Source organism: Novosphingobium sp. JCM 18896 (assembly GCF_025938095.1).
Taxonomy (GTDB): domain Bacteria; phylum Pseudomonadota; class Alphaproteobacteria; order Sphingomonadales; family Sphingomonadaceae; genus Novosphingobium.
In genome coordinates this window covers 1,124,812-1,218,904 of sequence record NZ_JAPCZF010000001.1, presented here as the reverse complement: position 1 = coordinate 1,218,904, position 94,093 = coordinate 1,124,812, and the positions used below count along the sequence as shown (strand labels likewise).

Annotated in this window: 87 protein-coding genes, 2 tRNA genes and 1 pseudogene (1 of these 90 cut by a window edge); 59 read left to right on the top strand and 31 right to left on the bottom strand. The window is 67.0% G+C overall.

All coding sequences use genetic code 11. The features are described from left to right. Positions 1–240 (bottom strand): annotated as a pseudogene (locus OLX23_RS05875) (5-aminolevulinate synthase); the annotation flags it as partial. 103 nt (positions 241–343) lie between these two features. Further along, entirely contained in the window at positions 344–1,141 is a 798-nt protein-coding gene (gene murI, locus OLX23_RS05870; RefSeq protein ID WP_264443683.1) for a glutamate racemase, read from the bottom strand. Between the two features lie 116 nt (positions 1,142–1,257). On the opposite strand from murI, the gene plsY reads away from it, so the two are divergent. The 6 genes from plsY to OLX23_RS05840 all read left to right on the top strand — a co-directional run bounded on the left by plsY (position 1,258) and on the right by OLX23_RS05840 (position 9,425). After that, positions 1,258–1,845 carry a glycerol-3-phosphate 1-O-acyltransferase PlsY gene (gene plsY / locus OLX23_RS05865; protein WP_413629781.1) on the top strand — a complete coding sequence of 196 codons (588 nt, stop codon included), beginning with the start codon at positions 1,258–1,260 and terminating at the stop codon, positions 1,843–1,845. Then, complete coding sequence (gene dprA / locus OLX23_RS05860) at positions 1,842–2,945, top strand: DNA-processing protein DprA (protein ID WP_264443680.1); 1,104 nt, start codon at positions 1,842–1,844, stop codon at positions 2,943–2,945. Before plsY ends, dprA begins: the two co-directional genes overlap by 4 nt. Before the next feature lie 120 nt (positions 2,946–3,065). Beyond that, complete coding sequence (locus OLX23_RS05855; protein ID WP_264443679.1) at positions 3,066–4,055, top strand: hypothetical protein; 990 nt, start codon at positions 3,066–3,068, stop codon at positions 4,053–4,055. 92 nt (positions 4,056–4,147) lie between these two features. After that, positions 4,148–4,798 carry a hypothetical protein gene (locus tag OLX23_RS05850; protein ID WP_264443678.1) on the top strand — a complete coding sequence of 217 codons (651 nt, stop codon included), beginning with the start codon at positions 4,148–4,150 and terminating at the stop codon, positions 4,796–4,798. An 82-nt stretch (positions 4,799–4,880) separates the two neighbouring features. After that, complete coding sequence (topA, locus tag OLX23_RS05845) at positions 4,881–7,511, top strand: type I DNA topoisomerase (RefSeq protein WP_264443677.1); 2,631 nt, start codon at positions 4,881–4,883, stop codon at positions 7,509–7,511. A 135-nt stretch (positions 7,512–7,646) separates the two neighbouring features. Continuing rightward, positions 7,647–9,425 carry a DUF935 domain-containing protein gene (locus OLX23_RS05840; RefSeq protein WP_264443676.1) on the top strand — a complete coding sequence of 593 codons (1,779 nt, stop codon included), beginning with the start codon at positions 7,647–7,649 and terminating at the stop codon, positions 9,423–9,425. 144 nt (positions 9,426–9,569) lie between these two features. On the opposite strand, the gene era is transcribed toward OLX23_RS05840, so the two are convergent. The 3 genes from era to lepB form a co-directional block, all read right to left on the bottom strand. Continuing rightward, positions 9,570–10,478, bottom strand: a complete 909-nt coding sequence (era, locus tag OLX23_RS05835; protein WP_264443675.1) for a GTPase Era — start codon at positions 10,476–10,478, stop codon at positions 9,570–9,572. Positions 10,479–10,597: 119 nt separating this feature from the next. Further along, complete coding sequence (gene rnc / locus OLX23_RS05830; protein WP_264443673.1) at positions 10,598–11,266, bottom strand: ribonuclease III; 669 nt, start codon at positions 11,264–11,266, stop codon at positions 10,598–10,600. 4 nt (positions 11,267–11,270) lie between these two features. Beyond that, positions 11,271–12,137 carry a signal peptidase I gene (lepB, locus tag OLX23_RS05825; protein WP_264443672.1) on the bottom strand — a complete coding sequence of 289 codons (867 nt, stop codon included), beginning with the start codon at positions 12,135–12,137 and terminating at the stop codon, positions 11,271–11,273. 161 nt (positions 12,138–12,298) lie between these two features. Between lepB and pgi the strand changes: the two genes are divergently transcribed. Continuing rightward, positions 12,299–13,819 carry a glucose-6-phosphate isomerase gene (pgi, locus tag OLX23_RS05820; protein WP_264443671.1) on the top strand — a complete coding sequence of 507 codons (1,521 nt, stop codon included), beginning with the start codon at positions 12,299–12,301 and terminating at the stop codon, positions 13,817–13,819. Positions 13,820–14,081: 262 nt separating this feature from the next. Then, positions 14,082–15,428, top strand: coding sequence for a glutathione-disulfide reductase (gorA, locus tag OLX23_RS05815; protein ID WP_264443670.1), 1,347 nt, complete (start codon positions 14,082–14,084; stop codon positions 15,426–15,428). Between the two features lie 6 nt (positions 15,429–15,434). Here gorA and OLX23_RS05810 read toward each other — a convergent pair whose 3' ends face one another. Beyond that, complete coding sequence (locus tag OLX23_RS05810) at positions 15,435–16,538, bottom strand: acyltransferase family protein (RefSeq protein WP_264443669.1); 1,104 nt, start codon at positions 16,536–16,538, stop codon at positions 15,435–15,437. Positions 16,539–16,807: 269 nt separating this feature from the next. Between OLX23_RS05810 and OLX23_RS05805 the strand changes: the two genes are divergently transcribed. From OLX23_RS05805 to OLX23_RS05760, 10 genes are all read left to right on the top strand, one after another. Further along, the gene (locus OLX23_RS05805) at positions 16,808–18,337 is read left to right on the top strand and encodes an acyl-CoA carboxylase subunit beta (RefSeq protein WP_264443668.1); all 1,530 of its coding nucleotides are present in this window, start codon (positions 16,808–16,810) and stop codon (positions 18,335–18,337) included. Between the two features lie 45 nt (positions 18,338–18,382). Further along, on the top strand, positions 18,383–19,564 hold the full coding sequence (gene bktB / locus OLX23_RS05800; protein WP_264443667.1) for a beta-ketothiolase BktB: 1,182 nt from the start codon (positions 18,383–18,385) through the stop codon (positions 19,562–19,564). Then, positions 19,561–19,998, top strand: coding sequence for a methylmalonyl-CoA epimerase (mce, locus tag OLX23_RS05795; RefSeq protein ID WP_264443666.1), 438 nt, complete (start codon positions 19,561–19,563; stop codon positions 19,996–19,998). The genes bktB and mce overlap by 4 nt, the downstream gene beginning before the upstream one ends. A 40-nt stretch (positions 19,999–20,038) precedes the next feature. After that, positions 20,039–22,213, top strand: coding sequence for a methylmalonyl-CoA mutase (gene scpA / locus OLX23_RS05790; protein ID WP_264443665.1), 2,175 nt, complete (start codon positions 20,039–20,041; stop codon positions 22,211–22,213). Between the two features lies 1 nt (position 22,214). After that, positions 22,215–22,676 (top strand): DMT family transporter, encoded by a 462-nt coding sequence (locus tag OLX23_RS05785; RefSeq protein ID WP_264443664.1) that lies wholly within the window; start codon positions 22,215–22,217, stop codon positions 22,674–22,676. 68 nt (positions 22,677–22,744) lie between these two features. Further along, positions 22,745–24,766, top strand: a complete 2,022-nt coding sequence (locus tag OLX23_RS05780) for an acetyl/propionyl/methylcrotonyl-CoA carboxylase subunit alpha (protein WP_264443663.1) — start codon at positions 22,745–22,747, stop codon at positions 24,764–24,766. After that, a complete protein-coding gene (locus OLX23_RS05775; protein ID WP_264443661.1) occupies positions 24,767–25,138 on the top strand; it encodes a tRNA-binding protein in 372 nt (123 codons plus the stop codon). It begins immediately after the preceding gene. 265 nt (positions 25,139–25,403) lie between these two features. Further along, entirely contained in the window at positions 25,404–26,093 is a 690-nt protein-coding gene (locus tag OLX23_RS05770) for a DUF2490 domain-containing protein (RefSeq protein WP_264443660.1), read from the top strand. 49 nt (positions 26,094–26,142) lie between these two features. Next, on the top strand, positions 26,143–26,943 hold the full coding sequence (locus OLX23_RS05765; protein ID WP_264443658.1) for an acyl-CoA thioesterase: 801 nt from the start codon (positions 26,143–26,145) through the stop codon (positions 26,941–26,943). 190 nt (positions 26,944–27,133) lie between these two features. Continuing rightward, a complete protein-coding gene (locus OLX23_RS05760) occupies positions 27,134–27,568 on the top strand; it encodes a DUF488 family protein (RefSeq protein WP_264443657.1) in 435 nt (144 codons plus the stop codon). Here OLX23_RS05760 and OLX23_RS05755 read toward each other — a convergent pair. Beyond that, positions 27,565–28,947 carry a peptide MFS transporter gene (locus OLX23_RS05755; protein ID WP_264443655.1) on the bottom strand — a complete coding sequence of 461 codons (1,383 nt, stop codon included), beginning with the start codon at positions 28,945–28,947 and terminating at the stop codon, positions 27,565–27,567. The genes OLX23_RS05760 and OLX23_RS05755 overlap by 4 nt on opposite strands. Positions 28,948–29,133: 186 nt before the next feature. Here OLX23_RS05755 and OLX23_RS05750 point away from each other — a divergent pair, with 186 nt between their 5' ends. Beyond that, the gene (locus OLX23_RS05750; RefSeq protein ID WP_264443654.1) at positions 29,134–29,502 is read left to right on the top strand and encodes a response regulator; all 369 of its coding nucleotides are present in this window, start codon (positions 29,134–29,136) and stop codon (positions 29,500–29,502) included. On the opposite strand, the gene OLX23_RS05745 is transcribed toward OLX23_RS05750, so the two are convergent. Further along, positions 29,499–30,041: a pseudouridine synthase gene (locus OLX23_RS05745; protein ID WP_264443652.1), complete on the bottom strand. Its 543-nt coding sequence runs from the start codon at positions 30,039–30,041 to the stop codon at positions 29,499–29,501. The two genes, OLX23_RS05750 and OLX23_RS05745, sit on opposite strands and share 4 nt — an antisense overlap. A 44-nt stretch (positions 30,042–30,085) precedes the next feature. Here OLX23_RS05745 and OLX23_RS05740 point away from each other — a divergent pair, with 44 nt between their 5' ends. After that, positions 30,086–30,466: a ribonuclease HI gene (locus tag OLX23_RS05740; RefSeq protein WP_264443650.1), complete on the top strand. Its 381-nt coding sequence runs from the start codon at positions 30,086–30,088 to the stop codon at positions 30,464–30,466. A 48-nt stretch (positions 30,467–30,514) separates the two neighbouring features. Here OLX23_RS05740 and OLX23_RS05735 read toward each other — a convergent pair whose 3' ends face one another. The 3 genes from OLX23_RS05735 to OLX23_RS05725 form a co-directional block, all read right to left on the bottom strand. Further along, on the bottom strand, positions 30,515–32,851 hold the full coding sequence (locus OLX23_RS05735) for a TonB-dependent siderophore receptor (protein ID WP_264443649.1): 2,337 nt from the start codon (positions 32,849–32,851) through the stop codon (positions 30,515–30,517). Between the two features lie 140 nt (positions 32,852–32,991). Further along, the gene (aroB, locus tag OLX23_RS05730) at positions 32,992–34,098 is read right to left on the bottom strand and encodes a 3-dehydroquinate synthase (RefSeq protein ID WP_264443648.1); all 1,107 of its coding nucleotides are present in this window, start codon (positions 34,096–34,098) and stop codon (positions 32,992–32,994) included. Continuing rightward, entirely contained in the window at positions 34,089–34,679 is a 591-nt protein-coding gene (locus OLX23_RS05725) for a shikimate kinase (RefSeq protein ID WP_264443647.1), read from the bottom strand. Before OLX23_RS05725 ends, aroB begins: the two co-directional genes overlap by 10 nt. A gap of 88 nt (positions 34,680–34,767) precedes the next feature. On the opposite strand from OLX23_RS05725, the gene OLX23_RS05720 reads away from it, so the two are divergent. The 3 genes from OLX23_RS05720 to OLX23_RS05710 are packed head-to-tail and all read left to right on the top strand — an operon-like array spanning position 34,768 to position 37,684. Continuing rightward, positions 34,768–34,914: a hypothetical protein gene (locus OLX23_RS05720; RefSeq protein ID WP_264443646.1), complete on the top strand. Its 147-nt coding sequence runs from the start codon at positions 34,768–34,770 to the stop codon at positions 34,912–34,914. Beyond that, positions 34,911–36,794: a hypothetical protein gene (locus OLX23_RS05715; protein ID WP_264443645.1), complete on the top strand. Its 1,884-nt coding sequence runs from the start codon at positions 34,911–34,913 to the stop codon at positions 36,792–36,794. The genes OLX23_RS05720 and OLX23_RS05715 overlap by 4 nt, the downstream gene beginning before the upstream one ends. Beyond that, the gene (locus OLX23_RS05710) at positions 36,791–37,684 is read left to right on the top strand and encodes a tyrosine recombinase (RefSeq protein ID WP_264443644.1); all 894 of its coding nucleotides are present in this window, start codon (positions 36,791–36,793) and stop codon (positions 37,682–37,684) included. Before OLX23_RS05715 ends, OLX23_RS05710 begins: the two co-directional genes overlap by 4 nt. Before the next feature lie 112 nt (positions 37,685–37,796). Here the strand turns inward: OLX23_RS05710 and OLX23_RS05705 are convergent, their stop codons facing one another. The 3 genes from OLX23_RS05705 to OLX23_RS05695 form a co-directional block, all read right to left on the bottom strand. Next, complete coding sequence (locus tag OLX23_RS05705) at positions 37,797–37,973, bottom strand: Flp family type IVb pilin (protein WP_264443643.1); 177 nt, start codon at positions 37,971–37,973, stop codon at positions 37,797–37,799. Between the two features lie 150 nt (positions 37,974–38,123). Next, positions 38,124–38,300: a Flp family type IVb pilin gene (locus tag OLX23_RS05700; RefSeq protein ID WP_264443642.1), complete on the bottom strand. Its 177-nt coding sequence runs from the start codon at positions 38,298–38,300 to the stop codon at positions 38,124–38,126. Between the two features lie 92 nt (positions 38,301–38,392). Then, complete coding sequence (locus OLX23_RS05695; protein ID WP_264443641.1) at positions 38,393–38,575, bottom strand: Flp family type IVb pilin; 183 nt, start codon at positions 38,573–38,575, stop codon at positions 38,393–38,395. Between the two features lie 104 nt (positions 38,576–38,679). Here OLX23_RS05695 and OLX23_RS05690 point away from each other — a divergent pair, with 104 nt between their 5' ends. Next, on the top strand, positions 38,680–39,141 hold the full coding sequence (locus tag OLX23_RS05690; RefSeq protein WP_319641297.1) for a (deoxy)nucleoside triphosphate pyrophosphohydrolase: 462 nt from the start codon (positions 38,680–38,682) through the stop codon (positions 39,139–39,141). Continuing rightward, positions 39,132–39,208 (top strand) — tRNA-Arg (locus OLX23_RS05685). Before OLX23_RS05690 ends, OLX23_RS05685 begins: the two co-directional genes overlap by 10 nt. Before the next feature lie 236 nt (positions 39,209–39,444). On the opposite strand, the gene OLX23_RS05680 is transcribed toward OLX23_RS05685, so the two are convergent. Next, positions 39,445–40,203 (bottom strand): Crp/Fnr family transcriptional regulator, encoded by a 759-nt coding sequence (locus OLX23_RS05680; protein ID WP_264443639.1) that lies wholly within the window; start codon positions 40,201–40,203, stop codon positions 39,445–39,447. 204 nt (positions 40,204–40,407) lie between these two features. Further along, positions 40,408–40,938: a nuclear transport factor 2 family protein gene (locus OLX23_RS05675; RefSeq protein WP_264443637.1), complete on the bottom strand. Its 531-nt coding sequence runs from the start codon at positions 40,936–40,938 to the stop codon at positions 40,408–40,410. 137 nt (positions 40,939–41,075) lie between these two features. Between OLX23_RS05675 and OLX23_RS05670 the strand changes: the two genes are divergently transcribed. The 3 genes from OLX23_RS05670 to OLX23_RS05660 all read left to right on the top strand — a co-directional run bounded on the left by OLX23_RS05670 (position 41,076) and on the right by OLX23_RS05660 (position 44,686). Continuing rightward, a complete protein-coding gene (locus tag OLX23_RS05670) occupies positions 41,076–42,569 on the top strand; it encodes a phospholipase D-like domain-containing protein (RefSeq protein WP_264443636.1) in 1,494 nt (497 codons plus the stop codon). Positions 42,570–42,604: 35 nt separating this feature from the next. Continuing rightward, the gene (gene folE, locus OLX23_RS05665; RefSeq protein WP_264443635.1) at positions 42,605–43,225 is read left to right on the top strand and encodes a GTP cyclohydrolase I FolE; all 621 of its coding nucleotides are present in this window, start codon (positions 42,605–42,607) and stop codon (positions 43,223–43,225) included. 66 nt (positions 43,226–43,291) lie between these two features. After that, positions 43,292–44,686, top strand: a complete 1,395-nt coding sequence (locus OLX23_RS05660; RefSeq protein ID WP_264443634.1) for a hypothetical protein — start codon at positions 43,292–43,294, stop codon at positions 44,684–44,686. Between the two features lie 37 nt (positions 44,687–44,723). Here the strand turns inward: OLX23_RS05660 and OLX23_RS05655 are convergent, their stop codons facing one another. Next, complete coding sequence (locus OLX23_RS05655) at positions 44,724–45,203, bottom strand: peroxiredoxin (RefSeq protein ID WP_264443633.1); 480 nt, start codon at positions 45,201–45,203, stop codon at positions 44,724–44,726. Between the two features lie 185 nt (positions 45,204–45,388). Here OLX23_RS05655 and OLX23_RS05650 point away from each other — a divergent pair, with 185 nt between their 5' ends. The 9 genes from OLX23_RS05650 (at position 45,389) to trxA (ending at position 59,226) form a co-directional block, all read left to right on the top strand. Then, positions 45,389–45,916, top strand: a complete 528-nt coding sequence (locus OLX23_RS05650) for an S-adenosyl-L-homocysteine hydrolase (RefSeq protein WP_264443631.1) — start codon at positions 45,389–45,391, stop codon at positions 45,914–45,916. A 248-nt stretch (positions 45,917–46,164) separates the two neighbouring features. Beyond that, positions 46,165–47,571: an adenosylhomocysteinase gene (gene ahcY / locus OLX23_RS05645; RefSeq protein WP_264443630.1), complete on the top strand. Its 1,407-nt coding sequence runs from the start codon at positions 46,165–46,167 to the stop codon at positions 47,569–47,571. Positions 47,572–47,746: 175 nt separating this feature from the next. Further along, positions 47,747–50,104, top strand: a complete 2,358-nt coding sequence (locus OLX23_RS05640) for a sensor histidine kinase (RefSeq protein WP_264443629.1) — start codon at positions 47,747–47,749, stop codon at positions 50,102–50,104. Then, entirely contained in the window at positions 50,101–50,550 is a 450-nt protein-coding gene (gene tsaE / locus OLX23_RS05635) for a tRNA (adenosine(37)-N6)-threonylcarbamoyltransferase complex ATPase subunit type 1 TsaE (protein WP_264443627.1), read from the top strand. Before OLX23_RS05640 ends, tsaE begins: the two co-directional genes overlap by 4 nt. Further along, positions 50,541–51,527, top strand: a complete 987-nt coding sequence (locus OLX23_RS05630) for an aminoglycoside phosphotransferase family protein (RefSeq protein ID WP_264443626.1) — start codon at positions 50,541–50,543, stop codon at positions 51,525–51,527. The genes tsaE and OLX23_RS05630 overlap by 10 nt, the downstream gene beginning before the upstream one ends. After that, positions 51,524–52,243, top strand: coding sequence for a nucleotidyltransferase family protein (locus tag OLX23_RS05625; protein ID WP_264443625.1), 720 nt, complete (start codon positions 51,524–51,526; stop codon positions 52,241–52,243). The genes OLX23_RS05630 and OLX23_RS05625 overlap by 4 nt, the downstream gene beginning before the upstream one ends. Further along, positions 52,236–55,211, top strand: a complete 2,976-nt coding sequence (locus OLX23_RS05620) for a PD-(D/E)XK nuclease family protein (RefSeq protein ID WP_264443624.1) — start codon at positions 52,236–52,238, stop codon at positions 55,209–55,211. Before OLX23_RS05625 ends, OLX23_RS05620 begins: the two co-directional genes overlap by 8 nt. Before the next feature lie 150 nt (positions 55,212–55,361). Then, positions 55,362–58,829 (top strand): double-strand break repair helicase AddA, encoded by a 3,468-nt coding sequence (addA, locus tag OLX23_RS05615; RefSeq protein WP_264443623.1) that lies wholly within the window; start codon positions 55,362–55,364, stop codon positions 58,827–58,829. Between the two features lie 76 nt (positions 58,830–58,905). Continuing rightward, a complete protein-coding gene (gene trxA, locus OLX23_RS05610) occupies positions 58,906–59,226 on the top strand; it encodes a thioredoxin (protein ID WP_264443622.1) in 321 nt (106 codons plus the stop codon). Here trxA and OLX23_RS05605 read toward each other — a convergent pair. Genes OLX23_RS05605 through OLX23_RS05595 form a run of 3 tightly spaced genes read right to left on the bottom strand, consistent with a single transcriptional unit; the run spans position 59,223 to position 61,830 of the window. After that, positions 59,223–59,987 carry an inositol monophosphatase family protein gene (locus tag OLX23_RS05605; protein WP_264443746.1) on the bottom strand — a complete coding sequence of 255 codons (765 nt, stop codon included), beginning with the start codon at positions 59,985–59,987 and terminating at the stop codon, positions 59,223–59,225. The two genes, trxA and OLX23_RS05605, sit on opposite strands and share 4 nt — an antisense overlap. Positions 59,988–60,019: 32 nt before the next feature. Further along, entirely contained in the window at positions 60,020–61,246 is a 1,227-nt protein-coding gene (gene argJ / locus OLX23_RS05600) for a bifunctional glutamate N-acetyltransferase/amino-acid acetyltransferase ArgJ (RefSeq protein WP_264443621.1), read from the bottom strand. Positions 61,247–61,293: 47 nt separating this feature from the next. Continuing rightward, positions 61,294–61,830: a hypothetical protein gene (locus OLX23_RS05595; protein ID WP_264443619.1), complete on the bottom strand. Its 537-nt coding sequence runs from the start codon at positions 61,828–61,830 to the stop codon at positions 61,294–61,296. Between the two features lie 203 nt (positions 61,831–62,033). On the opposite strand from OLX23_RS05595, the gene OLX23_RS05590 reads away from it, so the two are divergent. After that, positions 62,034–62,312, top strand: coding sequence for a hypothetical protein (locus tag OLX23_RS05590; RefSeq protein ID WP_264443618.1), 279 nt, complete (start codon positions 62,034–62,036; stop codon positions 62,310–62,312). 81 nt (positions 62,313–62,393) lie between these two features. Then, positions 62,394–65,126, top strand: coding sequence for a preprotein translocase subunit SecA (secA, locus tag OLX23_RS05585; protein ID WP_264443616.1), 2,733 nt, complete (start codon positions 62,394–62,396; stop codon positions 65,124–65,126). Between the two features lie 124 nt (positions 65,127–65,250). Here the strand turns inward: secA and OLX23_RS05580 are convergent, their stop codons facing one another. Further along, complete coding sequence (locus OLX23_RS05580; protein ID WP_264443615.1) at positions 65,251–65,460, bottom strand: hypothetical protein; 210 nt, start codon at positions 65,458–65,460, stop codon at positions 65,251–65,253. A 275-nt stretch (positions 65,461–65,735) separates the two neighbouring features. Between OLX23_RS05580 and OLX23_RS05575 the strand changes: the two genes are divergently transcribed. Next, entirely contained in the window at positions 65,736–65,960 is a 225-nt protein-coding gene (locus OLX23_RS05575; protein ID WP_264443614.1) for a hypothetical protein, read from the top strand. Between the two features lie 261 nt (positions 65,961–66,221). Here the strand turns inward: OLX23_RS05575 and OLX23_RS05570 are convergent, their stop codons facing one another. The 3 genes from OLX23_RS05570 to OLX23_RS05560 all read right to left on the bottom strand — a co-directional run bounded on the left by OLX23_RS05570 (position 66,222) and on the right by OLX23_RS05560 (position 67,601). Then, positions 66,222–66,560 carry a hypothetical protein gene (locus OLX23_RS05570; RefSeq protein ID WP_264443612.1) on the bottom strand — a complete coding sequence of 113 codons (339 nt, stop codon included), beginning with the start codon at positions 66,558–66,560 and terminating at the stop codon, positions 66,222–66,224. Between the two features lie 101 nt (positions 66,561–66,661). After that, a tRNA-Asn gene (locus OLX23_RS05565) sits at positions 66,662–66,736 on the bottom strand. Positions 66,737–66,821: 85 nt separating this feature from the next. After that, the gene (locus tag OLX23_RS05560) at positions 66,822–67,601 is read right to left on the bottom strand and encodes an NAD kinase (RefSeq protein WP_264443610.1); all 780 of its coding nucleotides are present in this window, start codon (positions 67,599–67,601) and stop codon (positions 66,822–66,824) included. Between the two features lie 86 nt (positions 67,602–67,687). On the opposite strand from OLX23_RS05560, the gene OLX23_RS05555 reads away from it, so the two are divergent. Beyond that, positions 67,688–68,995: a GGDEF domain-containing phosphodiesterase gene (locus tag OLX23_RS05555; protein WP_264443609.1), complete on the top strand. Its 1,308-nt coding sequence runs from the start codon at positions 67,688–67,690 to the stop codon at positions 68,993–68,995. Positions 68,996–69,001: 6 nt separating this feature from the next. Here OLX23_RS05555 and mfd read toward each other — a convergent pair whose 3' ends face one another. Beyond that, entirely contained in the window at positions 69,002–72,493 is a 3,492-nt protein-coding gene (gene mfd, locus OLX23_RS05550; protein ID WP_264443607.1) for a transcription-repair coupling factor, read from the bottom strand. Between the two features lie 111 nt (positions 72,494–72,604). On the opposite strand from mfd, the gene OLX23_RS05545 reads away from it, so the two are divergent. Then, positions 72,605–72,910: a Dabb family protein gene (locus tag OLX23_RS05545; protein WP_264443606.1), complete on the top strand. Its 306-nt coding sequence runs from the start codon at positions 72,605–72,607 to the stop codon at positions 72,908–72,910. Between the two features lie 10 nt (positions 72,911–72,920). On the opposite strand, the gene OLX23_RS05540 is transcribed toward OLX23_RS05545, so the two are convergent. Continuing rightward, the gene (locus tag OLX23_RS05540) at positions 72,921–73,184 is read right to left on the bottom strand and encodes a succinate dehydrogenase assembly factor 2 (RefSeq protein ID WP_264443605.1); all 264 of its coding nucleotides are present in this window, start codon (positions 73,182–73,184) and stop codon (positions 72,921–72,923) included. A gap of 232 nt (positions 73,185–73,416) precedes the next feature. Between OLX23_RS05540 and recG the strand changes: the two genes are divergently transcribed. Together recG and OLX23_RS05530 are read left to right on the top strand one after the other, a co-directional pair. Beyond that, positions 73,417–75,474, top strand: coding sequence for an ATP-dependent DNA helicase RecG (gene recG / locus OLX23_RS05535; RefSeq protein WP_264443744.1), 2,058 nt, complete (start codon positions 73,417–73,419; stop codon positions 75,472–75,474). Between the two features lie 68 nt (positions 75,475–75,542). Then, entirely contained in the window at positions 75,543–75,980 is a 438-nt protein-coding gene (locus OLX23_RS05530; RefSeq protein ID WP_264443604.1) for a hypothetical protein, read from the top strand. An 8-nt stretch (positions 75,981–75,988) separates the two neighbouring features. On the opposite strand, the gene OLX23_RS05525 is transcribed toward OLX23_RS05530, so the two are convergent. From OLX23_RS05525 to OLX23_RS05510, 4 genes are all read right to left on the bottom strand, one after another. Next, positions 75,989–76,642, bottom strand: a complete 654-nt coding sequence (locus OLX23_RS05525; RefSeq protein ID WP_264443603.1) for a chloramphenicol phosphotransferase CPT family protein — start codon at positions 76,640–76,642, stop codon at positions 75,989–75,991. Next, the gene (locus tag OLX23_RS05520; protein ID WP_264443601.1) at positions 76,639–77,613 is read right to left on the bottom strand and encodes a hypothetical protein; all 975 of its coding nucleotides are present in this window, start codon (positions 77,611–77,613) and stop codon (positions 76,639–76,641) included. Before OLX23_RS05520 ends, OLX23_RS05525 begins: the two co-directional genes overlap by 4 nt. Before the next feature lie 195 nt (positions 77,614–77,808). After that, a complete protein-coding gene (locus OLX23_RS05515) occupies positions 77,809–79,107 on the bottom strand; it encodes an ammonium transporter (protein WP_264443600.1) in 1,299 nt (432 codons plus the stop codon). A 262-nt stretch (positions 79,108–79,369) separates the two neighbouring features. Next, a complete protein-coding gene (locus OLX23_RS05510; protein WP_264443599.1) occupies positions 79,370–80,389 on the bottom strand; it encodes a 2-hydroxyacid dehydrogenase in 1,020 nt (339 codons plus the stop codon). A 135-nt stretch (positions 80,390–80,524) separates the two neighbouring features. On the opposite strand from OLX23_RS05510, the gene OLX23_RS05505 reads away from it, so the two are divergent. Continuing rightward, positions 80,525–81,001 (top strand): SH3 domain-containing protein, encoded by a 477-nt coding sequence (locus OLX23_RS05505; RefSeq protein ID WP_264443598.1) that lies wholly within the window; start codon positions 80,525–80,527, stop codon positions 80,999–81,001. 173 nt (positions 81,002–81,174) lie between these two features. Here OLX23_RS05505 and OLX23_RS05500 read toward each other — a convergent pair whose 3' ends face one another. Then, the gene (locus tag OLX23_RS05500) at positions 81,175–82,368 is read right to left on the bottom strand and encodes a thiolase family protein (RefSeq protein ID WP_264443596.1); all 1,194 of its coding nucleotides are present in this window, start codon (positions 82,366–82,368) and stop codon (positions 81,175–81,177) included. 226 nt (positions 82,369–82,594) lie between these two features. On the opposite strand from OLX23_RS05500, the gene OLX23_RS05495 reads away from it, so the two are divergent. The 14 genes in view from OLX23_RS05495 to nuoL are tightly spaced (at most 21 nt apart) and all read left to right on the top strand, a layout consistent with a single transcriptional unit that may run on beyond the window. Further along, positions 82,595–82,969 carry an NADH-quinone oxidoreductase subunit A gene (locus tag OLX23_RS05495; RefSeq protein ID WP_264443594.1) on the top strand — a complete coding sequence of 125 codons (375 nt, stop codon included), beginning with the start codon at positions 82,595–82,597 and terminating at the stop codon, positions 82,967–82,969. Continuing rightward, positions 82,966–83,544 carry a NuoB/complex I 20 kDa subunit family protein gene (locus OLX23_RS05490; protein ID WP_264443592.1) on the top strand — a complete coding sequence of 193 codons (579 nt, stop codon included), beginning with the start codon at positions 82,966–82,968 and terminating at the stop codon, positions 83,542–83,544. Before OLX23_RS05495 ends, OLX23_RS05490 begins: the two co-directional genes overlap by 4 nt. Before the next feature lie 10 nt (positions 83,545–83,554). Beyond that, positions 83,555–84,409 carry an NADH-quinone oxidoreductase subunit C gene (locus OLX23_RS05485; RefSeq protein WP_264443591.1) on the top strand — a complete coding sequence of 285 codons (855 nt, stop codon included), beginning with the start codon at positions 83,555–83,557 and terminating at the stop codon, positions 84,407–84,409. 2 nt (positions 84,410–84,411) lie between these two features. Further along, complete coding sequence (locus OLX23_RS05480) at positions 84,412–85,623, top strand: NADH-quinone oxidoreductase subunit D (RefSeq protein ID WP_264443590.1); 1,212 nt, start codon at positions 84,412–84,414, stop codon at positions 85,621–85,623. Continuing rightward, on the top strand, positions 85,620–85,970 hold the full coding sequence (locus OLX23_RS05475) for a nuclear transport factor 2 family protein (RefSeq protein WP_264443588.1): 351 nt from the start codon (positions 85,620–85,622) through the stop codon (positions 85,968–85,970). Before OLX23_RS05480 ends, OLX23_RS05475 begins: the two co-directional genes overlap by 4 nt. Beyond that, complete coding sequence (locus OLX23_RS05470; protein ID WP_264443587.1) at positions 85,967–86,170, top strand: hypothetical protein; 204 nt, start codon at positions 85,967–85,969, stop codon at positions 86,168–86,170. The genes OLX23_RS05475 and OLX23_RS05470 overlap by 4 nt, the downstream gene beginning before the upstream one ends. Continuing rightward, the gene (locus OLX23_RS05465) at positions 86,163–86,831 is read left to right on the top strand and encodes a complex I 24 kDa subunit family protein (RefSeq protein WP_264443586.1); all 669 of its coding nucleotides are present in this window, start codon (positions 86,163–86,165) and stop codon (positions 86,829–86,831) included. The genes OLX23_RS05470 and OLX23_RS05465 overlap by 8 nt, the downstream gene beginning before the upstream one ends. Positions 86,832–86,834: 3 nt before the next feature. Continuing rightward, positions 86,835–88,121, top strand: coding sequence for an NADH-quinone oxidoreductase subunit NuoF (gene nuoF / locus OLX23_RS05460; RefSeq protein WP_264443585.1), 1,287 nt, complete (start codon positions 86,835–86,837; stop codon positions 88,119–88,121). Further along, on the top strand, positions 88,121–90,121 hold the full coding sequence (nuoG, locus tag OLX23_RS05455; protein ID WP_264443583.1) for an NADH-quinone oxidoreductase subunit NuoG: 2,001 nt from the start codon (positions 88,121–88,123) through the stop codon (positions 90,119–90,121). The genes nuoF and nuoG overlap by 1 nt, the downstream gene beginning before the upstream one ends. Next, positions 90,118–91,161, top strand: coding sequence for an NADH-quinone oxidoreductase subunit NuoH (nuoH, locus tag OLX23_RS05450; RefSeq protein WP_264443581.1), 1,044 nt, complete (start codon positions 90,118–90,120; stop codon positions 91,159–91,161). Before nuoG ends, nuoH begins: the two co-directional genes overlap by 4 nt. Beyond that, on the top strand, positions 91,161–91,646 hold the full coding sequence (gene nuoI / locus OLX23_RS05445; protein ID WP_264443580.1) for an NADH-quinone oxidoreductase subunit NuoI: 486 nt from the start codon (positions 91,161–91,163) through the stop codon (positions 91,644–91,646). Before nuoH ends, nuoI begins: the two co-directional genes overlap by 1 nt. Positions 91,647–91,667: 21 nt before the next feature. Then, entirely contained in the window at positions 91,668–92,285 is a 618-nt protein-coding gene (locus OLX23_RS05440; protein ID WP_264443579.1) for an NADH-quinone oxidoreductase subunit J, read from the top strand. Further along, positions 92,282–92,587 carry an NADH-quinone oxidoreductase subunit NuoK gene (nuoK, locus tag OLX23_RS05435; protein ID WP_264443578.1) on the top strand — a complete coding sequence of 102 codons (306 nt, stop codon included), beginning with the start codon at positions 92,282–92,284 and terminating at the stop codon, positions 92,585–92,587. The genes OLX23_RS05440 and nuoK overlap by 4 nt, the downstream gene beginning before the upstream one ends. A gap of 4 nt (positions 92,588–92,591) precedes the next feature. Further along, positions 92,592–94,093: the 5' portion of an NADH-quinone oxidoreductase subunit L gene (gene nuoL / locus OLX23_RS05430; protein WP_264443577.1), read on the top strand. It continues 577 nt past the right edge of the window; the window shows 1,502 of its 2,079 coding nt (coding positions 1–1,502); its start codon is at positions 92,592–92,594; its stop codon lies beyond the right edge, outside the window.

The window sequence follows — 94,093 nt, the reverse complement described above, 5'->3', positions numbered from 1 at the left end:
CGAGCCCGCGCCGACGTTGTGCAGCGCCTCTTCCATCGCGGCGATGACCTTGGGGTGCTGGCCCATCGCGAGGTAGTCGTTCGAGCACCAGACCGTGATCGGCTTGGGCCCGTTGTGCCCGGCGAAGCAGCGCGCGTTGGGGAACGCGCCCTTGTTGCGGAGGATGTCGATGAAGACCCGATAGCGGCCTTCGGCGTGCAGGCGCTCGATCGCCTGATCGAAAATCTTGTCGTAGTTCACAAAAGCCCGTCCTGCGAAATTACTCGGCCTTCCCCCCGGGGCCTTTGATCAGCGCTTTAGCTGAACCCCGGTGATTTTGCCAGCGGCATTGATCCAGCCTGGGTCACAGAATTTCTATACGTAATAATCGGTAATTCTGCAGAGTGGCGGAGAGCTCTGCGACGTCGGCTCCGTCGCGCGTGAACAGCGCCAGATCGGTCGCCTGGCGCACGAAATCCTGGCCTTCGGTCAGGTGGACGATCCGGCGCGCGATGCCCGGCGCGCCGTGAACGAAGCGCACCGCTGGGCCGAAAGCCTCGGCCAGTTCGCGCTCGACCAGCGGGAAATGCGTGCAGGCCAGGACGACGGTATCGATCGCATCGCCGCCGGGCTGGTCGCGCAGGCCGGCGGCAGCCCGCGCGAAGATCGCCGGATCGACGCTCTCGCCGCGCAGTTTGGCCTCGGCGGCGGCGACCAGCTCGGGCGCGCCGAAGCGCAGCAGGTGCTTGCCTTGGGCGAATTCGGCCTCGAGCCGATCGACGTAGCCTTGGCGGATCGTCGCCTCGGTGCCGAGCAGGCCGATCGTGCCCGTCTCGGTCAGCGCTGCCGCGGGTTTGATCGCGGGGACCGTGCCGACGATCGGCACTTCGAGCACTTCGCGGACCATGCCCAGCGCGATCGTCGAGGCGGTGTTGCAGGCGATGCAGACCAGCCGCGGCCGATAGCGTTCGGTCATTCGGCCGAGCAGCCCGGCGACGCGCGCGGCGATCTGCGCCTCGGTCTTGCTGCCATAGGGCAGGCCGGCGTTGTCGGCGGCATAGATGATCGGCGCATCGGGAAGCTGGGCGCGGACTTCGGCGAGCACCGAAAGGCCGCCGACGCCTGAGTCGAACAGCAGGATGGGGGCGGTAGCCTCGGTCACAACAACAATCCCCGTCCGCCCTTAGCGCGTTGAATGGCTGCCCTTTACTTCGGCAACGGAGCAAAAGGAAGAACAGCCCTTCGACAAGCTCAGGACGGACGGTTATGGGTGCCGCGATGGAGTGGATAGTCAGTCTTTTGTTCGGTTACGCCCTCGGCTCGGTGCCGTTCGGCCTGATCCTCACGCGCCTGACCGGGGCCGGCGACCTGCGGGCGATCGGCTCGGGTAACATCGGTGCGACCAACGTGCTGCGTACGGGGCGCAAGGGGCTGGCCGCGGCGACCTTGCTGCTCGATCTCGGCAAGGGCCTGGCCGCGGTGCTGATCGCCTGGCGCTTCGGTGCGCAGGCCGCAGGGTTCGCGGCGCTCGGCGCGGTGATCGGCCACTGCTTCCCGATCTGGCTGCGCTTCAAGGGCGGCAAGGGCGTCGCGACCCTGATGGGGGTGGCGCTTGGCCTCGCCTGGCCGATCGGCCTGGCCTATGCGGTGACCTGGCTCGGCGTGCTGGCGCTGACGCGGGTTTCCTCGCTCGGCGGCATGAGCGCTGCGGTGATCGCGCCGATCGCCGCGCTGGCGACCGGGCACGAGGCCTTCGTCCCCGTGCTGGTCGTGCTGGCCGCACTGGTGATCTGGCTCCACCGCGCCAACATTGGCCGGCTGCGCGCCGGCACCGAACCGCGGATCGGGGGCAGCAAGTCCGCATGAACGGTCCGGCTCAGACGCTGAGCCAGACCGAGGCCTTCGCCCGCATCCGCCTGCTTCGTTCGCCCAACATCGGCCCGATCGGCTATCGTCAGCTGCTCCAGCGCTTCGGCGATGCCGTCGCCGCGCTCGAGGCCTTGCCCGATCTCGCCGCACGCGGTGGGCGGTCTTATCGTGCGGCGTCCGAAGCCCGCGTGGCCGAGGAGATCGCGGGGGTGAAGCGCGTCGGCGCGCGCTATCTGTTCCACGACCTGCTCGACTACCCGGCGCTGCTCGCACGCATCGACAGCGCGCCGCCGATCCTGACCGTGCGCGGCGATGCCGCATTGGCCTCGCGCCCCGCCGTGGCCGTGGTCGGCGCGCGCAACGCTTCGGCGGCGGCGGTCAAGCTGGCCAGGGATTTCGCGGCGGCGCTGGCCGAGGCGGGCTTCGTCGTCGTCTCGGGTCTGGCGCGCGGCATCGACGGTGCGGCGCACCGCGGGGCCCTGTCGGGAGGAGCGACGATCGGGGTGATCGCCAGCGGCATCGACCAGGCCTATCCACCCGAGCACGCCGACCTGCAGGAGGAGATCTCGATGCGCGGCCTGCTGGTCGCCGAACAGCCGATCGGCACCGAGCCGCTGGCGCGGCATTTCCCCTCGCGCAACCGCATCATCGCCGGGCTGGCGGCGGGAACCGTGGTGGTCGAGGCGGCGCCGAAGTCGGGCTCGCTGATCACCGCGCGGCTCGCCGGCGAGTTCGGTCGCGAGGTCATGGCGATTCCCGGCTCGCCGCTCGACAGCCGCTCGCACGGCTGCAACCAGCTGATCCGCGAGGGTGCCGTGCTCGTGCAGAGCCCCGACGACGTGATCGAGCTGCTGTCGGGCTACGACGGTGCTCCTCGCGAGAGCCTGCGCGAAGCCGCGCCGCCGGCGGACGAGGGCCGGGCCGAAACCCCCGCCGACATTGCCGGTCTGCTAACCACGGCGCCGGTCGCGGTCGACGAGCTCATCCGCCAGAGCGGCGAGAGTCCGGCCTCGGTCCAGCTCGCCCTGCTCGAACTCGAGATCACCGGCCGGCTGACACGCCATGCCGGCGGCCGGGTGTCGCTTGCGGGCGGGTGACAGCGTCAACCCCCGAATGGGGGTGGTCCCGGTAATATCGCGTAAATTCCGTCACTTGATCGGCAGTATCGGTCAAGTATGATGCCCTTGTCTTGGGGAAGACAAGAAGGGGCATTATTTATGGGGATCAGAAAGGCTGCGACCGGTTTCGCCGTCGCTATTTCGCTCGTTTCGGCCGTGCCGGCGCTGTCCAAGCAGTCGGAGCCGGTGAAGGTCACTTCGGCCGCCAACATCAAGGGCACGCAGCGCGTCACGATCGGCCAGTTCACGATCGGCTTCCTGATCGAGCGCAAGGATTCGACCAAGGCCGGTGGCGGCCTGATGGGCTCGGGTTTCGGCGGACGTTCGACCGTGCGCTCGACCCTGGCCGGGTATACCCAGGCCGAACTGCAGGAGATCGTCGACGCGGCCTATGGCGACCTGGTGAGCCAGCTCACCGCCGCGGGCTTCGAGGTGGCCGATCGCGCGCCGCTCGACTCGCACCCGGCGATGGCGCGCGCGCAGGGCGAGCCCGGTCCCAAGGAGATGACTACGATCACCGGCCGCGACGACAAGGCCAAGGTCCTGTTCATCGCCGCCAGCCAGACCGCGCCGCTGCGCCTGATGCCCGGCGACGTCGCCGCCAGCGGCTTCGGCGCGATGGGCCTGATCATGAGCGGATCGCAGGCGGCGCTCGGCTTCAGCAACTATGCCAAGGACACCGGCACGCGCGTGCTCAACGTCGTCTACTACCTCGATTTCGCGAAGAGCGAGGAATACGGCGGCTGGTTCCGCAATTCGTCGGCGGTCAACGTCGAGGGCGGGCTGGCGATGATGGAGACCCAGTCGAAGCTCTCGATCATCGGCCCGAACAACAAGACCGGCAGCCTGGCCCTGGCCGAGCCCGTCGCGATCGGCGGCAACTTCTTCCGCAAGGCGGACTCGATGGGCAGCGGCGAAAAGGTGTCGAACGCCCTGGGCAACGCCATCGGCCTGCTCGGCGGCGTCGGCACCAACAGCTCGAAGAAGTTCACCTTCACGCCCGAGCCCGGCGCCTATTCAGCCGGCGCGCGCCAGCTCGCCACCGAGGCGAACCAGGTGCTGGTGTCGAAGCTGGCGACCTTGCGTTGAGCTTGGCGGAGTAGGGTTCCAACCCGAGACCTGCGTTGAGAAAATCTTATCTCCGTTGTCGCTAGCCCGGAGCGCAACGGGGAGATGACAGGATGGAATATCGCGCGATTTCGCTCTCGGACGTCGTCGCTGGTGCGATGGCGCTTTTTCGTGAGAATCGGTCGTACCTGATCGGCGGCGTCCTCGCGCTAGGGTTCATGAACTATGTCAGCGATCGGTTTGGTGGCACGAGCCTTTCGGTCGCCATGTTTTTCGGTCAGGTCTTTCTGCAATGCCTGACGACGGCAAAATTGTTCGACAACTATGATCCCGTGATCGCCAGTCGCCAGTACAGGGGGCTGGCGATCGCGAGCATCCTTTCGGGGATCGCGATCGGCTTCGGCATGCTCTTGCTGATCGTGCCGGGCGTCGTTCTGATGGCTCGCTGGTATCTGGTTACCCCGCTGATCGTCCGCAACGAGATGGCGGTTGGCGAGGCCCTGCGAACGAGTTGGGCTGCTACGAAGCCCTCGCAAGGCACCTTTCTCCTCTTGTCTTGCGGGTATTTGGGAGTGCTGGCGGCGATCCTCGTGGGCGGCATGCTCGTGGTTCGCGGGCTCGGCGTCAGCCCCGGCACGCTTTATGTCAGCTTGCCTATCAACCTTTTGGTCTGTGCGACGATCGTTGCGGGTTGGGTAACGGCGGTGGCATCTGCGAACGCGGTCGAGGTTTCAGGGGCTAGACTGCGCACCGTCTTCGCCTAACGCTTGACGACGCCCCCAAAGGGTCACCACCTTACGCGTACACGTATACGCATACGTGTGAGCAGGGGCATACAGAGAAGCAATGCAGCTAGTCATCGTCGAGTCGCCGGCCAAGGCGAAGACCATCGAGAAGTACCTGGGCAAGGACTACAAGGTCCTCGCTTCCTACGGCCATGTCCGCGATCTGCCGGCGAAGGACGGCTCGGTCCGTCCCGACGAAGAGTTCGCGATGGACTGGGAACTCTACGGCGACAAGGCCAAGCAGGTGAAGGCGATCACCGATCTGGCCAAGCAGGCCGACCGCCTGATCCTCGCGACCGACCCTGATCGCGAGGGCGAGGCGATCTCGTGGCACGTCCAGGAGCTGCTGGCCAAGAAGAAGGCGCTGCCCAAGGACGTCCAGCGCGTGACCTTCAACGCCATCACCAAGGACACGGTGACCAAGGCGATGCAGGCGCCGCGCGAGCTCGATCAGGATCTGATCGACGCCTATCTGGCGCGCCGCGCGCTCGACTACCTGTTCGGCTTCACCTTGTCGCCGGTGCTCTGGCGCAAGCTGCCCGGCGCCAAGAGCGCGGGCCGCGTCCAGTCGGTCGCGCTGCGCCTGATCGTCGAGCGTGATCGCGAGATCGAGGCGTTCAAGCCGCAGGAATACTGGTCGGTCGCCGCGCAGTTGGAGCAGGGCGGCACCGAGTTCACCGCGCGCCTCGTCAAGTTCGACGGGCAGAAGCTCGACCGGCTGAGCCTGGGCGAGCAGGGCGTGGCCATGCGCGCCAAGGCCGCGGTCGAGGGCGGAGCCTTCCGCGTCGAGGAGGTCGAGACCAAGCCGACCCGCCGCAACCCGCAGCCGCCGTTCACCACCTCGACCCTGCAGCAGGAAGCCGCGCGCAAGCTCGGCTTCTCGGCCAGCCACACCATGCGGATCGCGCAGACGCTCTACGAGCAGGGCGCGATCACCTACATGCGTACCGACGGCGTGCAGATGGACCCGTCGGCCGTTTCGGCCGCGCGCGCGGCGATCACCGATCGCTATTCGGGCCACTACGTGCCCGAGAAGCCGCGCCACTACGAGACCAAGGCCAAGAACGCGCAGGAAGCCCACGAGGCGATCCGTCCGACCGACTTCACCAAGGACCGCTACGGTTCGGGTGACGAGGCGCGGCTCTACGAGCTCGTCTGGAAGCGCGCGCTGGCCAGCCAGATGGCCTCGGCGAACATCGAGCGCACCACCGTCACCCTGCGCGACGGCACCGGCCAGCACGAGCTGCGCGCGACCGGCCAGGTCGTGAAGTTCCCCGGCTTCCTCGCGGTCTACGAGGAAGGTCGCGACCAGAAGCAGGACGGCGCGGACGGCGACGACGATTCGGGCCTGCTGCCGGCGATGAACAAGGGCGACATGCCCGCGAAGAAGGGCGTCGAGGCCAGCCAGCACTTCACCCAGCCGCCGCCGCGCTTCTCCGAAGCCTCGCTGGTCAAGCGGCTCGAGGAGCTCGGCATCGGCCGGCCTTCGACCTATGCCTCGACCCTGCAGGTGCTTAAGGACCGCAACTACGTCCGCGTCGAGAAAAACCGTTTCTTCGCAGAGGAATCGGGGCGACTGCTGACGGCGTTTCTCGAACGCTTCTTCCCGCGCTATGTCGCCTACGAATTCACCGCCGGGATGGAGGAGGAGCTCGACGACGTGTCGGGCGGGCGCGAGCAGTGGAAGGAACTGCTCGCCAAGTTCTGGAGGGACTTCAAGCCGAAGTCCGACGAGGTCATGGAGCGCAAGCCTTCGGAAGTCACCGAGGCGCTCGACGAGTTTCTCTCGGACTACCTGTTCCCGCCGCGCGAGGACGGTTCGGACCCGCGTCTGTGCCCCAAGTGCCAGGAAGGCCGGCTCTCGCTGCGCGGCGGCCGTTACGGCGCCTTCATCGCCTGCTCGAACTATCCCGAGTGCAAGTTCACCCGCAAGTTCGCCCAGCCGGGCGCCGACGGCCAGGATGCCGAGGGCGACGGCGTGCTCGGCAAGCATCCCGAGACGGGCGAGGAGATCACGCGCAAGGCCGGCCGTTTCGGCCCCTACATCCAGATGGGCGAGGGCAAGGAGGCCAAGCGGTCGTCGATCCCCAAGGACCTGCCCAACGGCGAGCTCACGCTCGACTGGGCGGTGCAGTTGCTAGGCCTGCCGCGCACGATCGGTGAGCACCCGGAGACCGGCCAGCCGATCACCGCTTCGATCGGCCGTTACGGGCCATACCTCGCGCACAACGGCAAGTACGCGAAGCTGCGCGGCACGCTCGAGGTGTTCGAGACCGGCATGAACGCCGCGGTCGCCAAGCTGGCCGATGCCGCCAACGGCGGCGGACGCGGCGCGCGCGCGGCGGCCGAGCCGCTCAACACCTTCGGCCCGCACCCGACCTCGGGCGGCGAGATGAAGCTGATGGCGGGGCGTTATGGCCCCTACGTCACCGACGGGACGACCAACGCCACCCTGCCGCGCGACAAGAAGCCCGAGGACCTGACGCTCGAAGAGGCCATCGTGCTGATCGACGAGCGCGCCGCCAAGGGCCCGTCGAAGAAGGGCGGCCGCAAGAAGGCTCCGGCCAAGAAGGCTCCGGCCAAGAAACCCGCGGCCAAGAAGGAAGCTACGGGCGAGGGCGCGGCGAAAAAGGCACCCGCCAAGAAGGCTCCGGCGAAGAAGGCACCGGCCAAGAAGAAGGTTGCCGAATAGCCACGCGCGGCGGGGACGGGTTTCGTCCCCGCCAAATGGCCCCTCGCGTAATTTGCGGGAGGGACTTGGTCACCGGATATTTACTATATCTCGGCAGAGGGGAACGGCAGATTTGCCGCCAGAGAAGAGCTCCCCTTGTCCGAGACCAAACGCACGAAAGGCTCGTCCACCCGCCGGGCCGCGGGGCGTGAGGCCGTGGACGTGCTGGAGAAGGGCTCCGAGCCGGCCGTAGCGGCCGCCGACGCCACCGATCTCGACGACATTCTCGGCGAACTCGGCGTAGCCGTGCCGGTCGAAACGCTCGACGGGCTCGATGACATTCTCGGCGAGATCCTGCCGCCACCGCTGCCGCCTGCGGTCGAAGACAGCCTCGACGACATGCTCGGCGAGATCGCGCCTTCCGCCGTCGCGCCGGTCGATGATCTCGACGATCTCCTGGGCGAGATAGCACCGCCAGCCCCTGCCGAACCGATCGATGACCTCGATGACCTGCTCGGCGAGATCGCGCCGGCGGAGGCCGCCGATGCCCCGGTCGAAGCGGTCGAGACCGTCGACTACGTCATGGGCAAGGTCGTGCCACCGGCTCCGGCTCCGGTCGAGGACCTCGACGATCTCCTCGGCGAGATCGCACCGCCGGCCGCCGAACCGGTCGACGCCCTCGACGACCTTCTCGGTGAAATCGCACCGCCGGCCGCTGCCGAACCGGTCGACGCGCTCGACGATCTTCTGGGCGAGATCGCACCGCCGGCCGCTGCTGAGCCAGTCGATGTGCTCGACGACCTGCTGGGTGAAATCGCGCCGCTGGCCCCTGCCGAGCCGGTCGACGCGCTCGACGATCTTCTGGGTGAAATCGCACCGCCGGCCGCGGCCGAGCCGGTCGCTTCTCTCGACGATCTCCTCGGTGAGATCGCGCCGCTGGCCGCTCCCGAAGCGGCCGAAAGCCTCGACGATATCCTGGGCGAGCTGGCGCCGCTGCCGCCGGCCGCGCCGGTGGACGATCTCGACGATCTTCTCGGCGAACTCGCGCCGTTGCCGGCTTCGGCCGATTTCGGCGAAAGTCTCGACGACCTTCTCGGCGAAGTGGCTCCGGTGGTCGAACCCGCCGCCACGGCCAAGACCAAGGCGAAGGGTGGCGAGCCGTCCGAGCCGGTGATGCCCGAAGCCGAAGCGCCCGCGCCGCTGTCGGACGACTTCAGCGCGATGCTGGACGAGATGACGGCGGCCATGCCCGAGCCCGTGGCGGAGGAAGCCGAGCCGGCAGAAGCCGAAGTCGCCGAAGAGGGCGAGGACGGCCCCAAGAAGCCGGGTATCGTCACCAAGCTGCGTGCCCTGGCGGGGACGGCGGTGGTCGTTGCGGCCGCGCCGTTCAAGGGCAAGCGCGAGATTTCGCGCATGACCTTTGCCGGGATGATCGCCTCGATCGGCGTGCTGGGCACCGTCGTGGTCGGCCAGACCACCTATATCATCGCGCGCCCGTCGGGCGTCGTGCATCACGCCCCCGAACCCGCGCCCGCGCGGACGATCGTGCCCGTCGACTATTCGAAGGTCGACATGACGCTCTATCACGACAAGATCCGCTCGCTGCCCGAAGGCGGGCGCGACATGCTGCGCAATCCGGCGATCAAGGAAGCCGTGCTCAATCTCGACAATGGCGAGATGCTGCACGAGGAACTGCGCGAGCTGGCGCAGGGCAACGCCGCAGCCGATCGCGTCGACATCCGCGACGATCGGGTGACGATCTCCTCGTGCGAGGGGATGATCTGCCCGGCGAAGAGCTTCAAACTCGTCTATCGCCTGGAAACCGAGGACGCGGTCGTCTGCATCAGCGAGCGCACCGGTGAGGGGCTGCCGCTGTCCTATAGCTACGGACCCGACGGTTATCACGAGTGGCCGAGCTGCGAGGGCGTCCACTGAGTTCTTAGATCCTCCCCTGCAAGGGGAGGGGGACCGCCCGCGTAGCGGGTGGTGGAGGGGTGTAGCCCTCTCCGAGACGGGAACACCCCTCCGTCATCGGCTTCGCCGATGCCACCTCCCCTTGCAGGGGAGGATCGTTGCTCGTCAACGCACCCAGTCGAGCCCGATTTCCTCGAACAGATCGCGGCTGTCGGCCCAGCCTTCCTCGACCTTGACGTGCAGGAACAGGTGGACCTTGGCCTCGAGCAAGGCCGACAGCTCCTTGCGCGCGGCTTCGCCGATCGCCTTGATCATGGCGCCGTTCTTGCCGAGCACGATCGCCTTCTGGCTGTCGCGCGCGACGACGATCTGCTGGTGGATCTCGATCGATCCGTCCTTGCGGTGCGTGTAGCTCTCGGGCCGGATCGCGCTGTCATAGGGCAGTTCGTCGTGGAGCTTGCGGTAGATCTGCTCGCGCGTGATCTCGGCCGCGAGCAGGCGCTCGCTGGCGTCGGAGACCTGGTCTTCGGGATAGTGCCAGGGGCCTTCGGGCATCAGTTCGGCGAGCCGCGTCTTGAGTTCGGGCACGCCGTCGCCGGTCAGCGCCGAGACGAAGAACACCTCGTCGAAGGCGGGCTTGTCGTCCTCGCCGGGCGCGGTCAGTTCCTGGGCCATGACCAGCAGCGGCTCCTTGACGCAGGAATCGACCTTGTTGAGCACGAGGATCTTGCGCTCGCGCCGGCCCTTGAGCGATTCCAGGATCGGTTCGAGATCGTCGCGCCGCTTCTTGCGCGCATCGACCACCAGCAGGATCGCATCGGCCTCCTGTGCGCCTTCCCAGGCAGCGGCAACCATCGCCCGGTCGAGCCGGCGCTTGGGCGCGAAGATGCCCGGCGTGTCGGCTAGGATGATCTGGACCTTGTCCTGGAGGGCGATGCCCATCAGCCGCGCCCGCGTGGTCTGCGCCTTGGCCGAGACGATCGCGACCTTCTGACCGACGAGCGCGTTGACCAGGGTCGACTTGCCCGCATTCGGGGCGCCGATAACGGCAACCAGGCCGCACTTATCCGTCATTTCCAATGGTTCTTCCGTTATGGCCGGTACTTCGACGAGCTCAGCGCGAGCGGGCCGGCGTAAAGTTCATTCTATCCGCTCGTCCAGAGCTTGTCGAAGGACCTGAGCTTGTCGGGAAATTACCCGAACCTCTTCAAGAATTCTTCGGCGGCCAGCGTCTCGGCCTCCTGCTTGCTCGAGCCGGTCGCCTGGACCTCGCCGACGCTCTTGATCGTGACGGCCACGGTGAAACGCGCGGCGTGATCGGGTCCCGAACGCTCGATCAGCTTGTATTCGGGCATCTTGCGGCGATTACCCGCGGCCCATTCCTGCAGCGCCGACTTGGGATGCTTGCGCTGGCCGGTCTGGCCGGTGACCGCGTCGGACCACAGCCGGCGCACGATCATCCGCGTGGCTTCGAAGCCCTGTTCGAGGAAGCTCGCGCCGAGCAGCGCCTCCATCACGTCGCCGAGGATGTTGTCGCTGTCGTAGCCGCCGTCCTCGCGCGCCTGCTTGCCCAGCTGCATGTGCTTGCCCAGGCCAATGTCGCGCGCGATCTCGGCGCAGGTCGTGCGGCTGACCAGCGCGTTGAGGCGCTGCGACAGCTTGCCCTCGTCGCCCGTGCCGAGCTCGTGCAACCAGTCGGCGATCGCCAGGCCGAGCACGCGGTCGCCGAGGAACTCCAGCCTCTCGTAATTGCGCGGGTGGCCGGTGCTGCCGTGAGTCAGCGCTTCGAGCCAGAGCGACTCGTCCTTGGGCGGCCGTCCGGCGAAAGTGTTCAGGAACGCGCGGGTGTCGTCTTCGAGCATGGGCTTAGAACGTGCCGCCAATCCGGTCCCAGCGTGCGGCGGTGAACCAGGTCCAGGGCTTGAACCATTCGGACGAGCCGTCGGTCGAGAACATCACGATCGTGGCGCGACCGACGAGGTTGTCCTGCGGGACGATGCCGATGCCCTGCTTGGGGAAGGCCGGAAAGCGGCTATCGAGCGAGTTGTCGCGGTTGTCGCCCATCAGGAACAGCGAATTCTCGGGCACGACGAAGACGGGGGTGTTGTCCTGTGCGGTGCGTTCGAGGTCGAGCACGTTGTAGCTCTTGCCGTTGGGCAGGGTTTCCTTGAACTGCGGATAGGAGCAGACGCGCGTGCCGTCGGGCCGCGTCGCCTCGTAGCGGTTGGCGCGCTCGAAGATCGGCGCATAGCAGTGCGTGTTGGGCGAGACCGCGATCTGGAAATCGGGCTGGCGCTCCTTGGGCACGGCCTTGCCGTTGATGTGGAGCTGGCCGTCGATCATCTGGATCTGGTCGCCCGGCAGGCCGATCACGCGCTTGATGTAGTCGTCGCTGTTGGTCGGCGGCGCCTTGAAGATCACCACGTCGCCGCGCTCGGGCTGATTGGCGAAGAAGCGGCCCGGGATGATCGGCAGGCTGAAGGGCAGCGAATAGTTCGAGATGCCGTAGGGCCACTTGGCCGCGAGCAGATAGTCGCCGTTCTGCAGCCGCGGCAGCATCGATTCGCTGGGGATGTTGAACGGCGCGAAGACGAAGCTGCGGAAGATCACGACGATCAGCACCAGCTTGGCCAGGAAGAGGAAGAAGTTTTCCTCCTTTTTCGCCGGCTTGGCGGGCGTGGCGTCTTCGGGAGCCGGGTGCTTTGCCTGTTGGGCGGGAGCGGTTTCGGTCATTACGCCATCCATGTTGATCGCCGGGGCTTACGTCAAGCGCGCCGCCCTGTCGCGTGTGGATGTAATCGGGACGCATCGAAATGCCGCGGCGGCGCCTCGCAGATTGTCTTCGCAGTTGCAGCGTGGCTAAGCTCGGTGCGTCAATGATGAGGGATCTGCGCATGAGCGAGTCGGTCAAGGCGGCATGGGACGAACTGCAGGCGCTGCCGAGCGCGCGACTGGCGGACCTGTTCGCGCAGGATTCGGCGCGTCTCGACCGGTTGGCCACGCGGCTCGATCTGCCGGGCGGGGCGATCCTGTTCGACTGGTCGAAGACGCATCTCGATGAAGCCCGTCTGGCGGCATTCGGGCGGCTTGCCGAAGCGACCGACTTTGCCGGGCGGCGCGAGGCGTTGCTGTCGGGCGAGCCGGTCAACGCGACCGAGGGCAGGGCGGCCGAACACACCGCACAGCGCGGCGTGGGCGACGAGCAGGCGGTCGAGGAGGCGGCGATGTTCCACGCCCGCATGCACGGTCTGATCGCGGCCGTGCACCAGGGCGCGCTGGGCGAGATCAAGCACCTGATCCACATCGGCATCGGCGGCTCGGCGCTGGGGCCGGCGCTGGTGGTCGACGCGCTCGCGCGCGACGGCGCGATGGTCGATGTCCACATCGTCTCGAACATCGACGGCTGCGCGCTCGAAGCGGCCTTCGAGGCCTGCGATCCGGCCACGACCTTGATCGCCGTCGCCTCGAAGACCTTCACCACCACCGAGACGATGACCAATGCCAGCAGCGCGCTCGCCTGGCTGCGCGAGAACGGCGTCGACGATCCCTATGGCCGCGTCGTCGCGCTCACCGCCAATCCCGACGCGGCGGTCGACTGGGGCGTCGACGAGACGCGCGTCCTGCCTTTCGCCGAAAGCGTCGGCGGGCGCTATTCGCTGTGGTCGTCGATCGGCTTCCCGATCGCGCTCGCGCTCGGCTGGCCCGACTTCGCCGAATTCCTCGACGGTGCCGCGGCGATGGACGCGCATTTCCGCGATGCCGACGGCGCCGACAACCTGCCGCTGCGCGCGGCCTTCGCTGACCAGTATTACACGCGGATCCGCGGCTGCCAGACGCGCGGCGTCTTCGCCTACGACGAGCGGCTGCGGCTGCTGCCCGACTATCTCCAGCAGCTCGAGATGGAATCGAACGGCAAGTCGGTCACGCTCGACGGCGCGCCGGTCGAGGGGGCGACCGCGCCGATCACCTGGGGCGGTGTCGGCACCGATGCGCAGCATGCGGTGTTCCAGCTGCTCCACCAGGGCACCAACCTCGTGCCCGTGGACTTCATCGCGGCGATCCAGCCGGGCGATGCGCTCGATCCCGCGCATCACCGCATCCTGCTGTCGAACTGCTTCGCGCAGGGGGCGGCGCTGATGGCCGGGCGCGCCAATGCCGAGGACGGCGCGCGCGCCTATCCCGGCGATCGGCCCTCGGCGACGATCCTGCTCGACGAGCTCAACCCCGCCTCGCTCGGCGCGCTGATCGCCTTCCACGAGCATCGCACTTTCGCCAACGCCGTGCTGATGGAGATCAATCCGTTCGACCAGTTCGGCGTCGAGCTGGGCAAGGAGATCGCCAAGCAGATCGAGAAGGGCGGCGCCAAGTTCGACGCTTCGACCGAGGCGCTGCTCGCGGCCGCCGGGATCGGGTGAGGAACGGCGGCCGAAGCTCCGGTCCATGCGCAGACCGGAGCCTCGACCGCAGAATCGCGGCGCGCTGCTCGCCGCGAAAACAAGGTTAACGCATAACTCAACTTCGAGTGTAGACAAACACTCGGCGACAGGGCGCGCGGCAACAACGCCCGGATGATCGCAGGTCTGATCGTGCGTCGCGCGGTCGATCGCGGTGATGTGCAAAAGCGATTGGCAAGATCGCGTCGCGCCGCCCATATGCGCTCCGCAACAGGAGCGTTTCATGGCTGACTACGACTACGACCTTTTCGTCATCGGCGCGGGTTCGGGCGGCGTCCGCGCCAGCCGGATCGCGGCTTCGCACGGGGCCAGGGTCGCGGTCGCCGAGGAGCATCGGATCGGCGGCACCTGCGTGATCCGCGGCTGCGTGCCCAAGAAGCTCCTGGTCTACGGTTCGCACTTCGCCGAGGAACTGCAGGATGCCTCGCACTACGGTTGGTCGGTCGAGGGCATGAAGTTCGACTGGGCGGTGCTGCGCGACGCGGTGCTGCGCGACGTCACCCGCATCGAGACGGCCTACACGGCGACGCTCGACAACAACAAGGTCGACCATTTCCTCGAACGCGCGACGATCGTCGGGCCGCACGCGGTCAAGCTCGCCAGCGGGCGCGAGATCACTGCCAAGTACATCCTCATCGCCACCGGCGCCTGGCCGGTCATGCCCGAGTTCGAGGGCGTCGAGCACTGCATCACCTCGAACGAGGTATTCCACCTCGAGAAGTTCCCCGAACGCGTGGTGATCCAGGGTGCCGGCTACATCGCCATGGAATTCGCCGGCATTTTCAACGCGCTGGGCGCCCATGTCACCGTGGTGAACCGCAGCGAGACCCTGCTGCGTGGCTACGACCAGGCGCTGCGCGACCGCCTGCTGCAGATCACCATGGCGCGCGGCATCGAGTACAAGTTCAACTGCCCGCTGACCAAGGTCGAGAAGGCGGCCGACGGCAGCCTGCTGGCGACCCCCGGCAAGCTCGAACCGCTCAAGGCCGACGTCGTCCTGATCGCCACGGGCCGCAAGCCCAAGACCCATGGGCTCGGCCTCGAGAACGCCGGCATCGAACTCGGCCCCAAGGGGGAGATCCCGGTCGACGACTACAGCAAGACCGCCTGCGACAGCATCTATGCCGTCGGCGACGTGACCGACCGTATCCAGCTCACCCCGATTGCGATCCGCGAGGGCCACGCCTTCGCCGACAGCGTGTTCGGCGGCAACAAGCGCAACACGGTCTACGACTGCGTGCCGAGCGCGGTCTTCTCGCAGCCGCCGCTCGCCGCGGTCGGCCTGACCGAGGGCGAGGCGCGCAACAAGTACGGCAACATCAAGGTCTATTCGGCCGACTTCCGCCCGATGAAGAACGTCTTCGCCAGCCGCCAGGAGCGCGGGCTCTACAAGATGGTCGTCGATGCCAATTCGGAGAAGATCCTCGGCATCCACATGATCGGCCCGGAATCGCCCGAGATCCTCCAAGCCGCCGCGATCGCGGTGCGCGCCGGGCTGACCAAGGCGGACTTCGACGCGACGGTGGCCTTGCACCCGTCGATGGCCGAGGAACTGGTACTGATGCGCTGACCGCCGTCAGGCCGCGGCGGGGGCTTCCTGCCGTGGCCGGACGATGCGTTCGAGCAGTGCCTTGAAGCGCGGCGTGTGATGTTCGGTCAGCGTCGCGAATACTGCGCTTGCCACGAGGATCACCGCCAGCACGAGCGCGAAGCCCAGGGGGCCGTTCTCGGGCTCTCGCAGTACGCGCAGCAGCTTCAGCAGCGGCCAGTGCAGCAGGTAGAGCGAGAACGACATGTTCGCCGCATAGCGGACCGGCGGCGCGATCCGGGTGAACCAGGCGCCGTGGTTCAAGGTCAGACCGCGCAGGCCGGCGAAGCCCAGCGCCAGTGCCAGGCCGAGCAGCAGATCGGTGATCGCCAGGATCGAGAAGCCCATGCGCCAGGGCACGGTGCTCTCGATCGCGCCGTAGATCGGCCGCGATATCATCGGCATGGCGAAAAGCGCGACCACGGCCAGCATGACGAACGCCGCGCCCAGCCAGACTGGAACGCGCCGTGCGATCGGCAACCGGGCCAGTCCCACGCCGACGAGCCAGACGGGAAACAGCAGCAGCACGTTGGGGCCGGCGAGGGCGCCCAGCACCGCGAGCCAGAACAGCCGCTGCCATCCGCCCAGGAAGGTCGCGACCGCGAACAGCGCGTAGAACCAGACCTCGTAGCACAGCGACCAATAGGGCGGATTCGGCGCAAAGGCGGTCTGATAGGACTCGCTGAGGAACAGCAGGGCGAACAGCCATTCGCTGGCAGGCACGCCGACCGCATCCTCGCCGAAGATCGCCGTGGGCAGGATCAGCGCGTCGAGCAGCATGACCGCCAGCGATATCGCCAGGGCGGGAAGCGCCACCGGCAGGATGCGCGCGGCGCGGGCCACGGCATAGCTCGCCAGCGTCTGCGGCCGCGAGGCGGACTGGGCGCGATCGACCGATGCGGTGATGACCAGTCCCGAGAGCACGAAGAACACGATCACCGCGTTGTGCTGGAACTGGGTCGAGAACGGATAGTAGCCGTCGTAGTGACCGAGCTGCACGGCATGGCCGATCAGCACCGCCAGTGCGGCCAGCGCGCGCACGAGGTCGAGTGCGACCGAAAGGGGCTGGGTGATAAAGGGCGTGTCGCGCATCGGGCTCGCAGTTTCGGACGGACGAGGACTGGGTCGTTCGTCCCAACCGCTTCGGATGGGCGGCGCCCATAGCGGAAAAGACGCGGATTGCCACGGGGCTTTCGTGGAGCGCCGACTTGTCCCTGGCCGAGCGGTGTTTTGCCCGCCATCGCTCCCCCGATCGCCGCCGAGTTTTCACACGATCGTTTTAATCGCGCGGTTAAATGCTATTGACGCTGAGCGCCCCGCGCGCCTAGGCGCAAGTCCGCTTTCAGGAGGATTCTGCCCGCATGTCAGCCAATATTGCCGAAATGGAGCGTCGCCGGGCGGCGGCGAAGATGGGCGGCGGCCAGCGCCGCATCGACGCCCAGCATGCCAAGGGCAAGCTTACCGCGCGCGAGCGCATCGAAATCCTGCTCGACGAGGGCAGCTTCGAAGAGGTTGACGGCTACGTCGAGCACAACTGCGTCGACTTCGGCATGGACCAGAGCGAGAAGATCCCCGGCGACGGCGTGGTCACCGGCTCGGGCACGATCAACGGCCGCCTCGTCTTCGTCTTCAGCCAGGACTTCACCGTCTTCGGCGGCGCCGTTTCCGAGCGTCACGCGATGAAGATCTGCAAGATCATGGATGCGGCGATGAAGGTCGGCGCGCCGGTGATCGGTCTCAACGATTCGGGCGGTGCGCGCATCCAGGAGGGCGTCGCGGCGCTCGCCGGCTATGCCGAGATCTTCCAGCGCAACGTCAACGCCTCGGGCGTGATCCCGCAGATCAGCGTCATCATGGGCCCCTGCGCGGGCGGCGCGGTCTATTCGCCGGCGATCACCGACTTCATCTTCATGGTGAAGGACAGCTCGTTCATGTTCGTCACCGGTCCCGACGTCGTGAAGACCGTGACCAACGAGGTCGTCACCCAGGAGGAACTGGGCGGCGCGATTACGCACACGACCAAGACCTCGGTCGCCGACCTCGCGCTCGAGAACGACATCGAGGCGCTGCTCGCCACGCGCGAGATGTTCGACTTCCTGCCGCTGAACAACCGCGAGGAAGTGCCCGAGCGTCCGTCGGCCGATCCGTGGGACCGCATCGAGAACAGCCTCGACACGATCATCCCGGCTTCGGCGACGCAGCCTTACGACATGCACGAAGTGATCAAGAAGACGGTCGACGAGGGCGACTTCTTCGAGATCCAGCCGGGCTATGCCGCCAACATCATCTGCGGCTTCGGCCGCGTCGAGGGCCGCACGGTTGGCATCGTCGCCAACCAGCCGATGGTCCTGGCCGGCGTGCTCGACATCAACTCGTCGAAGAAGTCGGCACGCTTCGTGCGCTTCTGCGACGCGTTCAACATTCCGATCGTCACCCTGGTCGACGTGCCCGGCTTCCTGCCCGGCACCAGCCAGGAGCATAACGGCATCATCAAGCACGGCGCCAAGCTGCTGTTCGCCTATGCCGAAGCGACTGTGCCGAAGATCACGATCATCACCCGCAAGGCCTATGGCGGCGCTTACGACGTCATGGCGTCGAAGCACCTGCGCGGCGATCTCAACTATGCCTGGCCCACCGCCGAGATCGCGGTCATGGGCGCCAAGGGCGCGGTAGAGATCATCTTCCGCGGCCAGGATGCCGAAGGCATCGCCGCCAAGACCAAGGAATACGAGGATCGCTTCGCCAATCCGTTCGTGGCGGCCGCGAAGGGTTTCATCGACGAGGTGATCTACCCACATTCCACACGTCGGCGCGTGGCGCTCGGGCTTCGCAAGCTGCGTAACAAGCAGCTCGAGAATCCGTGGAAGAAGCACGACAACATTCCGCTCTGATTTTTGGCCGCCCCGGCTTGCGGGGCCGCTTTGAGGAACAGGTCCATGGAAGACATCTACATCGTCTCTGGCGTGCGCACCGCGGTCGGTGACTTCGGCGGTTCGCTGAAGGGCTTCAAGCCGTCCGAACTCGGCGCCAAGGTCGCCGCCGAAGCGCTGAGCCGCGCCGGCGTCGCCCCGGCTGACGTCGAGCACGTCGTGTTCGGCCAGGTCGGCAACACCAGCGCACGCGACGCCTTCCTGGCGCGCGTGATCGCGCTCCAGGCCGGCGTGCCGAACGAGGTGCCCGCCTTCACGCTCAACCGCCTCTGCGGTTCGGGCGTCCAGGCGATCGTCTCGGCCGCGCAGATGATGAAGCTCGGCGAAGCGGCGATCACCGTCGCCGGCGGTGCGGAGTCGATGACCAACACGCCGTTCCACGATCACTCGACCCGCTTCGGTCAGAAGATGGGCAACGTCGTGCTCGAGGACGCGCTGACCGTCGGCCTGTCCGATCCGATCGGCGACTTCCACATGGGCATCACCGCCGAGAACGTGGCCGAGCGCCACTGCATCAGCCGTGAGGACGCCGACGCGCTGGCCGTCACCAGCCACCAGCGCGCCGCCCGCGCCCAGGCCGAGGGCCGCTTCAAGGAGCAAATCCTCCCGATCGAGATCAAGACGCGCAAGGGCGTCGTCGTGTTCGACACCGACGAGCACGTGAAGGGCGATACCAACATGGAAACGCTGGGCACGATGCGCGCGGCGTTCAAGAAGGACGGTCTGATCACCGCCGCCAACGCCTCGGGCATCAACGACGGCGCTGCCGCGGTCGTGCTCGCCACGGGCAAGGCGGTCGACGAGAAGGGCCTCAAGCCGCTGGCGCGGATCGTCGCCTGGGGCCATGCCGGCGTCGAGCCCGAATACATGGGTGAGGGCCCGATCAAGGCCGTGCCGATCGCGCTCAAGCGCGCCGGCCTGACGCTCGACCAGATCGACGTCATCGAGAGCAACGAGGCATTCGCCGCCCAGGCGGCTGCGGTCGCCAAGGTGCTCGGCTTCGATCCCGAGAAGGTCAACCCGAACGGTTCGGGCGTCAGCCTCGGCCACCCGGTCGGCGCGACGGGCTGCATCATGACCGTGAAGGCGGCCTACGAGCTCAAGCGGATCGGCGGCAAGTACGGCCTGATCACGATGTGCATCGGCGGCGGCCAGGGCATCGCCATGATCATCGAGAACGTCGAATGAAACTCGGCCGCATGAACCACATCGGCGTCGCGACGCCCGATCTCGACGCCTCGATCGCGTTCTACCGCGACGTCATGGGCGCGACCGACATCACCGAGCCCTTCGTGCTCGAGAGCCAACAGGTCCGCGTCTGCTTCGTCAACACGCCGGGCGAGAACGGCACCGAAGGCACCCAGGTCGAGCTGCTCCAGCCGACCGCGGCCGACAGCGCCGTGGGCAAGTGGCTTGAGAAGAACCCGCTCGGGGGGCAGCACCACATCTGCTACGAAGTGCCCGACATTCTCGAAGCCAAGGCCTGGTTCGAGAAGCTGGGCAAGCGCGTGCTCGGCGAGCCGCGCATCGGCGCGCACGGCACGCTCATCTTCTTCGTCCACCCGAAGGACATGGGCGGCCAGCTGACCGAGATCATGGAAACGCCCAAGGGCGCGCACTGAGCCGCCGTTCGCGTTACGGCCTAATGTGAAGAGTGGAACGATGACCGACAAAACGACGAGCGAAACGGGGCCGACGATCGAAGCCTGGGAAGCCGCGAAGGCGAAAGAGGTCAAGGGCAAGGACCTGACCTGGAACACGCCCGAAGGTATCGCGGTCAAGCCGCTCTACACGGCCGAGGACGTCACGGTCGATCCGGGCCTGCCGGGCTTTGCGCCGTTCACGCGCGGCGTGCGCGCCTCGATGTATGCGGGCCGTCCTTGGACGATCCGCCAGTACGCGGGCTTCTCGACCGCCGAGGAATCGAACGCGTTCTACCGCCGCAACCTTGCTGCGGGCCAGAAGGGCCTGTCGGTCGCCTTCGACCTCGCGACCCACCGCGGCTATGACAGCGACCACCCGCGCGTCGTCGGCGACGTCGGCAAGGCCGGTGTGGCGATCGACTCGGTCGAGGACATGAAGATCCTGTTCGACGGCATTCCGCTCGATCAGATGTCGGTCTCGATGACGATGAACGGCGCGGTGATTCCGATCCTCGCCTTCTTCATCGTCGCCGGCGAGGAACAGGGGGTCGAGCGCAAGCTGCTCGACGGGACCATCCAGAACGACATCCTCAAGGAGTTCATGGTCCGCAACACCTACATCTACCCGCCCGAGCCGAGCATGCGGATCATCTCGGACATCTTCGGCTACACCAGCCGCGAGATGCCGAAGTTCAACTCGATCTCGATCTCCGGCTACCACATGCAGGAAGCCGGCGCGACGCAGGTCCAGGAGCTGGCCTTCACGATCGCCGATGGCGCGGAATATGTGAAATACGGCGTCGCCTCGGGCCTCGACATCGACAAGTTTGCCGGCCGCCTGTCGTTCTTCTTCGCCATCGGCATGAACTTCTTCATGGAAGTCGCCAAGCTGCGTGCCGCGCGCGTGCTGTGGCACCGGGTGATGACCAATCTCGGCGCCAAGGACGAGCGTTCGAAGATGCTGCGCACGCACTGCCAGACCTCGGGCGTGTCGCTGCAGGAGCAGGACCCTTACAACAACGTCATCCGCACGACGATCGAAGCGATGGCCTCGATGCTGGGCGGCACCCAGTCGCTGCACACCAACGCGCTCGACGAGGCGATCGCGCTGCCGACCGATTTCTCGGCGCGCATCGCCCGCAACACGCAGATCATCATCCAGGAAGAGACCGGCATGTGCAATGTCGTCGATCCGCTGGGTGGTAGCTACTACATCGAGAGCCTGACCCAGCAGCTGGTCGACCAGGCCTGGGAGATCATCGAGCGCGTCGAGAAGGAAGGCGGCATGGCCAAGGCCGTCGCCGCCGGCTGGCCCAAGGCGATGATCGAGACCGCCGCCGCCGCCCGCCAGGCGCGCGTCGACCGCGGTGACGACGTCATCGTCGGCGTCAACAAGTACCGCCTCGCCAACGAGGACCTGCTCGAGACGCTCGAGGTCGACAACGCCAAGGTCCGCGAAGCGCAGATCGCCCGCATCAACAAGATGAAGGCCGACCGCGACGAGGCCAAGTGCCAGGCCGCGCTGGAATCGCTGCGTCAGGCCGCGGCCGGCGAGCAGTCGATCGAGAACAACCTGCTGGCCCATGCGGTCGAAGCCGCGCGCGCGCGCGCCACGCTCGGCGAAATCTCGTCGGCGATGGAAGACAGCTTCAACCGCTACGGCACCCAGCCGACCCCGGTGAAGGGCGTCTATGCCGCGCCTTATGCGGGTGACAGCCGCTGGCAGGCCGTGGTCGACGGCGTCGAGGCGGTCACGCGTCGCCTGGGCCGCAAGCCCAAGCTGCTCGTCGCCAAGATGGGCCAGGACGGCCACGATCGCGGCGCCAACGTCATCGCCTCGGCTTTCGGCGACATGGGCTTCGACATCGTTTCGGGCCCGCTGTTCCAGACCCCCGAGGAAACCGTGGTACTGGCGCTCGACAACGAGGTCGACGTCGTCGGCGCCTCGAGCCTCGCGGCCGGCCACAAGACCCTGATCCCCGAGCTGATCCAGCTGCTGCGCGCCCAGGGCCGCAGCGACATCAAGGTCATCGCCGGCGGCGTCATCCCGCCGCAGGATTACGACTACCTGCGCAACGCCGGCGTCCAGGGCATCTACGGCCCGGGCTCGAACGTGGTCGAATGCGCGGCCGACGTGCTGCGCCTGCTCGGCCACAACATGCCGCCGGTGGGCGAACTCGAAGCGGCCGAATAAGTTGCAGAGCAACCCCGCCAGCTTCGTCGGTATCGCGGCGATGATGTTCGTCGTGGGCGTCAGCATTCCGCTGATGGCCGCGCTGAATGGCGGGCTGGGGCGGCAGATCGAAAGCCCCTATGCGGCAACCTTCCTGCTGTTCTGCTTCGGGCTGGTGCTGTCGTTCGGGTTGATGATGGCCAACGGCGGCTTCCCCGCGATCGAGAAGTTCCGCGGCATTCCGCCGTATTTCTATCTCGGCGCGCTGGTGGTGGTCTCCTACATCGCCTCGATTACCTGGGCCGGCCCGCGCATCGGCGTGGGCAATGCGGTGTTCTTCGTGCTGCTGGGCCAGGTGGTTGCGGCGGCGACGGTCGATCACTTCGGTCTGCTGAGTGCGGCGCAGGCGATTGTCACGCCGCGGCGCCTGATGGGTGTCGCGGTCATGGCGCTGGGTATCTACCTGGCGCGAAAGCCGGTTTGAGCATCGGCGAATTTTCGAATAGTTCGTGCCGGCCGCTCGGCGGCAGGCAATGGAAAGAAGGGTAGGACGTGTTCAAGAAAATCCTCATCGCCAACCGCGGCGAGATCGCCTGCCGGGTCATCAAGACCGCGCGCCGCATGGGTATCCAGACCGTCGCCGTCTACTCGGACGCCGACGCGCGCGCCCCCTTCGTGCAGATGGCTGACGAGGCCGTGCACATCGGCCCTTCGCCCGCGGCCCAGTCCTACCTGATCGCCGACAAGATCATCGCCGCCTGCAAGCAGACCGGCGCCGAAGCGGTACACCCGGGCTACGGCTTCCTGTCCGAGCGCACCTCGTTCGCCGAGCAGCTCGCCGCCGAGGGCATCGAGTTCATCGGCCCCCCGGTGCGCGCGATCGCCGCGATGGGCGACAAGATCGAATCCAAGAAGCTCGCCAAGGAAGCCGGCGTCAACGTCGTTCCCGGCTTCGTCGGCGAGATCGAGGACACCGAGCACGCGGTGCGCATCTCGAACGAGATCGGCTATCCGGTGATGATGAAGGCTTCGGCCGGCGGCGGAGGCAAGGGCATGCGCCTGGCCTACGACGAGAAGGACGTCCGAGAGGGCTTCGAGTCCGTCAAGCGCGAGGGCCTGAACTCGTTCGGTGACGACCGCGTCTTCATCGAGAAGTTCATCCTCAACCCGCGCCACATCGAGATTCAGATCCTCGGCGACAAGCACGGCAACGTGCTCTACCTCAACGAGCGTGAGTGCTCGATCCAGCGCCGCCACCAGAAGGTCGTCGAAGAGGCGCCTTCGCCTTTCGTCACCGAGAAGATGCGCAAGGCCATGGGCGAGCAGTGCGTCGCACTGTCGAAGGCCGTGGGCTACTACAGCGCCGGCACGGTCGAGCTGATCGTCTCGGGCGCCGATCCGAGCGGCGAGAGCTTCTACTTCCTCGAGATGAACACGCGTCTCCAGGTCGAGCATCCCGTCACCGAAGCGATCACCGGCGTCGACCTGGTCGAACAGATGATCCGCGTCGCCTATGGCGAAAAGCTGGCCTTCGGCCAGAAGGACGTGAAGATCGACGGCTGGTCGATCGAGAACCGCGTCTATGCCGAAGACCCCTATCGCGGCTTCCTGCCCTCGACCGGTCGCCTGACCCGCTATCGTCCGCCCGTCGACGGCTGGACCGATGACGGCGAAGAGAATGGGCGCCGCGGCGTCGACGGCATCCGCGTCGACGACGGCGTCTACGAAGGCGGCGAAGTGTCGATGTTCTACGACCCGATGATCGCCAAGCTGATCACCTGGGGCAAGACCCGCGACGAGGCGGCCGATCTTCAGGTTGCCGCGCTCGACAGCTTCGAGATCGAGGGCCTGGGCCACAACATCGATTTCGTCTCGGCGATCATGCAGCACCCGCGCTTCCGCTCGGGCGAGCTGACCACCGGCTTCATCGCCGAGGAATATCCCGAGGGCTTCCACGGCGCCGCCGCTTCGGACGAGCTGCGCACCAAGATCGCCGCGGTCGCGGGCTTCGTCGCCACGGCCCGTGCCGACCGCGCGCGCCAGATCGACAACCAGCTCGCGCATCACCTGCCGCCGCCGCACGAGTGGGCGGTCAAGATCGGCGCCAAGACCTTCGCGGTGACCCTGGGTGACGAGGAAGTGACCGTCGACGGCGAAATCGTCGATCTGGTCATGGAATATACCCCCGGCGACAAGCTGATCGCGGCCGAGATCGACGGCGAACCGATCGGCATCAAGATCGAGCCGACGCGCACGGGCCTCAAGGTCACCACGCGCGGTGCGATCCACAAGGTCGAGGTCCTGCCGGCCTCGATCGCGCATCTCGCCGGTCACATGATCGAAAAGATCCCGCCGGATCTCTCGAAGTTCCTCATCTGCCCGATGCCGGGCCTGCTCGTCTCGCTGAGCGTCCAGGAAGGCGACAAGGTCGAAGCCGGCCAGCCGCTCGCCGTGGTCGAGGCGATGAAGATGGAGAACATCCTGCGCGCCGAGAAGTCGGCGACGGTCAAGAAGGTCAACGCCAAGGCCGGCGAGAGCCTGGCCGTGGATGCGATCATCCTCGAGCTGGAATAAGTGCACCTCGACCACGACCCGGCCGCGCCCCCCGCAGAGACGATCGATTTCGCCGATTTCCTGGCGGTCGACGTGCGGGTGGGCACGGTGGTCGCGGCCGAGCCCTTTCCCGAGGCGCGCAAGCCCAGCCTCAAATTGCGCATCGATTTCGGTGCGACGATCGGCGTGAAGAAGAGCTGCGCGCAGATCGCCGCGCTCTACGAAGCCGAGGCGCTGATCGGCCGCCAGGTCGCGGCGGTGGTCAACTTTCCGCCGCGGCAGATCGGCAAGGCGCTGTCCGAGGTGCTGACCCTGGGCTTCGCCGATACCGAAGGCCGCGTCGTGCTGTTCGCGCCCGACCAGGCCGTGCCCAACGGCTCGCGGCTGTTCTGAGGGAATCTCCCGCCGGCGAACGTGGCGCGAGACCACCCTCATCCAAGCTCCACTAGCCGCTGCCGCGGCAAGCTGCGCTATCCTTCTCCCGCCAACGGGAGAAGGGTGCGTTACCTAACCCCTCTCCCGCTGGCGGGAGAGGCAGCGAGACTTGGTGAGCCGGAGGCGAACCTAGTCGCAGCGGTGAGGGTGGCGGGCCCAGTGCTGGCTTTCAGCAATCTTTCGTAACACGACGCGCGGTGCTGGTGGGACTAGAGGGTGCGACATGCTTCCCCTGCGTTCGATCGCCGCCCTCTCGCTCGCCGCCGCGACCCTGGCAGCCGCGCCCGCGCGGGCCGAGACCCGGCACGATGGCCAGGTCTGGCAGCAGACCGTGGCGCAGGGGCCGATCAAGGACGACCTCGTCTATTTCCTCGAACTGCAGCCGCGCTTCGGCAACGATGCGTCGGAGCTCTCGCAGATGATGATCCGCGGCGCGCTCGGCGTGAAGCTCAGCGACAAGGTCAGCGTCTACCAGGGCTATGCCAACGTCCGCACTCGGCCGGCGAACGGGCTGGAGACGCGCGAGCACCGCTCGTTCCAGCAGGTCAACTGGTCGCTCGGCAAGCCGGGCGGCGTCGCACTGTCGTCGCGCACGCGGCTCGAACAGCGCTGGCTGTCGACCGGCGACGACACGGGCTGGCGGGTGCGCCAGATGATCCGCGCGGCGGTTCCCGTGAAGAAGGGCAGCAAGGTGGCGCTGCTCGGCTGGGTCGAGAGCTTCGTCGCGCTCAACGATACCGACTGGGGCGCGCGCAGCGGGCTCGATCGCGTGCGCAGCTTCGCCGGCGTCGAACTGCCGCTGTCGGGCAAGTCGACGGTCGAGACCGGCTATCTCAACCAGTACGTGAAAACGCCGGTCGGGCGCGATCAGATGGATCACATCTTCGCGGTCAACCTGATGCTGCGACCCTGAATACCGAGCCGACTTGTCCGCGTCCCCTGGCTCGTGCCAAGGGGAAGCCATGTCGACAGCCTTCTCCGAAATCCTGGCGGGCGCGGGCGGTGAGCCCGGCCGCCGCACTTACGTCGTTACCGAGGACTGGCACCAGGGGCGTACCGCCTATGGCGGCTTCTCGACCGCGCTAGCCCTGGCCACCGCGATCGAGGCGGGGGAGGATCTACCGCCGCTGCGTTCGGCCCAGGTCTCGATGATCGCGCCGGTGTTCGGCGAAGTCGAGGTGAGGGCGCGGCAGGTTCGGCGCGGGCGCAACGCCACCTGGATGGCCGCCGAAGTCCTGCGAGAGGGCGAAGTCGCCTTCACCGCCAGCTTCGTCTTCATGGGGCCGGTCGCGAGTGCGATTCACGTCAATGACCGGCCGGTGCCTGCGGAACTGATCCCGGTCGATGAGGCCAAGGGCTTCGTCAACGACCGCGGCCCCTCGTTCCTGCGCCACAATTTCGACGTGCGCTTCGCGCTTCCCAGAAATGGCGGCTTGGGCAGCGAGGACAAGCGCCCTGAGATGTGCTGGTGGGTGCGCGCGCGCGATCGTGCGGCGCTCGATCCGATGGTCGAGCTCGTGCTCTGCGCCGACGCCCTGCCGCCGGGCGTGATGTCCTTGCTGACCCCGGCGACACCCGTCTCGACGATGCAATGGCAGGTCAACCTGCTGACCCCGGCGCCCGCAACGCGCGACGGCTGGTGGCTGCTGCGCTCGCGTGCCGACTATGCCGAGGCCGGCTGTTCGAGCCAGCGCATGGCGATCTGGAACGACGCCGGCACGCCGATGCTCGCGGGCATGCAGTCGGTGGCGCTGTTCGGCTGAGGCCTTTCCTACACCGCGTTCAGGTGAGAAGATCGCTCTCGTTCTTTCTCATCGTCCAACCTGCTGATTTTCAGCTCCAATCTGCCCGGTGATGCGACTCACCGGAAAAAATCTCCATGCGCCGCACGCGTGAACTTCGTGAAGTTTGGCTGTCGCTTGCAGACGGCCTCAGGCACCTTACCTTCCCATCATGCCCACGATCTGGACCATCGGCTACGAACAGGCGCGCGTCGACGACGTGACCGCGGCGCTTAACGCGGCCGGGGTCGAGGTGCTTGCCGACATTCGCTACCTGCCGCTGTCGCGCCGGCCGGGCTTCTCGAAGTCGGTGCTGGCCGCGGCGGCGCGGGAAGCCGGGATCGAATATCGCCACATGAAACCGCTCGGCACGCCGGCCGAGGGCAGGGCGGCCGCGCGCCGCGGCGATCATGCGACCTTGTCTCAGGTCTACGCCGGCCAGCTCGAACTGCCCGAGGCGCTGGCCGCCATGGCGCAGCTGCGTGACCTCGCGGGCGAGAAGCGCGTCGCGCTGCTCTGCTACGAACGCGAGGCGCGCGAGTGCCATCGCAGCCTGCTGATCGAGGCGCTGCTCCCTGATTTCGCGGTGGTCGATCTCAAGCCTTAGGCGGCCGCCTCTTTCAGCAGCTTCGGCGCGACCAGCAGCTTGAACACGGTGAAGGCGATCAGGCCGACGCCCGCCGCGCCGATGTGCATCAGCCAGAAGCTCGTCGTCGGCATCGACGAGTACCAACCGCCGACCGTGCCGACGATCTTGTTCGCGGCAAAGAAGGCCAGGTAATAGATGCCGAGCACGGTCGCATTGATCGCCTTGGGGGCGAGGCGCGAGAATAGCGCCAGGCTGACGGGCAGGATGTGCGAGAAGGCGATCGAGTTGAGCAGGTGGAACATCACCGGCCAGAACAGCCCGATCTTGCCGCCGCCCTGCGTCGCTGCGGCCATGAACAGGCAGGCGCCGCCCGCCATCGAGAACAGGCTGCCGATGATCATCTTGGTGAAGTCGTCGGGCTCGCGCCACTTGGTGCTCCACCACTTCCAGAACAGCGCGACGGCGACCAGCATCGAGAAGCTGAAGGTGGCGTCGATCGTGATCATCCAGCTGGTCGGCAGGGTCTGGCCCATGAAGGTCAGCTGGAAGTGCTGGTCGGCCCAGACGAGGTAGGCGTTGAAGATCTGCTGGTTGGTCAGCAGCGACATGGCGAGGATCGGCACGAGCAGGATCACCGCGAGCAGGCGCAGCCAGTCGTTGCCCTGCATCTTCGCGCGCTCGGCCTTCGTCGCTCCCTTTGCGGGGCGGTTGTCGGCAGGGAGCCAGGGCGCGGCTGCGAGGTAGACCAGCAGGCCGATCACCATGACCACGCCAGCGGCGCCGAAGCCCCAGTGCCAGCCGAGCTTCTCGCCCAGGGTGCCCGAGACCAGTGGCGCGGCGATGACGCTGACGTTGATCGCGATGTAGAAGATCTGGAAGGCCATCGCGCGGCGCAGGTCGCTCTCCGAATAGAGCTCGCCCACCTGGCTGGCGATGTTGCCCTTGAACAGGCCGACGCCGACCACCAGCGCCAGCAGCGCGAAGAGGAACGATCCCTCGAAGGCCATGAGGAAATGGCCGAGCGCCATGACAAGACCCCCGAGGATCAGCGTGCTGCGCCGGCCGAGCCAGCGGTCGGCGATCACGCCGCCGAGGATCGGGGTCAGGTAGACCAGCGCGGTGTAGTCGCCGAACAGGGCCGAAGCGAGCGGCTGCCCCTCGAGCCCGGTGTAGTAGTTGGCGCGCAGCCAATCGAGCCCAATCACGCCGCCGATATGTTCGGGCAGCAGCAGGTACTTGACCATGTAGAGCACGAGCAAGGTCTGCATCGAATAGTACGAGAACCGCTCGCAGCCCTCGACGAAAGCGAGATAGCCGAGGCCCTTGGGATGGCCGAGGAAGGCGGTGTCGTGGGGGGAGGGAACGTCGAGTTCGGGGGTGGCTTCGGCCGCGGTCATGCGCTCTCCGGTTATAGGCTTACAGCGCTGTTAGCAGCGTGGACGCGCAGGGCAACCGAATCCGCCGTCGCGCGGGACGCTCGCTCTGTCGGCGCCCGGGAACCGCCCGCCCGAATCCGGCGTTGGCCATCGACACGCGGGACTCAACAGGCGGGACTCGGGGGGCAACCTTTTGGGAGAACTGCCGTGGACTATGCCCAGCCTGTCATTCTCGTGGTCGACGACGAGCCGCTGACACGGCTCTACGAATGCGACGTCGCCGAAGAGGCGGGTTACCTGACTGTCGGAGCGTTCAACGCCGAGGATGCGATCCTGGAACTGGAAGGGCCAACCGCATTCCAGGTCGTGCTCACCGACGTCGAGATGCCGGACGGACCCGACGGCTTCGCGCTGGCCAGGACCGTGCAGGAACGCTGGCCCGAAGTGCAGGTCGTGATCACCTCGGGCGAGCCCGACTATGCCGATCAGGCCGAGCGATCGGATCTCGTCTTCGTACCCAAGCCGTTCACACCAGATCAGCTCGCGGCGGTGCTTCGGCCCAAGAACGCGACCTAGGCCAGCCGCCACTGGCCGGGCTCGATACCGTCGAGCGACCAGTCGCCGATCCGCCAGCGCACGAGCCGCAGGGTAGGGTGCCCGATCGCTGCGGTCATTCGCCGGACCTGGCGATTGCGGCCCTCGCGGATCGTCAGGCTTATCCAGGTATCGGGCACGGTCTTGCGGAAACGGACGGGCGGATCACGCGGCCAGAGCTCGGGATCGGCGATACGCTCGACCTCGGCCGGCCGGGTCGGGCCGTCCTTGAGCGACACGCCGCGGCGCAGCTGGTCGAGCGCGGTTTCCTCGGGATCGCCCTCGATCTGGACCAGATAGGTCTTGGCCGTCTTGAATCGCGGATCCGAGATGCGCGCCTGGAGGCGTCCGTCGTCGGTCAGCAGCAGCAGGCCTTCGCTGTCGAGATCGAGCCGTCCCGCCGGATAGACGCCGGGCAGGTCGATGAAATCGGACAAGGTCGGCCGCGGCGTCGGCGAGCGGCTGTCGCTGAACTGGCAGAGCACGCCGTAAGGCTTGTTGAACAGGACCAGTCGCGACATGGTCGGCCTTTGCCACGTCGTGGCGACCAGACCAAGAGGGGCAAATGCCGTCGCGCTTGAAGGTGTTCTTCGACGGTGGTTGCCGGCCCAATCCCGGCGCGATCGAGGTCGCGGTGGTTGCCGGGGGACGTGTCCATCTGCGCACCGATCTGGGCGAGGGCACCAACCAGGACGCCGAATGGCTGGCGCTGATCGAAGCGCTGCGCGTGGCTCAGGCGATGGGGGCGGCGGACTTCGTGCTGCTCGGTGATGCGGCTTCGGTGATCGGGCCCGCCACGGGCGCGGTGAAATGCCGAGGCGCCGCGGCCGGACATCTTCAGGTTCTGCGCGAGCTTGCGGGCGAAGCCGGTCTGCCGCCGATCCGCTACGTCAAGCGCTCGCAGAACCTCGCGGGGATCGCCCTGGCCAGGCTGCATCCCCGCTGAATTAGGCCCGCTAAGGCGGGGCGGCCCGTCAACCGCCCCGACGGGTTCTCACCACTTGTAGCGCAGCGAACCGACCACGGTGCGCGAGGCGCCGAAGTAGCACGAGTTGCTGAACGGACAGGCCGAGATGTGGTTCTTGTCGAACAGGTTCTGCGCGTTGACCGCCAGGCTCAGGCCTTCGAGCGAAGGCGCGGCGCGGCCGAGGTCGTAGCCGATCATCGCGTCGAACAGGGTGAAGGCCTTGGTCTTGAACATCTCGAAGGTCGTTACGCTGTTGACCACCTTGTAGCTGGTCGAGCCCCAGGACCCGTCGACGTAGCGGAAGCCCGCGCCGAGCTTGAGCCCCGCGAGCCCACCCTGGCGATCCTTGTTCGCGCCGAAGTCATAGGAGAGGAACGCCGAGGCCTGCCACTTCGGCACGCCGAGCGCCGGCGTGCCCGTGGTCGACGGCGTGCCCGAGGTGCCCAGGCGCGTGAGGGTCGGGGCGGTCGCGGGCACCGCGGGCGTGCCCTGGGTGATCACGGCATCGGTGTAGGAGCCCGCGAAGATCACGTCGAAGCCCGGCGTGATCTCGCCGCGGCCCTCGAGCTCGACGCCGCGCACGCGGGTCTCGCCGATCTGCACCTGCGAGTTGGTCGGGCGGCCACCGGTGCCGGCCAGCGGATCGCCGACGGGCACGTTCTGGCGCTTGAGGTCGTAGACCGACAGCGTGAACAGCGCCGGCACGCCCTGCGGCTGGAACTTGAGGCCGGCTTCCCACATCTTGCCCGTGGTCGGCACGAACAGGTTGCCCAGGTAGTCGGTGCCCGCCTGCGGCTCGAAGCTCTCCGAATAGGAGACATAGGGCGAGAGGCCGAAGGCGAACTCGTAGAGTGCACCCAGGCGCATCGTGAACGCGGTCTGCGACAGCGGCGTGACGGTGTTCGGCGTGGTTTTCTTGTTGATCGTGCGCTGCTCGAACCAGTCCCAGCGGCCGCTGGCGATCAGGTTGAGGCGGCCCAGCTTCATCTGGTCCTGCACGTAGACGCCCGTCTGATCGCGCTTGCTGATCGTGTTGACATAGGCGGCCGAGAGCTGGGTCAGATCGTAAGCCGGGATCGTGCGGCCATAGACCGGCGCGAACAGGTTGAGGTTGGGGATTGAGGTCAGCGGGTTCGTCGTCTGGCCGGTGTTGAACTGCTGGAAGTTCTCACCGGTGATGCGCAGGTAGTCGATGCCGACCAGAACGTCGTGTTCGATACCGAAAGTGGCGAACTTGGCGTTGAGGTTGTTGTCGATCGTCAGCGTGTCGAAATCCTCGTCGGCACCGCCGCCGCCGCGCAGGATGTTCGCGTAGTCGGTGTTGATGTTGAGGCCGGTGCCCGTCGTGAGGAAGCCGCCGACGTAGATCTGGCGGTAGTTGAGCTTGTTGTTCTGGAACCGGAAATTGGTGCGCCAGGCCAGATGCTCGTTGAACTCGTGGCGGAAGAAGGCGGCGACGGACTTGGCCTTGTGGTCGTAGACCTCGTAGCCGGGTTCGCCGGTGTTGATGTGGCGTTCGATCTGGCCGGCGGGGCTGGGCAGGACCGTGCCATAGGCCGGCACGCCCGAATAGCCGCCGCCCGAGGGTGCGTGCTGATAGGCGGCGATCACGGTGATGCTGGTCTGATCGTCGGGGACGAAGGCGATCGAGGGGCTGACGTGCCAGCGCTCGCTGAAGGTCTGCTTGGTGAAGCCATCGCCCTTCTGCCAGCCGCCGACCAGGCGCACGCGCCACTTGGCGTCGGCGTCGAGCGGCTGGTTGACGTCGCCCACGGCGCGGAAGAAGTCGTAGTTGCCCGCCTGCGCCTCGAAGCTGCCCGACGCCTCGGCCTCGGGCTTCTTGCTGGTGATGTTGATCAGGCCGCCCGGCGTGCCGTTGCCGTAGAGCACCGACGCCGGGCCCTTCATGATGTCGATCTGGGCGATGCGGTTGAAGTCGGTCTGCGGCGTCGAATAAGGCCCCGCGATCGAGCGCATGCCGTCGACGAAGATGCCAGGCGCGAAGCCGCGGAGGACCATCTGGTCGTAGCGGGTGACGGTGCCGCCGCGCTGGTTGACCGCGACGCCGGCGACATAGCCGAGCGCCTGGTTGAGCGAGATCGCGTTGCGACGTTCGAGCTCTTCGGAATCGATCACGGTGATCGTCTGCGCGGTCTCGATCAGCGGCGTCGAGGTTTTGGTGCCCGAGGCGACTTCGGCGGCGCGCAGACCGGTGACGACGATCTGCTCGTCGCTGGTCTCGGCCTCGGCAGCATGGGCGGTCGAACCCGTCGCGAGCAGCGCGGCCGCGAAAGCGGCGCGGGACAGATCAAGACGCCAGCTCGTGGTCGAACGGCGCCGCTGCACGGCGGGAAGATTGATCATCGATTGCCCTCATCTTCTGTAATGCGATTGATTCGCATTCGCGCTTAGAGGGCGAGGTCCGGCGAAGCAAGATGCGCTAGCGTCTGGATTCAGCGAGTCGCTGTAATCCAACCAAGATTTGAGGTCCTGAAAGCGGGCGCTCAGCGCCGCAGTTCTTCCTCGAGGAAGACGGCGACGTCGTCGAGCGCGACGTCCTTCGCGAGGAAGGTCTCGCCGATCCCCTTCATCAGCAGGAAGGGCAGGGTGCCAGCGTCCATCTTCTTGTCGTGGAGCATGTGCGCGACGAGATCGCGGCCGTCACAGTCGAGGCGGAGTTGGGCGATCTCGCTCTTCATGCCGACCTCGGCAAAGTGACGCGCGACGTGATCGGCGCTCGCGCGCGGCATCAGTCCGCGCCGGGCAGAGTAGCGCGCAGCCAGGACCATGCCGAGCGCCACGGCCTCGCCGTGCAGCAGCAGATCGGAGAAATGCGTCTCGGCTTCGAGGGCGTGGCCGAAGGTGTGACCGAGATTGAGCAGGGCGCGCAGTCCCTTGGTCTCGAACTCATCCTCCTGGACGATCTTCGCCTTGGCCGCGACGCTATAGGCGACGGCATATTCGCGCAGCGCCGCATCGCCGGCGAGCATGGCCGCACCGTTGCCGTCGCACCAGGCGAAGAAATCGGGATCGCTGATCAGCCCGTATTTGACGACTTCGGCATAGCCGGCGCGCAACTCGCGCTCGGGCAAGGTGTCGAGCACGGCGAGGTCGGCGAGCACGAGCGAGGGCTGGTGGAAGGCGCCGACCAGGTTCTTGCCCGCGGGGGTGTTGATCGCGGTCTTGCCGCCGACCGAGGAATCGACCTGTGCCAGCAAGCTCGTGGGCAGCTGGATGAAATGGCAGCCGCGCTTGAGGATCGAGGCGGCAAAGCCGGTGAGATCGCCGATCACGCCGCCGCCGAGCGCCAGGATGTGGTCGCCGCGCTCGACCTCGCCTTCGAGCAGCCAGTCGACTGTGGCGGACAACTGATCCCAGGACTTGGTCGCTTCGCCCGCGGGCAGGATACGCCAGTGCGGTTCGTGGCCGTTGTCGGTCAGCGCGCCGTCGATCACCGCGCCCCAGGCGGCATGGACATTGGCGTCGGTGACGATCGGCACGCGCCGCTTGCGCAGCTTGCCGCGGCAGTTGTCGACGAGTTCGGCCAGAAGGCCCGCACCGACGCGGACTTCGTAGGGACGTCCGGCGATGTCGACTGGGATTACAGCCATTGTCCGATCCCCTGCAAAACCTTGGCGATGGTGCGGCCGTGCGGGCCGCTGCCGCTGACGACGTGGATCGGCGCCTGGGCATAGGCTTCGCGGCGTTCGTCGCGCAGCCGGCTGAGCGTCTCGCGCGGGTCGCCCTGCTGGAGCAGCGGGCGGTTGTCCTTACGCGCGGTGCGTTCGAGCAAGGTGTCAATGTCGCTGTCGAGCCAGACCGCGATTGCGCGCTCGAGGATCAGGCTGCGCGTCTCGGGATTGACGAAGGCGCCGCCGCCCGTGGCGATGATCCGCTTGGCACCCGCACCGTTGTCGCCGTCCTGCTGGATCAGCCGGGCGATGACGCGACGTTCGCCGTCGCGGAAATAGGCTTCGCCGTGGGTGGCGAAGATCTCGGGAATGGACATCTGCGCGGCGCGCTCGATCTCGTCGTCGGCATCGACGAAAGGCCAGTGGAACAGGGAGGCGAGGCGCTTGCCGACGCTCGACTTGCCCACGCCCATCATGCCGACGAGCACGACCGGCCGGTCGATGCGGCGCGCCATGGCCTCGATCTCCCCCGTGGAGAGCTGGGAATCTTCAACGTCCATTGCAGGCCCGCCTATAGTTGCGCTACTCGGCAGCGCAAGCTCGGCCCCAATGCGATGGGTGTCGACTTGGTCTAGCGAAGGTGTGCGAGTGACGGTGACGATGGGCAAGGGCAGGCTGCTGATCGGCGTCGCCGCAATCGTGCTTATGGTTCTCGCCTATGCCTGGATCGACGGCGGCCGCGAGCCGCTGCGCCCGATTTCGCAGTCCGTACCCGTGCCGGAGATCGTGAAGTGAAGCCGCTGCATCTCCTGCTTGGAACCGCTCTCGCGCTGACCTCGGGCTGGGCACTGGCGCAGAAGGCACCTGAATCGCTGCTGCCGCCGGGCTTCGACGAACCCGCGCCCAAGGCGCAGACCCCGCGGACAGAGCCCGCACGCACTCAGGCGCCGCGCCCGTCGATGAACACGGCGAGCGCGCCGGCAGCGGCGGCCAGTCAGGCCAGCACTTCGACCGCCGTCGTACAACCGATCCCCGTCGATACCGCACCGCGGGTCTCCTCGGCCGCCGTGGCTGCGGCATCGGTCAAGCTGCCCTCGCTCGAAGAGCTCGAGCGCATGACGCCCGAACAGCTCGAAGAAGCACTCGATCTTCGCCCCAAGTCCGACATTCCCGCGGCTGCGCGCCGGTCGATGGAGCAGGTCGGCCTGCTCGATCAGCGCGAAGGCGGCCTGTCGCCGACCTCGCTCGCCGGCCAGAATGCCTCGCTGGTCCGCGCCGCACTTGCCGGCAACAAGGGACGTCTGGTCTCGCGCTGGGGACATATCCTGCTGCGCCGCGCGCTGGCCTCGCGGCTCGACGCGCCGGCGCAGATGAATCCCGCCGATTTCGCCGCGTTGCGCGCCGCATTGCTCGTGCGGATGGGCGAGGGCGATGCCGCGCGCGCGCTGGTTCAGGATGTCGACACGGGCAACTATACCCCCGATCTCAGCCGCGCGGCCTTCGACGCCTATGTCGCGACGGCCGATTTCACCGGCTTTTGTCCCGTGCTGGCCTTGCAGGGCGCGGCGGGCGGCGACGCTCACTGGGAAATGGCCAAGGCGATCTGCACGGTGTTTCAGGGTGATGGCACGGCCGGTCTGAACCAGCTCGATCGCGAGCTGAACCGGGGCCAGCAACCGCGCATCGACGTTCTGCTCGCACAGAAATACGCGGGCGCCGCCGGGCGCGCGCGTCGTGCGGTGACGATCGAATGGGACAAGGTCGAGGACATGACGCCGTGGCGCTATGGCCTGGCCATCGCCGTCGGGCTGACGCCGCCCGCACCGCTGATGCGCGGCGCCGACGTGCGCTACGACTATGTCACCGCGACCGCGCCGATGGTCGGCCTGCCGGCGCGTGCGGCGGCGGCAGATCGCGCGGGTGCCGCGGGCATCCTGTCGAGCCAGGCAATGGTCGATCTCTACGGCCAGATTTATGCGGCCGACGACATCACCGGCGAATGGTCCGAGCGCGCTTCGCTGCTGCGTGACGCCTATGTCGCCGCCGAACCGAGCGCGCGACTCGGCGCGATGGAACAGCTGTGGAGCGGTACGGGCGATGCCGAGCAGCGCTATGCGCGCCAGGTATTGACCGCCTATGCCGCGGCGCGGCTGCCGGTGGGGCCCGACACGGCCGGCAAGGCCTCCGATCTCGTCGCCTCGATGCTCGCGGCCGGGCTCGACGCCAATGCCCTGCGCTGGTCGAACGAGGCCGAACTCGGCAGCGAGGCCTGGGCTCTGCTCGTCCTCGCTGCGCCCTCGCGTTCGCAGCCCGTCTCGTCGGGATCGATCGAGACCTTCCGCGACGGCGACGACAGCGAGAAGACGCGCAAGTCCGCATTCCTCGTCGCCGGTCTGGCCGGGCTCGGCCGGATCACGCCCGACGTCGCGAAGAATCTCGCCGAGGGCATGGAATTCGATCTCGCGCGCCAGACGCGCTGGAGCCGGCTGATCGATCAGGCGGCCGCAGTCGACAACGCGACCCTGGTGGCGCTGCTCGCCGGTGTCGGCATGCAGGGCGACAGCTGGGCGAAGATGACGCCGCTGCACCTCTTGCACATCGTTTCCGCGCTCAACCGCGTCGGCCTTGATGCCGAGGCGCGCATGATCGCCGCCGAGGCCGTCGCTCGGGCGTGACCGCGGGCGGCTCCGCGCGGCCCGTCGATGCGTTTCTCGCGATGCTCGCCGCCGAACGCGGCGCGGCTGCGAATACCCTGCTTGCCTATCGTCGCGATCTCGAGGCGGCGGAGGAAGCGCTAGGGGACCTCGTTCGCGCTGACGGCGCAGCGCTGGCGGGGCTGGGCAAGGACTGGGCCGATCTCGCGCCCGCCAGCCTGGCCCGCCGTTGCTCGGCGCTGCGCCAGTTCTACGGCTTCCTGATTGATGAAGGCCTGCGTGATGACGATCCGTCGCCCGCATTGCCGCGCCCCGCGACACGCCGGCCGTTACCGCGCCTGCTGTCGCACGGCGAGATCGAATCGCTGTTCGGTCGGGCCGAGGAAGAGGCCGCGTCCGATCGGCCCGAGGCGGTGCGGCTGCTCGTCCTGCTCGAACTGCTCTACGGCTCGGGTCTGCGCGCCAGCGAACTCGTTGCCCTGCCGCTGGCCTCGGTGCCGCGCGACGCGCCGTTCCTGACGGTCACGGGCAAAGGTGGGCAGCAGCGGATGGTGCCGGTAAGCGGCCGTGCCCGTGCGGCGTTGTCGCGCTGGCTGGTGCTGCGACCGGGCGGCGGGCGGCAGCTCTTTCCCTCGCGCGGTGCGCAAGGGCATCTCACACGCATCCGTCTGTTCCAGCTCTTGCGCGATCTGGCCACGCGTGCGGGAATCGATTCGGCCAAGATTTCGCCGCACGTCCTGCGTCATGCCTTCGCGACGCATCTGCTCGAGGGCGGGGCCGATCTTCGCGTGTTGCAGACCTTGTTGGGTCATGCCGACATCAGCACGACGCAGATCTACACGCATGTCGACAGTGCGCGTCTCGTTCAGCTGGTGAATGCGCGCCATCCGCTGGCACAGCGAGGCGGATAGCAGCGAATCGCGTGCAGGTTCGCTGCATGGCCGGACGGCGCGCATCGCTCAGGCATGCAAAAAGGACGGCAGGTCGCCCCGCCGTCCCCGTGAACTCGTATTCGAACGCGGCTTAGGCCGTGTTGCCCTTCTGGATGCCCACCGACGTCTTTCCGAAGGTAGTCTTGAGCTGGCTGCCGAGGCCCTGCATCGCCGAGATCGAAGCGACAGCGATCAGCGCGGCGATCAGGCCGTATTCGATGGCGGTCGCAGCCTTTTCGTTGCGAACCACCTTCTTGATGAAATTCATGAGGCTTCCCTGGTAAATCCCGATAAATCAAATACATAAGGGATTTTGCCTAACAAATGGCTAATCTCGCGATGCGGGGTTTCGCTTGGACAAGCAAAAAGGGGCGGCAAGTTGCCTTGCCGCCCCTTCGAATTTGCTTTGCAGCGCGGCTTAAGCCGAGTTGCCCTGCTGGATGCCAGCCGACGTCTTGCCGAACGTGGTCTTGAGCTGGCTGCCCAGGCCCTGCATGGCCGAGATCGCGGCGACGGCGATCAGAGCGGCGATCAGGCCGTATTCGATGGCGGTCGCACCCTTTTCGTTGCGGACCAGCTTCTTGATGAACTTCATGGAAAGTCTCCTGGCTTGCAGTCTTCGATTACCCCATCCGTGCGCGTAAGCTCCGGACTGTCACTGGGTAGTTTCAAACGATTGATAATTACTTAACTCGCCTTCATCGCGTCGACGCTTCGGGTAGAAACCTTGCCCCACACACCGCCGCTTTCGCCGGCCATGCCGCGAAGGGTGCCCATGATTGCCAAGACGATCAGGGCGGCAATCAGGCCATATTCGATCGCCGTCGCACCGCGCGTTTCCCCGAGCAATGTTCTCAGAAATGACAGCATGTCTCGGTTACCCCTGGCTTTTCGCCGATCCTTGCGGGTTGTCGCGGGGCAGGGTTAAGATTTGCTTTAGGAGGCGCTCGCTTTTGAAAAATTTTTCGACACCCGTGCTCGTCGTTGCGGTGGCTCTGGTCGATGGCGTGGGGCGAATCCTGCTGCAGCAGCGCCGACGCGGAAGCGAGCATGGCGGGCTCTGGGAATTTCCGGGCGGCAAGGTCGAGCCTGGAGAAAGCCCGCAGACTGCTGCCGTGCGCGAGATCGAGGAGGAACTCGGCCTAAGGCTCGACGTAGCGCGTCTCGAACCCGTCAGCTTCGCGAGCGACGTCGATGTCCCCGAACCGCCGCGCCGCCCCTATGTAATCCTTCTTTACACTTGCCACGCCTGGGAAGGCGAAGCCGAGTGCCGTGACGGGGAAGCGATCGCCTGGTTTCGGGGCGAGGAGATCGCCGGACTGCCCATGCCACCGCTCGATTATCCGCTTGCCGAGGCACTTCTGGAAAAAAACGAAAATAGCCGCTTGCCAACCCTGGAACTCCCCCCTAGTGGGGGCCTCCCAACGCGCCCGTAGCTCAGCTGGATAGAGCATCAGACTACGAATCTGAGGGTCGGACGTTCGAATCGTTCCGGGCGCGCCAAGAGTTTCCATGCCGTCCTTCGCCTCGTGCGGAGGGCGGCATTCTCTTATGGTCCGCGCGCCGGCTGTCGAGGCCGGGCTTCTGTTCGGAAGCCTCGAGGGTGCAAGCTAGATTGCAGCATAGGTTATCGCGACGCACGGTGAAATCGGCATGGTCGCCGCATCGTCCGGGTCGCTCCTGGAGTCGATCGCCGCCGAAGATTGCCGTCGGTTCTGCCGAGCGTCGGCGATCTTCGGCTAGATCGGTTGGGGGAGCCAGGCCGCGTTGCGTAGGAGCCTGCGCTGCGGAAAGCCGGCTTGTTTCCGCAACTCGTCGAGATTGAGCAGGTCGATGCGCTTGTGCTCGCGGTGGATCAGTCCCTGCTGCTCGAGGCGGCTGAAGGTGCGGCTGACGTGAACCGCGTGAAGGCCAAGGACGTCGGCGATCTGATCGAGCGTGAGCGGCAGTTCGAAGGACAGCGGCCAGTCGGGATCGAGCAGGCACAGACGATCGTATATATGCAGGAGGAACGCGGACAGGCGCTGGGCGCCACGGCGGCGCCCGACCGACATCAGACGTTCCATCAGGATGATGCGCTCTTCCTGGGCCAGTAGGAACATGATCATCGCCAGGCGGGGAAACTCGCGGAACAGGCGGGCGATCGCTTCGGGGACGATTCTGCTGATAGTCACGTCGGTCAGCGCGGTCAGCGTATCGGCCGCGGCGGTATAACCCATGCTTGGTGCGCCCATGAGGTCGCCCGGAAGGTGCACCTTGACGACCTGGCGGCTGCCGTCGTCGAACGAACCGCTGCTCACCACCCAGCCGCTGTGCAGCATGAACACGTCGGGTTGATCGCCCTCATGGCGGATCACCTTGTCGCGCGAATAGGTGACTACATCGGCACCGAGGTGCCCCAAGGCATTCAGTTCGGCCTCGGTCAGGTCGGCGAATGCAACAAAACGGTTTGGGGAAGGTGCGTGACGATGCGAAAAAGGTCTTACATTGGTCGTCACGGGGCCTCGCACGAATAACATGCGGATTTGGCCAGAAATTTTCGGCAGCGCTTTAATCTATGTTATGTGCGGCAAGAACACTTCGGCACCGTGGCTTTCTTGGTGCGGTTTTCAGCGTTCTCTATGGATCGGACCGCGCGGGAGCCAGAACCTGACTCCCGCGCGGGCTATATTGTCGGGGCCCGGTTCTTCGGGCGATCCGCATCAGGCCAGCTTGAGCCGCTTGTAGCTTTCATCGTTCGGATAGCGCCCGCCGGGTTCGATCATGATGCCGAGCATACCCTGCGACCAGTCGGCCGAATCGGAATAGTGGCGGAACCAGTCGGTCACGACGAGGCGCCTCATGATCCGCCATTCGTCGCCGCGCTTTTCAAAATTGTCGACATAGCGGCCGGCGCCGATCACGTCGTTCTTCTGGCCGTCGGGCGTATTGATGCGGTGGAAGCCGTAGAAGTACGATTCCACGTCGGCCTTGTCTCCGTTGATCGCCATCAGCACGTTCGAGATGAAGTGCTGCGCCTGGTCCATCGAGCCCATCACCGGGAACGCCCAGGCGATGAATTCCTCGGCATTGCCTTCGAAGCCCATGTGCTCGTCGACGCAGTCGGGCCAATAGGCGCTGCGCAGCATGTCGGCGTCGAGCCGATCGACCCCGCGCGAATAGCGATAGAGGCATTCCTTGATCGCCTCGCGATCGGCGAGCTCGTTGAGGATCTGGCTGGTCGGCGTGGTCATTCCGGTCTCTCCCGCGGGCTCGTGGCCATGTCCCGCGAGAATTCCCCGCCATGTGCCGGATGACAAGTGCCGACCCGTGCCCCATCTTGACTGTAGATGACGGGTGAGGCTGTGCCTGTCGGCCAATGGGATTCTCGATGGGCGGTAAGGAAGACGAGCAGGGATCGGCGAGTCCGTCGGTCTGGCGCTATGCGAAAGCCTCGCGTGCGCACGTCGTCATCGACGCGGCCGACTATTTCGAGCTGATCCAGGAAGCGATGCTCCAGGCGCAGCAGCGGATCTTCCTGATCGGTTGGGATTTCGATTCGCGCGTCCGGCTGGGGCCGGGGCGTCGCTGGTGGAACTTGCCACGGCGCGAGAGCTTTCCGGCGCGTGTCGGCGCCTTCATGGTCTGGTTGGCCAAGCGGCGTTCTAAGCTGCAGATCAAGCTGCTCGAGTGGAATTTCGGCGCGCTCAAGTTCCTTCTGCGCGGGACGATGATCATCGACGTCGTGCGGTTCTTTCTCAACCGCTCGATCGATCTCAAGCTCGATTCGGCGCATCCGATCGGCTGCAGCCATCATCAGAAGATCGCGGTGATCGACGATCGCTTCGCCGTCTGCGGCGGCATCGACGTGACCTCCGATCGCTGGGATACACGCGCGCATCTGCACGAGGATTTCCGCCGTCGCCGGCCGAACGGCAGGCTCTACGGTCCCTGGCACGACATCACGATGATGCTCGAGGGTGAGGTCGCGGGCGCGCTCGGCGAACTCGGCCGCGAACGCTGGCAAATCGCCGGCGGTGGTGAGATGCAGCCATGCGAACCGCAGGATGAAAGCCCCTGGCCGGCCGGTCTGGCCGCCGAATTCACCGATGTCGAAGTGGGCATCGCGCGCACCCGCGCGGCCTACAGCGGCTGCCCGGAAGTGCGCGAGATCGAGGAACTGTTCGTCGAGCAGATCGGCCGGGCCAAACGCTTCATCTACGCTGAAAGCCAGTACTTCGCCTCACGTCGGATCGCCGAAGCGATCGCGCAGCGCGTCGCCGAGCCCGATCCGCCGGAGATCGTCCTGATCAACCCGGCCACTGCGCACGGCTGGCTCGAACAGCAAGCGATGGACACCGCCCGCGTGCGCCTGCTCCACGCGATCGGCGAGAAGGACCACCAGCGTCGCTTTCGCGTCTTCGTGCCGCTGACCTCGGGGGATGCGCAAATCTACGTCCATGCCAAGCTGCTGATCGTCGACGACGAGATCGTTCGCGTCGGTTCGGCCAACATGAACAACCGTTCGATGGGCCTCGACAGCGAATGCGACGTGTTCATCGACGCGGCGCGGCCGGGCAACGGTCATATCGGCCCGACGATCAAGGCCCTGCGCTACTCTTTGCTGGCCGAGCATTGCGGCGTGACCGTCGACGACCTCACCACCGCGATAGAACGGCACGGCTCGATGACGGCGGCGATCGAATCGCTCCCGCGCGAAGGCAAGCGTCTGGAACCCTTTGCCTTGCGTCCGCTTACGGAAGCTGAAAAGACGATCGCCGACAGCGCTCTGCTCGATCCCGAGCGACCCGAAGAAATGTTCGAACCGGTCGGCGAGAAGCGCGGATTGTTCCGGCGGGGCGGTTTCCTGCGGCGCCCGCGGTAAGAGATTGAGTGCGGTAAGGTTAGGAAAGACGATCGATGAGCAAGCACGATGATCACCACCATCACGACGGCGACGACGGTCCGCTGAGCAAGCTGCCCGTGCCCGATGACGTGCAGGAGGCGATCCGCACCCTGATCCGCTGGTCGGGCGACGATCCGACGCGCGAAGGCCTGATCGACACGCCGTCGCGCGTGGCGCGCGCCTGGAAGGAATATTGCCAGGGCTATGCCGAGGATCCCGGCGTGCACCTGGCCAAGGTGTTCCACGAGGTCGGCGGCTACGAGGAGATCGTGCTGCTCAAGGACATTCCGTTCCAGTCGCACTGCGAGCACCACATGGCGCCGATCATCGGCAAGGCCTCGATCGCCTATCTGCCGCGCAGCCACGTCGTCGGCATCTCGAAGCTCGCGCGCGTGCTGCATGGCTTCGCGCAGCGGCTGCAGATCCAGGAACGCCTGACCGCCGAGGTGGCGCAGTGCATCTGGGATCACCTCAAGCCGCAGGGCGTGGCCGTGGTGATCGAGGCGCAGCACGGCTGCATGACCGGGCGCGGCGTGCGCACGCCGGGCGTGGCGATGATCACCAGCCGCCTGATGGGCGTGTTCCTCGAGGACCAGTCGAGCCGCAAGGAAGTGTTGAGCCTGATGGGCTACTGATCCGCGCGCGGGGGAGGCGGCATCTTGAACGAAGCGGGGCAGGGCGCGATCGAGCCGGCGCGCGGCGTGGTCGCGGCCTGGCTGCTCGCCATCGCCCCCGCGGCGATGCTGGCCGTGCTGCTGCTGAACCCGGTCTGGGACGTCGACATCTTCTGGCAGCTCAAGCTGGGCGAACTGATCCTGGCGAGGGGCGGGCCTGTGATGCAGGAGCCGTTCTCGGCCACGCACTTCGGCCAGCCCATGCCGACCTTCGCCTGGTTGGGGCAGGCGGTGATGGCGCAGGTTCGGCTGACGACCGGGTGGACCGGGCTGCGAATCTTCGACGCGCTGTGCTGGCTGGGCGGGTTTCTGCTCGTTGCCGCGGCCTGTCGCCGGCGAAGCGGTTCCGCTGGCGCGGTGCTGCTCGCGCTGGCGATCGCCTTTTTTGCCGTACTGCCTCTGGCGAGCATTCGCCCGCAGAGTTTTGCCGTCCTGTGCTTCGGTGCCTTGCTGGCCTCGCTGCGGACCGGGTTCAAGCCCTGGGGCATGACCGTTCTGGCCGTGCCGCTGTTCCTGGTGTGGCAGAACCTCCATCCCTCGGTCAGCATTGCCGCCGTCACCTTGGCGACCGTCGCTGCGATTGGCTGGTGGCGTTGCCTGAGGAGCGGGGAGGCGGCGCCCTGGGAGCTGACGGTTCTGGCGTTGCTAGCCGGCCTCGCCATGTTCGCGACACCCGATGGCTGGCATATCCTGGGCGCTTCCGCAGCCAATGCAGCGGCCAGCGCGGCGATGAACGTCAACGAATGGCTGCCGCTATGGCATCCGATGAACCGCTTCGGGGCTGTTCACCTGCTGCTGATCGCGGTGATGGCGACCTGGATCGTGCTGCGCAATCCGCAGCGCACCGAGGCAGGCGAACTGGCGGTCGCGATCGTCTTTTTCGGCATGACGCTGTTCGCCTCGCGCTTCGCGCTGTTCTGGGCGGTGACCCTGATTCCGGTGATCGCGCGTGCCGTGCCGCCGCCCGCGGCCGAGCGGCGGACGCCGGCCTGGCTGTCACCGCTGGCGCTGATCGCGGTAGCCGCCATCGTGCCTATCCTGCGCCCCACGCATTTCGACGAAAAGATCCCACTCGCCGCGATCGAGAAACTGCGCACTAGCCGTGTCAAAGGGACGATCTTCGCCCACTTTCCCTGGGGCGGCCCGGCGATCGACGTCGGCTCGCCTGAATGGCGTGTGGCCTATGACGGACGCTACTATCGCTACACCCCGGAAGAGTGGGCGCGCTATCGTGCGATCGGGGACGGGGCCGTGGGGCTGGACGAGGTCGAACGGCTCTATCGTCCGGCGGGTTTCGTGCTCAGTCCGGAGTGGAATGGCAGGTTGATCACCGAACTGCGCGCGCAGCCGCAGCGCTGGCGTTTGCTGTCTGCCGATCGCGTCGCCGTGGTCTTCCAACGCAAATCGGGCGCGACACCCTAAGGTATCGCGCCCGACCGTGTTGCTTGGAGCGAAAGGCTCAGAGCTGCTCGAGCAGGTGCTCGGCCGAGCTGACCTTGAATTCGCCGGCAGCTTCGACGTTGACCTGCTCGACGACGCCGTCGTTGACGAGCAGCGAGAAGCGCTGGCCGCGGTGGCCGAGCCCGCCGCCGGTCAGGTCGAGCGGCAGACCGAGCGCGTTCGCGAATTCGCCGTTGCCGTCAGCCAGCATGGTGACGTCCGACGAACCGTCGGCGCGGTTCCAGGCGCCCATCACGAAGGCGTCGTTGACCGCGGTGCAGACGATCTCGTCCACGCCCTTGGCCTTGAGCTCGCCGGCCTTCTCGACGTAGCCCGGCAGGTGCTTGGCCGAGCAGGTCGGCGTGAACGCACCGGGGACCGAGAACAGCGCGACGCGCTTGCCCTTGAAATAGTCGCCGGTCTGCACGTCTTCGGGGCCGTTCTCGCCGGCCTTCTTGAGCTTCACGTCGGGCAGCTTGTCGCCAACGGCAATGGTCATCGCATCATCCTTCCTAATGGGAATCGGTCAAAGGGAATGGGTCGCGGGAGATATAGGCCAAGCCTGCGGTGCGACAACGGCGGGAGATGCTTTATTTCTTCTTAACCGCCGAAATTGAACCGGTGCTAACGACGCTAGGCGCATTGGAATTCTCGCGGGGACGCTGCTCCGCGGGGAGACTACCGATGACGCGCTATTCCACGGCGGCTCGTGCTGCCGATACCAACACGCTGGGCTCTTCGCTGCTCGGCTCTTCGATGCTCGGGCTCGCGGCCCTGACGCTCGGCATCGCCGCTACGACGCCGGCCCATGCCGCCGGTTCGATGAGCGGCGCCGAGAAGCTGCGCCGCCTCGACATCATGCTCATGGTGACCGGCCTCCGCTGCCGCACCACTTCTGACAATTTCACGGCTGAGTACGGACGCTTCACCACGAACCAGCTGTCCGATCTCAACGCCGCCAACGCCGAGCTCAAGAACGAGATGGCACGTCGCTATGGGGCCGCCGGCGCCCAGCGCGCGCTCGACCGCCTGAGCACCACCATGGCCAACGGTTACGGGCAGGGGCACCCGTGGCTGGGCTGTAGCGAACTTAAGTCGGTGGCGCGCAATCTCGCCACCGTGCGCGGTCGCGCGACCCTGGAGGAGGCGGCCGACCAGCTGCTGTCCGACTACGGTTCGATGACGACGCGTCTGGCCTGGGCTCGGCGTTAAGCGACAGCGTTCTGTCGGTGTCTCCCCAACCTCTGCGGGGAACGATGGGCGGCTCCCGAAAAGGGGCCGCCCATTTTGCGTTTCGGTGCCGGACCGCCACCTGTGTGAACTGCCTGCGGATCATATAAAGCAATCTTTATATTTGCCACCTAGGGCTGGCCTGGGCTAAGGGCGGGGCAATCGTGCACCGCCCGTCCTTGCATCCGGCAGGGCCGGATCGCGGGTTCAAGCAGCAGGAGTTTCCCACCGTGGCTAGCGTCGCAGAAGTCCAGAACGACTACGTCATCGCCGACATCGGCCTCGCCGATTTCGGCCGCGCCGAGATCAAGATCGCCGAGACCGAGATGCCCGGCCTGATGGCGCTGCGCCAGGAGTTCGGCGCGTCGCAGCCGCTCAAGGGCGCGCGCATCACCGGTTCGCTGCACATGACGATCCAGACCGCCGTGCTGATCGAGACGCTGGTGGCGCTCGGCGCCGACGTGCGCTGGGCCACCTGCAACATCTTCTCGACCCAGGACCACGCCGCCGCCGCGATCGCCGCCGCGGGCATTCCGGTCTTCGCCGTCAAGGGCGAGAGCCTGGCCGACTACTGGGACTACGTCGGTTCGATCTTCGACTGGGGTGATACGACCGCCAACATCATCCTCGACGACGGCGGCGACGCCACGATGTTCGCGCTCTGGGGCGCGCGCGTCGAAGCCGGCGAGAAGCTGTTCGAGCCGAGCAACGCCGAAGAGATCGAATTCGTCCGCGCGCTCAACGCCTTCCTCAAGGCCAAGCCGGGCTACCTGACCGAGACGGTCAAGGCGCTCAAGGGCGTGTCGGAAGAGACCACCACGGGCGTGCACCGCCTCTACCAGATCGCCAAGGAGGGCAAGCTCCCGTTCCCGGCGATCAACGTCAACGACAGCGTCACCAAGTCGAAGTTCGACAACCTCTACGGCTGCAAGGAATCGCTGGTCGACGCGATCCGCCGTGCCACCGACGTGATGCTGGCGGGCAAGGTCGCCTGCGTCGCCGGCTTCGGCGACGTCGGCAAGGGTTCGGCCGCTTCGCTCCGCAACGGCGGCGCGCGCGTGCTGGTTACCGAGATCGATCCGATCTGCGCGCTGCAGGCGGCGATGGAGGGCTATGAAGTCGTGACGATGGAAGAGGCGACTTCGCGCGCCGACATCTTCGTCACCGCCACGGGCAACGAGCACGTCATCACCGCCGAGCACATGAAGGCGATGAAGCCGATGAGCATCGTCTGCAACATCGGCCACTTCGACAGCGAGATCCAGATCGCCGCGCTCGACAACTACAAGTGGACCGAGGTCAAGCCGGGCACCGACCTCGTCGAGTTCCCGGACGGCAAGCAGATCATCATCCTCGCCAAGGGCCGCCTGGTGAACCTGGGCTGCGCCACCGGCCACCCGAGCTTCGTCATGTCGTCGTCGTTCACCAACCAGGTGCTGGCGCAGATCGAGCTCTTCACCAAGGGTGAGAACTACAAGAACGAAGTCTATGTTCTGCCGAAGCATCTCGACGAGAAGGTCGCTGCGCTTCACCTCGACAAGCTGGGTGTGAAGCTGACCAAGCTGACCCAGAAGCAGGCGGACTACATCGGCGTGACCACCGAAGGTCCGTTCAAGCCCGAGCACTACCGCTACTGATCGAAACGTCGTGCCGGGCTTCGCACGAAGCTCGGCGCTATACGATCGCGAGCCGCCGATCTCACCTTCCGGGTGAGGTCGGCGTTTGCGTTTATGCCCACGGCATCTGCGGAGCTGGCGAAGAGTGGTTGGCATCCCCTTGTAATCCTATCCGCCGCCTCATACCCAAGACGCGATGATCCTCAGCCAGACCGTGCTCGTCCTCTTGGGAATGCTGCTGGCAGCCTGGACGCTCGCCGCGGGCTGGGCGATCGTCATGGCGCGGGTGCGCCAGCAGCGTGCCGAGGCCGGCCAGCGTTCGATGCGCCGGCTTGCACGCATGATCGACGAATCGCCGGCCTTGCCGCTGCTCGTCCGCGCCGACGGCCGGATCGAGGCGCCGCAGCGCCTGGCCAACTGGCTGGGGCTCGACACGGTCCCGCAATTCCTCACCGAGCTCGACACCGGCGACAAGGGCCTGACCGCCGAACAGCTCGCCGAGCTGACCGCCGAGGTCCGCCGCACCCAGAAGACCGCTGCGCCGTTCCGTATGGTGGCCACGCCGCGCGGATCGCGCCGGTCGCTGGCTTTGCGCGGACACCTGGCCGATCCGCACGTCTCGCCCGGCGGCGCGGCGCTGGTCTGGGTCTTCGACTTTTCCGACAGCGAGAGCGAGCTGGTCAAGCTGCGTGCCGAAGCCGCGCGTGCGCGCGGAGACTTCAGCGCGTTGGTCTCGCTGATCGAGGCCGCGCCGATGCCGATGTGGTTCCGCGGCCACGACGGTCGCCTGCGGCTGGTCAATTCGGCCTATGTTGCCGCCGTCGCGGGCAAGAGCGCCGAGAGCGTCGTCGAGAAGGGCACCGAACTGGTCGAGGCGGTCGACGGCCTCACCGCTGCGCAGGTCGCGCTCCAGGCCGCGCAGCAGAAGCTGCCGATCGAGCGCATGGTCCACGCGACGATCGACGGTGAGCGCCGCGCGCTGCGAGTCAGCGACCTGCCGCTGATCGACGACGGCATTGCCGGCTATGCGATCGACGTCGAGGACCTCGAGGAACTGGGCCGCCAGTTCAAGGCTTTCCGCGATGCGCAGCGCTCGATGCTCGACCAGCTCTCCGCCGGCGTCGCGCAGTTCGACGCCAAGCGCCAGCTGACCTTCGCCAACCAGCCGTTTCAGCGGCTGTTCGCGCTGACCCCGGCGCACGTGCTCAATCCGCCGCCGTTCGAACGGCTGCTCGACATCGCGCGCGATGCCGGTCGCGTGCCCGAGGCGCGCGACTATCAGGCCTGGCGCCGTGAGAAGGCCGATTGGTTCGCGGCGAACGAGGCGCAGGAAGAGGCCTGGCCGCTGGGCGACGGTACCCACGTACGCATCGTCGCGCAGCCGATGCCCGATGGCGGGCTCGTGCTCGTCGCCGAGGATCGCACCGAACAGCTGCGCCTCTCGGCCGTGCGCGACACCCTGCTGCGCACGCGCACCGCGACTTTCGACAGCCTGTTCGAATCGATCGCGGTCTTCGCACCCGATGGCCGCATGCAGCTGTGGAACCGCCGCTTCGCCGCCGACTGGGGGCTCGACAGCGATTTCCTCGACACGCATCCGCACATCGAGGACCTGCTCAAGCGCATCGCCGCGCGGCTGATGCGGCCGCCGCAGGCCAAGGGCGTCGGCAACGTCGTGCGCGCCGCCACGCTCGATCGCAAGCAGACCGGCGGCCGGGTCCACTTGGCCGACGGCCGCACGCTCGAATTCGCTGGTGTGCCGCTGCCCGACGGCAACGGCCTGCTGACCGTGCTCGACATCACCGACTCGCAAAAGGCCGAGGAGGCCCTGCGCGAACGTAACGCCGCGCTGGTCGAGGCCGATGCGGTCAAGACGCGCTTCCTGGCCAACATGAGCTACGAATTCCGTACGCCGCTGACCTCGATCGGCGGCTTTGCCGAACTGCTCCAGGCGGGGCTCGGTGGCGGGCTGTCCGATACCGGCCAGGAATACGTCACCGCGATTCTCGCCTCGGTCGAACGCCTCGGCGAGCAGATCGAGTCGGTGCTCGACCTGTCGCAGAGCGAGGCCGGCATCCTGCCGCTCGCGCGCGAGGAGATCGACCTGATGCCCTTCGTAACGCGGCTGGTCGAGGAGCGTGAACCGCGTATCCGTCGCGCCGAACTGTCGCTCGACCTGCGCGGCAACAAGGCCACGGCCGGCCGTATTTCGGGCGATCCGCGCCGGCTCGGGCGCGCCTTGGGGCACCTGATCGACAACGCCATCCAGGCCACGCCCGGCGGCGGGCGCATCCTCGTCGAACTGTCGCGGCACAAGGTCAAAGGCCAGGACTGGGCGCGGATCGTCATTTCCGACAACGGCCCCGGCATGGACGCGGCGATGCTGGCGCGCGCGCTGGGCGGGCTCAAGGTCAGCGCCGATGGCAAGGCGGTCGAGCGCCGTCAGGGCCTGGGCCTGCCGCTCGCGCGGCAGCTCGTCGAGGCACATGGCGGCACGCTCGAACTGCTGTCCGAGCCGGGCCAGGGGACCGCGGCGATCGTCGAGCTGCCGTGAGGATCGAACTGCCCGATCTGGAAGCGATGGAGCGGTTCGGCCGCGCCATTGCGGCGAAGCTGCAAGCGGGCGACGTGGTCGCACTTTCGGGCGGGCTCGGCGCGGGCAAGACGACTTTGGCGCGCGCAGTCATTGCCGCGCTGGGCCACCAGGGCGAAATCCCTTCGCCGAGCTTCGCGATCGTCGAGCTCTACGAGCCACCGGCCGTCCGCTTGCCGCTGGTCCACGCCGACTTCTACCGCCTGTCGCACCCGGCCGAGGCCGAGGAGATCGGTCTCGACGATTATCGCCAGGGCGCTGCGCTGCTCGCCGAATGGCCCGAGCACGCCGGCGGTTTCGCGCATGAGCCGGGCTGCCTCGCGATTGCGTTGGAAGCTGTGGGCTCCGGGCGGATTGCGATTGTGGAGGCGGGGGCGGATTGGCTAGGGCGGCTGCCATGTCCATGACGCTGCCCGAAGGCCTCGACCATTTCCTCGACACCGCCGGTTGGGGGGGCAGCGACGTCGAGCCGCTGGCCGGCGACGCCTCGTTCCGCCGTTATTTCCGCATTCGCCGCGGCGACAAGACCGCGATGCTGATGGACGCGCCGCCACCGCACGAGGACCCTGGGCCGTTCCTGCGTGCCGCCAAGTGGCTCGACGCCAATGGCATGCGCGCGCCGCGGATCCTCGCCGAGGATGCAGGCCGCGGGCTCGTGCTGCTCGAGGACTTCGGCCTCGCGCGGATGCGCGACTATCTCGACCAGTGGCCCGACGACGAGCGCGAGATCTATCGCGCCGCGGTCGATGCGCTGGTCGACCTGCACCGCCTGCCGTCGGGGCCTTTCCTCGACTACGGCATCCCCGAATACCAGCGCGAGGCGAAGCTGTTCGTCGACTGGTACTGCCCCGCGCAGAATCTCTACGTCGACGGCAACGGCTATGCCGAGGCCTGGGAACAGGTGCTCAAACCGCTGGCGCTGCGCCAGCGCCCGGGCGTGACCGTGCTGCGCGACTATCACGCTGAAAACATCATGCTGCTGGGCGAACTGCACAAGCAGGGGCTGCTCGACTTCCAGGACGCGCTGATCGGCCACCGAGCCTACGATCTCGTCTCGCTGCTCCAGGACGCGCGCCGCGACGTCTCGCCCGAGCTCGAGGCCGAGATGTTCGACCATTACGTCCAGAAGACCGGGGTGCCGCTGGAAGACTTCTTTGCCGACTACGCTCGGCTGGGCGCACAGCGGAATGCCAAGATCGTCGGCATCTTCGTCCGTTTGTGGAAGCGCGACGGCAAGCCGCGCTACCTCGACCTGATCCCGCGAGTCTGGGCGCTGCTCGAACGCGATCTCGCACATCCGGCGCTGGCGCCCGTCGCCGCCTGGTTCGATGCGAACGTCCCGGCCGAACTCCGCGAAGCCGGCGGCGGGAGCTACCAGCTGTGAGCGAACTCGCGAGCGATACGGCGATGGTCATGGCCGCGGGCCTCGGCAAGCGCATGCGGCCGCTGACCGCGAGCCAGCCCAAGCCGCTGGTGCGCGTCAACGGCAAGGCGCTGATCGACTACAGCCTCGACGGGCTCGCCAATGCCGGCGTCGCCAGGGCCGTGGTCAACGTCCACTATCTGGCCGATGCGCTCGAAGCCCATCTCAAGGCGCGCAAGCGGGGGCCGGAGATCACGATTTCCGACGAGCGGGACCTGCTGCTCGAGACCGGCGGCGGCATGGTCAAGGCGGCACCGTTGCTGCCCGATCCGTTCTTCTGCCTCAACAGCGACAACATCTGGCTCGACGGTCCGCGCAACGCCTTTCGCGAGCTGTCCGATCGGTGGGACGCAGACAAGATGGACGCGCTGCTGCTCGTTGTGCCGCATGCGCGCGCGGCGAACTACGAGGGCAAGGGCGATTTCCATCTCGATCCCCTGGGCCGGATCAGCCGCCGCCGGACGGGGCGGATCGCGCCTTTCATCTACACCGGCATCCAGATCGTTTCGCACCGCCTGTTGCGCGAGGCACCCGAGGGCGCCTTCTCGACCAACGTCCTGTGGGAACGCGCAATTGCCGAGGAACGGCTCTATGGTCTGTCGCATACGGGCCTGTGGTGCGAGGTCGGCGAACCCGGAGCGATCGCGCCGACCGAGGCGCTCTTGACGCGTGCCTGAGGGCCCGCGGATCTACTCGATCGCCGCGCACCGCGGTTTTGCCGATGCGCTCGTCGCGGGGCTGATCCCGCGCTATTCCGACGGCGAACTCGGTCTCGCTCGACTGACCCTGCTGCTGCCGAGCCAGCGCGCGGTGCGGACGGTGACCGAGGCTTTCATCCGACTGTCGGGAGCGGGCATGCTGCTGCCGCGGATGGCGGCGGTGGGTGATCTCGATCTCGACGAGACCTTGGGCGCGTTGCTCGATCCGCTGGGGGCTGGTGCCGAGGTGCCGCGCGCGGTGGATCCGACCTACCGCTGGCTGCGGCTCGCGCATTATCTGCGCGCGGTCGAGGGCGATCAGGCAGGACAGGGTGCGGCGCTGCTGCGGCGGGCTTTCGAGCTCGGGCGGACGATGGACCGGCTGCTCGTCGAGGGGATCGCGCCGATCGACCTACTGTCCGAGGAAGTCGTTGGAATCGTGGGTGATCTCGCTCGGCACTGGCAGGATTCGACGCGCAGTTTCCTGATGGTCCAGGCGCATTGGAACGCCGAGCTGGCCGAGCGCGAGATGGTCGACGCACCGACGCGGCGCAACGCCTTGTTCGATCATGCGGCGCGGCGTTGGTGTGAAAATCCGCCGGAAAATCCGATCGTGGCCGCTGGCGTGACCTCGGCCTCACCGGCGCTCGCGCGGCTGCTGCGCGTGGTTTCGGAGCTCCCGAAAGGCGCCGTGGTCCTGCCCGATCTCGATCTCGCGCTCGACGAGGATGTCTGGGACGCGCTCGGCAGTGCCGGCAAGGCGCCCGAACTTGACGGCTCTCCTTTCGGCCGCAATGACGCCGCAACCCATCCGCAATACCATCTCAAGCTGCTGCTCAACCGCATGGGCGTGGCGCGCGAGGAGGTGCAGCCCTGGCACCGCGCTGGCCTGAGCGCATCGCCGCCCGAACGCAGCCTGGCGATCTCCAACCTGTTCCTGCCGCCCTCGGCCTCGGCACGCTGGGTCGACCTGCCCGCCGACCAGCGCCGCCTGTCCGGCGTGCGCCTGATGGAGACTGCGCATCCGGGCGAGGAAGCGCAGGCGATCGCCGTGCTGATCCGCGAAGCTTTGGAGCAACCCGAGCGCCGGGTGGCCTTGATCACCCCCGACCGCGGCCTTGCTGGCCGCGTCGTCGCGCAGCTCGATCGCTGGGGAATAGAGGCCGACGATACCGCCGGTCAGCCGCTGGCCCAGACCCCGGCGGGCCGCTTGCTGCTGCTGCTGGCCGAACTCGTTGCCGAACAGGCCGCGCCGGTGCCGCTGCTGGCTTTGCTGACCCACCCGCTGGTCGCTGCGGAGGGAGATCGCGCCGCCTGGCTCGAAGCCGCGCGGCATCTCGATCTCGCGCTGCGCGGACCGCGCCAGGCGGCGGGACTCGCGCCGATCGCTGCGGCGGCCGCGAAGGGGAGGGTGGCCGAATGGTGGAGTGGGGTCGAGGCCATGCTGTCGCCGCTGTTCCTGCCGATCGACGAAGCGCCGCTCGCGGGCCTGCTCGAAGCGCTGGCCGAAGTCGCCGAGGCGCTTTGCGGCACGGCGCTTTGGGGCAAGCCCGATGGGCGCGCCCTGTCGTCCTTCGTCGAGGATCTGCGCGAGGCGGCGCGGGGCGCGGGGACCATGCTCGATCCGCGCGAGCTTCATGCGGTGCTGCGCGACGCGATGGACCGCCAGGCGGTGCGCCCGCCTTGGGGCGGCCACCCGCGCGTCTCGGTCTACGGCCTGATCGAAGCGCGAATGAGCCGCGCCGACCTGGTGATCTGCGGCGGGCTGACCGAGGGCGTCTGGCCGGCGTCGCCGTCGCCCGACGCGCTGCTGCCGCCGGCCGTGCTGCGCGCGCTCGGCGTGCCCGGCGCGGACTTCCGCATCGGCCTGTCGGCGCACGATCTCGCGGCGGCGCTCGGCGCGCCCGAGGTCGTCTTGTCCTGGGCGCAGCGCGACGAGGGCGCACCCGTGATCCCCTCGCGCTTCGTGCTGAGGGTCAGGGCCATGCTCGGCGACCTTCTCGGCATGCACGAGGAGAAGCGCGCGGTCGAGCTGGCGCGCGCGATCGACGACGCCGCGCCGGCGCCGCGCTATCCCCAGCCGCAGCCGATGCCCAGCGCCGAGCAGCGCAAGGTCGATATCGCCGTGACCGGTCTCGATCGTCTGCGTGGTGACCCCTACCAGTTCTATGCGAGCTCGATCCTGCGGCTGTCCTCGCTCGATCCGCTCGACGCCGAGCCTTCGGCCGCCTGGAAAGGCACCGCGGTCCACGCGATCCTCGAACGCTGGCACAAGGAAGGCGGCGACCTGCTGGCGATCGCCGACGAGGAACTCGACGAGATGAGCGCGCACCCGCTGATGCGTACCTTGTGGCGGCCGCGCCTGGTCGCGGCGCTGGGCTGGATCGGCGAGGAGATCGCGCGGCTGCAGGCCGAGGGGCGCACGGTGCTGGCCAGCGAGCGCAAGGGCGACATGCTGGTCAAGGGCGTGCGCGTCCACGGCCGCGCCGATCGCATCGACAAGCTGCCCGACGGCAGGCTCGCCGTGGTCGACTACAAGACCGGCCAGCCGCCTTCGCGGTCGATGGTGCAGGAGGGTTTTGCGCTCCAGCTCGGGCTGATCGGCATGATCGCCGAGCAGGGCGGCTTCGAAGGCGTTTCGGGCGCTGCCGGGCGCTTCGAATACTGGTCGCTGTCGCGCGATCTCAAGCAGCGCGGCGAGATCGCCTTCGGCTATCGCGAGGAGCCGATCCTCGAAGGCAGCCGCCGTACGGGCATTCCGCGCGAGGAGTTCATTTCGGAGACCACGCGCTATCTGGTCGAGGCGATCGACAAGTGGATCCTGGGCAGCGAACCCTTCACCGCGCGGCTCAATCCCGACATCGGCGGGTATAACGACTACGACCAGCTCATGCGGCTCGACGAATGGCTGGGCCAGCTTGGCGGGGAGGGCGATGATGCAGAATGAGCTAGCCCGGGTCCTCCCCTGCTGGGGGAGGTGGCAGCGCGAAGCGCTGACGGAGGGGGCGCGGTCGAGCGCCATCTCTTCTTGTACCGCGCCCCCTCCACCACCCGCTGCGCGGGCGGTCCCCCTCCCCCAGAGGGGGAGGATCTGGGAATGAGCGGCCCCGCCAAGGTCCACCCGCTTCACGGCAACCAGATGCACGCCGTCGCGCCCGAGGAGACCGTCTGGCTCTCGGCTTCGGCGGGGACGGGCAAGACGCAGGTGCTGTCGTCGCGCGTGCTGCGGCTGCTGCTCCAGCCTGGGGTCGAGCCTTCGCAGATCCTCTGCCTGACCTTCACCAAGGCCGGCGCCACCGAGATGGCCGCGCGCATCAACGGCACTTTGGCCGAATGGGTGCGTCTGCCTGAGGTCGCGCTGTTCCAGCGGCTCGAAGCGATCGGCGCACCGTCGGGACCCGAAACCCAGGCCCGCGCCCGCACGCTGTTCGCGGCGGTGCTCGATTGCCCCGGCGGCGGGCTGCGCATCGATACCATCCACGCCTTCGCGCAGTGGCTGCTCGGCGCTTTCCCGCATGAGGCCGGGCTGGTGCCCGGCACGCGGCCGATGGAGGATCGCGACCGCATTCTGCTCGCGCGGCAGGTGCTCGCAGAACTGCTGACCGAGGCCGAGCGCGGTGATCCGCAGATGCTCGATGCCGTCGCCGACCTGTCGCTGCGCATGGGCCCCGAGGACGTCGAGGCCTATCTGCTGCGCTGCGCCGAGGCGCGCGAGGCCTGGTTCGGCACGGGCGCCTGGCAGGAGCCGATGCGGCCGCGGATCAACCAGTTGCTCGGGCTGCCCGCCGATGCCGATGAGGCCTTCCTCGCCGCGATCTGCGCCGACGATGCCTTCGACGTGCGCGCGCTGCGTCGCTGTCTCGACGTCAACCGCGAGTGGAAGGCCAAGACCGGGCAGGAGAACGCCGCGAAGATCGAGGCCTGGCTGGCGGGATCGCCCGAACAGCGCGCGGCCTCGCTCGATGCGCTGCATGGCGTGTTCTTCACCAAGGAGGGCAAGCTCCGTTCGACCACCTCGCTCGACAAGCTCGATCCGGGCTACGCGGGCTATGTCGCCGACGTCGGCGAATGCATCGTTGCCGCGCGCGGCATGGCGAGTCTGCTGGCGCTGGCCGATCGACTGGTGCCGGCACTGCGGCTCGGCCGCGCCTTCGCGCTGGCCTGGGATGACGCCAAGAAGCGCGAGGGGCTGATCGACTTCGACGATCAGATCCGCCAGGCGGCGGCGCTGCTCGCGACCTCGGACCTGGCCGAGTGGATCCGCTATAAGCTCGATCGCCGCTTCGATCACATCCTCGTCGACGAGGCGCAGGACACCAATTCGGCGCAGTGGCAGATCATCGATGCGCTGACCGGCGATTTCTTTGCCGGGCTCGGCCAGCACGACGACAAGCTGCGCACCCTGTTCGTCGTCGGCGACTACAAGCAGGCGATCTTCCGCTTCCAGGGCACCAGTCCCGAGAACTTCGAGGCGGCGCACCAGCGGGTGAAGGACGCGATGCGCGGCGCGGTCGAGGCGGCACAGGACATGCGCCTAGCCGAGCACGAACGGCCGCGGCCCCTGCGCGAATATGGCCTCGACCGTTCGTTCCGCACTGCGCAGCCGGTGCTCGATTTCGTCGATGCTGCGCTCGAAGGCATCGGGCACGAAGAGATCGGCCTGCGCGAGGCGCCCGAGCAGCACGTCGGCGAGGCGCGGCCTGGCTACGTCGCGCTATGGCGGCCGGTCGGTCTCGTGACCGAGGACGATCCGTTCGCGCCCGAGGAAGAGGAGCCGGCCGAGGAAAACTGGTTCTCGCGTGCCGATCGCAAGCTGGCCGAGCAGATCGCCCAGCAGGTCCGGCACTGGATGCATCATGGCTTTCCGCTGGTGAAGGGTGGCGCCCGCCGCGCGGGGCCGGGCGACGTCATGGTCCTGGTCCGCCGCCGCCGCGAACTGGCCGGGCTGATCGTCGCGCGGCTCCATGCCGCGGGCGTGCCCGTTGCCGGTGTCGATCGCCTGCGTCTCGGCGCGCCGCTGGCCGTGCGCGATCTGGTCGCGGCGCTGCGCTTCGCCGCGCAGCCGTTCGACGATCTCAACCTGGCCTCGCTGCTGGTCTCACCCTTGCTCGGCTGGAGCCAGGACGACCTGCTCGCACACGCTTACCGCGACAAGGGCGTCCGGCTGTGGTCGCATCTGCGCGCGATCGGCCATCCGGTGGTCGACAGGCTGGTCGAACTGCTGCGCCTCGCCGATTACGATCCGCCGCAGGCGCTGCTGCAATGGCTGCTCGTCGGGCCCTGGCAGGGACGGCGCAAGCTCGTCGCGCGCCTGGGGCGCGAGGCCAACGATCCGATCGACGAACTGCTCAACGCCGCCTCGGCCTATGCCGCGAGCTCGACGCCGAGCCTGGTCGGCTTCCTCGCCTGGTTCGATGCGGGCGAGGGCGAGCTCAAGCGCGAGGCGAGCGGTGCGGGTGATCTCGTGCGGGTCATGACCGTGCACGGATCGAAGGGGCTGCAGGCGCCGATCGTGATCCTGGCCGATGCCGTGGGCAATCCCGCTAATCCGCGTGGCAGCCGCATCGACCTGCCCGACCTGTTCGCGCCCGAGCGCAAGATCCCGTTGCCGGGCCTGCGCAAGGAGGACCGCGTCGGGCGGATCGCCGAGCATCACGCGGCGATCGAGCGCGAGGAGATGCAGGAGCACTGGCGGCTGCTCTATGTCGCGATGACGCGCGCTGAGGAGGCGCTGTTCATCGGCGGTGCGCTGAGCGCGCGCGAGAAGGAGCCGTCCGAGAATTCCTGGTACGCCAAGCTGGCGCTGCTGTTCGGACCCGATGACTGGGTCGCCGATCCGCTGTGGTCGGCGCGGCTCGAATGGGGCGCGCTCGGCGATCTGCCGCCGGCAGCGCCCGACGCCCGCTCGGTGCGTCTGCCTTTGCCCGAGCCGCTGCCTGCCTGGCTCCAGCGAGGTCCCCCGGCCGAGCCGCGCCCGCCCAAGCCGCTGGCACCGTCCGCGCTGGGCGAGGACCTTTCGCCCGATCCACCCTATCCGGTGGGCGCGGGCAGCGCGGCGGCGCGGCGCGGCGTGGTGATCCACAAGCTGCTCGAACGCTTGCCCGAAGTGGCCGAGGACCAGCGCGCCGCGGCCGGTGCACGCTGGCTGGCGCGCAATGCCGGCGAGCTCGACGCGGCGCAGCAGGCCGATCTGCTCGCGGCGGCGCTCGGCGTCTTGAATCATCCCGAATGGCGCGATCTGTTCGTGCCTTCGGGCCTCGCCGAAGTGCCGATCGCGGCCGTGGTCGGCGGGCAGGTGGTTTCGGGCAAGATCGACCGTCTGCTGATCGAGCCGACGCGCGTGCGCCTGGTCGATTTCAAGACCGCGCGGCGGCCGCCGGCCGACCTCTCCGATGTGCCCGTGGCGACCCTGCGGCAGATGGCGGCCTATGCCGCGGCGCTCGAAGCCGCCTATCCGGGGCGCAAGGTCGAGGCGGCGGTGCTCTATACCGCGGCGCCGCGGCTGATCGCGCTGCCGTCCGAGGTGCTCGCGGACCACAAGCGCGACTTGCTCGCTGCGGAGTAATCCTATCCGCACGTGCCGTTGCCAAGAGGCGCGGCATCCCTAGATTGCAGAACGAATAGAGTCAGGAGTCCTTTAAATGCCTACCAAAGCCGTGACCGACGCCAGCTTCGCTTCCGACGTGCTCGAGTCCAGCACGCCGGTGCTGGTCGATTTCTGGGCCGACTGGTGTGGCCCGTGCAAGATGATCGCCCCCGCGCTCGAGGAAATCTCCGAAGAGCTCGAAGGCAAGGTGAACATCGTCAAGATGGACATCATGGAGAACCAGACCATCCCCGGCCAGATCGGCGTCCAGTCGATCCCGCTGCTGGTCCTGTTCAAGGACGGCAAGCCCGCCGCCCAGAAGCTCGGCGCCGCGCCGAAGAGCCAGCTCAAGAGCTGGATCGAAAGCGAGCTCTAAAGAGACTGCATGCGCGCGGCGAGTTCGTCCCACAGGGCCGGGCTCGCCGCCGCGATCAGGCCCTTGCGGTCCTCGTCGACGCGATAGGGCGAACCGTCGATCCGCGCGGCCTTGCCGCCGGCCTCGTTGACGAACAGCACGCCCGCAGCGTGATCCCACGACAGCGTCCGCTCGAAGATCGACAGGTCGTTCTGGCCTAGCACGATCCGCGGATACTGCTCGGCCGCACAGCGCGGGATGTCGACCATCGTATAGTGCGGCGCGATCTGCGTCTTGAGCGCCTCGCGCCGGGCCGGATCTGCGAAGACCAGCGAGATCGCCGCGACCGGCGGGGTCTGGCCGCTGATGCGCGCCGTGACGCGCTCCTCGCCGATGAAGGCACCTTGGCCGCGGTGCGCGTGGCATAGGCGCTGGGTCAGCGGATCGTAGAGCCAGCCCGCGACGGTCTCGCCCCTTTCGGCGAGCGCGATGAGGATGCCGAAGGGCGGCTTGCCCGCGGCGTAATTGTTGGTGCCGTCGATGGGATCGATGATCCAGCACAGCGCATCGCCGAGCCGCTGCATCAGCGAGGGATCGGCATGGGCCGCTTCCTCGCCGACGATCGTCGCTTCGGGCAGCAGCCTGGCCAGGCTCTCGGCGAGGATCGCCTCGCTCTCGGTATCGGCGACGGTGACGACGTCGTCGGCCGCCTTGGCGTCGATCTGGTCGGCGTTGAGCGCCTGATAATGCGGCATGATCGCCCGCGCCGAAGCATCGCGCATGATCGCGGCGACGGCTTTCGTCAGCGCCTGCGTCACGAACGATAATCCGCGTTGATCGAGATGTAACCGTGGGTCAGGTCGCAGGTCCAGACCGTGGCGCGGCCCTGGCCGAGGCCCAGGTCGACCTCGATCGAGATCTCGCGGGTCTTGAGATGCGCAGCGACCGGCGCCTCGTCGTAGTCGGCCAGCGGCTGGCCGTCCTTGGCTGCCCAGGTGCCGCCGAAGCCGATCGACAGCTTGTCGCGGTCCGCCGGTTCGCCGGCCTTGCCCACGGCCATGACGACGCGGCCCCAGTTGGCGTCCTCGCCCGCGATCGCGGTCTTGACCAAAGGCGAGTTGGCGATCGCCAGGCCGACCTTGCGCGCGCTCTCGTCGCTGACCGCGCCGGTCACGGCGACGGCGATGAATTTCTGCGCGCCTTCGCCATCCTTGACGACGAGATGCGCGAGCTGGCGGCAGACGTCCTTGAGCGCGGCGGCGAAGGCGTCGGCGCCGGGGCTGTCGAACGATGCTAGCGGGGTGTTGCCCGCCTTGCCCGTGGCGAAGGCCAGCACGGTGTCGCTGGTCGAGGTGTCGCTGTCGACCGTGATGCACGAGAAGGTCTCGACATTGGCGGCCGAGAGGCACTGCTGGAGGAACGCGGGTTCGACCGCGGCGTCGGTGAAGACGTAGCCGAGCATCGTCGCCATGTCGGGCGCGATCATGCCGCTGCCCTTGATGATCGCGGCGAACTCGACGCGCTGACCGTCGATCACCGCCGAGGCGGTCGCCCCCTTGGCGAAGGTGTCGGTCGTGCCGATCGTCTTGGCGGCCTCTTCCCACGAACACGGCGTGGCGGTCAGCGCGGTTTCGACCCCGGCGCGCGCCTTGTCCTTGGGCAGCGGCACGCCGATCACGCCGGTGGAAGAAACGAAGACCTGATCCTGCGGGCAGCCGAGGTGCGCGGCGACCTGCGCGGTGATCTGTTCGACCGCCTCGCGGCCGCGATAGCCGGTGAAGGCGTTGGCGTTGCCGGCGTTGACCACCAGTGCGCGGGCGGCTCCGCCCTTGATCTGTTCCCGCCCCATTTCGACCTCGGTCGAACAACAGACGTTCTTCGTGAACACGCCGGCCACCGCCGTGCTTTCGGCCAGCTCGACATAGGTCAGGTCGCAGCGCCCCCAGTCCTTGTAGCCGGCGCGGGCGATGCGCGGCGTGACGCCGGCAATGGCCGGCAGCGCGGGGAAGGGCGAGGCGAGCGGGGAGACAGCGTCGGACATGCGTTCGCGCCTAGTCAATCGCAACAATCCCCGCAATCGCGAAGGTGTCAGGCTGCGCTGGCCATCGACGGTGGCTCGTCGCCGATGCGGGCCTGGATGCGTTCGGCCAGTGCGCTTGCATATTCGTCGATCATTTCGACCGGCTGCAGCGGCGGGGTCGTGTCGAAGCCGTAGGGCGGGTTGAACCACCATAGGCGCCGACTGCCTTCGAGATCGAGCCGGGCGATCGCGTGCGAGGTGGCGTTGAAGCGCTCGACCACGGCAACCGCGGGTACCGCGAAGTTGAAATCGCGGGTCAGCCCGCGCACGGCAGCGTCGATCAGCAGGTTGCCGGTCACGCAGACGACGTGGCCGTCCCATTTGTCCGGTAGCACATTGCCCATGAAACCAATGACATGATTGCCCTCATCCGATGCCTGCCAAAGTTGGCAGGGCAGAAGATTGGCCGGGATGTTGAAGCGCCGAAACACATCGACGGCGATGCGTGAGACTAGCGGGCAGAAGGTTTCGTAACCTGTTGGGACGACTTCGAATAAGTCTTCCGCCATGGCCTGGCTGATGGTCAGTTCCCAGGATTTCGTCATTTTAATATTGCCTTAACCAAGAACCGACCTTGCCTAAACGGTATCATCGCGCTCGGTTTGTGCTCAACCGAGCGAATGCTGCGCTGCGGTATGTCGTGCTCTGGCAGAGACGAATTGTGACAGATCCGCGACGAGCGGGGAAAATCGCCGAGGCTTGCGTTACCGCACTGGACGAGCGACTCGTCTTTTCCTATCTGGCACCCATGGCCACCCGCCTGCTGTTGACCCTTCTGGCCCTGTTCACGGGCCTTGCCGCGCAGATGAGTCCGGCACAGGCGCGGATTCGCGCCGTGGGGACGAGCGAAGTGGGGACCTTCGCCGCGATCGTTCGCAGCGAGAATGCCGCCATCGCGCGACCCATCACGCGGACGCCTTTGGCCGATCCGGGCAAGCGGGCAGACCGCTGCGCGATCGTCATCATGCGCCAGGACGCAGAATGCGCTCCTCCCGTCATGCTCGGGATCGACCGCGCGCGCGAATAAGCGCCGTCACGCGTTGACCATTTCGATGGCGTGCGCGGAACCGTGCGCGCCGAATCCGCACTAAAATTCAGGAATTCCGTTATGTTCGGGGCAATCGCCAAGGCCGTTTTCGGCTCATCCAACGACCGTTACGTCAAGTCGCTCGACAAGATCGTCCAGAAGATCGCCGCTTTCGAACCCACGCTCGAAGCGATGAGCGAGGATGAGCTGGTCGCCCAGACCGCCAAGTTCCGCCACATGCTGTCCGAGGGCACCTCGCTCGACGACCTGCTGCCCGAGGCCTTCGCCACGGTGCGCGAGGCGGGCAAGCGCGTGCTCGGCATGCGCCACTTCGACGTGCAGATGATCGGTGGTATCGTCCACCACCGCGGCGAAATCTCCGAAATGCGCACGGGTGAGGGCAAGACCTTGGTCGCCACGCTCGCGACCTATCTCAACGCGCTCGAGGGCAAGGGCGTCCACGTCGTCACGGTCAACGACTACCTGGCCCGCCGCGACGCCGACTGGATGGGCCAGATCTACCGCTACCTCGGCCTGACCGTCGGCGTGATCGTGCCCAACCTGACCGAAGAGCAGCGCCGCGAGGCCTATGGCTGCGACATCACCTACGCGACCAACAACGAGCTCGGCTTCGACTACCTGCGCGACAACATGAAGCACGAGCGCGGGCAGATGGTGCACCGCCCCTTCAACTTCGCGCTGATCGACGAGGTCGACTCGATCCTGATCGACGAGGCGCGCACGCCGCTGATCATCTCGGGCCCGACCGACGACAAGTCCGAGATGTACGTTTCGGTCGACGCGATCGTGAAGCAGCTCGTCCCCGAGGACTACGAGGCCGACGAGAAGCAGAAGTCCATCGTCCTGACCGAGGACGGCGTCGAGAAGGCCGAGCGCATGCTCGAGGCCGCCGGCCTGCTGGTCGGCTCGAACCTCTATGACGTCGAGAACACCCAGGTGGTCCACCACCTCGACCAGTCGCTGAAGGCGGTGGTCATGTTCAAGCGGGACATCGACTACATCGTCAAGGACGACAAGGTCGTCATCATCGATGAGTTCACCGGCCGCATGATGGACGGCCGCCGCTGGTCGAACGGCCTGCACCAGGCGGTCGAGGCCAAGGAGGGCGTCAAGATCGAGCCCGAGAACCAGACGATGGCCTCGATCACCTTCCAGAACTATTTCCGCATGTATCCCAAGCTCGCGGGCATGACCGGCACGGCGGCGACCGAAGCGCCCGAATTCTTCGACATCTACAAGATGAACGTCGTCACGATCCCGACGAACGTGCCGGTGCAGCGCATCGACGAGGAAGACGAGTTCTACAAGAATACGCTCGACAAGTTCGCCGCCATCGCCAAGCTGATCCGCGAGAAGTACGAGACCGGCCAGCCGGTGCTCGTCGGCACGGTTTCGATCGAGAAGTCCGAGCTGCTGTCCGACTTCCTCAACAAGGAAGGCGTCAAGCACAACGTCCTCAACGCCCGCTTCCACGAGATGGAAGCGCACATCGTCGCCCAGGCCGGCCGTCTCGGCGCCGTGACGATCGCCACCAACATGGCCGGTCGCGGCACCGACATCCAGCTCGGCGGCAACGTCGAGTTCCGGGTCGAGGACGAACTCAAGGACATGGCCGAGGGCCCCGAGCGCACGGCGGCCGAGGCGAAGATCAAGGCAGAGGTCTCCGAAGAGAAGCAGAAGGTGCTCGCCGCCGGCGGGCTCTGCGTGATCGGCACCGAACGCCACGAGAGCCGCCGCATCGACAACCAGCTGCGCGGCCGTTCGGGCCGTCAGGGCGACCCGGGCCTGTCGAAGTTCTACCTCTGCCTCGAGGATGACCTGCTGCGCATCTTCGGGCCCGACACCTTGTTCGCCAAGATGATGAACAACAACCTCGCCGATGGTGAGGCGATCGGCTCGAAGTGGCTGTCGAAGGCGATCGAGACCGCGCAAAAGAAGGTAGAGGCGCGCAACTACGACGTGCGCAAGCAGGTCGTCGAATACGACGACGTGATGAACGACCAGCGCAAGGTCATCTATGAGCAGCGCGCCGACATCATGGACGCGGAGACCGTCGACGACGTGGTGGTCGACATGCGCAACGACACGGTCAACGCGATCGTCGCCGATGCCTGCCCGGCGGGTTCCTATCCCGAGCACTGGGACGTCGCGGGCCTCAAGGAGCGCGTCGCCGACGTGCTGGCGATCGACCTGCCGATCGAGGCCTGGATGGAAGAGGACGGCGTCGATCCCGAGCTGATCGAGGAGCGCATTTCCGAGCTCGCCAATACCAAGATGGCCGAGAAGATCGCCGCCAACGACGAGACCGTCTGGCGCCAGGTCGAGAAGAGCGTGCTGCTCGACCGGCTCGACCACTACTGGAAGGAGCACCTGGCCACGCTCGACGCGCTGCGCCAGGTCGTGTTTCTGCGCGCCTATGCGCAGAAGACGCCGATCAACGAATACAAGCAGGAAGCCTTCGGCCTGTTCGAGAAGATGCTCGAATCGATCCGCGAGGACGTGACGCGCATCCTGACCACGAGTGAGCTGCAGTTCTCGCAGCCCGCCGAGATGGACCTGCCCGAGCTGCCCGATTTCCTGACGGGCCACATCGATCCGTTCTTCACCCCCGAGGCGGGCAGCGAAGTCAGCGCGACGCCGGTGTTCGGCGGTGGTGCGGCGGCGTCCGCGATCATCGATGCCGGCGTGCGTCCGGGCGAGGATCCCTACAAGGACCAGAACCTCAACCGCAACGCGCCGTGCCCCTGCGGCTCGGGCAAGAAGTACAAGCACTGCCACGGCGTGGCGGGGTGATCGCTTCGGGCCTTCCCGGCACTGCGCCGGGAAGGCTCCGGGCCGACTGACGGTTTCGCACTTTCGACCGGCGGAGGCCGTCACCAGGTTGCTCGGGCGGGAGCTTGGGGCTGAGGCTGTGCCCTTACGCCGCCAGCGGCAGCTCTCCGCCCAGCGTCTGTCGAACGAGTTGCACCACCGTCCGGTCTCCGCGGCTCGCGGCGTAGGCGCTGGCCATCTTCTGCGCATACCAAGCGCCGTATTCTGGGCTGGCGGTTTCGGCAGCGGGTGCGGCTGCGGCTGCTTGTGCGGGGGCGCCGAGGGATCCGAACAGCTTGCGGGCGGTGAGGGTCATCGTGGGTCTCCGATCCGATCGCCGCCGGGGCGGGCGGCTTCCATGACCGCGTTGTCGGCTTTTGCGGCCTCTTGCGCGGTGCGCGGACGCACGCGGCGGCTGTGTTTTTTGCCACTGGAACGACCCGCGAGCCGTGGTGCCACTGCGATCAAGCGGTTGATCGGCCGTTTACAGCGGCTTGGCGCTTAGTTAACGCCCGAGACAGCGTGCCCGCGTGATGCGGATGCCGGTCCCCCTCCGGCGGGCGAGGGCACGCGCGATTGAAAGGAGTTTCGATGACGAAAATGATCAAGGGCGCGACGATCATCGCCCTGGCAGCCCTCGGTATGAGCCTCTCCGCGTGCGGTAGCGAGACGGCCAATGCCAATGCCACCCCGACCCCCGACGCGGCGGACATGACCGCAGCTTCGATCGACAGCGCCGCTCCGGCCGCCGTCCCCGCGCCCAGCGACACGGCGACCCCGGCTCCGACCGGTACGGCCTCCGCGCCCGCGCACTGATCTGTCGGACAGGTCAAGAAGGGCCGGCTCCCGCAAGGGCGCCGGCCTTTTTTGTTTGCTGGGAAGGGGCGTGGGCTTCGAGGTGGTGTGGGGCTGCTCGAAAGCCTCCGCTCCCTATCTTACCGTCGCCCCTGCGAAGGCAGGGGCCCAACCAAGCTCTCGTCCTGAAACGAAGGGTGCCTGCGCGCGCGGTCAGTTGGCCCCCTGCCTTCGCAGGGGCGACGGGATGGTAGAACCTATGCCGCACCAGGAAGATCGACCTTAGAAAACCTCGATCAACTGGGCGCCGCTCTCGCGCAGCGCGCTCGTGACGATCAGCAGGTTCTCGTGGCGGACGGGGACGGTGAGCTGGATCGCGCCGTTGAGCGGCGCGTCGGCGCGTTCGCGGTGACTCGGTGCGCCTGCGGCATGATCGCCGCCGCTGGCGATGATGCCCGCGCTGTTCTCGTCGGCGATGGGCTCGACGTAGATGAAGGCGGGATCGATCCCGTGTTCCTGCGCGAGATGTTCGACCGCGAGGTCCGCATCGGCGCGCGTGCGGAACTGCGCGGTAAGGCCGTCGAGCTCGCGGCGCTGTTGGGTGTCCTGAACAATGACCATGGCAACCTCCAGGGTGCCTCCCGCGGGCGAGAGTATACCACGGGCGCAGAGCATCCGCCAGTTGGGCGGCTTCGCCGGTCTTTTCAGCGATGTGAAGAAGTTGGCTCCCTGAGTAGGATTCGAACCTACGGCCATTCGATTAACAGTCGAATGCTCTACCGCTGAGCTATCAGGGAGCAGCCCTCTCGGGCAGGGGTGCGCCTATAACAGCGTCGGAAACTTTGGCAAGTCACTCCGGCGACAAAAATTGAATTTGTGCGATCAAGCCTGGAACTGCTCGGCGAAGATGCGTTCCTCAAGGCTGGCGCCGGGGTCGAACAGCAGGGTCAGTTCCTTGTCGTGCGCGGTGCAGATGCGAATATCGCGCACGTCGCGGACCTCCTTCTGGTCGGCCACGGCCGAGACCGGGCGCTTGGCCGGCTCGCGCACGCGGAATTCGACCTCGGCGCTGTCGGGCAGAATCGCGCCACGCCAGCGACGCGGGCGGAAGGGGCTGATCGGGGTCAGCGCCAGCATGTTGCAGCCCAGCGGCAGGATCGGTCCGTTGGCCGAGAGGTTGTAGGCGGTCGAGCCGGCGGGGGTCGAGACCAGCACGCCGTCGCCGGCGAGCTCGGCCATGCGCACCTTGCCGTTGATCTTGACCTCGAGCTTCGCGGTCTGACGCGTCTCGCGCAGCAGGGAGACCTCGTTGATCGCGTAGTAGCTGAATTCCTGCTCGTCCTGAGTGATCGCACGCATCTCGAGCGGGCGCACGGCGATCTCGCGCGCGCGGCCGATCCGCTCGGCGATCGTGCGCTTGGTGCCGTTGCGGTTCATCAGGAAGCCGACCGTGCCGAGGTTGACGCCGTAGCAGGGGCGCAGGCGGCCCTTGTCGAGCATCTCGTGCAGAACGTGCAGCAGGAAGCCGTCGCCGCCGAGCACGACGAAGACGTCGGCATCGACCGGCTTCACCCAGTCGTGCGCCTTGCGCAGCGCTTCGGCGCCTTCCTGCGCCTTGGCGCTGTCCGATACGATCAGCGCCAGCTTCTTGTCCGTGCCCACGCCGGATAGACTCCAAAATCCCGTTCCGGGAGCGGAGCTGTGGTAATTTGAATGCTTTGGCAAGGGCTTCCGGCTAGTGTGACGGAATGAATGAGCTGAGCTCCCTCGATCGCGACGCGCCGCGTGATGCCGTGACCGGGCTTCCGGCGATCGACACCGTCCGCGGGCGGATCGAGGACTGGCTGACCCAGGCCGCCGCGCGCGGCGAGGCGGCGAAGGTGCACACCCTGCTGCTCGGCCTGCGCCGCTTCGATGCGGTGAACCTCGCCTATGGCGCCAGCGCCGGCGACGCGGCCTTGGCCGAGGTCGGCGGGCGCATCTGCCGTTTCGCCGAGAACGAGCTCGACGGCCCCTGGCTGGTCGCGCGCGGCTCTGGCGGCAATTTCCTGCTCGCCGCCAACGAGGCCTGCAGCCGCGAGCGCTGGCAGCTGTTCGCCGAGCAGCTCGCCGACATCGTCTCGCAGTCGATCCCCGCCGCCGCGGGCGCCTTGCGGCTCTCGCCGCGCCTGGCGCTGCTGCGCGCCCTGGCCGACGATACGGTCGAATCGCTGCTCGACCGGCTCGGCCACACGCTGGGCAGCCGGCGGCTGCAGGGCGGGCGGATCGCCTGGGCCGACGGCGAATCGGTGCCGCCGGGCCGCACCGCGGCGCAGCTCGAAGCCGACCTGCTCGTCGCGATCGACCGCGACGAAATCGAGATCCTGTTCCAGCCGCAGTTCGACGCCGACGACCTGCTGACCGGCGCCGAGGCACTGGCGCGCTGGCGGCATCCGGTGCTCGGCCGCATCGGCGCCGCCGCGTTGTTCGGCGTCGCCGAGCGCAGCGACCACGTCGCGCCGCTGTCGCGCCACATCGCCAAACGCGCCTTGGCGGCGGCAAGGGACTGGCCGCCGGGGCTGCGACTGTCGCTGAACGTGACGCCAGCCGATCTCGCCGCGATCTCCTATGCCGACACCCTGCTGGCGATCGTGCGCGAGAGCGGCTTTCCGGCCGACCGGCTGACCTTGGAAGTGACCGAGCAGGTGCTGCTCAGCGACATCCACGCCGCGGCCAAGACCCTGGGCCGGATCTCGGGCGAGGGCATCCGCGTCGCGCTCGACGACTTCGGCGCGGGCTTCTGCAACTTCCGCTATCTCAAGCTGCTGCCGCTCGACTACCTCAAGCTCGACCGCTCGATGGTCGACGGGATCGAGGACGATCCGCGTGACCTCGCCGTGCTGCGCGCGATCGTCGCCATGGCGCGCGCGCTGTCGCTCAAGGTCATCGCCGAGGGCATCGAGGACGAGGCCCAGCGCGACCTGATCGTGCGCGAAGGCTGCGACTTCTACCAGGGCTTCCTGCGCGCCCAGCCGATGAGCGCCGAGGAGTTCGTGGATCTCGCCACCGGAGGGTGAGCGCGACTACTTCGCCGCCTTGCGCGCGATCTGCGCCAGCCCCTTGGTCAGCTGTGCGAGGCCGTGCAGCCGCGCCTTGGGATCACCCCAGACGCGCGTGATGACGAGCTTGCTGTCGGGGCGCAGCTTGACCGTGCCCTCGAGCCGCGCGGCATAGGCGATCAGGCCGGCAGGATCGGGGAACTGGTCGTTGTGGAACGAGACCAGCGATCCCTTCGCGCCGACGTCGATCTTGGCGATGTGCGCCTCGATCGCCTGGCGCTTGATCTCGATCAGCTTGATCAGGTTCGCCGTGGCCGAGGGCAGCGGGCCGAAGCGGTCGATCATCTCGGCCGAAAGGCTCTCGATCTCCTGCTGGTCCTCGGCGTCGTTGAGGCGGCGATAGAGCGCCATGCGGACGGCGAGGTCGGGCACGTAGTCCTCGGGGATCATGATCGGCGCGTCGACGGTGATCTGCGGGCTCAGCGCCGAGCGTTCGCGCTCCAGCCCCATGTCGCCGGCCTTGGCCGCGAGGATCGCGTCCTCGAGCATCGACTGGTAGAGCTCGAAGCCGACCTCGCGGATGTGGCCCGACTGCTCGTCGCCGAGCAGGTTGCCCGCGCCGCGGATGTCGAGATCGTGGCTGGCGAGCTGGAAGCCGGCGCCGAGCGAATCGAGATCTCCCAGCACTTTCAATCGCTTCTCGGCGACTTCTGACAGCGCCTTGTCGTTCGGCGTGGTCAGGTAGGCATAGGCGCGCAGCTTGGCGCGGCCGACGCGGCCGCGCAGCTGGTAGAGCTGGGCCAGGCCGAAGCGGTCGGCGCGGTGGATGATGATCGTGTTGGCGCTGGGGATGTCGATCCCGCTCTCGACGATCGTGGTCGAGAGCAGCACGTCGTACTTGCCCTCGTAGAAGGCGCTCATGCGCTCCTCGACTTCGCCCGCGCCCATCTGGCCGTGGGCCGAGATGTATTTCACCTCGGGGACGGCCTTGTGCAGCCAGTCCTCGATCTCGGCCATGTCGGAGATGCGCGGGACGACGATGAAGCTCTGGCCGCCGCGGTGATGCTCGCGCAGCAGCGCCTCGCGCATCACCATCTCGTCCCATTCCATCACGTAGGTGCGCACCGCGAGGCGGTCGACCGGCGGGGTCTGGATCGTCGAAAGTTCGCGCAGGCCGCTCATCGCCATCTGCAAGGTGCGCGGGATCGGCGTTGCGGTCAGCGTCAGGACGTGGACGTCGTTGCGCAGCTGCTTGAGCTTTTCCTTGTGGTTGACCCCGAAGCGCTGCTCCTCGTCGACGATGACGAGGCCCAGGTCCTTGAACGAGACGGTCTTCGACAGCAGCGCGTGGGTGCCGACCACGACGTCGACCTTGCCTTCGGCCAACCCGCTGCGGGTCTCCTTGGCCTCCTTCTCGGGCACCAGGCGCGAGAGGCGGCCGACTTCGAGCGGGAAGCCGGCGAAGCGCTCGGAGAAGCCCTTGTAGTGTTGGCGGGCGAGCAGGGTGGTCGGCGCGACGACGGCGACCTGCTGGCCGGCCATGGCCGCGACGAAGGCGGCGCGCAGCGCGACCTCGGTCTTGCCGAAGCCGACGTCGCCGCAGACGAGGCGGTCCATCGGCCGGCCCGCGGCGAGATCGCCGAGTACGTCGGCGATCGCGTGTTCCTGGTCGTCGGTCTCTTCCCAGGGGAAGCGGTCGACGAACTGGTCGTAGCTGGCCTGGTCGGGCAGCAGCGCCGGCGCCTGGCGCAGCGCGCGCTTGGCCGCGGTCTTGAGCAGCTCGTGCGCGATCTCGCGGATGCGCTCCTTGAGCCGCGCCTTGCGCCGCTGCCAGGCCTCACCGCCGAGCTTGTCGAGCGCGACGCCGTCCTCGCCGCTGCCATAGCGCGAGAGCACGTCGATGTTCTCGACCGGGATGTAGAGCTTGTCGCCGCCCGCATAGGTCAGCATCACGCAGTCGTGCGGGCTCTTGCCCACGGGGATCGACTGCAGGCCCTCGTAGCGGCCGATGCCGTGGTCCATGTGGACGACGAGATCGCCGGGGGTGAGCGCCGACAGCTCGGCGAGGAAAGCGTCGGCGTCCTTCTTGCGCTTCTTGCGGCGGACCAGACGGTCGCCGAGGATGTCCTGCTCGGTGACGAGGTCGATCTCGGCATTGGCGAAGCCGGTTTCGAGCGGCAGGACCAGCGCCACCGGGCGGCCCTTGGCGGCTAGGCCGAGCGCTTCCTGCCAGGTGTCGGCCAGCGCGGGCTCGACCTTCCCGGCCTCCCCGATGATAGCGGATATGCGCGCGCGGCTGCCCGGAGAATAGGCCGCGATCAAGGCCTTGAGGCCCGACTTTGCCACGGTCTGGAGATGCTTGGCCGCGGCTTCGTAGACGTTGTCTCCGCGCGCTCGCTCGGGGGCGAAGTCACGGCCCGAGGTGAAGCCGAAGTCGACCGCCTTGGCGCTTTCGGGCTGGGCGAAGATATCGGCCTTGTGGACGGGCCAGTCGACGATCCGGCCGTCGATCTCCTCGCGCGTCAGGTAGAGCGCGTCGGGCTTGAGCGGGCGGTAGGAGCCCGGCTGCTTGCCCGAGGTGTCGGTGCGCGCGGTATAGTAGTCGGCGATGTCGGTCAGCCGTTCCTCGGCCGCGCCCTGGGCCGAGGCGTCGATGACGATCAGGTCCTCGGCGGCGAGGTGGTCGAACAGGGTGACCAGTCGGTCCTCGAACAGCGGCAGCCAATGTTCCATGCCGGCGAGGCGGCGGCCGTCGCTGACCGCCTGATAGAGCGGATCGGAGGTGGCATTGGCGCCGAACATCTCGCGATAGCGGCTGCGGAAGCGCTTGACACTGTCCTCGTCGAGCAGGGCTTCGCTGGCGGGCAGCAACAGGTGCTGTTCGACCGAACCGGTCGAGCGCTGGGTGTTCGGATCGAACAGTCGCAGGGTTTCGAGCTCGTCGCCGAAGAAGTCGAGCCGCAGGCCTTGTTCGAGCCCCGAGGGGAAGATGTCGAAGATCGAGCCGCGCACCGCATATTCGCCGGCGTCGACGACGGTGTCGGTGCGCGAATAGCCCTGGCGCTGGAGCAGGGCGATCAGGCTCTCGCGGCCGATCTCCATGCCCGGCTTGAGCAGGCGGACCGACTCGCGGATGCGGAACGGCGTGACCACGCGCTGGAGCAGGGCGTTGATCGTGGTGACGAGGAGCTGCGGACCTTTCGGGCCGTTCTGCAGGCGATGCAGCGCCGCCAGCCGCCGCGCCGAGACCGAGAGCGCGGGGCTCGACCGGTCATAGGGCAGGCAGTCCCAAGCGGGAAATTCGACGACGTCGAGCTCGGGCGCGAAGAAGCCGGCGGCATCGGTAACCGCGCGCATCGCGGCGTCGTCGGGCGCTATGAAGACGGCTCTGGAGCCACTGGGGCTGCCTTTGGCGGCCCGCGCGAGGTCGGCCATGACCAGCGGCTGGGCGCCGCGCGCGATCGAGGCGAGCGTGAGCGGAGTTTTGGCGGAGAGAATCTTCGAGAAATCGGGCATGGCAGGCCAAGGCCACTAGCCGTGTATTTGTTCCGTTCCAAGTGTGCCTGTCTTGCCGCCTGCGCGGGTGCGATCTATCCGCAGATCGGCTTCGCACGGGAAAGGCACGGCATGATCACGCACGCGGTATTCTTCTGGCTGAAAAACCCGGGCTCGATCGCCGATCGCGACGCGCTGATCGCCGGTGTGCGCGGGCTGGCCGCGATCGAGGGCGTGCGTTCGTTGGTCGTGGGCGTGCCGGCCGAGACGGGTGACCGCGACGTGGTCGACGCGAGCTATGGCGTGTCCGAAATCCTGACCTTCGACAGCGTCGAGGACGAAGGCGCCTATCAGGTGCATCCGCTGCACCAGAAGTTCATCGCCGAGCACGAGCACCTGTGGTCGAAGGTGACCGTCTACGACGTCACGCATTCGTGACGCGAAGGCCTTACTGTGGGATCTCGACGTAATCGAGCTGCTGCATGCGCGTCATCAGCGCGCCGGCATAGCGTTCAGGCACGGGCTCGGTGCCGAGCGCCCAGGCGAGCAGGTCGTGGTCTTCCTCGTCGAGCAGGGCTTCGAACCAGGCGATCTCCTCTTCGTTCCACTCGGCGTGAAAGCGGTCGAAGAAGCAGCCGATCATGTAGTCGGCCTCGCGCGTGCCGCGGTGCCAGGCGCGGAACTTGATGCGGTTCAGGCGGTCTGAGGTCATGGCGCGCGGGTAGGGCAATCGTAGTGCCCACACAAGCCGCGCCACACAGAACCGTCTGCTGCCTTCAGATCCCGTCACCCCTGCGGAGGCAGGGGCCCAACTAAGCTCTCGTCCTGCAACGAAGCGGGCGCGGAGGCTCGGTCAGCTGGGCCCCTGCCTGCGCAGGGGCGACGGATGAAGTAACGGACGGTAACGGATGGATTTCGATCCGTTGACGGATATATCCGCTCCCATGCGTCCCGACCGGCTCAATTCCCTGTTCGTCGAAACCGCCGGCCTCAAGGGTGTCGGCCCGCAGATGGCCAAGCCGCTCGACAAGCTCGGGCTCACGCGCGTCAAGGACCTGGCCTATCATCTGCCCGACCGCTTCGTGCAGCGCCGCGTCGTCGCCGATCTCGACGAGGCGGCGGTGGGCGAGAACATCATCATCGCGCTGACCGTGCGCGAACACCGCTCGTCTAGCGGCCGCGGGCCCTATCGCGTCATGGCCGAGGACGCCGCGGGCAACGTCTGTGCGCTGACCTATTTCGGGCGCGCGTCCTATTCCGCCAAGAAGCAGCTGCCGCTGGGCGAGACGCGCTGGATCGCCGGCCGGCTCGACCAGTACGGGCAGATGCTGCAGATCGTGCATCCCGATCACGTCTCCGAAGAGACCGCCGGGCTCGGCCAGGTCTGCGAGCCGATCTATCAGCTCTCCGAAGGGCTGACCCAGGGGCGGCTCGGCGCGCTGGTCCAGCAGGGGCTGGTGGCGCTGACCGACCTGCCCGAATGGATCGAACCGAACCTGCTGGAGCGCGAGAAGTGGCCGGCCTGGCGCGAGGCGCTGCTCGCGGCGCACAAGGACGAGAACAAGCCCGCGCGCGAGCGGCTGGCCTATGACGAGCTGCTGGCCAATTCGCTGGCGCTGATGCTGGTGAAGAACGCCAACCGCGCGCAGAAGGGCACGCCGCTGCAGGGCGACGGGCGCCTGCGCGCCAAGCTGTCGCTGCCGTTCGGGCTGACGGGCGCGCAGAAGCGCTCGATTGCCGAGGTCGAAGGTGATCTCGCGCAAGGATCGCCGATGCTGCGGCTGCTCCAGGGCGACGTGGGTTCGGGCAAGACCGTGGTCGCGCTCGAATCGATGCTGATCGCGGTCGAGGCGGGGACGCAGGCGGCGCTGCTGGCGCCGACCGAAATCCTCGCGCGCCAGCATCATGCGACCCTGAGCAAGATGCTCTCGGGCACGGGCGTCGAGATCGCGCTGCTGACCGGGCGCGACAAGGGCAAGGCGCGCGAGTCGATCCTCATGGGGCTGATGGACGGCTCGATCGACGTGGTCGTCGGCACTCACGCGATCTTCCAGGACGCGGTGACCTACAAGCATCTGGCTCTGGTGGTGATCGACGAGCAGCATCGCTTCGGCGTGGGGCAAAGGCTGATGCTCACCCAGAAGGGCAGGCGCACGCCGCACTGCCTGGCGATGACCGCGACGCCGATCCCGCGCACGCTGACCCTGGCGCAATACGGCGAGATGGAAGTCTCCAAGCTCGACGAGATGCCTCCCGGCCGCCAGGCGATCGACACGCGCGTGGTCGCGATCGAGCGGATGGGCGATGTCGTCGAGGCGGTGTCGCGGCATCTGGCGGGCGGCGGTCAGGCCTATTGGGTCTGCCCGATGGTGCGCGAGAGCGAGACCGACGACCTCGCTGCCGCCGAGGCGCGCTACGCCGAGCTGCGCGACCATTTCGGCGAGCAGGACGTCGTCCTGGTCCACGGCCAGCTCAGGCCCGAGGTCAAGGACGCGGCCATGGAACGCTTCGCGCGCGGTGAGGCCAAGCTGCTGGTGGCGACGACGGTGATCGAGGTCGGCGTCGACGTGCCCAATTCGAACCTGATGGTGATCGAGCAGGCCGAGCGCTTCGGGCTGGCCCAGCTCCACCAGCTGCGCGGCCGTGTCGGTCGTGGCACCGAGAAATCGACCTGCCTGCTGCTACGCGGCGGCGGCCTGTCCGAGACCGCGCGCGAGCGCCTGGCGCTGATGCGCGAGACGCAGGATGGGTTCCGCCTGGCCGAAGAGGACTTGCGCCTGCGCGGCGGCGGCGAGCTGCTCGGTACCAAGCAGTCGGGCGACACGCCGTTCCGCGTCGCGACATTGGAGCAGATCCAGCGGCTGCTCCCTGTGGCGCACGACGATGCGCGGCTGCTGATCGAACGTGACGGCGGCCTGACCGGCGAGCGCGGCGAGGCGGCGCGTCTGCTGCTCTACCTGTTCGAGCGCGACTGGGGCGTGCAACTGCTGCGCGGCGGCTAGGCGGCGGGCTTGCGCTCGCCCGGTGCGAGGCGCAGTGTCGCGGGCATTCGCAATCGGGGGAGGGCGCAATGACAAATACCAACAAACCGCCGGTCTGGTTCTGGATCGTGGCGATCGTGCTGGTGCTGTGGGAAACGATGGGCTGCTTTGCCTGCGTCACGCAGATCCGGCTCGGCGCCGAAGCCATGGGGCCGGTCGACGAGTGGTCGCGTGCCTACTACGCGGCGCTGCCCGCCTGGTACAACTGGGTCTACGCCGTTGCCACCTTCGGCGGGCTGTTCGGCGGCCTGGCCCTTCTGCTGCGCAAGCGGCTGGCGGCGACGCTGTTCTGGATCTCGCTCGTCGCGGTGATCGTGATGTTCGGCTATGCCTTCGCTGCGACCGACCTGATCGCGCACAAGGGCGCCGGACAGGTGCTGCCGTTCCCGCTGTTCATCGCCGCGGTCGGCGTCTTCTCGATCTGGTTCGCGAACCTGGCGACGAAGAAGGGCTGGCTCGCGGCCTGATCCCGAAGTCAGGCGAGCCGCGTCAGGGCATCGCCCGGCGGACCGTTCTCGACCCGATCGAGGATCGCCCGCGCCACTTCGGTGGGCGACAGGGCGCCGGTGTCGAGCACCATGTCGAAGCAGTCGTGGCGAAAGATCTCGCGCGCGACGAAGGCCGAGGCGCGGCGGGTGCCCTCGTTGTTGCGCGCGGCCTGTTCCGGGCCGAGCACCTTCTCGACCTCGGCGATGCGGCCGGCGATGCGGTTGCCGAGAATGTCCTGCGGCGGTTTGAGCGCGACGAACAGGCTCGGCAGGTCGCGGAAATGCGCGACCAGGTTGGGCAGGATCGGCGGAACGGTGGTGGCGACGTGATCGAGGATCACGCGTTCGCCGTTTTCGACCGCGGCGCGCACCATGCGGTGATAGGTGTCGATCAGCCGGCCCCCCTGGCGGCCGAAGTCCATGTGCGCGGGGCCTGCGGGATCGGCCGGATCGTCGGGCGCCATGTGCAGGCTCTCGCCGCTGCGCGTGCCGCCGTCGACGAACTTGCGCGGCACCAGGGTGCCGAGCATCGTGTCGACGCCGAAGTGGAGCCAGAGATCTTCGGCCTGTTCGACGAAGGCCTTGCAGGTCGTCGTCTTGCCGCTGCCGGTCGTGCCTGTGACGATGACGAGCCTGGTCACCGTTTCGCCCAGGCCTCGGGTCCGGCGCGGTGCCACTGGCGGTAGTCCTGGAGGCCGTAGTATTCCTGGTCCTCGCCGATCGCGCCGGTATGGCCGTCGTAGTCCCAGGCATATTGCTGCCACCACATGCCGCGGTCGGGGAACAGGATCACTTCGGCGTGGCAGACCGAGCGGCCCAAGGCATGAAGCTCGCGGCCGAGCTGGTCCCTGGCCACGACTTCGACCGCGGTCACCCGCGGCCCGTCACGTTCGAGCACGCGGCGCGTGCCTTCTGCGAGCGACGAGACCACGCCGTCGCGCATCAGATAACCGCCGACCGACAGGGTATCGCGACTTTGGTTCGCGTCGACCGCCATCATGTGGAAGCCGGTCTTCGCGTCGGCGGTCGACCACAGGTAGCCGCCGGGCGTGCACTTCTCGAGGTTGCGGCGGCCGTGCGAGCCGTCGCGGATCGAGAAGGTGTCGACCGCATAGGTCTCGCCCTCGAGCACGACCTTGCCCGTGATCCGCCCCGGCTGCTCGAAGTGGAGCTTGTAGGCGCCGTCGAAGCCATGATCCTCGCGGCGGCCGATCTCGTGCGGTTCGGCGACGGCCTCGAACACGAGGTCGAGCGTGAAGCCGTTGGCATCGTACATCAGCCGATAGCGCTTCAGCGGTTCGAGCATTTTGATGCCGAACGAGAAGTCGGTCATGAAATCGTACTTGTCGTAATCGATCCCGAACCGCCCCTGGGGGAGTGGCCGCATCGCCTGCCAGTCGAAGAAGGGGAAGTCCCAGGCGTGCGGCGTGCTCGCGTCCCACATCGCCGGGCCGGCGAGCATGCAGTTCATGTTGGGGCGGAAGTGATTGTAGAAGAAGCCGTTGATCTTGCGCTCTGGGATCGCCCACGAGAACCACGAGCTTTCGCTCCAGTAGAGATCGTCGTCCTTCTTGAGGTTGAAGTGGTCGGCCACTTCGCTGGTCAGCGCCATCGGTTCCTCTCCGTGCTTGTAAGGCGGCACCGGCCCACGCCCCCACCCGACCTCCCAACGATAGTACCCTAGGGAGGTCGGGTGGGGGCGTGGGCCGGTGCCGATCCCGCTCAAGCGGAAACGTCAGCCACCGCGTCGCATGACGGTGCGCGCGGTGGCAAGTGCGGGAGTCTGGAACGCTGGGCTGATGTGTCCTCAGTCGAATTCGTAGGCGCGCTCACCGTGGCTGGTGATGTCGAGGCCTTCGTATTCCTCTTCGTCGGTCACGCGCATCGGCAGGACGATCGAGACCATGACCGCGAGGATCGCCGAGACGATCGCCGACCACAGCGCCACCACGCCGACACCGGCGAGCTGCGCGACGAGCTGGCTGCCCATCGACATGCCCTCGGCATAGCCGACACCGCCGAAGTCCTGCGAGATGAAGATCGCGAGCAGGATCGAGCCGATGATGCCGCCAACGCCGTGAACGGCGAAGACGTCGAGCGAGTCGTCGATCTTGAGCTTGTGCTTGATGACCTGGATCATCGGATAGCAGACGCAGCTTGCGGCGATGCCGAAGACGATCGCCGCGCCGGGGGAGATGTAGCCGGCGGCCGGGGTGACCGTGGCCAGGCCGGCGATCGCGCCCGTGGCAAAGCCGACCGTGGTCGGCTTGCCGACGCTGACGCGTTCGATCGCGAGCCAGGCGAGAGCGGCGGTGCAGGCCGCGGCATGGGTGGCGAGGATCGCGCTGGCGGCGCCGTCGCCGGCGGTCAGGGCCGAGCCGCCGTTGAAGCCGAACCAGCCGACCCAGAGCAGGCCGGCGCCGGCCATGGTCAGGGCGGGGCTATGCGGCAGCATCAAGGTCTTGGGGAAGCCCTGGCGCCGGCCGAGCAGCAGTGCGGCGATCAGCGCCGAGACGCCCGCCGTGGTGTGGACGACGATGCCGCCGGCGAAGTCGAGCGTGCCGAGGCCGGTCGCGAGCCAGCCGCCGCCCCAGATCCAGTGCGCGGCGGGCGCGTAGACCACCAAGCTCCACAGCGCGCAGAAGCCGACGACCCAGCCGAAGCGCGCGCGGTCGACCCAGGCGCCGGCCATCAGCGCCGGGGTGATCGCCGCAAAGCACATCTGGAACATCGCGAAGGTGCTCTCGGGGATCGTCGTGTTCGCGCGGACGTCGCCGAGATTGATCAGCATCCAGGCATTGCCAGAGCCGAGCCAGCCGTTGGTTACGTCGCCGAAGGCCAGGGTATAGCCGACGACGATCCACAGCAGCGATGCGATCGCGGCGATCGCGCCGCACTGGATCAGCACCGCGAGGAAGTTCTTGGCGCGCACCAGGCCGCCGTAGAACAGGCCGAGGCCGGGCAGGGTCATCAGCAGGACCAGCGCCGAAGAGGTCAGGATCCAGGCGGTGTCGCCGCTATCGGGCGTGGCCGCATCCTGGGCCAACGCCAGTGTGGGCATGGTAGCCGCCAGGGCAGCGACCGACAGCGCGCAGCTCTTCCGCATTTCAAGCAATCCCCTGCTTCACAGACCCTGCTCTCCAGCGGGGCCGTGTTCCTCCGAGGGGGCGTCTAGAACATTATCGCGTTAACAAACAAGGCAAGGCCAGGGGCCTTTCAACAATCCGATCCTCCCCCAACGGGGGAGGGGGACTGCCCGCGCAGCGGGTGGTGGAGGGGGCGAGGTCGTACGAGAGGTGCGCGTTCGGCCGCGCCCCCTCCGTCAGTCCTGCGGGCTGCCACCTCCCCCGGAAGGGGAGGAGTTGGCTCTAAGCCCAGCCTTCGAGCACCTGATCGGGCGGGCGGTGGCCGTCAATCCAGAAGCGGATGTTGGCGATCAGGCGCAGGCCCGCGGCGCCGCGGCCTTCGACCGTGGCGCTGCCGAGGTGCGGCATCAGCACGACGTTGGGCAGGGCCAGCAGCCGCGGATCGACCGAGGGTTCGCGCGCATAGACGTCGAGCCCCGCGCCGGCGATGCGGCCGTTCTGCAGCGCCGCGATCAGCGCTTCTTCGTCGATGATGTCGCCACGCGCGGTGTTGATCACGCAGGCGCTGGGCTTGAGCAGGGCGATGCGCCGGGCGTCGAGCAGGTGGTGCGTGCCGGTGCTGGCCGGGCAGTGCAGGGTCAGGATATCGGCATCGGCGATCAACTGGTCGAGATCGGGCTCGTACCGTGCGCCGAGCATGTTCTCGATCGCCGGGGGCAGGCGGTGACGATTGTGATAGACCACTTCGAGCCCGAAGCCCCGCGCGCGGTGCGCCACGGCCTGGCCGATCCGGCCCATGCCGACGATCGCCAGCCGCTTGCCGCCCAGGCTCGTGCCGAGGAAATTCGATGGCCCCCAGCCGGTCCAGTTGCCGTCGAGCAGCATCCGCGATCCCTCGGGCAGGCGGCGCGGCACGCTGATGATCAGCGCCATGGCCATGTCGGCGGTATCGTCGGTGAAGACCGAAGGCGTGTTGGTCACGACGATCTTGCGTGCCCACGCGGCGGCGAGGTCGATGTGATCGACGCCCGCGCCGAAATTGGCGAAGAGGCCGAGCCGGTCGCCCGCCGCGGCGATCATTTCGCCATCGATGCGGTCGGTGACCGTGGGCACCAGCACGTCGCATTCGCGCATCGCGGCGATCAGCGCGTCGCGGTCCATCGGTACGTCGTCGGGATTGTGGGTGACGTCGAACAGTTCGTCCATCCGCGCCTCGGTTTCGGGCAGGAGTCGGCGCGTGACGATCACGCGCGGCTTGCCGGTTACGCGTTGGGCGAGCGGGGTTTCGGTGACAACGGTCATGGTGTCCGCGCAATGTGCCGGACTGGCCGACGAGGTCAAGCGCGGTGGCGGTTTTCCGGGGGCAGGCCAGGATCAGAAGTGTGCTTGAAGCGTTGCCGCTCGTAAATCTATGGGGCCGCGTCTAAGGGGTTCGTCATGTCATCCTTCCTACGGTCCTTCGCTGCCCTGGCACTCCTATCCGTCGCGACTCCGGCGCTGGCCGCGGACGACGAGGCGGTGCCCTATTGGGCCTCGCTGCGCGCCAGCGAGGTGAACCTGCGCGTCGGTCCGGCCGAGACCTATCGCATTGCCTGGGTTTATCATCGCCCGGGCCTGCCGATGAAGGTGTTGCGGCGCATGGAGGGCTGGCGGCTGGTCCAGGATCCCGACGGCGCGCGCGGCTGGATGCTGGCGCGCTTCCTCAAGCGCGATCGCGGCGCGATCGTCACGGGCAAGGGGCTCGCCGACATGCGCGACAAGGGCGCGAGCGATGCCAAGCTGCTCTGGCAGGTCGAGCCCGGCGTGAGCGGGCGGCTCGGCGATTGCGAGGAAGGGTGGTGCCGGCTCGAGGTCGATACCGGCCATGCGGGTTTCGTGCCGCAGGCGCGCCTCTGGGGTGTGGGCGAGCCGTAGTTTTCTGAAAATCCTCCCTATTTTCGCGAAGCGCAAATGGGGAGGGGACCGCCAGTCTGAAAAGGCTGGTGGTGGAGGGGTAAGGGCGGTGCCGGCTACCCCTCCGTCAGGCCCTGCGGGCCTGCCACCTCCCCATTTGTCCTGCGGAAAAATGGGGAGGAGCTAGCAGCAGATCAGACCAGCTCGACCGCCACGGCCGTGGCTTCGCCGCCGCCGATGCAGAGCGAGGCGACGCCGCGCTTCAGGCCCTTGTGCTTGAGCGCACCGATCAGGGTGGTGATGATGCGCGTGCCCGAAGCACCGATCGGGTGACCCAGCGCGGTGGCGCCGCCGTGGACGTTGATCTTGTCGTGCGGGATGCCGAGGTCGTGCATCGCGAACATGGCGACGCAGGCGAAGGCCTCGTTGATCTCGAACAGGTCGACATCCGAAAGCTGCCAGCCGGCCTGCTCCAGAACCTTGGGGATCGCCTTGATCGGCGTGGTCGGGAAGCGCTGCGGCTCGTGCGCGTGGGCGGCGACGGCGACGACCTTGGCCACCGGCGTCAGGCCCTTTTCCTTGGCGACGCTCTCGCGCGTCAGGATCATCGCGGCGGCGCCGTCCGAGATCGAGCTCGAAGTGGCGGCGGTGATCGTGCCGTCCTTGGCGAAGGCGGGCTTGAGGGTCGGGATCTTCTCGGGCTTGCCCTTGCCGGGCTGCTCGTCGGTGTCGACCACGACGTCGCCGCCGCGGGTCTTGACCGTGACGGGGACGATCTCGCTGGCGAAGGCGCCGGTCGAGATGGCTTCCTGGGCACGGCGCAGCGACTCGATCGAATAGGCGTCCTGCGCCTCGCGGGTCAGCTGGTACTCGTCGGCGACGGCCTGGGCATAGGAGCCCATCGAGCCGCCTTCGTAGGCGTCTTCGAGGCCGTCGAGGAACATGTGGTCATAGGCGGTGTCGTGACCGGCGCGCGCGCCGCCGCGGTGCTTCTTGAGCAGATAGGGCGCGTTGGTCATCGATTCCATGCCGCCGGCGACGACCATGTCGATCGTGCCCGAGGCGAGGGCTTCCGCGCCCATGATCACCGTCTGCATGCCCGAGCCGCAGACCTTGTTGACCGTGCTCGCCTCGACCGAGAGCGGCAGGCCGGCCTTGAGCGCGACCTGGCGGGCCGGCGACTGGCCGAGGCCGGCGGGCAGCACGCAACCCATGTAGATACGCTCGACGTCGGCACCGTCGACACCGGCGCGCTCGACCGCGGCCTTGACCGCGGTGGCGCCGAGATCGGTTGCCGAAACGTCGGCGAAGGCACCCGACAGGCCACCCATCGGGGTGCGGGCGTAAGACAGGACGACGATCGGATCGTTCGCGGAAATCTGGGCCATGGCGCTATCTGCCTTTCGAATGGCGTTGGACAATTCTGCCCGGTCGCATAATGTTGCACTGCGGTAATGGCAATCCGTCGCTTCGGCGGAAAGCGTCATCATTGCATATGCCTATTAAGTTTCAAATTGCAACTTGAGAGCCGTTCGCAGCAAGCATCCGACCCTTGCGCCTCGCTGAACGGGGGACTAGGGCGCGCATCATTCAACTCCTTAACCGAGTCAGAACGTGGTCGATCTATCCCAATATCTGCCGATCCTGATCTTCCTGATCATCGCGCTGGGGCTGTCTTCGGCCTTCGTGTTCCTGCCGATGGGCGTCGCTCGCCTGACCGGCGCGCATAACCCGAACGCCGAAAAGCTGAGCGAGTACGAGTGCGGCTTCCCCGCCTTCGAAGACCCGCGCAGCCAGTTCGACGTGCGCTTTTACCTCGTCGCGATCCTGTTCATCATCTTCGATCTGGAAGCGGCGTTTCTGTTCCCCTGGGCCGTGTCGCTCGACATGACCGGCTGGCCCGGCTGGATCACCATGATGGTCTTCCTGGGCGAACTGGCCATCGGCCTCGCCTATGCATGGAAGAAGGGAGCTCTGGACTGGGAATGAGCACGCTCGTCGACACCGCCGGTAATCCCCTTGGCGGTAACCCGCTTTCGGCCTCGTCGGGCCAGGCGATCACGCCGCCCGACCAGGCCTTCTTCAAGGACCTCAATCAGGAGGTTTCCGACAAGGGCTTCCTGATCACCACCACCGAGGAGCTGTTCCAGTGGGCCCGTACGGGCTCGCTGTGGTGGATGACCTTCGGCCTCGCCTGCTGCGCGGTCGAGATGATCCACGTCAACATGCCGCGCTACGACATGGAGCGCTTCGGCGCCGCGCCGCGCGCGTCCCCGCGCCAGTCGGACGTGATGATCGTCGCCGGTACGCTGTGCAACAAGATGGCCCCGGCGCTGCGCAAGGTCTACGACCAGATGTCGGACCCCAAGTACGTCATCTCGATGGGCTCCTGCGCCAACGGCGGTGGCTACTACCACTACAGCTACAGCGTCGTGCGCGGCTGCGACCGGATCGTGCCTGTGGACATCTATGTCCCCGGCTGCCCGCCGACCGCCGAGGCGCTGCTCTATGGCGTGATGCAGCTGCAGCGGAAAATCCGCCGCGTCGGCACGGTCGAGCGGTGAGGGCGGGACGATGACGGTACTGCATTCCGCACCCAAGATCGCGTCGAACGAAGGCGTGCTCGATACGCTGACCAAGGCGCTCGGCGACAAGCTCGTCGCCGGCAAGGAAGAGTACGGCGAGATCGTGCTCACCATCGCGCGCGATCGTATCGAAGACGCGATGCGCCAGCTGCGCGACGAGCACGAATACCAGCAGCTGATGGAAATCGCCGGGGTCGACTATCCGTCGCGGCCCGAGCGGTTCGAAGTCGTCTACATGCTGCTGTCGGTGACGCGTAACCACCGCCTGCTGGTCAAGGTCACCGCCGCCGAGAACACCCCGGTGCCGACGGTCACGACCCTGTGGCCGGTCGCGGGCTGGCTCGAGCGCGAGGTTTTCGACCTCTACGGCGTGATCTTCGCCGGCAACCACGACCTGCGCCGCATCCTGACCGATTACGGCTTCGAGGGGCATCCGTTCCGCAAGGACTTCCCGCTGACCGGCTATGTCGAGCTGCGCTATTCCGAAGAGGACAAGCGCGTCGTCTACGAACCGGTCCAGCTCGCGCAGGACCTGCGTTCGTTCGACTTCATGAGCCCGTGGGAAGGCGCCGACTACCTGCTGCCCGGTGACGAGAAGGCACCGGCCGCGCCGCCGCCGGCTCCTCCGCCGCCGCCTGCCGCGCCCAAGGTCGAGACGCCCAAGACCACCGACAAGCCTGCCGATACCGGCGGCGATGCCAAGGCCAACGAAGCCGCGGCCGACAAGCAGAGCGCCGGTGCGCCCGCCGCCAAGGATGGCGGCAAGGCGCCCGAAGCGCCCGCGCCGACCGAGTCCAAGCCCGCACGCAAGCCGCGCGCCAAGAAGACGCCCGAGGGTAGCTGATCATGAGTGTCCAGCTGGAAGCCTCGCCGACCACCGGCGACGAGGTCATCTCGAACTACACGATCAACTTCGGGCCGCAGCACCCGGCCGCGCACGGCGTGCTGCGTCTGGTGCTCGAGCTCGACGGCGAGATCATCGAGCGTGTCGATCCGCACGTCGGCCTGCTGCATCGCGGCACCGAGAAGCTGATCGAGCACAAGACCTATCTCCAGGCGCTGCCGTATTTCGACCGCCTCGACTACTGTTCGCCGCTGGCGATGGAGCACTCCTACGTGCTCGCCATCGAGAAGCTGCTGAACCTCGAGGTGCCGCTTCGCGCCCAGTACCTGCGCGTGCTGTTCGCCGAGCTGACGCGCATCTGCAACCACATGCTCAACATCGGCTCGCACGTCATGGACGTCGGCGCGATGACGCCGAACCTGTGGCTGTTCGAAATCCGCGAGGACTGCCTCAACTTCTTCGAGCGCGCCTCGGGCGCGCGCATGCACTCGGCCTGGTACCGCCCCGGCGGCGTCCACCAGGACGTGCCGCTGAAGCTGCTGACCGACATCGCCGACTGGCTCGACACGCGTCTGCCGCGGCTGTTCGAGGACGCGATGAGCCTCGTCGTCGACAACCGCATCTTCAAGCAGCGCAACGTCGACATCGCCATCGTCTCGAAGGAAGACGCGCTGAAGTGGGGCTTCTCGGGCCCGATGATCCGCGGTTCGGGCATTCCCTGGGACCTGCGCAAGAGCCAGCCCTACGACGTCTACGACCGCATGGACTTCGAAATCCCGGTCGGCACGCGCGGTGACTGCTACGACCGGTTCATGGTCCGCGTCGAGGAAGTGCGTCAGTCGGCCAAGATCATGAAGCAGTGCCTGGCCGAAATGCCGAACGGCCCGATCGCTTCGCTCGACCGCAAGGTCGTCCCGCCCAAGCGTGGCGAGATGAAGCAGTCGATGGAAGCGCTGATCCACCACTTCAAGCTCTACACTGAGGGCTTCCATGTCCCGGCGGGCGAGGTCTACGTCGCGACCGAGAGCCCCAAGGGCGAGTTCGGCGTCTACCTGGTCGCCGACGGCACCAACAAGCCGTACCGCTGCAAGATCCGCCCGACGGCCTTCTCGCACCTCCAGGCGATGGATTTCATGTGCAAGGGCCACATGCTGCCCGACGTCACCGCCATCATCGGCGCGATCGACGTGGTCTTCGGGGAGTGCGACCGTTGAGCAATCTCGCTACCGCAGAGGCGATGATCGCCGCCTACAACGCGCAGGACGTCGATACCTACGTCTCCTACATGACCGACGATGCCTGCGAGGCGAACTATCGCGGTGCCGTCGTGCGCGAGGGCAAGGAAGGTACGCGTTCCGGGCTCGCCAAGGCCTTCGCCGTCTGGCCTGAAAACAAAGCGGAAATCCGCGAGAAACAGGAAATCGGCAACTACGTCCTGTTCCGCGAATACGTCACCCGCGGCCCGTCGACCGACGGTTCGCCGCTGGTCGAGCCGTTCGAAGTCGTCGCCATCTACACTTTCGAGGGCGCCAAGTGCGCCCGCGTGGAGTTCGTCCGTTGAAGCAGATTTCCCTCCTGGATTCCCTGCGCGTCTGGGCCGCCGTCACCGGCGTCCTGCTTGCGCTCGGCTATTTCGGCGTGCTCCTGGCGGGCGGCGAGCCCACGCAGACGCTGCCGATGCTGGTCGCGGCGATCGGCGGCTTCGAGCTGTTCCTCTACGCCCAGGACCTCTGGCTGCAGCGGAGCCGTCGCCATGGCTGATCGCCACCTCGAGCCCGATACCCCCGAACTGCGCGCGCGCTGGGGCAACTGGACCTGGAACGAGGTCAACGCCAAGAAGGTGCCCGATATCATCGCGCGCTATCCCGAAGGGCGCCAGCGCTCGGCGGTGATGCCGTTGCTCGATCTCGCGCAGCGCCAGATCGGTGCCGAGACGCAGACCCAGGGCTGGCTGCCGATCCCGGTGATGGAATACATCGCCAAGGAACTCGACATGCCGGTGATCCGCGTGGTCGAGGTCGCCTCGTTCTACACGATGTACAACCTCGTGCCCGTCGGCCGTTTCCACGTTCAGGTCTGTGGCACCACGCCGTGCATGCTGCGCGGCTCGGACGACCTGCTGACTGCCTGCAAGGCGCGCGGCATGAGCAAGGGCCACAACAGCGCCGACGGCCTGTGGACGCTGACCGAGGTCGAATGCATGGGCAACTGCGCTTCGGCGCCGATGGTCCAGATCAACGACGACAACTACGAAGACCTGACGGCCGAGCGCCTGAACTTCGTGCTCGACGAGCTGGCCGCGGGCCGCGAGCCCAAGGCGGGCACGCAGGAGCCGGGCCGCCACACGGTCGAGCCGGTCGGCGCGCTGTCGACGCTCAAGCAGATGGTCTCCGAAAATCACGATTACCGAGGGGAGTGGTAAGCCATGGCACTCGCCGACAAGGATCGCATCTTCACCAACCTCTACGGCTACCAGCCGTGGAACCTAGACGCGGCGCAGAAGCGCGGCGACTGGGACAACACCAAGGCCATCCTCGCCAAGGGCCGCGACGGCATCATCGAGGAAATCAAGGCTTCGGGCCTGCGCGGCCGCGGCGGTGCGGGCTTCCCCACCGGCATGAAGTGGTCCTTCATGCCCAAGGAACCGAACTCGGCGCGTCCCGGCTTCCTGGTGATCAACGCCGACGAGTCCGAGCCGGGCTCGTGCAAGGACCGCGAGATCATCCGCCACGATCCGCACAAGCTGCTCGAAGGCGCGCTGGTCGCGGGCTTCGCGATGGGTGCGCGCGCGGCCTACATCTACATCCGCGGCGAATACATTCGCGAAGCCGAGACGATGTTCGCGGCGCGCGACGAGGCCTATGCCGCCGGCCTGCTGGGCAAGAACGCCTGCGGTTCGGGCTATGACTTCGACGTCTTCGTCCACCGCGGCGCCGGTGCCTACATCTGCGGCGAAGAGACCGCGATGATCGAGAGCCTGGAAGGCAAGAAGGGCCAGCCGCGTCTCAAGCCGCCGTTCCCGGCCGGCGCGGGCCTCTATGGCTGCCCGACCACGGTCAACAACGTCGAGTCCATTGCCGTGGCTCCGACGATCATGCGCCGCGGCGCCTCGTGGTTCTCGAGCTTCGGGCGCGAGAACAACAAGGGCACCAAGCTCTTCCAGATCAGCGGGCATGTGAACAAGCCCTGCGTGGTCGAGGAAGAGATGAGCATTCCCTTCCGCGAACTGATCGAGCGCCACTGCGGCGGTATCCGCGGCGGTTGGGACAACCTGCTGGCGGTGATCCCGGGCGGCTCCTCGGTGCCGCTGGTGCCGGGCGACCAGTGCCCCGACATGCCGATGGACTTCGACGGCTGTAAGGCCGCGGGTTCGGGTCTCGGCACGGCCGCGGTCATCGTCATGGACAAGTCGACCGACATCGTCCGCGCCATCAGCCGCCTGTCCTACTTCTACAAGCACGAGTCCTGCGGCCAGTGCACGCCCTGCCGCGAAGGCACGGGTTGGATGTGGCGCGTGATGGAGCGCCTGCGCACCGGTGACGCCGCGGTCGAGGAAATCGACATGCTGCAGCAGGTGACCAAGCAGGTCGAAGGCCACACGATCTGCGCGCTGGGCGACGCTGCCGCCTGGCCGATCCAGGGCCTGATCCGCCACTTCCGCCCCGAGCTTGAACGCCGGATCGCCGACAACGTACGCGAGGCTGCTGAGTAATGCCTAAGGTAACCGTCGACGGCGTCGAACTCGAAGTTCCGGCAGGCGCCACCGTCCTGCAGGCCTGCGAGCTGGCCGGCAAGGAAATCCCCCGCTTCTGCTATCACGAGCGGCTGTCGATCGCCGGCAACTGCCGCATGTGCCTGGTCGAGGTCGCCCCTGGACCGCCGAAGCCGCAGGCCTCTTGCGCGCTGCCGGCTGCCGAGGGCCAGACGATCCGCACCGACAGCGAGATGGTCAAGAAGGCGCGCGAAGGGGTGATGGAGTTCCTCCTCATCAACCACCCGCTCGACTGCCCGATCTGCGATCAGGGCGGCGAATGCGACCTGCAGGACCAGTCGGTCGCCTATGGCCGCGGCGCCTCGCGTTATGACGAGCACAAGCGTGCGGTCACCGAAAAGTACATGGGTCCGCTCATCAAGACGACGATGACGCGCTGCATCCACTGCACCCGCTGCGTGCGCTTCTCCGAGGAAGTCGCCGGCGTGGACGAGATCGGCGCGCTCTATCGCGGCGAGAACATGCAGATCACGACCTATCTGGAGAAGGCCGCGCATCACGAGATGTCGGCCAACGTGATCGACCTCTGCCCGGTCGGCGCGCTGACTTCCAAGCCCTATGCCTTCGAGGCGCGGCCCTGGGAGCTCAAGAAGACGCTCGGCATCGACGTCTCCGACGCGACCGGCGCCAACATCCGTATCGACAGCCGTGGCCGCGAGGTCCTGCGCGTGCTGCCGCGGATCAACGACGACGTGAACGAGGAGTGGATCAGCGACAAGGCGCGCTATCAGGTCGACGGCCTGACCAAGCGCCGGCTCGACCGCCCCTGGATCCGCCGCGACGGCAAGCTCCAGGCCGCGACCTGGGACGAGGCCTTCGCCGCGATCGCCAAGGTCAAGCCGGGCGCCAGCGTTGCCGCGGTCGCGGGCGACCTGCTCGACTGCGAGACGCAGTTCGCCGCCAAGAAGCTGGTCGGCGCGCTGGGTTCGAGCCTGCTCGAAGGCCGCCAGACGGGCATGGACTACGACGTGTCCAGCCTCGCCGCGGTGAACTTCAATTCGACCTTCGCCGGCATCGAGACCGCCGATGCGATCCTGATCGTGGGCAGCAATGTCCGCTGGGAAGCGCCGCTGGTGAACGTCCGTCTGCGCAAGGCGGTCAAGAAGGGCGCCAAGGTCTTCCTCGTCGGCCAGCAGTGGGACACCACCTTCGGCGGCGAATTCCTGAGCGAGGACCTGTCGGTGCTCGGCAACCTGCCGGCGCACGTTTCGGACGCGCTGTCGAAGGCGGAGCGTCCCGCGGTCATCCTCGGCGGTGCGGCTTTGGCCAAGGGTGCGCTCGGCGCGGGCCTCGGCCTCGTCGGCCAGTTCAACCTGGTTCGTGATGGCTGGAACGGCTTCAACGTCCTACACCTCGCCGCCGCGCGCATGGGCGGGCTGATGCTGGGCTTCGCGCAGAAGGGCGGCATTGCCGACCTCGTCGCCGCCAAGCCCAAGCTGGTCTTCTCGCTCGGTGCCGACGAGATGGACTTCGCCAAGTTCTCGGACTCGATCGTCGTCTACATCGGCCATCACGGCGACAAGGGCGCGCATGCGGCGGACATCGTCCTGCCCGCCGCCGCCTACACCGAGAAGGCCGGCACTTACGTCAACACCGAAGGCCGCGTGCAGTTCGCCGAGAAGGCGGTCTTCGCCCCCGGTGACGCGCGCGAGGACTGGACGATCCTGCGCGCTCTGGCCGATGCCCTGGGTGTTTCGGTCGGCTTCGACAGCTTCGACGAACTGCGCGCGGCGATGGTCGCCGAGGTTCCGGCGCTGGGCGAGGAAGGCCTGGCCGCCTACGGTTCGCTGCCTGCGGGCGGTGGCTCGGCCGACGGCGTGTTCGGCTACCCGATCAAGGACTTCTACCTGACCAATCCGATCGCCCGCGCAAGCGAGGTGATGCAGCGCTGCTCGGCAGAACTGCTCCACGGTGAGGACTTCGCGGAGGCCGCGGAATGACCGCTTTCTTCCAATCGCTCGGCATGAACTACGAATGGGCGTGGTTCGTCTCGACCATCTGCGGCATCCTGCTGATCGCGCTGCCGCTGATGCTCGGCGTCGCCATGATCATCTATGCCGACCGCAAGATCTGGGCGGCCATGGCGCTGCGCCGCGGCCCCAACGTGGTCGGCCCCTTCGGCCTGCTGCAGAGCTTCGCCGACGGTCTCAAGGTCTTCCTCCAAGAAACCATCGTCCCCTCGGCCTCGAACAAGATCCTGTTCCTGATCGCGCCGATCATCACCTTCACGGTCGCGCTGATGGCCTGGGCGGTGATCCCGTTCAATTCGGGCGCGGTGCTGGCGGACATCAATGTCGGCCTGCTCTACGTCCTCGCGATCTCCTCGCTCGGCGTCTACGGCGTCGTCATCGCGGGTTGGGCGTCGAACTCGAAGTATCCGTTCTTCTCGGCGATGCGCGCCTCGGCGCAGATGATCTCCTACGAGGTCTCGATCGGCTTCATCCTGATCTGCGTCGTGCTCTGGGCGGGTTCGTTCAACCTCAACGAGATCGTCGCCGACCAGAAGGGCCACGTCTTCGGGATCCTGAACGGCTATGCCTTCAACCCGTTGCTGTTCCCGATGTGGGTGATGTTCCTGATCTCGGGCATGGCCGAAACCGCGCGCGCGCCGTTCGACCTGACCGAGGCGGAATCGGAGCTCGTCGCCGGCTATCAGACCGAATATTCGTCGATGGCCTTCGCGCTCTACTGGCTCGGTGAATATGCCAACGTCCTGCTGATGTGCACCTTGAACGCGGTGCTGTTCTTCGGTGGCTACCTGCCGCCGCTGGATCTGCCGTTCCTCTACATCGTGCCCGGCTTCGTCTGGCTGCTCGCCAAGATCCTGTTCTTCTTCTTCGTCTTCTCCTGGGTGAAGGCGACCGTTCCCCGCTATCGCTACGACCAGCTGATGCGCCTGGGCTGGAAGGTGTTCCTGCCCGTCAGCCTCGGCTTCGTCGTCCTGGTCAGCGGCTATCTGATGTTCACGAGGTACGGCTGATGAGCGTCGCTCAAATCATCAAGGCGTTCACCCTCTGGGAGTTCGTCAAGGCGCACTGGCTGACCTTGAAGTATTTCTTCAAGCCCAAGGCGACGATCAACTATCCGTTCGAGAAGAACCCGCTGTCGCCGCGTTTCCGCGGTGAGCATGCGCTGCGTCGCTATCCGAACGGCGAGGAACGCTGCATCGCCTGCAAGCTGTGCGAGGCGATCTGCCCGGCACAGGCGATCACGATCGAGGCCGAACCGCGCGCCGACGGCAGCCGCCGCACGACGCGCTACGACATCGACATGACCAAGTGCATCTACTGCGGCTTCTGTCAGGAAGCCTGCCCGGTCGATGCCGTGGTCGAAGGGCCGAACTTCGAATACGCGACCGAAACGCGCGAAGAACTGCTCTACGACAAGGCCAAGCTGCTGGCGAACGGGGACAAGTGGGAGCGGGCCATTGCCGCTAACCTTGAAGCCGATGCGCCGTATCGATAGGGCGCCGGCGGGGCTAAGATCATGATCCACACAATCGCCTTTTACCTGTTCGCCACTCTGGTCGTCGCCTCGGGCGCGATCACGATCCTGGCGCGCAATCCCGTGCACTCGGTGCTCTGGCTGATCCTGGCGTTCTTCAACGCCGCGGGCCTGATGGTCCTGGTCGGCGCGGAGTTCATCGCCATGCTGCTCGTCATCGTCTACGTCGGCGCGGTCGCGGTGCTGTTCCTCTTCGTCGTCATGATGCTCGACATCGATTTCGCCGAGCTGCGCGCGGGCTTCATCAAGAACTTCCCGCTCGGCATGCTCGTCGCGGTGGTCCTGCTCTGCGAGATCGTTCTCGGCGTGGGTGCCTATCGCGCCGGCGCGCTGCACCTCGGCACGCCCGACGGTTCGGCCGCGACCGCGGTCGGCGTCAGCAACATCAAGGCGATCGGCACGCTGCTCTATGGGCGCTACCTGTTCCTGTTCGAGGCCGCGGGCGTCATCCTGCTCGTCGCCATGATCGGCGCGATCGTCCTGACGCATCGCCAGCGTAGCGATACGCGTGGCCAGAACATCAGCCGCCAGATCGCGCGCCGCCCCGACGAGGCGACGGTCAATGTGAAACCCGAAGTGGGCAAGGGGGTCTCGCTGTGATCGGCATCGAACACTACGTCGTCGTCAGCTCGATCCTGTTCGTGCTCGGCGTCCTCGGCATCTTCCTCAACCGCAAGAACGTCATCGTCATCCTCATGGCGATCGAGCTGATCCTGCTGGCTGTGAACATCAACCTCGTCGCGTTCAGCGCCTTCCTGCAGGACCTGACCGGCCAGATCTTCGCCATGTTCGTGCTGACCGTGGCCGCTGGTGAAGCGGCTATCGGCCTCGCGATCCTGGTCATCTACTTCCGCGGCCGCGGCACGATCGCCGTCGACGACGTCAACCGGATGAAGGGGTAAACCGGTGCATTCGATCCTCTTCATCGTATTCCTGCCGATGCTGGCCGCCATCATCGGCGGCCTGGGCAACCGCATGCTCGGCAACACCGTCGTCAAGTCGATCACGACCGGCGCGCTGTTCGTTTCGTGCGCGCTGTCCTGGCCGATCTTTCTCGGTTTCCTGAGCGGCCACGCCGAACCCTCGGTCGTGCCGGTGCTGCACTGGGTGCAGTCGGGCACCATGAGCTTCGACTGGGCGCTGCGCGTCGACACGCTGACCGCGGTCATGCTCGTCGTCATCACCAGCGTCTCGGCGCTCGTCCACCTCTATAGCTGGGGCTATATGGAGGAAGACCCGGATCAGCCGCGGTTCTTCTCCTACCTGTCGCTGTTCACCTTCGCGATGCTCATGCTCGTGACGGCCGACAACCTCGTCCAGATGTTCTTCGGTTGGGAAGGCGTGGGCCTGGCCTCGTACCTACTGATCGGCTTCTGGTTCAAGAAGCCCTCGGCCGGCGCCGCCGCGATCAAGGCCTTCGTGGTCAACCGCGTCGGCGACCTCGGCTTCATGATGGGCATCTTCGGCGTCTATCTGGTGTTCGGCACGGTCTCGATCCCGGCGATCCTCGACGCCGCGCCTGGCATGGCCGGCACGACGATCGGCTTTCTGGGCCACCGTTTCGACACGATGACCGTGCTCTGCATCCTCCTGTTCATCGGCGCGATGGGCAAGTCGGCGCAGCTCGGCCTGCACACCTGGCTTCCGGACGCGATGGAAGGCCCGACCCCGGTGTCGGCGCTGATCCACGCGGCGACCATGGTCACCGCCGGCGTCTTCATGGTCTGTCGCCTGTCGCCGCTGTTCGAGACCAGCCCGACCGCGCTCAGCGTCGTCACCTTCGTCGGCGCCGCCACCTGCTTCTTCGCCGCCACCGTCGGCACGACGCAGTGGGACATCAAGCGCGTGATCGCCTATTCGACCTGTTCGCAGCTCGGCTACATGTTCTTCGCCGCGGGTTCGGGTGCCTATGGCGCGGCCATGTTCCACCTGTTCACGCACGCCTTCTTCAAGGCGCTGCTGTTCCTCGGTGCCGGCTCGGTCATCCACGCGATGCACCACGAGCAGGACATGCGCTTCTACGGCGGCCTGCGTAAGCACATCCCGATCACCTTCTGGGCGATGACTCTGGGTACGCTGGCCATCACCGGCGTCGGCATTGCCGGCACGATCGGCTTCGCGGGCTTCTACTCGAAGGACGCGATCCTCGAGGCGGCCTTCGGTTCGGGCAAGGAGCTCGGCACCTTCGCGTTCTGGATGGGCATCTGCGCCGCGCTGATGACCAGCTTCTATTCGTGGCGCCTGGCTTTCCTGACCTTCTTCGGCAAGCCGCGCTGGGCCGGGTCGGAGCATATCCAGCACGCGGTCCACGATGCGCACGGCCATGGCCATGACGACCACGCCCACGATGCGCACGCGCACGATGGTCACGGTCACGACGACCACGCGCATGGCCACGGTCATGAGGA

Bases quoted from the DNA above. Each gene is read 5' to 3' on its own strand.
- plsY (WP_413629781.1), top strand. From the start codon at position 1,258: ATGGAGTGGATAGTCAGTCTTTTGTTCGGTTACGCCCTCGGCTCGGTG.
- dprA (WP_264443680.1), top strand. From the start codon at position 1,842: ATGAACGGTCCGGCTCAGACGCTGAGCCAGACCGAGGCCTTCGCCCGC.
- OLX23_RS05855 (WP_264443679.1), top strand. From the start codon at position 3,066: ATGGGGATCAGAAAGGCTGCGACCGGTTTCGCCGTCGCTATTTCGCTC.
- OLX23_RS05850 (WP_264443678.1), top strand. From the start codon at position 4,148: ATGGAATATCGCGCGATTTCGCTCTCGGACGTCGTCGCTGGTGCGATG.
- topA (WP_264443677.1), top strand. From the start codon at position 4,881: ATGCAGCTAGTCATCGTCGAGTCGCCGGCCAAGGCGAAGACCATCGAG.
- era (WP_264443675.1), bottom strand. From the start codon at position 10,478: ATGACGGATAAGTGCGGCCTGGTTGCCGTTATCGGCGCCCCGAATGCG.
- rnc (WP_264443673.1), bottom strand. From the start codon at position 11,266: ATGCTCGAAGACGACACCCGCGCGTTCCTGAACACTTTCGCCGGACGG.
- lepB (WP_264443672.1), bottom strand. From the start codon at position 12,137: ATGACCGAAACCGCTCCCGCCCAACAGGCAAAGCACCCGGCTCCCGAA.
- pgi (WP_264443671.1), top strand. From the start codon at position 12,299: ATGAGCGAGTCGGTCAAGGCGGCATGGGACGAACTGCAGGCGCTGCCG.
- gorA (WP_264443670.1), top strand. From the start codon at position 14,082: ATGGCTGACTACGACTACGACCTTTTCGTCATCGGCGCGGGTTCGGGC.
- OLX23_RS05810 (WP_264443669.1), bottom strand. From the start codon at position 16,538: ATGCGCGACACGCCCTTTATCACCCAGCCCCTTTCGGTCGCACTCGAC.
- OLX23_RS05805 (WP_264443668.1), top strand. From the start codon at position 16,808: ATGTCAGCCAATATTGCCGAAATGGAGCGTCGCCGGGCGGCGGCGAAG.
- bktB (WP_264443667.1), top strand. From the start codon at position 18,383: ATGGAAGACATCTACATCGTCTCTGGCGTGCGCACCGCGGTCGGTGAC.
- mce (WP_264443666.1), top strand. From the start codon at position 19,561: ATGAAACTCGGCCGCATGAACCACATCGGCGTCGCGACGCCCGATCTC.
- scpA (WP_264443665.1), top strand. From the start codon at position 20,039: ATGACCGACAAAACGACGAGCGAAACGGGGCCGACGATCGAAGCCTGG.
- OLX23_RS05770 (WP_264443660.1), top strand. From the start codon at position 25,404: ATGCTTCCCCTGCGTTCGATCGCCGCCCTCTCGCTCGCCGCCGCGACC.
- OLX23_RS05765 (WP_264443658.1), top strand. From the start codon at position 26,143: ATGTCGACAGCCTTCTCCGAAATCCTGGCGGGCGCGGGCGGTGAGCCC.
- OLX23_RS05760 (WP_264443657.1), top strand. From the start codon at position 27,134: ATGCCCACGATCTGGACCATCGGCTACGAACAGGCGCGCGTCGACGAC.
- OLX23_RS05755 (WP_264443655.1), bottom strand. From the start codon at position 28,947: ATGACCGCGGCCGAAGCCACCCCCGAACTCGACGTTCCCTCCCCCCAC.
- OLX23_RS05745 (WP_264443652.1), bottom strand. From the start codon at position 30,041: ATGTCGCGACTGGTCCTGTTCAACAAGCCTTACGGCGTGCTCTGCCAG.
- OLX23_RS05740 (WP_264443650.1), top strand. From the start codon at position 30,086: ATGCCGTCGCGCTTGAAGGTGTTCTTCGACGGTGGTTGCCGGCCCAAT.
- OLX23_RS05735 (WP_264443649.1), bottom strand. From the start codon at position 32,851: ATGATCAATCTTCCCGCCGTGCAGCGGCGCCGTTCGACCACGAGCTGG.
- aroB (WP_264443648.1), bottom strand. From the start codon at position 34,098: ATGGCTGTAATCCCAGTCGACATCGCCGGACGTCCCTACGAAGTCCGC.
- OLX23_RS05725 (WP_264443647.1), bottom strand. From the start codon at position 34,679: ATGGACGTTGAAGATTCCCAGCTCTCCACGGGGGAGATCGAGGCCATG.
- OLX23_RS05705 (WP_264443643.1), bottom strand. From the start codon at position 37,973: ATGAATTTCATCAAGAAGGTGGTTCGCAACGAAAAGGCTGCGACCGCC.
- OLX23_RS05700 (WP_264443642.1), bottom strand. From the start codon at position 38,300: ATGAAGTTCATCAAGAAGCTGGTCCGCAACGAAAAGGGTGCGACCGCC.
- OLX23_RS05695 (WP_264443641.1), bottom strand. From the start codon at position 38,575: ATGCTGTCATTTCTGAGAACATTGCTCGGGGAAACGCGCGGTGCGACG.
- OLX23_RS05675 (WP_264443637.1), bottom strand. From the start codon at position 40,938: ATGACCACGCCGACCAGCCAGATCCTCAACGAGCTCGCCGATCGCGAG.
- OLX23_RS05670 (WP_264443636.1), top strand. From the start codon at position 41,076: ATGGGCGGTAAGGAAGACGAGCAGGGATCGGCGAGTCCGTCGGTCTGG.
- folE (WP_264443635.1), top strand. From the start codon at position 42,605: ATGAGCAAGCACGATGATCACCACCATCACGACGGCGACGACGGTCCG.
- OLX23_RS05655 (WP_264443633.1), bottom strand. From the start codon at position 45,203: ATGACCATTGCCGTTGGCGACAAGCTGCCCGACGTGAAGCTCAAGAAG.
- OLX23_RS05650 (WP_264443631.1), top strand. From the start codon at position 45,389: ATGACGCGCTATTCCACGGCGGCTCGTGCTGCCGATACCAACACGCTG.
- OLX23_RS05640 (WP_264443629.1), top strand. From the start codon at position 47,747: ATGATCCTCAGCCAGACCGTGCTCGTCCTCTTGGGAATGCTGCTGGCA.
- OLX23_RS05630 (WP_264443626.1), top strand. From the start codon at position 50,541: ATGTCCATGACGCTGCCCGAAGGCCTCGACCATTTCCTCGACACCGCC.
- addA (WP_264443623.1), top strand. From the start codon at position 55,362: ATGAGCGGCCCCGCCAAGGTCCACCCGCTTCACGGCAACCAGATGCAC.
- trxA (WP_264443622.1), top strand. From the start codon at position 58,906: ATGCCTACCAAAGCCGTGACCGACGCCAGCTTCGCTTCCGACGTGCTC.
- OLX23_RS05605 (WP_264443746.1), bottom strand. From the start codon at position 59,987: ATGCGCGATGCTTCGGCGCGGGCGATCATGCCGCATTATCAGGCGCTC.
- argJ (WP_264443621.1), bottom strand. From the start codon at position 61,246: ATGTCCGACGCTGTCTCCCCGCTCGCCTCGCCCTTCCCCGCGCTGCCG.
- OLX23_RS05595 (WP_264443619.1), bottom strand. From the start codon at position 61,830: ATGACGAAATCCTGGGAACTGACCATCAGCCAGGCCATGGCGGAAGAC.
- OLX23_RS05590 (WP_264443618.1), top strand. From the start codon at position 62,034: ATGGCCACCCGCCTGCTGTTGACCCTTCTGGCCCTGTTCACGGGCCTT.
- secA (WP_264443616.1), top strand. From the start codon at position 62,394: ATGTTCGGGGCAATCGCCAAGGCCGTTTTCGGCTCATCCAACGACCGT.
- OLX23_RS05580 (WP_264443615.1), bottom strand. From the start codon at position 65,460: ATGACCCTCACCGCCCGCAAGCTGTTCGGATCCCTCGGCGCCCCCGCA.
- OLX23_RS05575 (WP_264443614.1), top strand. From the start codon at position 65,736: ATGACGAAAATGATCAAGGGCGCGACGATCATCGCCCTGGCAGCCCTC.
- OLX23_RS05570 (WP_264443612.1), bottom strand. From the start codon at position 66,560: ATGGTCATTGTTCAGGACACCCAACAGCGCCGCGAGCTCGACGGCCTT.
- OLX23_RS05555 (WP_264443609.1), top strand. From the start codon at position 67,688: ATGAATGAGCTGAGCTCCCTCGATCGCGACGCGCCGCGTGATGCCGTG.
- mfd (WP_264443607.1), bottom strand. From the start codon at position 72,493: ATGCCCGATTTCTCGAAGATTCTCTCCGCCAAAACTCCGCTCACGCTC.
- OLX23_RS05545 (WP_264443606.1), top strand. From the start codon at position 72,605: ATGATCACGCACGCGGTATTCTTCTGGCTGAAAAACCCGGGCTCGATC.
- OLX23_RS05540 (WP_264443605.1), bottom strand. From the start codon at position 73,184: ATGACCTCAGACCGCCTGAACCGCATCAAGTTCCGCGCCTGGCACCGC.
- recG (WP_264443744.1), top strand. From the start codon at position 73,417: ATGCGTCCCGACCGGCTCAATTCCCTGTTCGTCGAAACCGCCGGCCTC.
- OLX23_RS05530 (WP_264443604.1), top strand. From the start codon at position 75,543: ATGACAAATACCAACAAACCGCCGGTCTGGTTCTGGATCGTGGCGATC.
- OLX23_RS05520 (WP_264443601.1), bottom strand. From the start codon at position 77,613: ATGGCGCTGACCAGCGAAGTGGCCGACCACTTCAACCTCAAGAAGGAC.
- OLX23_RS05515 (WP_264443600.1), bottom strand. From the start codon at position 79,107: ATGCGGAAGAGCTGCGCGCTGTCGGTCGCTGCCCTGGCGGCTACCATG.
- OLX23_RS05510 (WP_264443599.1), bottom strand. From the start codon at position 80,389: ATGACCGTTGTCACCGAAACCCCGCTCGCCCAACGCGTAACCGGCAAG.
- OLX23_RS05505 (WP_264443598.1), top strand. From the start codon at position 80,525: ATGTCATCCTTCCTACGGTCCTTCGCTGCCCTGGCACTCCTATCCGTC.
- OLX23_RS05500 (WP_264443596.1), bottom strand. From the start codon at position 82,368: ATGGCCCAGATTTCCGCGAACGATCCGATCGTCGTCCTGTCTTACGCC.
- OLX23_RS05490 (WP_264443592.1), top strand. From the start codon at position 82,966: ATGAGCACGCTCGTCGACACCGCCGGTAATCCCCTTGGCGGTAACCCG.
- OLX23_RS05485 (WP_264443591.1), top strand. From the start codon at position 83,555: ATGACGGTACTGCATTCCGCACCCAAGATCGCGTCGAACGAAGGCGTG.
- OLX23_RS05480 (WP_264443590.1), top strand. From the start codon at position 84,412: ATGAGTGTCCAGCTGGAAGCCTCGCCGACCACCGGCGACGAGGTCATC.
- OLX23_RS05465 (WP_264443586.1), top strand. From the start codon at position 86,163: ATGGCTGATCGCCACCTCGAGCCCGATACCCCCGAACTGCGCGCGCGC.
- nuoF (WP_264443585.1), top strand. From the start codon at position 86,835: ATGGCACTCGCCGACAAGGATCGCATCTTCACCAACCTCTACGGCTAC.
- nuoG (WP_264443583.1), top strand. From the start codon at position 88,121: ATGCCTAAGGTAACCGTCGACGGCGTCGAACTCGAAGTTCCGGCAGGC.
- nuoH (WP_264443581.1), top strand. From the start codon at position 90,118: ATGACCGCTTTCTTCCAATCGCTCGGCATGAACTACGAATGGGCGTGG.
- nuoI (WP_264443580.1), top strand. From the start codon at position 91,161: ATGAGCGTCGCTCAAATCATCAAGGCGTTCACCCTCTGGGAGTTCGTC.
- OLX23_RS05440 (WP_264443579.1), top strand. From the start codon at position 91,668: ATGATCCACACAATCGCCTTTTACCTGTTCGCCACTCTGGTCGTCGCC.